At 60.4% G+C, this 114,683-nt stretch carries 107 protein-coding genes, 3 tRNA genes and 2 pseudogenes (1 of these 112 running past the window's edge); 69 read left to right on the plus strand and 43 right to left on the minus strand.

The features are described 5' to 3' along the window. Positions 1-220: 220 nt before the first annotated feature. The 5 genes from PH547_RS23180 (at position 221) to PH547_RS23200 (ending at position 4,301) form a co-directional block, all read left to right on the plus strand. Positions 221-297 (plus strand) — tRNA-Met (locus PH547_RS23180). Between the two features lie 624 nt (positions 298-921). Beyond that, positions 922-1,746 (plus strand): hypothetical protein, encoded by an 825-nt coding sequence (locus PH547_RS23185; protein ID WP_104824452.1) that lies wholly within the window; start codon positions 922-924, stop codon positions 1,744-1,746. Between the two features lie 399 nt (positions 1,747-2,145). Then, the gene (locus PH547_RS23190; protein WP_245463901.1) at positions 2,146-2,952 is read left to right on the plus strand and encodes a cysteine rich repeat-containing protein; all 807 of its coding nucleotides are present in this window, start codon (positions 2,146-2,148) and stop codon (positions 2,950-2,952) included. A gap of 234 nt (positions 2,953-3,186) precedes the next feature. Further along, positions 3,187-3,975 (plus strand): DUF2092 domain-containing protein, encoded by a 789-nt coding sequence (locus PH547_RS23195; RefSeq protein ID WP_104824451.1) that lies wholly within the window; start codon positions 3,187-3,189, stop codon positions 3,973-3,975. Next, positions 3,972-4,301, plus strand: coding sequence for a hypothetical protein (locus PH547_RS23200; protein ID WP_104824450.1), 330 nt, complete (start codon positions 3,972-3,974; stop codon positions 4,299-4,301). Before PH547_RS23195 ends, PH547_RS23200 begins: the two co-directional genes overlap by 4 nt. Positions 4,302-4,500: 199 nt before the next feature. Here PH547_RS23200 and PH547_RS23205 read toward each other — a convergent pair whose 3' ends face one another. The 5 genes and pseudogenes from PH547_RS23205 to PH547_RS23225 all read right to left on the minus strand — a co-directional run bounded on the left by PH547_RS23205 (position 4,501) and on the right by PH547_RS23225 (position 11,166). Continuing rightward, positions 4,501-7,659: an efflux RND transporter permease subunit gene (locus tag PH547_RS23205; protein WP_285169559.1), complete on the minus strand. Its 3,159-nt coding sequence runs from the start codon at positions 7,657-7,659 to the stop codon at positions 4,501-4,503. A gap of 139 nt (positions 7,660-7,798) precedes the next feature. After that, a pseudogene (locus PH547_RS23210) lies at positions 7,799-8,962 on the minus strand (efflux RND transporter periplasmic adaptor subunit); the annotation flags it as partial. 170 nt (positions 8,963-9,132) lie between these two features. After that, complete coding sequence (locus PH547_RS23215; RefSeq protein ID WP_104824447.1) at positions 9,133-9,690, minus strand: DedA family protein; 558 nt, start codon at positions 9,688-9,690, stop codon at positions 9,133-9,135. Between the two features lie 32 nt (positions 9,691-9,722). After that, complete coding sequence (locus PH547_RS23220) at positions 9,723-10,853, minus strand: calcium:cation antiporter (RefSeq protein WP_285169560.1); 1,131 nt, start codon at positions 10,851-10,853, stop codon at positions 9,723-9,725. A 121-nt stretch (positions 10,854-10,974) separates the two neighbouring features. Then, entirely contained in the window at positions 10,975-11,166 is a 192-nt protein-coding gene (locus tag PH547_RS23225; protein WP_104824445.1) for a hypothetical protein, read from the minus strand. A gap of 643 nt (positions 11,167-11,809) precedes the next feature. On the opposite strand from PH547_RS23225, the gene PH547_RS23230 reads away from it, so the two are divergent. Then, positions 11,810-12,850, plus strand: coding sequence for an MBL fold metallo-hydrolase (locus PH547_RS23230; RefSeq protein ID WP_104825228.1), 1,041 nt, complete (start codon positions 11,810-11,812; stop codon positions 12,848-12,850). Between the two features lie 45 nt (positions 12,851-12,895). On the opposite strand, the gene PH547_RS23235 is transcribed toward PH547_RS23230, so the two are convergent. Continuing rightward, complete coding sequence (locus PH547_RS23235; protein WP_104824444.1) at positions 12,896-13,756, minus strand: haloalkane dehalogenase; 861 nt, start codon at positions 13,754-13,756, stop codon at positions 12,896-12,898. A 76-nt stretch (positions 13,757-13,832) separates the two neighbouring features. Between PH547_RS23235 and PH547_RS23240 the strand changes: the two genes are divergently transcribed. Both PH547_RS23240 and PH547_RS23245 read left to right on the plus strand, forming a co-directional pair. Beyond that, a complete protein-coding gene (locus PH547_RS23240; RefSeq protein ID WP_104824443.1) occupies positions 13,833-14,315 on the plus strand; it encodes a MarR family winged helix-turn-helix transcriptional regulator in 483 nt (160 codons plus the stop codon). 152 nt (positions 14,316-14,467) lie between these two features. Then, on the plus strand, positions 14,468-15,154 hold the full coding sequence (locus PH547_RS23245) for an isochorismatase family protein (RefSeq protein ID WP_104824442.1): 687 nt from the start codon (positions 14,468-14,470) through the stop codon (positions 15,152-15,154). A gap of 92 nt (positions 15,155-15,246) precedes the next feature. On the opposite strand, the gene PH547_RS23250 is transcribed toward PH547_RS23245, so the two are convergent. Beyond that, the gene (locus tag PH547_RS23250) at positions 15,247-15,978 is read right to left on the minus strand and encodes a dienelactone hydrolase family protein (RefSeq protein WP_104824441.1); all 732 of its coding nucleotides are present in this window, start codon (positions 15,976-15,978) and stop codon (positions 15,247-15,249) included. Between the two features lie 213 nt (positions 15,979-16,191). Here PH547_RS23250 and PH547_RS23255 point away from each other — a divergent pair, with 213 nt between their 5' ends. Next, the gene (locus PH547_RS23255; RefSeq protein WP_104824440.1) at positions 16,192-17,715 is read left to right on the plus strand and encodes a S10 family peptidase; all 1,524 of its coding nucleotides are present in this window, start codon (positions 16,192-16,194) and stop codon (positions 17,713-17,715) included. Positions 17,716-17,813: 98 nt separating this feature from the next. Here PH547_RS23255 and PH547_RS23260 read toward each other — a convergent pair whose 3' ends face one another. Together PH547_RS23260 and PH547_RS23265 are read right to left on the minus strand one after the other, a co-directional pair. Further along, positions 17,814-19,328, minus strand: a complete 1,515-nt coding sequence (locus PH547_RS23260) for a mechanosensitive ion channel family protein (protein WP_285169561.1) — start codon at positions 19,326-19,328, stop codon at positions 17,814-17,816. Between the two features lie 69 nt (positions 19,329-19,397). Continuing rightward, positions 19,398-20,123 carry a FadR/GntR family transcriptional regulator gene (locus tag PH547_RS23265; RefSeq protein ID WP_104825227.1) on the minus strand — a complete coding sequence of 242 codons (726 nt, stop codon included), beginning with the start codon at positions 20,121-20,123 and terminating at the stop codon, positions 19,398-19,400. Positions 20,124-20,263: 140 nt separating this feature from the next. On the opposite strand from PH547_RS23265, the gene PH547_RS23270 reads away from it, so the two are divergent. From PH547_RS23270 to PH547_RS23280, 3 genes are all read left to right on the plus strand, one after another. Then, positions 20,264-21,217 carry an aldose 1-epimerase gene (locus PH547_RS23270; RefSeq protein ID WP_348632695.1) on the plus strand — a complete coding sequence of 318 codons (954 nt, stop codon included), beginning with the start codon at positions 20,264-20,266 and terminating at the stop codon, positions 21,215-21,217. Positions 21,218-21,244: 27 nt separating this feature from the next. Beyond that, positions 21,245-22,021 carry an SDR family oxidoreductase gene (locus PH547_RS23275; protein WP_285169562.1) on the plus strand — a complete coding sequence of 259 codons (777 nt, stop codon included), beginning with the start codon at positions 21,245-21,247 and terminating at the stop codon, positions 22,019-22,021. A 159-nt stretch (positions 22,022-22,180) separates the two neighbouring features. Continuing rightward, positions 22,181-23,767 (plus strand): aldehyde dehydrogenase (NADP(+)), encoded by a 1,587-nt coding sequence (locus PH547_RS23280; RefSeq protein ID WP_104824437.1) that lies wholly within the window; start codon positions 22,181-22,183, stop codon positions 23,765-23,767. Positions 23,768-23,887: 120 nt separating this feature from the next. On the opposite strand, the gene PH547_RS23285 is transcribed toward PH547_RS23280, so the two are convergent. The 6 genes and pseudogenes from PH547_RS23285 to PH547_RS23310 all read right to left on the minus strand — a co-directional run bounded on the left by PH547_RS23285 (position 23,888) and on the right by PH547_RS23310 (position 30,647). Continuing rightward, positions 23,888-24,808, minus strand: coding sequence for an SMP-30/gluconolactonase/LRE family protein (locus PH547_RS23285; RefSeq protein WP_104824436.1), 921 nt, complete (start codon positions 24,806-24,808; stop codon positions 23,888-23,890). Between the two features lie 153 nt (positions 24,809-24,961). Continuing rightward, positions 24,962-25,816 (minus strand): helix-turn-helix domain-containing protein, encoded by an 855-nt coding sequence (locus PH547_RS23290; protein ID WP_245463900.1) that lies wholly within the window; start codon positions 25,814-25,816, stop codon positions 24,962-24,964. Positions 25,817-26,104: 288 nt separating this feature from the next. Continuing rightward, a pseudogene (locus tag PH547_RS23295) lies at positions 26,105-26,251 on the minus strand (SDR family NAD(P)-dependent oxidoreductase); the annotation flags it as partial. Between the two features lie 109 nt (positions 26,252-26,360). Further along, on the minus strand, positions 26,361-27,653 hold the full coding sequence (locus PH547_RS23300; RefSeq protein WP_285169563.1) for an adenylate/guanylate cyclase domain-containing protein: 1,293 nt from the start codon (positions 27,651-27,653) through the stop codon (positions 26,361-26,363). 96 nt (positions 27,654-27,749) lie between these two features. After that, complete coding sequence (locus tag PH547_RS23305) at positions 27,750-29,366, minus strand: MDR family MFS transporter (RefSeq protein WP_104824433.1); 1,617 nt, start codon at positions 29,364-29,366, stop codon at positions 27,750-27,752. 108 nt (positions 29,367-29,474) lie between these two features. Next, positions 29,475-30,647 (minus strand): HlyD family secretion protein, encoded by a 1,173-nt coding sequence (locus tag PH547_RS23310; RefSeq protein ID WP_285169564.1) that lies wholly within the window; start codon positions 30,645-30,647, stop codon positions 29,475-29,477. Positions 30,648-30,783: 136 nt separating this feature from the next. Between PH547_RS23310 and PH547_RS23315 the strand changes: the two genes are divergently transcribed. Together PH547_RS23315 and PH547_RS23320 are read left to right on the plus strand one after the other, a co-directional pair. After that, positions 30,784-31,686, plus strand: coding sequence for a LysR family transcriptional regulator (locus PH547_RS23315; protein WP_285169565.1), 903 nt, complete (start codon positions 30,784-30,786; stop codon positions 31,684-31,686). Positions 31,687-31,801: 115 nt separating this feature from the next. Then, on the plus strand, positions 31,802-32,785 hold the full coding sequence (locus PH547_RS23320; RefSeq protein ID WP_285169608.1) for a substrate-binding domain-containing protein: 984 nt from the start codon (positions 31,802-31,804) through the stop codon (positions 32,783-32,785). Positions 32,786-32,852: 67 nt separating this feature from the next. On the opposite strand, the gene PH547_RS23325 is transcribed toward PH547_RS23320, so the two are convergent. The 5 genes from PH547_RS23325 to PH547_RS23345 form a co-directional block, all read right to left on the minus strand. Next, positions 32,853-34,118 (minus strand): ABC transporter substrate-binding protein, encoded by a 1,266-nt coding sequence (locus PH547_RS23325; protein WP_283047575.1) that lies wholly within the window; start codon positions 34,116-34,118, stop codon positions 32,853-32,855. A 138-nt stretch (positions 34,119-34,256) separates the two neighbouring features. Beyond that, on the minus strand, positions 34,257-35,093 hold the full coding sequence (locus PH547_RS23330; protein WP_285169566.1) for a carbohydrate ABC transporter permease: 837 nt from the start codon (positions 35,091-35,093) through the stop codon (positions 34,257-34,259). Further along, complete coding sequence (locus PH547_RS23335; RefSeq protein WP_483315575.1) at positions 35,090-36,013, minus strand: carbohydrate ABC transporter permease; 924 nt, start codon at positions 36,011-36,013, stop codon at positions 35,090-35,092. Before PH547_RS23335 ends, PH547_RS23330 begins: the two co-directional genes overlap by 4 nt. Beyond that, the gene (locus tag PH547_RS23340) at positions 36,006-37,169 is read right to left on the minus strand and encodes an ABC transporter ATP-binding protein (RefSeq protein WP_285169567.1); all 1,164 of its coding nucleotides are present in this window, start codon (positions 37,167-37,169) and stop codon (positions 36,006-36,008) included. The genes PH547_RS23335 and PH547_RS23340 overlap by 8 nt, the downstream gene beginning before the upstream one ends. Further along, a complete protein-coding gene (locus PH547_RS23345; protein ID WP_285169568.1) occupies positions 37,166-38,002 on the minus strand; it encodes a metallophosphoesterase family protein in 837 nt (278 codons plus the stop codon). Before PH547_RS23345 ends, PH547_RS23340 begins: the two co-directional genes overlap by 4 nt. A 237-nt stretch (positions 38,003-38,239) precedes the next feature. Between PH547_RS23345 and PH547_RS23350 the strand changes: the two genes are divergently transcribed. Then, positions 38,240-38,449, plus strand: coding sequence for a SlyX family protein (locus PH547_RS23350; protein ID WP_104824426.1), 210 nt, complete (start codon positions 38,240-38,242; stop codon positions 38,447-38,449). Between the two features lie 36 nt (positions 38,450-38,485). Here PH547_RS23350 and PH547_RS23355 read toward each other — a convergent pair whose 3' ends face one another. Beyond that, complete coding sequence (locus PH547_RS23355; protein ID WP_350223751.1) at positions 38,486-39,415, minus strand: LysR family transcriptional regulator; 930 nt, start codon at positions 39,413-39,415, stop codon at positions 38,486-38,488. Positions 39,416-39,496: 81 nt separating this feature from the next. On the opposite strand from PH547_RS23355, the gene PH547_RS23360 reads away from it, so the two are divergent. Both PH547_RS23360 and msrA read left to right on the plus strand, forming a co-directional pair. After that, positions 39,497-39,991 (plus strand): GNAT family N-acetyltransferase, encoded by a 495-nt coding sequence (locus PH547_RS23360; RefSeq protein ID WP_285169570.1) that lies wholly within the window; start codon positions 39,497-39,499, stop codon positions 39,989-39,991. 156 nt (positions 39,992-40,147) lie between these two features. Next, positions 40,148-40,900, plus strand: coding sequence for a peptide-methionine (S)-S-oxide reductase MsrA (msrA, locus tag PH547_RS23365; protein ID WP_285169571.1), 753 nt, complete (start codon positions 40,148-40,150; stop codon positions 40,898-40,900). Positions 40,901-40,907: 7 nt separating this feature from the next. On the opposite strand, the gene PH547_RS23370 is transcribed toward msrA, so the two are convergent. Beyond that, positions 40,908-41,324 carry an NUDIX hydrolase gene (locus PH547_RS23370; protein WP_245463899.1) on the minus strand — a complete coding sequence of 139 codons (417 nt, stop codon included), beginning with the start codon at positions 41,322-41,324 and terminating at the stop codon, positions 40,908-40,910. Positions 41,325-41,446: 122 nt separating this feature from the next. Here PH547_RS23370 and PH547_RS23375 point away from each other — a divergent pair, with 122 nt between their 5' ends. From PH547_RS23375 to PH547_RS23445, 15 genes are all read left to right on the plus strand, one after another. Next, on the plus strand, positions 41,447-41,980 hold the full coding sequence (locus tag PH547_RS23375; RefSeq protein ID WP_285169572.1) for a sigma-70 family RNA polymerase sigma factor: 534 nt from the start codon (positions 41,447-41,449) through the stop codon (positions 41,978-41,980). Then, the gene (locus PH547_RS23380) at positions 41,967-42,737 is read left to right on the plus strand and encodes an anti-sigma factor family protein (protein WP_260303162.1); all 771 of its coding nucleotides are present in this window, start codon (positions 41,967-41,969) and stop codon (positions 42,735-42,737) included. The genes PH547_RS23375 and PH547_RS23380 overlap by 14 nt, the downstream gene beginning before the upstream one ends. Before the next feature lie 22 nt (positions 42,738-42,759). Then, a complete protein-coding gene (locus PH547_RS23385; RefSeq protein ID WP_104824422.1) occupies positions 42,760-43,476 on the plus strand; it encodes a Bax inhibitor-1/YccA family protein in 717 nt (238 codons plus the stop codon). Between the two features lie 478 nt (positions 43,477-43,954). Continuing rightward, complete coding sequence (locus PH547_RS23390) at positions 43,955-44,998, plus strand: LacI family DNA-binding transcriptional regulator (RefSeq protein ID WP_285169573.1); 1,044 nt, start codon at positions 43,955-43,957, stop codon at positions 44,996-44,998. After that, on the plus strand, positions 44,995-46,002 hold the full coding sequence (locus tag PH547_RS23395) for a Gfo/Idh/MocA family protein (RefSeq protein ID WP_260303160.1): 1,008 nt from the start codon (positions 44,995-44,997) through the stop codon (positions 46,000-46,002). Before PH547_RS23390 ends, PH547_RS23395 begins: the two co-directional genes overlap by 4 nt. 8 nt (positions 46,003-46,010) lie before the next feature. After that, entirely contained in the window at positions 46,011-47,624 is a 1,614-nt protein-coding gene (locus PH547_RS23400; protein WP_285169574.1) for an acyl CoA:acetate/3-ketoacid CoA transferase, read from the plus strand. Then, complete coding sequence (locus tag PH547_RS23405; RefSeq protein WP_104824418.1) at positions 47,617-48,390, plus strand: enoyl-CoA hydratase/isomerase family protein; 774 nt, start codon at positions 47,617-47,619, stop codon at positions 48,388-48,390. The genes PH547_RS23400 and PH547_RS23405 overlap by 8 nt, the downstream gene beginning before the upstream one ends. Continuing rightward, the gene (locus PH547_RS23410; RefSeq protein WP_104824417.1) at positions 48,390-49,898 is read left to right on the plus strand and encodes an aldehyde dehydrogenase family protein; all 1,509 of its coding nucleotides are present in this window, start codon (positions 48,390-48,392) and stop codon (positions 49,896-49,898) included. The genes PH547_RS23405 and PH547_RS23410 overlap by 1 nt, the downstream gene beginning before the upstream one ends. Before the next feature lie 117 nt (positions 49,899-50,015). After that, positions 50,016-51,266 carry an ABC transporter substrate-binding protein gene (locus tag PH547_RS23415; RefSeq protein ID WP_104824416.1) on the plus strand — a complete coding sequence of 417 codons (1,251 nt, stop codon included), beginning with the start codon at positions 50,016-50,018 and terminating at the stop codon, positions 51,264-51,266. A gap of 126 nt (positions 51,267-51,392) precedes the next feature. Further along, on the plus strand, positions 51,393-52,274 hold the full coding sequence (locus PH547_RS23420; RefSeq protein WP_104824415.1) for a carbohydrate ABC transporter permease: 882 nt from the start codon (positions 51,393-51,395) through the stop codon (positions 52,272-52,274). Then, positions 52,271-53,152, plus strand: a complete 882-nt coding sequence (locus PH547_RS23425; RefSeq protein WP_104824414.1) for a carbohydrate ABC transporter permease — start codon at positions 52,271-52,273, stop codon at positions 53,150-53,152. Before PH547_RS23420 ends, PH547_RS23425 begins: the two co-directional genes overlap by 4 nt. A gap of 4 nt (positions 53,153-53,156) precedes the next feature. Further along, positions 53,157-54,275 (plus strand): ABC transporter ATP-binding protein, encoded by a 1,119-nt coding sequence (locus PH547_RS23430; protein WP_104824413.1) that lies wholly within the window; start codon positions 53,157-53,159, stop codon positions 54,273-54,275. Between the two features lie 8 nt (positions 54,276-54,283). Next, positions 54,284-55,789: an FAD-dependent oxidoreductase gene (locus tag PH547_RS23435; protein ID WP_445944961.1), complete on the plus strand. Its 1,506-nt coding sequence runs from the start codon at positions 54,284-54,286 to the stop codon at positions 55,787-55,789. Then, positions 55,786-56,553 (plus strand): 3-ketoacyl-ACP reductase, encoded by a 768-nt coding sequence (locus PH547_RS23440; protein ID WP_104824411.1) that lies wholly within the window; start codon positions 55,786-55,788, stop codon positions 56,551-56,553. Before PH547_RS23435 ends, PH547_RS23440 begins: the two co-directional genes overlap by 4 nt. Before the next feature lie 75 nt (positions 56,554-56,628). After that, entirely contained in the window at positions 56,629-58,284 is a 1,656-nt protein-coding gene (locus PH547_RS23445; RefSeq protein ID WP_104824410.1) for a GMC family oxidoreductase, read from the plus strand. Positions 58,285-58,335: 51 nt separating this feature from the next. Here PH547_RS23445 and dgoD read toward each other — a convergent pair whose 3' ends face one another. After that, a complete protein-coding gene (gene dgoD, locus PH547_RS23450; RefSeq protein ID WP_104824409.1) occupies positions 58,336-59,484 on the minus strand; it encodes a galactonate dehydratase in 1,149 nt (382 codons plus the stop codon). Positions 59,485-59,547: 63 nt separating this feature from the next. Continuing rightward, complete coding sequence (locus tag PH547_RS23455) at positions 59,548-60,315, minus strand: FadR/GntR family transcriptional regulator (protein WP_245463898.1); 768 nt, start codon at positions 60,313-60,315, stop codon at positions 59,548-59,550. 223 nt (positions 60,316-60,538) lie between these two features. Here PH547_RS23455 and PH547_RS23460 point away from each other — a divergent pair, with 223 nt between their 5' ends. From PH547_RS23460 to PH547_RS23475, 4 genes are all read left to right on the plus strand, one after another. Then, positions 60,539-61,522 carry an arabinose ABC transporter substrate-binding protein gene (locus tag PH547_RS23460; RefSeq protein WP_104824407.1) on the plus strand — a complete coding sequence of 328 codons (984 nt, stop codon included), beginning with the start codon at positions 60,539-60,541 and terminating at the stop codon, positions 61,520-61,522. Positions 61,523-61,591: 69 nt separating this feature from the next. Continuing rightward, complete coding sequence (araG, locus tag PH547_RS23465) at positions 61,592-63,097, plus strand: L-arabinose ABC transporter ATP-binding protein AraG (protein WP_104824406.1); 1,506 nt, start codon at positions 61,592-61,594, stop codon at positions 63,095-63,097. Positions 63,098-63,114: 17 nt separating this feature from the next. Further along, positions 63,115-64,068 (plus strand): L-arabinose ABC transporter permease AraH, encoded by a 954-nt coding sequence (araH, locus tag PH547_RS23470; protein WP_104824405.1) that lies wholly within the window; start codon positions 63,115-63,117, stop codon positions 64,066-64,068. Positions 64,069-64,286: 218 nt separating this feature from the next. Then, positions 64,287-64,718 carry an OsmC family protein gene (locus PH547_RS23475; protein ID WP_104824404.1) on the plus strand — a complete coding sequence of 144 codons (432 nt, stop codon included), beginning with the start codon at positions 64,287-64,289 and terminating at the stop codon, positions 64,716-64,718. Between the two features lie 256 nt (positions 64,719-64,974). Here PH547_RS23475 and PH547_RS23480 read toward each other — a convergent pair whose 3' ends face one another. Next, positions 64,975-65,325 carry a DoxX family protein gene (locus PH547_RS23480; RefSeq protein ID WP_104824403.1) on the minus strand — a complete coding sequence of 117 codons (351 nt, stop codon included), beginning with the start codon at positions 65,323-65,325 and terminating at the stop codon, positions 64,975-64,977. A gap of 125 nt (positions 65,326-65,450) precedes the next feature. Here PH547_RS23480 and PH547_RS23485 point away from each other — a divergent pair, with 125 nt between their 5' ends. From PH547_RS23485 to PH547_RS23505, 5 genes are all read left to right on the plus strand, one after another. Continuing rightward, a complete protein-coding gene (locus tag PH547_RS23485) occupies positions 65,451-66,023 on the plus strand; it encodes a TetR/AcrR family transcriptional regulator (RefSeq protein ID WP_104825221.1) in 573 nt (190 codons plus the stop codon). A gap of 150 nt (positions 66,024-66,173) precedes the next feature. After that, positions 66,174-66,653 (plus strand): hypothetical protein, encoded by a 480-nt coding sequence (locus PH547_RS23490; RefSeq protein WP_260303156.1) that lies wholly within the window; start codon positions 66,174-66,176, stop codon positions 66,651-66,653. A 132-nt stretch (positions 66,654-66,785) separates the two neighbouring features. Further along, positions 66,786-67,394 carry a TetR/AcrR family transcriptional regulator gene (locus PH547_RS23495; RefSeq protein ID WP_285169577.1) on the plus strand — a complete coding sequence of 203 codons (609 nt, stop codon included), beginning with the start codon at positions 66,786-66,788 and terminating at the stop codon, positions 67,392-67,394. Between the two features lie 73 nt (positions 67,395-67,467). After that, a complete protein-coding gene (locus tag PH547_RS23500; RefSeq protein WP_104824400.1) occupies positions 67,468-68,616 on the plus strand; it encodes an efflux RND transporter periplasmic adaptor subunit in 1,149 nt (382 codons plus the stop codon). A 20-nt stretch (positions 68,617-68,636) separates the two neighbouring features. Further along, positions 68,637-71,786, plus strand: coding sequence for an efflux RND transporter permease subunit (locus PH547_RS23505; RefSeq protein WP_199773489.1), 3,150 nt, complete (start codon positions 68,637-68,639; stop codon positions 71,784-71,786). Between the two features lie 57 nt (positions 71,787-71,843). On the opposite strand, the gene PH547_RS23510 is transcribed toward PH547_RS23505, so the two are convergent. From PH547_RS23510 to PH547_RS23525, 4 genes are all read right to left on the minus strand, one after another. Continuing rightward, positions 71,844-72,647 (minus strand): metallophosphoesterase family protein, encoded by an 804-nt coding sequence (locus PH547_RS23510; protein ID WP_285169578.1) that lies wholly within the window; start codon positions 72,645-72,647, stop codon positions 71,844-71,846. 362 nt (positions 72,648-73,009) lie between these two features. Further along, the gene (locus tag PH547_RS23515; protein WP_285169579.1) at positions 73,010-73,483 is read right to left on the minus strand and encodes a VOC family protein; all 474 of its coding nucleotides are present in this window, start codon (positions 73,481-73,483) and stop codon (positions 73,010-73,012) included. Positions 73,484-73,689: 206 nt separating this feature from the next. Then, the gene (gene pdxA / locus PH547_RS23520) at positions 73,690-74,706 is read right to left on the minus strand and encodes a 4-hydroxythreonine-4-phosphate dehydrogenase PdxA (protein ID WP_285169580.1); all 1,017 of its coding nucleotides are present in this window, start codon (positions 74,704-74,706) and stop codon (positions 73,690-73,692) included. After that, positions 74,703-75,896 (minus strand): four-carbon acid sugar kinase family protein, encoded by a 1,194-nt coding sequence (locus tag PH547_RS23525; protein WP_285169581.1) that lies wholly within the window; start codon positions 75,894-75,896, stop codon positions 74,703-74,705. The genes pdxA and PH547_RS23525 overlap by 4 nt, the downstream gene beginning before the upstream one ends. Before the next feature lie 251 nt (positions 75,897-76,147). Here PH547_RS23525 and PH547_RS23530 point away from each other — a divergent pair, with 251 nt between their 5' ends. After that, positions 76,148-76,618, plus strand: coding sequence for a cupin domain-containing protein (locus PH547_RS23530; RefSeq protein WP_104824395.1), 471 nt, complete (start codon positions 76,148-76,150; stop codon positions 76,616-76,618). A 268-nt stretch (positions 76,619-76,886) separates the two neighbouring features. Continuing rightward, on the plus strand, positions 76,887-77,234 hold the full coding sequence (locus PH547_RS23535) for a CAP-Gly domain-containing protein (protein ID WP_285169582.1): 348 nt from the start codon (positions 76,887-76,889) through the stop codon (positions 77,232-77,234). A 91-nt stretch (positions 77,235-77,325) separates the two neighbouring features. On the opposite strand, the gene PH547_RS23540 is transcribed toward PH547_RS23535, so the two are convergent. The 3 genes from PH547_RS23540 to PH547_RS23550 all read right to left on the minus strand — a co-directional run bounded on the left by PH547_RS23540 (position 77,326) and on the right by PH547_RS23550 (position 79,620). Beyond that, positions 77,326-78,063 (minus strand): hypothetical protein, encoded by a 738-nt coding sequence (locus PH547_RS23540; RefSeq protein ID WP_285169583.1) that lies wholly within the window; start codon positions 78,061-78,063, stop codon positions 77,326-77,328. Continuing rightward, positions 78,060-79,184: an AAA family ATPase gene (locus tag PH547_RS23545; RefSeq protein WP_285169584.1), complete on the minus strand. Its 1,125-nt coding sequence runs from the start codon at positions 79,182-79,184 to the stop codon at positions 78,060-78,062. Before PH547_RS23545 ends, PH547_RS23540 begins: the two co-directional genes overlap by 4 nt. A 361-nt stretch (positions 79,185-79,545) precedes the next feature. After that, positions 79,546-79,620, minus strand: a tRNA-Thr gene (locus tag PH547_RS23550). A 154-nt stretch (positions 79,621-79,774) separates the two neighbouring features. Between PH547_RS23550 and PH547_RS23555 the strand changes: the two genes are divergently transcribed. The 13 genes from PH547_RS23555 to PH547_RS23615 all read left to right on the plus strand — a co-directional run bounded on the left by PH547_RS23555 (position 79,775) and on the right by PH547_RS23615 (position 91,122). Then, the gene (locus PH547_RS23555; protein ID WP_285169585.1) at positions 79,775-80,044 is read left to right on the plus strand and encodes a hypothetical protein; all 270 of its coding nucleotides are present in this window, start codon (positions 79,775-79,777) and stop codon (positions 80,042-80,044) included. A gap of 141 nt (positions 80,045-80,185) precedes the next feature. Next, positions 80,186-81,478 carry a UDP-N-acetylglucosamine 1-carboxyvinyltransferase gene (gene murA, locus PH547_RS23560; protein ID WP_104824392.1) on the plus strand — a complete coding sequence of 431 codons (1,293 nt, stop codon included), beginning with the start codon at positions 80,186-80,188 and terminating at the stop codon, positions 81,476-81,478. Between the two features lie 131 nt (positions 81,479-81,609). Beyond that, positions 81,610-82,053 (plus strand): DUF2948 family protein, encoded by a 444-nt coding sequence (locus PH547_RS23565; RefSeq protein WP_104824391.1) that lies wholly within the window; start codon positions 81,610-81,612, stop codon positions 82,051-82,053. Between the two features lie 53 nt (positions 82,054-82,106). Beyond that, on the plus strand, positions 82,107-83,405 hold the full coding sequence (hisD, locus tag PH547_RS23570; RefSeq protein ID WP_285169586.1) for a histidinol dehydrogenase: 1,299 nt from the start codon (positions 82,107-82,109) through the stop codon (positions 83,403-83,405). A gap of 3 nt (positions 83,406-83,408) precedes the next feature. Beyond that, the gene (locus PH547_RS23575) at positions 83,409-83,882 is read left to right on the plus strand and encodes a UPF0262 family protein (protein ID WP_104824389.1); all 474 of its coding nucleotides are present in this window, start codon (positions 83,409-83,411) and stop codon (positions 83,880-83,882) included. 5 nt (positions 83,883-83,887) lie between these two features. Then, positions 83,888-84,355, plus strand: coding sequence for an arsenate-mycothiol transferase ArsC (locus PH547_RS23580; RefSeq protein WP_104824388.1), 468 nt, complete (start codon positions 83,888-83,890; stop codon positions 84,353-84,355). 142 nt (positions 84,356-84,497) lie between these two features. Beyond that, positions 84,498-84,716 carry a translation initiation factor IF-1 gene (gene infA, locus PH547_RS23585; RefSeq protein WP_004117876.1) on the plus strand — a complete coding sequence of 73 codons (219 nt, stop codon included), beginning with the start codon at positions 84,498-84,500 and terminating at the stop codon, positions 84,714-84,716. Positions 84,717-84,774: 58 nt separating this feature from the next. Beyond that, complete coding sequence (locus PH547_RS23590) at positions 84,775-85,395, plus strand: Maf-like protein (protein WP_104824387.1); 621 nt, start codon at positions 84,775-84,777, stop codon at positions 85,393-85,395. Between the two features lie 5 nt (positions 85,396-85,400). After that, the gene (yacG, locus tag PH547_RS23595; protein ID WP_104825218.1) at positions 85,401-85,610 is read left to right on the plus strand and encodes a DNA gyrase inhibitor YacG; all 210 of its coding nucleotides are present in this window, start codon (positions 85,401-85,403) and stop codon (positions 85,608-85,610) included. A gap of 184 nt (positions 85,611-85,794) precedes the next feature. Continuing rightward, positions 85,795-85,870 (plus strand) — tRNA-Phe (locus PH547_RS23600). A 468-nt stretch (positions 85,871-86,338) separates the two neighbouring features. Continuing rightward, entirely contained in the window at positions 86,339-88,285 is a 1,947-nt protein-coding gene (locus PH547_RS23605; protein WP_104824385.1) for a PrkA family serine protein kinase, read from the plus strand. 18 nt (positions 88,286-88,303) lie between these two features. Continuing rightward, positions 88,304-89,575 carry a YeaH/YhbH family protein gene (locus PH547_RS23610; RefSeq protein ID WP_104824384.1) on the plus strand — a complete coding sequence of 424 codons (1,272 nt, stop codon included), beginning with the start codon at positions 88,304-88,306 and terminating at the stop codon, positions 89,573-89,575. Continuing rightward, a complete protein-coding gene (locus PH547_RS23615) occupies positions 89,575-91,122 on the plus strand; it encodes a SpoVR family protein (RefSeq protein ID WP_104824383.1) in 1,548 nt (515 codons plus the stop codon). Before PH547_RS23610 ends, PH547_RS23615 begins: the two co-directional genes overlap by 1 nt. Before the next feature lie 73 nt (positions 91,123-91,195). Here the strand turns inward: PH547_RS23615 and PH547_RS23620 are convergent, their stop codons facing one another. The 5 genes from PH547_RS23620 to PH547_RS23640 form a co-directional block, all read right to left on the minus strand. Further along, the gene (locus PH547_RS23620) at positions 91,196-92,143 is read right to left on the minus strand and encodes a DUF6030 family protein (protein WP_104824382.1); all 948 of its coding nucleotides are present in this window, start codon (positions 92,141-92,143) and stop codon (positions 91,196-91,198) included. Between the two features lie 135 nt (positions 92,144-92,278). Further along, entirely contained in the window at positions 92,279-92,989 is a 711-nt protein-coding gene (locus PH547_RS23625; protein WP_285169587.1) for a copper homeostasis protein CutC, read from the minus strand. Next, positions 92,979-93,905 carry an ROK family protein gene (locus PH547_RS23630; RefSeq protein WP_104824380.1) on the minus strand — a complete coding sequence of 309 codons (927 nt, stop codon included), beginning with the start codon at positions 93,903-93,905 and terminating at the stop codon, positions 92,979-92,981. Before PH547_RS23630 ends, PH547_RS23625 begins: the two co-directional genes overlap by 11 nt. 93 nt (positions 93,906-93,998) lie before the next feature. Beyond that, on the minus strand, positions 93,999-95,354 hold the full coding sequence (locus PH547_RS23635; protein WP_104824379.1) for an ATP-binding protein: 1,356 nt from the start codon (positions 95,352-95,354) through the stop codon (positions 93,999-94,001). Next, entirely contained in the window at positions 95,351-96,010 is a 660-nt protein-coding gene (locus PH547_RS23640) for a response regulator (RefSeq protein WP_104824378.1), read from the minus strand. The genes PH547_RS23635 and PH547_RS23640 overlap by 4 nt, the downstream gene beginning before the upstream one ends. Positions 96,011-96,237: 227 nt before the next feature. Between PH547_RS23640 and PH547_RS23645 the strand changes: the two genes are divergently transcribed. The 9 genes from PH547_RS23645 to PH547_RS23685 all read left to right on the plus strand — a co-directional run bounded on the left by PH547_RS23645 (position 96,238) and on the right by PH547_RS23685 (position 106,042). Further along, complete coding sequence (locus PH547_RS23645) at positions 96,238-96,693, plus strand: RbsD/FucU family protein (RefSeq protein ID WP_104824377.1); 456 nt, start codon at positions 96,238-96,240, stop codon at positions 96,691-96,693. 55 nt (positions 96,694-96,748) lie between these two features. Then, entirely contained in the window at positions 96,749-97,702 is a 954-nt protein-coding gene (locus PH547_RS23650; protein WP_285169588.1) for a sugar-binding transcriptional regulator, read from the plus strand. Positions 97,703-97,847: 145 nt separating this feature from the next. Further along, positions 97,848-99,164, plus strand: a complete 1,317-nt coding sequence (locus tag PH547_RS23655; RefSeq protein ID WP_104824375.1) for an ABC transporter substrate-binding protein — start codon at positions 97,848-97,850, stop codon at positions 99,162-99,164. A 146-nt stretch (positions 99,165-99,310) separates the two neighbouring features. After that, entirely contained in the window at positions 99,311-100,183 is an 873-nt protein-coding gene (locus tag PH547_RS23660) for a carbohydrate ABC transporter permease (protein ID WP_104824374.1), read from the plus strand. Between the two features lies 1 nt (position 100,184). Continuing rightward, entirely contained in the window at positions 100,185-101,027 is an 843-nt protein-coding gene (locus PH547_RS23665; protein WP_285169589.1) for a carbohydrate ABC transporter permease, read from the plus strand. A gap of 11 nt (positions 101,028-101,038) precedes the next feature. Beyond that, positions 101,039-102,037, plus strand: coding sequence for an ABC transporter ATP-binding protein (locus PH547_RS23670; RefSeq protein ID WP_104824372.1), 999 nt, complete (start codon positions 101,039-101,041; stop codon positions 102,035-102,037). Between the two features lie 146 nt (positions 102,038-102,183). After that, the gene (locus PH547_RS23675; protein ID WP_104824371.1) at positions 102,184-103,665 is read left to right on the plus strand and encodes a mannitol dehydrogenase family protein; all 1,482 of its coding nucleotides are present in this window, start codon (positions 102,184-102,186) and stop codon (positions 103,663-103,665) included. A gap of 98 nt (positions 103,666-103,763) precedes the next feature. After that, complete coding sequence (locus PH547_RS23680; protein WP_104824370.1) at positions 103,764-104,438, plus strand: HAD family hydrolase; 675 nt, start codon at positions 103,764-103,766, stop codon at positions 104,436-104,438. 20 nt (positions 104,439-104,458) lie between these two features. Continuing rightward, complete coding sequence (locus PH547_RS23685) at positions 104,459-106,042, plus strand: FGGY-family carbohydrate kinase (RefSeq protein ID WP_104824369.1); 1,584 nt, start codon at positions 104,459-104,461, stop codon at positions 106,040-106,042. A gap of 48 nt (positions 106,043-106,090) precedes the next feature. Here PH547_RS23685 and PH547_RS23690 read toward each other — a convergent pair whose 3' ends face one another. Further along, positions 106,091-106,942, minus strand: a complete 852-nt coding sequence (locus PH547_RS23690) for a MurR/RpiR family transcriptional regulator (RefSeq protein WP_104824368.1) — start codon at positions 106,940-106,942, stop codon at positions 106,091-106,093. Between the two features lie 255 nt (positions 106,943-107,197). Between PH547_RS23690 and PH547_RS23695 the strand changes: the two genes are divergently transcribed. After that, on the plus strand, positions 107,198-107,911 hold the full coding sequence (locus tag PH547_RS23695) for a sulfate transporter family protein (RefSeq protein WP_285169590.1): 714 nt from the start codon (positions 107,198-107,200) through the stop codon (positions 107,909-107,911). A gap of 28 nt (positions 107,912-107,939) precedes the next feature. On the opposite strand, the gene nth is transcribed toward PH547_RS23695, so the two are convergent. Then, positions 107,940-108,737, minus strand: coding sequence for an endonuclease III (nth, locus tag PH547_RS23700; protein WP_285169610.1), 798 nt, complete (start codon positions 108,735-108,737; stop codon positions 107,940-107,942). Here nth and PH547_RS23705 point away from each other — a divergent pair. Together PH547_RS23705 and PH547_RS23710 are read left to right on the plus strand one after the other, a co-directional pair. Continuing rightward, the gene (locus tag PH547_RS23705) at positions 108,736-109,239 is read left to right on the plus strand and encodes a DUF2244 domain-containing protein (RefSeq protein ID WP_285169591.1); all 504 of its coding nucleotides are present in this window, start codon (positions 108,736-108,738) and stop codon (positions 109,237-109,239) included. The two genes, nth and PH547_RS23705, sit on opposite strands and share 2 nt — an antisense overlap. Positions 109,240-109,308: 69 nt before the next feature. Then, positions 109,309-110,181 (plus strand): methylated-DNA--[protein]-cysteine S-methyltransferase, encoded by an 873-nt coding sequence (locus tag PH547_RS23710; protein WP_104824365.1) that lies wholly within the window; start codon positions 109,309-109,311, stop codon positions 110,179-110,181. A gap of 37 nt (positions 110,182-110,218) precedes the next feature. Here PH547_RS23710 and PH547_RS23715 read toward each other — a convergent pair whose 3' ends face one another. Then, entirely contained in the window at positions 110,219-111,208 is a 990-nt protein-coding gene (locus PH547_RS23715) for a sugar-binding transcriptional regulator (RefSeq protein ID WP_104824364.1), read from the minus strand. Positions 111,209-111,707: 499 nt separating this feature from the next. Between PH547_RS23715 and tal the strand changes: the two genes are divergently transcribed. Continuing rightward, the gene (gene tal, locus PH547_RS23720; RefSeq protein ID WP_104824362.1) at positions 111,708-112,673 is read left to right on the plus strand and encodes a transaldolase; all 966 of its coding nucleotides are present in this window, start codon (positions 111,708-111,710) and stop codon (positions 112,671-112,673) included. A gap of 98 nt (positions 112,674-112,771) precedes the next feature. On the opposite strand, the gene PH547_RS23725 is transcribed toward tal, so the two are convergent. The 3 genes in view from PH547_RS23725 to PH547_RS23735 are tightly spaced (at most 31 nt apart) and all read right to left on the minus strand, a layout consistent with a single transcriptional unit that may run on beyond the window. Further along, complete coding sequence (locus PH547_RS23725) at positions 112,772-113,929, minus strand: CaiB/BaiF CoA transferase family protein (RefSeq protein ID WP_285169592.1); 1,158 nt, start codon at positions 113,927-113,929, stop codon at positions 112,772-112,774. A 1-nt stretch (position 113,930) separates the two neighbouring features. After that, complete coding sequence (locus tag PH547_RS23730; protein ID WP_283047489.1) at positions 113,931-114,476, minus strand: MaoC family dehydratase; 546 nt, start codon at positions 114,474-114,476, stop codon at positions 113,931-113,933. A 31-nt stretch (positions 114,477-114,507) separates the two neighbouring features. Continuing rightward, positions 114,508-114,683: the 3' portion of an amidohydrolase family protein gene (locus PH547_RS23735; protein WP_285169593.1), read on the minus strand. The gene runs 661 nt beyond the window's last position; only the last 176 of its 837 coding nucleotides appear in the window; its start codon lies beyond the right edge, outside the window; the stop codon is at positions 114,508-114,510.

Raw genomic sequence — 114,683 nt, forward strand, 5'->3', positions numbered from 1 at the left:
GGCTAAGCCGTGTTACAATAGGCCGCTCAAAAGCGGCCTTTGTCGCTTCTAAAGGCATACAGTTATACGCCCGGCTCCGAAATAAGGTGCCACGGGAACACGGGACAAATCCTTCGGATTTGCCCGGATCACGCAAGCCGCAACGCGGCTTGCTCAAGCTCCGACGAACCCCAACGGTTCGCTCAGGGCGGACAAACCGCAACGCGGTTTGCTCGGATAGCGCGGGGTGGAGCAGCCCGGTAGCTCGTCAGGCTCATAACCTGAAGGCCGCAGGTTCAAATCCTGCCCCCGCAACCAACTTCCCACATAACATTCCTAGCGCTGCCGCTAAAACTCAAGCTGCACTACGCGATCGTGGCGCCGCCGCCGCCGGCTGACCAAGCTGAGCGGTTTTGCCGTCCCGGCAGGAGCTTTATAGACACCACGGCTTGCGAGCGTGGCCAAACAATAGGGGCAAGCTTGTTGGCAAGTGCAGGATCGCAACCATGCACGGCCCTCGGGAGCAAGCGCCCAGCGATGTTCCTTTTGCGCGGCTTCGACCAGCTTCTCGCTTGATGTCTCGACGGGAACCAGACAACCTCATCCGTCACAATCCCAAGACAGAGGTGCTTTCAGGTCGAGAGCGCCGCCGTTCGTCGATGGCCGAGGGCTTGTCATTGTTCAGGAAAGTTGTGAGCCGGATGGAAGGGCTAGCATCCGTGCCCGGCGCCATGGCATCCGGCCGAAGCCGCCGTTCACCTGGTGCACATCGCCAGATCTGGAAACAAGATTTCTCACAAATGTCATTGCGCGGAAACATTCGGACATCCCCGACTGTCGGCAATCGTCTAGATATCGAGGCTCTTTTCAGAGCGGGCACCGCTCACACCGCTTTAGTCAATTCTGACTGACAAAAACATTCGTTACGGAGCCTGATTGCCGATGTTTTTCCCAAATCCGTGGCGGCAAGAACAGCTAAGGCATGTTGTTGTGACAACTTTTCACGAGAAGGGTTACCGCGACTATGGGAAAAGATGCATCGAGACCTTTCTCAAGCACTGGCCGGAGGACATCGGGCTTTTGGTCTACGCAGAGGACGTCGATGTTGAGGAGAAAGATCGCAGGCTTCAGATCTTGGACCACGGTGAAGCTCTCCCGCGCCTGCTCGAATTTCGCCAGGCCTTCGCCGACAATCCGCTAGCCAACGGAATTTGTTTATCCAGGTCCAGTTTGCAACGTGATTACCGGTGGGATGCCGTACGCTTTTCCAACAAGGTTTTCGCTGTCACCGATGCGATCCGGCGATACCGGACGACGGCCGACCAGTTGATATGGCTCGATGCGGATACGGTTACCCATAGGGATGTTCCGCGCAGCCTGGTCGACAGAATTGCACCGAGAGGGGACCAACTCGCCGCTTACTTAAATCGTCGAATGTATCCCGAATGCGGCTGGGTGGGTTACAACCTGCATCATCGGGAAATATTGACCTTCGCGGACCGCTTCGAACGCATCTATACATCAGGGTATTTTCTGGCGATGAAGGAAAGCCACGATAGCTTTATCTTTTGGAAGATCGCTCAACAAATGGAGCAGGACAGGGAAGCAAGATTTAAGCTGCTGGGTTCGAACCGCGCAAAATCTCATGTTTTCATCAACAGTGTCCTTGGTGGCTACATGGATCATCTGAAGGGCGACAGGAAAGCGGCAGGCAAAAGTCGCAAGAGCGATTTGACATGGCGAAGGCGGGAAGACTGGTGGAGGTAATCAACCGTTCCCAAGAACACTGAAGATGCTTCGTCTACTGAACTGCCCGAAAATACTTGCGAATGACTATCAACTGCTCGGTTGCTGGGGCAGGGCGGCCTTTGTTTAGGGTTGCGGCGTTTCTAGACTATCCATCAACCCGTTGATGCCGGCGCAAGCGGGAAGAACTGTCATAGCTTTCGAAGCTTTCCTTGAACAAGGGACGAAGCTACCGCCAAAGGATTATGGGTTGCTAGACTACCTCTTCGCGAACATCTCTGGTATGGTAACTTAGGAGTAGTCGCGATGCCTCCGCATATCGGCCGCACGTAGCTTCCGTTTCATCTCTTTTTCGATCTTGTTACTTCGGCCACAGGTTTCTGCGACAAACGCGAAAGTTTTTCTTTTGTGGGGGAAACAATGGGCAAATCTGCGTCTTTTCTCGCGGCCGTCCCGCGTGGATGGCAATATCGCCTGTCGGCATATGTCGCGTCTTGCGCTTTCGTGTTCTGCGTTGCTGCCGGCGCGGTTCATGCGCAACAGCCGACCGATGCGCAACGCAATGCCATCAAATCGGCCTGCCGCTCCGATTTCATAGCGCAATGTTCAGGCGTGACGCCGGGCGGCATCGAAGCGCTGACCTGCCTGCAACAGCATAGCGCGACGCTCTCTCCCGCCTGCCGGAGTGCCGTATCGGCGGTGGACACGACCAAAAAGAAGTCTAGTGCCGTTGCGCCCGCCGAGACGCCGGCAACGGCGCCGGCACAATCCGGCGCAGCGACGACCGGAACGCAAACGTCCCAGCCGACGCAGGCACAGCGCAATGCGGTCAAATCGGCCTGTCGTTCCGATTTCATGGCCCAATGTTCGGGTGTGACGCCGGGTGGCTCCCAGGCGCTAGCCTGTCTGCGCCAGCACAGTGCGACTCTTTCCCCATCCTGCCAGCAGGCGGTTGCGGCTTTGGGAGGAGGCGCTTCGGCGCCTGCCGGTGGCGCCCAGGCGCCGGCAGCAGGCGGCGGCGCGGCGGCGATGCCCGGTGCGGGCATGCCAATGCCATCTTTCACGCCGCGCGAAGAATTGATCGTCCTGCGTCGGACGTGCGGCCCGGATTTCCGCGCCTTTTGCCGTTCCGTGCCGCTCGGCGGAGGCAGAGGCATTGCATGCCTGCGGAACAACATGCAACGGCTGTCTCCCACGTGCCAGAAGGTATTGATCAGCGGGTTATAGGATGCTGCCTCTCTCTTAGAGCGTCCCGCTTGAGGTGAATTCATCTTCAGGCGGAGAGGATGTTTGGGATCAAAAGAGCGGATTCTGTGGCGGGCGGGCAGCGGAACAGCCGCGGTCCATGGTCTTCAGAGGTCGAAGACCGACATTTCATGGAACTTGAGCGATACGGGCCTGCCGCAACCGGCAGCCTGCACATTCGGTGGATCAACGATGGCCCGAACGAAAGGTGTTGCCATGTCATCGATTTCGTACGTTCAGACATTCAAACGACTGCTGATTTTCGGTTCTGTCGGCGTCTGCTGCGTCTTCCCCACGGCGGCGTTGGCGGATGATGCGAAGGATATTCTGAAAGCCATGTCTGATTATCTGGCGGCGCAGAAGACGATGTCGTTTCACTATCAATCCGCGCTCGAGGCAGTGACACCGGATTTCGAGAAGCTGCAATTCGTCAGTTCCGGCACGGCCAGCCTCACGCGTCCCGACAAGCTCAGGATCACAAGGACAGGCGGGTTTGCCGATGTGGATGTGAGCTTCGATGGCTCGACCCTGACCGTCCATGGCAAGAACCTCGACGCCTATGCCAAGATCGACGCCAAGGGGTCTGTGGACGAGCTGCTTGAGCGGCTGGTGGGTGCCGGTGTCGAGGCGCCGGGTGCAGACCTGCTGTCGACGAATGTCTACGATCTGATGATGTCGGATGTGACTGTCGCCAAACATATTTCCAGCGCTTTCGTCGACGGCGTCGAATGTGAATATCTCACCTTCCGCACGCCTGAAATCGACTGGCAGATCTGGATACAGGCCGGAGCGCAACCGATACCGCGGCGCTACGTCATCACCAGCAAGCATGTCGGTCAGGCACCGCAATACACGTTGGAGATCAGCGACTTCAAGAGCGGCGCCGATGTGGCCAAGGTTTCCTACAATATCGATATTCCGACCAGCGCGAAGAAGGTCGATCTTAGCGAACTCCAGTCGCTCGATGAGCTTCCCGCGCCTACCGATGCGGGAGAAGGCAAATGAGATATCCGAGATTATTGGTGGCCGCAGGTTTGGCCGGCGCTTTCCTTTTCGCCGATGTCAATGTCGAGCCGGGCGGGGTGATACCGCTGTCGATAGATTTCGCCACGCCGGCCGGTGCCATCATCGGCCGGCCCCTGACCCCGCTTTCCTATGCGGGCGTCGCCCGCAGAACGACGCGCCGCGTGGTCGTGGGAACGACGGCTGGTATCGCCGTTCTACCGGCGGGCTGCGTCTATGGGGCCTATTATGGCGGCTATTACTATCGCTGCGGATCCGGCTACTATGCCAAGAGCGGCAACGTCTATGTCAGGGTCGTCGTGCAATAGGGGCAAAATCCCGCGCGCCAACTGGTCGTCCGTGGCAAGGAAGTGAGTTTAGATCGGATGGCGCCCTCGAATATGGCTTGGGCGCCATACTTGCTCTTAAAGCATGTCGCGCAAAGTGTGCGGCGGTTTTGCGATAACGACATGCGCACAATCAAAGACCTAAAGCGCAAGGAGCGAATCCCAGAGATCGCGATGCGCTTTAGTCCGCGGCTTGCGAAACCGGCTGCGCGACCGTTCGGCGTTTTCTATATTCCTCGATGCGTTGCAACACGACGTAGAACGAGGGAACGAAGAGTACGGCGAGGCAAGTCGAGGCGATCATCCCGCTGAAGACGGATATGCCGATCGACTTGCGGGCGGATGCGCCGGCTCCCGTCGCCAGCACGAGCGGCACGACACCGAGGATAAAGGCGAAGGATGTCATCAGGATCGGCCTGAAGCGCAGGCGCGCCGCCTCGACCGCGGCGTCGAGAATTTCCATGCCTTGTTCCCGTTTCTCCCGCGCGTATTCGACAATGAGAATAGCGTTTTTCGAGGCAAGCGCGATCAGCAGGATAAGCCCGATCTGGGTGTAGAGATTATTGGCGACGCCCACAGCGCTTAGCGCTCCCACCGTTCCAAGCAGGGCGAGCGGCACCGCCAGCAATACGGCCAAGGGCAGGATCCAGCTTTCATATTGGCCGGCGAGCACGAAATAGACGAGAAGCATGGCAAGGGCGAAGATGAAATAGATCTGACCGCCGACAATCTTTTCCTGATAGGACAGAGCCGTCCATTCGAAGCCCGTTCCGGGTGACAGCGTGCGGTCGGCTATCTGTTCCATGACATCGAGTGCCTGCCCGGAACTGAAGCCTCTGGAAGCTCCGCCGACGATCGTGGCGGTCGGATAGAGGTTATAGAGGCTGATGAGGGATGGGCCTTGCTCGCTGGTGATATCGACCACCGTGCCGAGCGGCACCATGGTGCCGTCGCCGGCCTTGACCTTCAGGTTGCGGATGTCGTCGGGGCGAATCCGAAAATCGGGCGATGCCTGCACGTAGACCTGGAAGGTTCGCCCGAATTTGTTGAACTGCGTCACGTAGCTTGATCCCACGTAGCCCGAAAGCGCCGAGAAGACCTGTCCGACGGTCACGCCGAGCGTCTCCGCCTTGATGCGGTCGACGGAAACGGAGAGCTGGGGAACGTCGGCGCGGAAGGATGTGCTCAGCCGCTGCAGCGCCGACTGCGCATTGCCGTTCTTGACGATGGTGTCGGCCAGACCCTGCAGCAGCGGATAATCGAAATTCCCGTTCCTGATCTCGACCTGCATGGTAAAGCCATTGGCATTGCCGATGCCCTGGATCGGTGGAGGCACGATCACCAGCGTCTTTGCCGCCAATATATCCCGCAGGGCGCCGTTCAAATGTTCGTAGATCGACAGCAGGTCCTGTCCCTTTTCCTTGCCGCGGATACCCCAATCCTTGAGCACGACATAAGCGACGCCGGCATTCGGCAGGCTGGCGTTATTGTCGAGGACGGAGATGCCGCTGATGGTCAGCACCTGGTCGACGCCGGGCGTCTGTTGCGCAATCTTGCCGACCTGTTCCATGACCGCATCGGTCCGCTCCTTGGAGGCGCCATCTGGAAGCTGGGCGTTGACCAGCACATAGCCCTGATCCTCTACCGGCAGGAAGGCGGTCGGCAGGCGTGTCAGCCCCCACACGGCGACGCCGATCAATGCCAAGGCAACTAGGACCGCGATGCCACTATGATGAACCATGCCGCCGATAAGCCTGGCATAGGCATGCTCCGCCCTGTCGTAGACCTTATTGAAGCCGCGATAGAAGAAGTTGCGTCTCTCAGGCGGTACCGGCGGGCGCAGCCAGAGTGCACATTGCGTCGGCTTGAGCGTCATGGCGTTGATGGCGCTGATCAATGCGGTCGCCGCAATGACGAGTGCGAATTGCTTGTAGAGCTGTCCCGTCAGACCGGGGAGGAAGGCTGCCGGGATGAACACCGCCATCAGGACGAGCGTGATGCCGATGACGGGACCGAACAGCTCGTCCATCGCCTTTTCGGCGGCCAGTCTGCCCGGCATTCCTGCCTCGACGTGACGGGTGACACCCTCTACGATGACGATGGCGTCGTCGACGACGATGCCGATGGCAAGAACGATGGCAAACAGCGTCGAGAGATTGACGGTGAAACCGAGCGCCGCCATCGCTGCGAAGGCGCCGATGATCGTCACCGGAACGGTCGTCGCCGGCACGAGCATTGCGCGCCAATCCTGCAGAAAGACGAGAATCACGATGAGCACCAGGACGCCGGCCTCCACCAGCGTCACGTAGACCTCGTCGATCGACGCCGTCACGAATTTGGTCGTGTCGAACGGAACCTGGTACGCAAGGCCCGGCGGGAAGCTCTTCGAGAGTTGCGCCATCTTCGCGGCGACGTCCGTCGCGACGGTAATGGCGTTGGCTTCCGGCAATTGGAAAATGCCGATGCCGGTTGCAGGCCGCCCGTTCTGCATGAAGGACTGGCTGTAAGTCTGGGCGCCGAGCTCGACGCGGCCGATGTCGCGAATGCGCGTGATGCGTCCGCCATTCTGCTGATCGACCTTGACGATGATGTTCTCAAAGTCGACGGCGTCGTTCAGCCGCCCGCTGACGTTGAGCGTATACTGGAAATTCTGGCCGGGCGGCACGGGCGGTATGCCCACCTGACCGGCCGTTACTTCCTGGCTCTGCTGTTGTACGACATTGATGATGTCCTGCGGCGTCAGACCGCGCGCCTGCAGCAGGTCCGGATCCATCCAGATGCGCATGGCATACTGGCCGGCGCCAAATACCGAGACATTGCCGACACCGGGCAGGCGGGCCAATTCGTTCTGCAGGTTGATGACGGCGTAATTGGACAGGAAAAGGCTGTCATACCGGCTGTCCGGCGAGGTGAGGGTGACAAATTCGAGGATAGACGTCGATTTCTTCTGTGTCGTGACGCCCTGCTCCTGAACGGCCTGCGGCAGCGACGGCATGGCGATGGCGACACGGTTCTGCACGAGGACCTGCGCCTGATCAGGATTGGTGCCGATCGCGAAGGTCACCGTCAGGGAATAGGTGCCGTCGCTGGCGCTCGTCGACTGCATGTAGAGCATGTTCTGCACGCCGTTGACCTGCTGTTCGATCGGCAATGCAACTGTGTCGATGAGGGTTTTCGCGCTCGCGCCGGGATAACGCGTCGTCACCTGTACCGTCGGCGGGACAACATTCGGATATTGCGCGACCGGCAATTGGAAGAGCGCGACCGCGCCGATGAGGACGAAGACAAGCGCCAGAACATTCGCGAGCACCGGCCGCTCGATGAAGAAGCGCGAGATCATGCTGTCCTCCTCGGATCTTGGCGTGGGAACGAAAGCAAGTTCATGGCGTGTCGGATTTGGCCGTATCAGACTTGGCCGCATCAGACTTAGGTGCATCGGGTTTGGTTGAATCGATTGCGGGCGCAACATTGTTCGACGCGCTAGCCGTCGCGGCGGCGTCCAGCGCGACTTTCTCCGGCGCGACCTTGCTGCCGGGGATGGCCTGTTGAATGCCTTCCGTCACTACCCAATCGTTGGCGTCGAGCCCGGATTCGATGACGCGCAGAGCCCCTTCGCGCTGGCCGGTTTTCACCAGCTTCTGCTCAACGGCGTCATCTTTTCCGATGACCAGCACGTAGCTGCCCTGCTGGTTGGTGCCGATGGCATCGTCGCGCACCAGCAGCGCCTTGTCCTCATGCCCGACAGGCACGCGCACACGTACGAAAAGACCCGGCAGAAGCGCGTGCTCCTTGTTGTCGACGATGCCTCGCACGGACAGTGTTCCGGTTGATGCATCGACCTGCGGCGAGGCGTAGTCGAGATGACCCTTGAAGGGATAGTCGGTCGCATCCTGCAGGCCGATTTCAAAGGGAATGGTCGGAAGATCGGTTTGCCGGAACGTGTGTCCTTGCTTTGCCATCTCCTGCTTGATCATCAGCACCTGCGGCTCGCTGACATTGAAATTGACGTAGAGCGGATCCGTCTGGACGATAGTCGCCAGCTTGGTCGGGCCGGATACGCCGACGAGAGCGCCGACATCGACGAGATGGGCGGTTACGGTGCCGTCAAAGGGCGCCAACACCTTCGTATATCCGAGATTGATCTTCGCAAGCTCGAGACTGGCCTGGGCATTTAGGATGGTCGCGTTCGCCTGATCAAGCGTCGCCTTGGCGCTGTCGACGGCCGTCTGGGTCGTAACCTTCTGCTTGCTCAGATTGAGCTGCCGCTGATATTCCTGATCGGCGCCGACCTGCGATGCCTGAGCGGAGGCGAGTGTCGCCTGCGCCTGATCGACCTGGGCTTCGTACGTGTTGCTTTGGATGCCGAAGAGCTGTGTATCCTTCTTGACCGGCATACCATCCCGATAGTCGATCGACTCGATGAGGCCCTGTACGCGGGCCTCTATGTCGACGGAATTGATCGCCGCGGTGTTGCCCGTGAGCTCGAAATATCGGGTGACGGTGTGCTGCAAAGGTAACGCTATGCGCACCTTGGGCGGTGGCGGGGCAACATAGGTGTTGTTGCTTCCGTCGCATGCTTGAAGAGAAATCGTGCACAGGAGCACGATGTAAAATTGTAGACCTTGAGAAAATCCCCCACGCATTCCTGACACCCCCCAATAAGCTGCGAGTTCCAGTCTTCATGCGCGCCTCGTCGGCAACCATGCGGCGTCGATGGATTAAGGCATGTGACACTATGAAGCGCCATTGCTAAAAATTGCAATAGTCCCGTGCCTGCAATTCATATGCGCCGCCCCGGCGAAGGCTGACGTGACTACGCAGGCCGGCTTTTTCGGAATGTCATCATGACAAGAAGCAGGACAATAATAATCCCGGCTGCAATCAGGACGTGGTGATGGAGCGGCAGATGACCGAACGTCTGCTCGATACCCTGTCCGAACAAATAGCCTATCCCGGTGAAGAGCGATCCCCAGACCAGGGCTGCGGCAGCGTTGATCAAGACGAACTTTATCGCTGAAACGCCGGACATCCCGATGGCGACCGGACTGATTGCCCGAAAGCCATAGATAAAGCGGAAAGCGAAGATGAAGCCGGTGGGATGGCGCTCCAGAAGCTGCGTGACGCGTGCGAACGCCGGTTTCTCGATGATTTTCTGGACGCGCGGATAGTGCCGGGCATAGCGGCCGATGAAAAAGAGCGTCTGATCGGCGATGAAGGAACCGGCGCAGGCAGCGGCCGCCGCATTCCAATAGGTCATGAGGTGACGATGCGAAAACACGCCGCCGAGGATCACCATGGTTTCGCCCTCGATGGCAGCGCCCAGAAAGACCGCCAGAAGGCCATATCTCGCGATCAGAAGCTCGATGGTCATGTCGGGGGCTCCGGACCGGGACGATGTGAACCTTACCGCTGAAAGATGAGCAGTACGTAACACAGGAAAAGGACAAGGTGAACGGCACCCTGCATCACATGGGTCCGGCCGCTGGCGAAGGTAATGATACTGACGGCGAGCGTCAGGATGAGCATCACGAGATCGCCGCCTTCAAGTCCCAGCGTGACAGGATGTGCAAAGAGATAGCTGACGATGAGCATGGCGGGCACGGTTATCCCGATTGTTGAGAGAACCGAACCCAAGAAGATATTGATCGAACGCTGCAAGTGGTTGGCGGCGGCCGCGCGCACAGCGCTGATGGCTTCCGGCGTGGCAACCAGCACCGCCATGACGACGCCGCCGAAAGCGACAGGCGCACGCAATGTTTCAATCACGTAGTCGATCGGCTTGGCGAGTTCTTCGACCAGGAACACCACCGGCCCCATATAGGCGAACAGGAAAACGGTGTGAAACCATATCGCCCTTCGGCCAGGGCGAGGGTCTGGTTTAACGTGCGGCTCGCTCTCGTCGGCAAAAAAATGGTGATGGCGGCCCGCCTGAAGCATCAGGAAGACGCTGTAGAGGCCGACGGAAATGATTCCGAGCACCATCTGTCTCGGCATGGAAGGGTGCGGGCCGGCGGCACCGTACAGGAAGCTCGGCATGACGAGACTGAGCGTCGCCAATGGCACGATAAGGCCGAGATAGGCGTTGGCGCCCTGCAGGTTATGGGACTGCTCCGGTCGGCGCCAGCCGCCGAATAGCAACGATAGTCCCACCATGCCGTTGAGGATGATCATGATCACCGCAAAAAGCGTATCACGGGCGAGGGTAGGGTTGTTCTCGCCGTGGATCATGACGGCGGAAATGGCCATCACTTCGATCGAGGTGATGGCGAGCGTCAGGATCAATGTGCCGTACGGCTCCCCAAGCCGTTCCGCGAGATGGTCAGCATGCCGGACAACGGAAAGGGCGGAACCCAGCACGGCAGCAAAAAGTGCAAAGAAACTGAATGCGAGCCAAACAGGATTGGACAATTGCTGAAACAGCTCGCCTTCGAAGCTAATGATAAACAGGCTGGTCAGGATGCTGATCGCCAGAAACCATTCCTCGCGGAAAAGGCGGGTCAGTTCGTGAGGACGAAATGCCAGACTGTCCGTCATTGGAATGATGGCCTTGCAGAAAACTGTAGCTGCGAAGCGATAACCAATGTCATCATATCCCCCAACCCGCGCTGTCGGACGCCCGAAAACCGCCTGAACCGTATCGCCCGAGTTCGAAATTCTACACGGGTTTGCCGCTTTCGGCGAGATCGGCCAGTGCGCGTTCGAGCCGGACGATGGAAAAGTGGCCGGCGTTGTGATCGAACATAGGCTTGGCCGCCGCAGTTGTCTTCTCCGCAAAAAGGGCAAGGAGCACTGTGATGTCCCGATTGTATGGCTTGGATTGCCACAGATCTGCTTTTTCCTGCAGCACCGTACCGCATTGGTCAGAACTGACCTCGTGCGCTTCGGATAGTCCTGATTTATTGCCTGCGCTCCCTTCTCATATCTGAGGGAGCTTTCCCCGCTTTGCCCCGCCTCATCCGATGGGCGGGGCTTTTTTCTGGGCGGTTCACAATGCGTTTCATCCATATGTTGGATAATACTGTGTGCCGTCAGATGGGGGTTAAGTTTTAGGTGTAGTTTATTTAGCTGTTGACGATATTTAATTATCGTTTAACTTCAATTCGTTGAATATTTGACGCCCGCCTGTCACCGCTTAGCAGGTGGGCGCTTTTTTTGTTGCAGAGGCGCATGGAACTATTATGATGTTGCCATCATAATTCTTTAGCACCTCGCCATCCCCCCAAAGTGGCGGGGTTTTCTTTTGCCGATCGCTACGATTCGATCGTGCCGGTCGCTTCAACGACGAGCGTCCCGGCCATATTACTCAAAGTTTTCCTCGGCTTCTCTTAAGTCAAGCGCGTTCTTGCGAGAGAAAATCCAAGAATCGGCGCAGCGCATTCAAGGGGAAGAGCTCCCTCATGGTTTGCCGTTGCCTAAATTATTGAAATGTAGAATAACTATACCAAGGAAAAGATTTGATCCGGGGCAAGACTTGCGCAAGGGAGCCGCAGATGATCTTTCGCCAGCTCTTCGACAGCGTGTCCGGTACCTACACCTATCTCATCGCCAGCCGGCGGGGCGGCGAGGCGCTCATCATCGATCCCGTGCTCGAGAAGGTTGACCGCTATCTTCAGCTCGTCGAGGAGCTCGACCTTAAGCTGGTCAAGGCCGTGGATACGCATTTGCATGCCGACCATATCACCGGATTGGGTGCGCTGCGCGACCGCACCCATTGCATTACCGTGATGGGCGAGCAGACCCTTGCCGACGTCGTTTCCATGCGGGTGACGGAAGGCGACCGTGTCGCGATCGAGGGTTTGAGCCTCGACGTACTTTATACGCCGGGCCACACGGACGATTCCTATTCCTTCCTCATGGGCGGCCGTGTGTTTACCGGCGATACGCTTCTCATTCGCGGCACCGGACGCACCGATTTCCAGAACGGCAATCCGCTTCAGCAGTACGATTCGATCTTCAACAAGCTTCTGAAATTGCCGGACGAAACGCTGGTCTATCCCGCCCACGACTATAAGGGCGATACTGTTTCCACCATCGGCGAGGAGAAGCTGTTCAATCCGCGCCTCAAGGTCCGGTCGGCGGACGAGTATGCCGACCTCATGAACAATCTGAAACTTCCCAACCCGAAGATGATGGATGTGGCTGTGCCGGCCAATGTTCATGTCGGCTTTCATCAGGATGAGATCGCGCGCAAGGGCTGGGCCGTTTCGGCGGCGGAAGCATTGGCGCTGCGCGGTCGTCCCGACATCGCGATCGTCGACCTGCGCGAGAAGGGCGAGCGTGAAAAGCATGGAACGATCCCGGGCTCGCTGCATGCACCCTATCCGGATTTGCTGGAAAACATCAGCGCGGGAGGCATGCTGCATGAGTTGGCAGAGGCCACCGGCAAGCGGATCGTATTCTATTGCGCCTTCGGCGAGCGGTCGGCGATGGCCGTACAAGCGGCCCAGGACGCGGGCCTGGCGACCGCCTGTCATATAGAGGGCGGCATCGCGGCCTGGAAAAAGGCGAACGGGCCGGTGGCCACGCCGTAAATCAGCGATGGCGCCACCATCTTACACTCGGCTCCGTCCGGCTTTCTAACGAAGATTCCGCCGATCCGCCCACCGGGAGATTGCGGCTGCAATTGCCTCGGGTTGATCCTCCGGCGCGACATGGCGGGCCGGGCCGCATTTTTCGATATCCAGATTGGCGATGTTCGCCCGGCACCAGTCCGTCATCCTCTCGCCGATCAACAGGGTCTCCGCCGGACCGTCGAAAGTCAGAAGCAGCTTTGGGACATCCGCGCTCACCGCCAGCCAGGCGTCGTAGGCTTCGATCCGGGCGACGACATCGACCGGCTCACCTGCAATCGGCATCGCGCGGGGCCATTCGAGCAGGGGGCGGCGGCTTTCGCGAGTGGGGTAGGGTGCGCGATAGACGGCATGATCCTCGTCGCTCAATCCGTTGAGGATGGTGGCCCGCAGCGCCTGCTCGATGAAGAAATTCTCGTCGAGAACCTTGGCCTCACCGGTGCCTGTCGAGCGCAACGCCTCATAACGCGGGCGTGCGTTCGGTAGATCATCCCAGTTCATCGGTCGGACGATGGTTTCCATGAAGGCGATGCCGCGCACCCGTTCGGGATTGCGGGCCGCCCAGTCGAAGGCCAACGCGCCGCCCCAGTCGTGGCCGACCAGCACGACACCTGTGAGTTCCAGCGCATCGAACCAGGCGTCGAGATAGCGGGCGTGATCGGCGAAGCGGTAGGGTATAGCGGGTTTGCCCGAGCGGCCCATGCCGATGAGATCGGGCGCGAGACGGCGCGCGGGCTCACCGATGTTAGGAGAGATATGCCGCCAGAGATGCGACGAGGTGGGATTGCCGTGGAGAAAGACGAAAGAGGTTCCGCTCCCTGCATCCTCATAGAATATCGTCGAATTCAACACATCGATGGAGGGCATAGGGTATCCTCTTTCTGGAAGAAATGGTAAGGTACCTGTCTATCTAACATAATGGTCAGGTACCTGTCTATATCCTATGGAAAAATGCGTTCCCTCCCATCCGCCACTCGGCCTCTTGCTTCGCCTTGTGCACCAGCACTGGACGCAGGCGGTCGAAGCTGCGCTGGACGAAGCCGGATTCAGCGATATCCGCCCACCACATGCCAACGTCTTCACCTTTGCCCGGCCGGAGGGCATCCAGGTCAGTGAACTCACCAAGCTCGCCCACGTGCGTAAGCAGACGATGACGCAAGCGGTCGAAGAGCTCGAACGGCTGGGTTATGTCGAGCGCCGCCCGGATCCCAACGACCGGCGTGGGCGGCTGGTCTTCCTCACCGAACGCGGCAAGGGCGTGCGGCCGATCGCCATGGCCACGGGCCGTCTGGTCGACGAACGCTGGGCGGAGATCGCCGGGTCGGAAGAGATCGAACAAATCAAGCATGCCTTGCAAAGACTGCTCGGCAAGCTGCAGAGCGGCGACGACACCGCCATCGGGCCGGAGGAACAGGCCGACTCCTAAATCGGTCGTCTCAACCGCGTTCCCAAAGTCTCTAATCTTCTGTTCGGTAACGCCGGGATCACAAAGAGTTTCGTTATCAATCTCCGAGGTTTGACCTATCTAGGTTGCAGCGTCCGGCCAATGGAACCCATGGGGTTCAGGAGAGCGATTTCATGAGACATATCCGCAGCATGGTGCAAAAGGCAGCCTTCGCTTTCGGTGTCGGCTTCGCTGCTTTGAGCGCGGCGATCGGTCCCGTCGGCGCGATGCCGGCGTCCGCCCAGACCATTATCGACGACTGGCAGAAGGTAAAGCCGCCGGAAGCGCCGGAATTGAAGCCGGTGACGGTGGATCCGAAGACGACGGCGCTGTTGATCCTCGATTTCAATGGCGCGCAGGACCCGACCAAGGGGCCGTGCAACAAGAACACCAAACCGCGTTGCCTCGCCTCCGTGCCGAAGGTGAAGGCGATGCTCGACGAGGCCCGCGCCAAGCGTGTGTTCGTCGTCTATAGCTTGGCCGGCGTGGGCGAACCTCAGGATATCGCCACGGATCTTGCGCCGCTGGCAAGCGACCCGATCGTCAAGTCCGGCCCCGACAAGTTCATCGGCACCAATCTCCGCAACATCCTCGCCGACAAGGGCATCAAGACCGTGATCGTCACCGGCACGGCTTCCGAAGGCGCGGTTCTCGATACGGCAACCGATGCGGCGCTGAACGGCATGAACATCATCCTTCCCGTCGACGGCATGTCGTCCACCACGCTCTACGGCGAGCAATATGTCGCCTGGCACATGGTCAATGCGCCCGGCGTTTCGCAGAAGACGACGCTCACCAAGATCGACATGATCAAGTTCTGAGACGTAGGCCGATCAATTCCGGTCCACAGACCCCAAACTAACACCCCGCTTCGGATGGGACTGAAGCGGGGTGCCTTTGCATTGCAGCGTCTTTAGTTCAAAGCCTCGGCAAAGAGGTTCAACAGGCGCTTCCAATGCCGTTCGGCGCCGGTCTCGTCGTGGACACCGTGGTCCGGCACCGTCCAGCCATGGGCCATGCCGACATAGTTCTCGATCATATGGTCGACCCCGCCTATGCGGAGCGCTTCGGCGAGGCGGGCGGATTGCTCCGGCGGGAAGCTGTTGTCGACGCCAGCAACGCCGATATAGACGCGGGCCTTGATGTCGGCGGCCAGACGATGCGGGCTGTCTTCCGCGTCGCTGGCAAGATTGCCGCCGTGGAAGGTGGCGGCGGCGGCGATGCGGTTAGAATAGGCGGCCGCTGCGGTCAGCGCACGGGCGCCGCCCATGCAATAGCCGACGGTGCCGACCGGTCCGGTGGCGCCGGCTGCCATCAACGCATCGAGAAAGGCGGCGCTGTCGCGCTTGGTCATCTCCTGCGTCGTGCCGCGCACCATCCCCATGATTGTTTCGCGCGAGGCCGGATCACCGAAGGACGTGCCGTTGAACGGACCATAGGCGCCGAAACGATAGAACAGGTCGGGCAGCAGCACGGTATAGCCGGAATCAGCAAGCCTTTGCGCCATGTCGTAAAGCGCTTGGCGCGGGCCCATGGCATCCATGTAGAAAATGACGCCGCGCTCGGCGGAGACGCCGTTGTCGGGGCGGAAGATGGCGGCTTTCGCGACGCCATCGGCAGCGTTGATTTCGATATCCTGTTTCATCATCAAGTTCCTTGCGGTCTGGTTCGAGTGTTCGTTTCCCCGACTGGGGCACTTTGGCAAATGGCCGGAAGGCGCTCAATGACCTTTTCCTTTCAAAGGGATGCGGCAGGCGGATCGGCGATCAACATCTCTTGAGTTCCCGCCTTCGCCGTCGGTGGAATAGAATTCGAAGCGACGGCGTCGATGCGCGGGGCCGATGGAGGATGCGTACCCATGTCTTTTCGCCAGATCGTTCCAAGCCTTGCGCTGGTCTTTTCCCTCGTCTCGACGCTCGCCTTCGCCGCGCCGCCGGAACAGGGCCGCTCTGGCGGCGGCGGTGGCATTCTCTCGCTGTTGCCGCCGGATGCGGTCAGCGATCATGTGCTGAATGCCGATGGCAAAAGCATTCCCTATACGGCGACGGCGGGCACGCTCGATCTCTTCGGCCAGGACGGCGAACGCATCGCGGCGATCTTTTATACCGCCTATGTCGCCAAGAACCGCGACGACGGCAGACCGGTCACCTTCGTCTTCAACGGCGGCCCGGGTGCTGCATCGGCCTTTCTCAGTCTCGGATTGGTCGGACCACGCATTGTTGATTTCGGCCCCAGCGGGCGCGACGGGGCCAACGCCAAGCTCGTCGACAATCCCCATAGCTGGCTGAATTTTACCGATCTCGTCCTGATCGATCCGATCGGCACCGGCTGGAGCCGGACGGTCAAGCCGGATGACGCCAACGAGTTCTACAACATGCGCGGGGATGCCGAGAGCCTTGCCAAGGCCGTTGCGCTTTATGTCGCCCATAATGGGCGCGCTTCCTCGCCGAAATATATTCTCGGCGAAAGCTATGGCGGGCTGCGCGCGGCGAAAGTCGCCACCAGCCTGCGGCAGGATCAGGGCATCCTCATTTCCGGCATCGTCATGCTGTCTCCGCTGATCGAAGGGCGGCTCGTCTTTGGAGCGAATGATCTTGCGCTTGGCGCGGCACTCGAATTGCCGTCGCTAGCCGCTGCCGAGTTGGAGCGGAAAAATGCCTTCAACGAGCAGGGGGTAGCGGACGCCGAAAAATTCGCGTTGAACGAATATCTGCCGACCCTCGCAGGCAAGCCCCCGACCGGCGACGCCGGCCACGCTTTCTACGAGCGCGTTGCCAAGCTGACCGGCATTCCCGAAGATGTGGTGGCCAAGAACCAGGGCTTTCTCGGCGGGGTATATCAGAAACATTCCGATGGTGACGGCGCCGATATCGTCAGTTCCTACGACGCTTCGTTCCTGGCGCCGGACCCCTATCCGGAATCGGAAGCCGGCCACAGCGACGATCCGGTCCTCGACGGTTTCGTGCGCGCCTATGGCGGCGCTTTCTCCAGCTATGCACGCGACGAACTCGGTTTCCGCACGGACATGACCTACAATCTGCTGTCGAGCTCGGTGAATGAGCATTGGAACTGGGGCGACCGCAATGGCGGCTCGCGTCTGCATGCAAGCGGGACAGATGACATCAAGGAGATGCTGACCCTCGTCCCATCTTTCCGGCTCCTGGTGGCGCAGGGCTATAGCGACCTCATCGTGCCCTTCGGCGTCAACAAATATGTGCTCGATCATCTGCCGCCGGCCTTCGCCGACCGCGTGGCGCTGAAGCTCTATCGTGGCGGGCATATGTTCTACACGCGGCCAACGTCGCGCGAACAATTCACCGCAGACGCCAAAGCGTTTTTCACGGCGCAGCCTGCGACGATACCTCCGGCGCAGTCCAATTAGAGCAATTACAGGAAAAGTGCGCAGCGGTTTTCCATCCGGAATTGCGTAAAAACAAAAGACTAGGGCGGTTCAGCGATTTCAGGAAGCGCACAACCGCTCTAGTCATGCTGTAGCTGAAACAGATGTTTGATGCGTGAGGTTAGAGAACCGATCGGCGCGCCGTTGACCAACATGTCGCTGGGGCCGAAGAGATGGCGCTCGGCCTCGATGCGCTTCGACATGATCGCCCCGAGCTCTTCCGCGATGGAGGGCCGGTCGTGCAGCAGAGGCGCCAGGCAATCCTCGTCGATCTCGTAGGTCACCACGAAAGTCAGCGCCCGAATGGTGCCGACTTCGCCGGCCCCCATCAGCAGGCCGCCTTCGCCGAAATAATCGCCGGGAGCGAGCCGCGTCAATTCGATTTGGCGCTGTGCCTCCTTGCGGGTGATGCTTATGACGCCTGAGCGCACAATGGTCAGCGTGCGCAGCCGCGCATCCTGTTCGGCGATGACGGCGTCCTTGTGGTAGGTGCGGCGCTGCATATGCGACGCCAGATGCTCCTTCTCGTCCTCGGTGAGCGACGAGAACAGCGGAATATTGTTGAGCAGCCGCCATGGCGTGCCTGGATGCTGGGCAGCGCTCCCCGTCTCGGCCTGCGTTTCCGACGGCATGGTGACTGCGTCGGGTGGGCCTGCGAGTTTCAGCCCGCCTGCTTTCGAATGGCGATAGATGAGGTCGTTGATCTCATTCTTGGCGGCCGTCATCTGCGATATGTCGCGGATACGGAAATTGAGTTGCAATTCGACCGCCTGTCCATCGATCGCATTGATCATCACGCTGGGCTCGGGCGTCTTCTGGATCGTGTTGCAACTAATCAGCACGTTGCGCATGACGTCGGCGATGACTTTCGGCTGCGTGGTCGGCTGGACGCGGACGGTGATGGTGACGCCGTGGCTTTCGTCCGGGCTCGAGAGATTGGTGATCCGACTTTTGGCAAGGGCGCTGTTCGGGATGACGACGAGGTCGTTGGTGCCGCTCAGCAGATGCGTGGCCCGCCAGTTGGTCTCGACGACACGGCCCTGGACGTCATTGTCGAGCACCACCCAATCGCCAACGGAATAGGGCCTGCCGAGATTGAGCGCGATGCCGGAGAAGACGTCGCTCAGCGTGCTCTGCAGCGCAAGACCGAGAATGATGGCGAAGACGCCGGAAGTTGCGATCAGTGTGCCCACGGGTACGCTGAAGACATCGGCGATCACGGAGAGAGCCGCGCCGAGATAGATGACGCCAACGACTAGGTCCTGCAGCAGCCGGGCTTCGCGCGGCTTGCGCTCGAAGATCAGGAACAGGCGCACGAAAGCGACCAGCACCCAGGCGCCGTTGACCCACCAGACGATCTTGGCGAAGCCGATAAAGATACGAAGCTGCACCGTGTCCTGCGCCTGCGGCGGGGTCGGCTCGTAGGGCACGATGCCGTGATAGAGCAGAAGCGCGGTCAGGCTGATGAAAAACGCGATCTGTCCGATCAGCCTCCCGGCGCGCCGGTGGCGAAGCAGGCAGCGGCTGATGAATGTGCCTATGACCACCAAGATGCAGAACTGGACGATCGGATCGGCGAGGAGCGCAATGGACATGAGAACGACCGCGTTCAGTCTTTCGGATGGGCGGTAAATTGGCATGAACTCAGCCGCAACACCATACGGCTAACCGCGTGCTTTCCTCAACGCATCCGAAATCTCGCTGCGGGCAACGCCGATCAGGCGCTCCATGGCGCTGCGGGCATCGTCCGGGCGGCGCATGCGAATGGCTTCCAGCACCTCCTGGTGCATGGCGATCGCCTGTTCATGCGACGGGCTGGCGCGGTTGGTCAGGCGGAAGCTGGCGAGCAGTGCGGCGCGGATGGCGGTGGCGAATTGCAGATAGACCCAATTGCCGCTGGCGCGGATGATCGCGGTATGAAATTCAAGATCCGCGCGGCTCCAGGCCTCGTTGTCGCGGGCATTGGCCTCCACCATCTCCTCGAAAGCTTTCGATATGCGGAAGAGATGGTGAGCATTGGCGTTGGCGGCGGCCTGCGCAGCGGCGGCCGGTTCCAGCAATTGACGGGCCTCGATCAGCGAGGCGTGAAAACGGTCGTCATTGCCGAGCCGCAAGGTGGCGTCGAGCACGAGCGGATCGAGATAGTTCCAGTTCTCCCGCGGAAGCACGGTGGTGCCGGCTCGCGTGCGCGAACGGATCATGCCGAGGGCGGCTAGATATTGCATGGCTTCGCGCAGGCTGGTGCGGCTGACGCCGAATTGCTCGGTCAGTTCCGCTTCGTTCGGCAGCGTGGACCCTTCGGCCATTTCGCCGGAGATGATCCTGTCGATGAAGCTTTGCAGCAGCGCTTCGCGCACGCCGCGCTTGCCGCCCTCCGAAAGCCCGGGCATAGCCGCGGTCAATTTGCGCCCCGTCTTGCCGCTGCCGGCACCGTCTCTCCGATTGTTCCCCATTCTGCGCCTCCCGCAATCACCGAGCGCGGCCATCCCAAGCAGACTGTATATAAATCCTACCAATGTTGACAATAAATATGATGAAATCTACCGTCCATGCCGGGTTCATCGATGCACGCGGGGGACAAAGGCTGCAGATGACGGTGGTGGAGCTCACGGATAGCGGCTTGACCGCACGGCTTTCCACGCGCGGCGGCATCGTGCTCGGCCTTTGGTGGGAGAGGAACGGTGCGCGTCTGCCTTTGCTGCGTGAAGCGCCTTCGGATGAGGCCGATGCGCGCTCCTCCGGTTGCTATCCGCTCGTTCCCTTCGGCAACAGGGTGAAGGGCAATCGCTTTACCTTCCGGGGTAAGGACTATGTCTTCGAGCCCAATACGCCTTGGGATCCTCATTATCTGCATGGCGAGGGCTGGCAGTCGGAATGGGCTGTTTTAAGCCAAAGCGGCAGCGAGGCGGAAATCGGCTTCTCGCATGCAGGCCATGGTACGCCCTATGCCTATGAGGCGCGGCAGCGTTTCGCCATTCATGACGGATGTTTCGACATGCATCTTCACGTCAGGAACCTTGGACCGGAGGCACTTCCCTTCGGCCTGGGTTGGCATCCCTACTTCCCAATGACATCGGCAACGACGCTGAAGGCGCCGGCGCGGCGGTTCTGGACGGAAGTGGAGGGCTGGCTACCGGGAGAGGCGGCTGATATTCCCGGCGACCTGAATTTCGCGACGGGGCGCGGATTGCCGTATCGCTGGGTCAACAACGGCTTCGAAGGGTGGGATGGCGTGGCGGAGATCGTTTGGCCCGAACACGATACGCGGCTGCATTTGATGGCGGATCAGCAACTTAGGCATTATTTTATTTTCATTTCGGATGCCGGCTTTGATCCGGGTTTTCAGCGCGACTATTTCTGTTTCGAACCGATGTCGCATCTGGCAAACGGGCATAATCTGCCGGACCTCGGCGATCTCACCGTGTTGGAGCCGGGCGAGGCGATGTCCGTGAGCCTGCAGGTACGTCCGGAAGCGATCGCCTAGCGGTTCCCAGTTCGAGGAAGGACACTCATGACCAATCGACTTTCCGGCAAGCGCATCCTGATCACCGGCGCTGCACAGGGCATCGGCCTGGCGATCGCCAAGGCTTGTGCCGCGGAAGGCGCGGGCCTGTTCCTTATCGATATGGATGGCGCATTGCTGGCTCGCGAGGCGGAAGCGCTGAAGGCCGCGGGTGCAGTGCTCGGCCATGCCGCGGCCGACATTACCGATGCCGCGAAGATCGAGGCTGTCGTTGCGCAGGCGAGCAGAGAGATCGGCCGGCTCAATGCGTTGATCAACAATGCCGGCGTGAATGTCTTTGCCGAACCGCTGGCGACGACCGATGCAGAGTGGCAGCGCTGCTTCGACATCAATCTCAAGGGTGCCTGGAATTGCTGCAAGGCGGTGTTGCCCGGCATCATCGCCGAGGGCGGCGGCGCGATCCTCAACATTGCCTCCACCCATGCCTTCACCATTATCCCGCATACTTTTCCCTATCCGCTCGCCAAGCATGCCCTGCTCGGCATGACGAAATCGCTGGGGCTCGAATATGCGGCCAAGGGTGTCCGAGTGAACGCGTTGGCGCCCGGCTACGTCGCGACCCAGAAGGTCATCGACTATTGGAACAGCTTTGCCGATCCCGAATCCGCCAAGGCGGAGACGATGCGGCTGCATCCGGGCGGACGGATCGCAACACCGGAGGAGATTGCGCTCGCCGCCGTCTTCATGATTTCCGACGAGTGTCCCTTCATGAATGCCACCTGCCTGACCATCGACGGTGGCCTCAGCGTGCAGCAGCATCCTTGATTTCGAAACGCTGCGGTGCATAAGGTCGCAGCCGTCTCATCTCCTGGGACAAAGCTTGATATTTAGATGACGATTATCATCTTACATCTGTCATTTCATCTTGCTATCTGCTTCTGAGGGGCGCACCTCCCAACGCCCTGGCATCATCAAGGAATACCCATGACACAGTCTTTTGTGATTAGCGGCGATTTGCTGATCGGCGCGGATTCGACCGGCGACAACAAATCCGTGCGCGCCATCAACCCGGCGACCGGCGCGAACCTGGAGCCAGCCTTCGCAATCGCCAGCGAGGCGGACGTCGCCCGCGCCTGCGAGCTGGCAGGCCGGGCATTCGATACCTATCGTGCTACCAGCCTTGAGGCCCGCGCGACCTTCCTGGAAACGATCGCGACCAATATCATGGAGATCGGCGATGCGCTGATCGAGCGCGCCACCGAAGAAACCGGCCTGCCGGCTGCCCGCCTGCAGGGCGAGCGCGCCCGCACCGTCGGCCAGCTCCGGCTGTTCGCGCAAGTGGTTCGTTCGGGCGAATGGCTCGATCTGCGTGTCGATCCGGCGTTGCCGGAACGCAAGCCGCTGCCGCGTCCGGATCTGCGCCTGCGTCAGATTCCGCTCGGCCCCGTCGCCGTCTTCGGCGCCAGCAATTTCCCGCTCGCCTTCTCGGTTGCCGGTGGTGATACCGCTTCGGCGCTGGCGGCCGGTTGTCCTGTCGTCGTCAAGGGCCATCTTGCCCATCCGGGCACCGGCGAACTGGTTGGTCGCGCCATCCGCGCCGCCGTCGTTGCCTGCGGTCTACCGGAAGGCACCTTCTCGCTCCTGACCGGCGCGAACGAGACCGGCGCGGCACTGGTCCGCCATCCGCATATCAAGGCGGTCGGCTTCACCGGCTCGCGCGGCGGCGGTGTGGCGCTTGGCGCAATCGCGGCGGCTCGGCCCGAGCCGATCCCGGTTTACGCCGAAATGAGCAGCGTCAACCCCGTCTTCCTGTTCCCGGCAGCTCTTGCAGCCCGTGCGGAGGCGATCGGCAATGCGTTCATCGGTTCGCTGACGCTTGGAGCCGGTCAATTCTGCACCAATCCGGGTCTGCTGTTTGCCATTGACGGTCCCGATCTCGATCGCTTCATCGCCACGGCAAGTGCAGCACTCACCGGTTCGGCCCCGGCGCCGATGCTGACGCCTGGCATTCATGCCGCTTTCGACAATGGTGTTGCAGCACTTGCCGGCCATGAGGCCGTGAAGACCGTCGCGCGCGGCGCTCCGGCAGAAGGCGTCAACCGCAGCCCTGGTGCCTTTTTCGAAACGGATGTCGAGCATTTCCTGGCCGACGACCGGCTTGGCCATGAAGTCTTTGGCGCCAGCGGCCTGCTGGTCCGCTGCAAGGACATCGACCAGATGATTGCGATTGCCGAAAAGCTCGAAGGCCAGTTGACCGCGACGCTGCAGGTCGATGCCGACGACTATGCCATCGCCGCCAAGCTGCTGCCGGTGCTGGAGCGCAAAGTCGGGCGCATCCTCGCCAATGGCTGGCCGACCGGCGTCGAAGTCAGCCATGCCATGGTGCATGGCGGCCCATTCCCGGCGACCTCGGATAGCCGCACGACCTCGGTCGGCACGCTCGCCATCCGCCGCTTCCTGCGCCCGGTATCCTATCAGGACCTGCCGGAAGGCTTGTTGCCGGTGGAGCTGCGGAATGAAGGCGTGAAAAGCCTGCCGCACCTGCTGGATGGCGTTCGCGGCGGTAATTGAGTGCTGAGAAGCCCCTCATCCGGCCTCCTGAGTTTTTATCGAAGGGCGGCCACCTTCTCCCCGCTTGCGGGGAGAAGGCTGGGGTGAGGGGCAATCCTCGGACCCAAAACCAGTTGAAACTCAAACCACCGCGTAAACAATCCCGGTGAACGAGCCGGCGTGGTGCAGCAACTCGCGCTCACCCGAACCATCCAGGCTTGCCGAATAGAGATTGCCGCCGATGTCGGTGAAGAACATGCGGTTGTTCGGTAGGTCGAGCGACAGGCCGATGCCTTCGTCCAGGCCTTCGAGGACGACTTCAGATGTGGCGGCGACCTTGTCCATGTTGGCGCGGTTGACGGTATTGCCGCGCGGAAGATTGCCTCGGTCGGTCCAGTAGATAGTGCGCGTAGCGAGATCGAGTTCGAGGTCGATCGGTTCCGGCAGCTTGTCGAGCAAGGTCTCGATATCGCTGCGGCTCGTTGCCGTCTCGCCCTCAGGAATATTGATGCCGGCGCGGAAGATGCGTCCGAGACCGGCATCCGGCGGTCCCTTCTGCGTCCAGTATACCTGCCCGCGCGGCAGGTCGAGGGCGAGGCCGACGCACCAGCGCTCAATATCAGCACTGTCGGCGGGGCCGTCGCCGTTCTGGACAAGGGTTTCGATGTCGGAGCCGTCGATATTGGCGCGCATCACCCGCATGCCCTCGCGGTCGCACCAATAGAGCTTGCCACCCTCGCGATCGATCTGGATCTGCTTCGGCGTTACCAGCGTGCCGCCCGGCGCAATCAGCGTCACGTGATTGCTGCCGTCGAGGTCGATGCGCTCGATCGAGCCGTCATGGGCATTGTAGTCGGTGCCCATTTCCGTCCAGTAGAGCCAGCCGTTTTCGCTGTCGACAAGAACGCCGTCCGGGCTGCGGCCCGGGCGTTGGATGATCAGCTTGAGATCGGTTCCGTCAATGGCGGAGGAGAGAATTCGTCCGTCATTGATATCGAGGAAAAAGAGCCGTTCGGCCTTTCCGGAGGAAGCGGCAGGCGTCCGTGCTTCTGCTTCAGACATGAGAGCATCCTTTCAAAGGGTCGGATCTGCTGATGGTTGCGAGACGATGATGACATTGCTTGATGACAGCATTTTCGTCTGTTTGGGTGCCTGTCGACGATCTGCTGCGGTGCAGCAAAGATCAAGGGCCTAGATGTCGCAGATTGCTGATGATCAGCAGGGGTCGGCTTCTCTCAACGCGATCGGGGCCATATCGAAAGCGGCTGATATCTGCGATTCCCGCCATCGCCCCGGCGTGAGGCCAACGGAATGCGAAAAGACGCGTGTGAGGTGGCTTTGATCCGAAAAACCGCACATCAGCGCGATTTCGGCCAGCGGCATTCCCGTTCGCATCAGTTCCTTGGCGCGATCGACACGGCGCTGCATCACCCAGCGATGCGGCGGGATGCCGGTGCTGCGGGCGAAAGCGCGGGCGAAATGACTGGTGGAGAGGCCGCAGTCGCTGGCAAGCTGGGCCAGAGACACATCCTGATCCAGCCGGGCATTGATCGTGTCGCGGGCGCGGCGCAACTGCCAGGGCGTCAGGCCGCCGATCACGGCGGGTCGCGCCATCTGCATGCGACCGTAGCGCTGGGCGATATGGGCATTGAAGGCCTTGCCGACGTGATCGATGAACAATGCGCTCGTCCGGTCCGGCTGTTCGAGGGCCGGGATCAGGCAGGAAAACAGGTTTTCGATAACGGTGTCGCCGGTGGCAATGCCCGGCGCGAGCGGAAGTTCGACGATGCGCTCGGTGCCGAGCGTGTCGGCGATCTGGTCGAAGGTTCGGCGCGATAGATAGATATTGGTGGTTTCCTCGCGTCGCATCTTACCGGGCGGATCGAGGATCAGGCTGGCGAGCCCGATCGTACCCTGCGGGAAGGGAATGACCGGAACGAAGTATTCGCCGAGCTTCACCCGGTCCAGCGCCGGCTCCTGACGCTGCAAGCCAAGCACGAAACCGGCTTCATCGGCACGGCCGCCAGCCGTCTCGGGACAGTCCAGAGTAATTCCGTTTTTGCATAGCACGGCTTCCAGCGCACACGCTGGCGCGCTCAGCCTGAAATAGTCTTCGGACCCCGCACCATGATGCATCGTTGCTACGCCCCAAGCCTCACAACAGCCGGCCCCTCCGAGACCGATGCCAGTGACGATTACCAATTTTTGGAGCACTATCCTAGATAGTATGGAGCGAAAGCAGCAAATTGAGTCCAGATGTGATGTAAATATACAATTGCTAATATAGCGCCGATGCCAGCGCCTCACGTAAGGGGATGCTGGCACGCTTGGCTTCGTAGTGCGAGGTTTTTCAGTCGCTTAGGCGATCTTGTAGCGGTCTGCCGGTTTGGTACGCGACAGATTGGGCATCATGGCCTGGCGAGCGTTTTCGTAGGCATTCCATTGTGCGATCTCGGGAAGGGCAGGCACGGTCGCAAATTCGCCCTGGTCAAAACCGGCAAGCGCAATCTGCGCACGCCTCTGTCCGTGGAACAGCTTGCCGAAGCCGCGCTTTCCGCTCGGAGACGGGGCAGCCGCCGCAGGCGATCCGGCGGAATGCGCAGCATGTAGCGCTCTAGGATAGGTCAGTATTGGTGATGATGGCGGCAAATGCGGAGCCAATCTCGCCCTTGGCGGGCGAGATTAAATCCGGCGCAAACAGCTCGATCTCTTCTTCGAATCCCTTGAGTGCTCGGCTGCCGATCGAGATGCTCTGTTGATCGCTGAGCTTCTTCGCAAAATCCTGCGACATTAGTAGCGGCTGGCCGCTATCGCTGCATACGCCCTGTATCCTGCTGACGAGATTGACGTCGGGGCCGATGACGGTGAAATCCAGGCGGCGGCCGGAGCCGATATTGCCGTAGCTGACTTCGCCGTAGTGCAGCGCGATGCCGGCTTGCAGGCGGGCATCGGGGAAAGACAGCGTTTCGAGGCGGGCGAGGATGGCTTTGGCGGCGGCGAGCGCGGCATCGCTGGAGCGGGTTGCGTCATAGCCGGGGAAAACGGCGAGAACGGCATCGCCCATGAATTTCAGGACTTCGCCGCCTTCGCGAGCGATTGCCGGCACGACGGCGTCGAAATAGACGTTCAGCAGCTCCATCACGCGTTCGCCGGGCAGGCGGTTGGAAAGCTCGGTAAAGCCGCGCAGATCGCAGAGCATGAGTGCGGCCTCCATGGTCTCGATCTCGCCCTTGCGGATGTGGCCGGCGAGGATGCGCTGCGCCGTCATCGGACCGATATAGATATCGAGCAGGCTGAGCTCAACCTGCCGCAGCGTCCGGAGCTCGCAGGCATTGCGCAGCGACGGCATGATGCGTTCGATCACTTGCCGTTCTGGGGATGTGAAACCGCCCGGACGTTTGGTGGCGAAAGAGGCGGCGCTGACCGGGCCGTCGGCATTGCAGAGCGGAACGATCATCAGTTCGACCAGACCACGGCCGGCGAATGTGTCGAGCTGTTCCCATTGATCGTGATCGTCGCCCCGGCCGGCGATGACGATATCGCGGGTGTTCATGGCCTTCCACAAAGCACTGTGCAGGAATATCTGGGTGATGGCTCCGTGCTCGCGGTCACGGATCTGTACGGGTTCGTTCGGCGACCAGGCGACAGAGCGGCCCATGATTTCCGGATGCAGGGTCATGAGGTGCAAGCTCAGCCGGTCGACCGGAAGGCCGAGGCTTCTCAGGCGGCGGCCAAGGCCGAAGGTCAGGCCGGCCTCATCCAGCGCATGGGCCTCGTCGCTTGAGAGCCATTCGATGAGAGCGAGGATCGCGGCCGGGCTGATGGTGCCCCGCTCGGAGACGGGATGTTCGATATCGAGAAGATCAGACAATGAAGGTACTGACTGGCGGGTTTTGACGGTGGTCATGATCGTGTCTCCTGAGGCGAGGGAGGGGGTGCTCCGTCTTTTTGTTTTTTCGCAATTCCGGACGGAAAACCGCTGCGCACTTTTCCTGGAATTGCTCTAGTGAGCGCCACCGCCTTCGATATGGCCGGGTTTCTTGAGTAAAAGGCTGGCGATGAGCGCAGCGACGAGCGCGATGCCGAGCAGGTAGAAGGTGTCGCTGTAGGCCATGATATTGGCCTGTTGCCGCAGGCGCAGCGCGACGGCGACGATGGCCTTGTGCTGGGCGGTGGCAACATCGGAGACGCCGTGATTCATGAAATAGGCGGTCAGTCGTGCGATGCGGGCGCGGGTGGCTTCGTCGAAAACCGTGACCGAGTCCGTCAGGATGTTCGAATGGAACTGTTCACGCTTCTGGGCGAAGGTCTGCAGCATGGCAATGCCGACGGCGCCGCCGAGATTGCGCATCATGTTGAAGAGCGAAGAGGCGGAACCGGCATTTTCCTTTTCGATGCCCGAGGTGGCGATGGCCGACAGCGGCGTGAAGACGAGGGCCTGGCCGATGGCGCGGACGATGTTCGGCCAGAAAAGCTGGTCGCTGGCATAGTCCGCGGTCATGTAGATGTTCATGAAGTTCGAGGTGGCGAAGAGGGCGAAGCCGACGACGATCATGATGCGCAGGTCGATACGCTTCATCAGGCGCGGGACCAGCGGGATCAAGAGGAGCTGCGGGATACCGGTCCAGGCGAGAACCATGCCGATCTGCTCGGAATTGTAGCCCTGGATGCGGGTCAGATAGATCGGCAGGATGAAGACCGAGCCATAAAGCGCGATGCCGAGCAGGAAGTTGGCGACGATGCCGAAGCCGAAGTTGCGGCGTACCAGCAGGCGCAGGTTGAGGAGCGGATGGGCGGCGCGCAGTTCGATGATCAGGAAAAGGGTCAGCGAAACTGCGGCGATGACAGACAGGCGGACGATGAAGGGCGAGCCGAACCAATCATCCTTGTTGCCTTCTTCCAATACGGTCTGCAGCGAAGCGAGGCCGATCGCCATGGTGACGATGCCGGGCCAGTCGCCCTTGGCGAGCAGGCCGAGGTTCATCGGTGCACGGTCGAGCGAAGCCCAGAGCATGCCGACCATGATCGCGCCGGGGACGAGGTTGACGTAAAAGATATACTCCCAGCCCCAGTTTTCGGTGAGATAGCCGCCGATGGTCGGGCCGATGGCCGGAGCGAAGGTGGCCGACAGCGCGAAGAGGGCAAGGCCGATCGGCTGCTTGGCCTTGGGCAAAAGGGTGATGATGATGGTGAAGGCCATCGGGATCAGCACGCCGCCGGAGAAGCCCTGAATGGCGCGCAGGATGATCATCTGCTGCAAATTGGCGGCGAAGGCGCAGGCAACTGAAAAGACAAGGAACAGGACGGCGTTGACCAGCAGATAGGTGCGCACCGAGAAGACGCGGGCGAGCCAGCCAGTCAGGGGGATGACGACGATCTCGGCGATCAGGTAGGACGTCGAAATCCAACCGCCGTCGTCCGTGCCGGCGCCGATCGCTCCCTGGATGTCGGCGAGCGAAGCGTTGACGATCTGGATGTTCAGCACCGCCATGAAGGCGCCGAGCGTGGAGCCGATGACGGCGGTCCACATCTTCAGCGGGCTCATGGTGGCAGCACCGCCTGCTGTGGGGACGGGCTTTGCGGAGGAATTGCTGTTTGTGGCGATCTGAAGCGTAGCCATGACGTTTCTCCTCTGGCTCTTTGAGAGAGACAGTCTCACGGGGAGGTCCGAGTGATAATCGAGGAAGGAAGGGAAGGATCATCCAGTCTGGTTGGATAATCCCTCGCCTCAGTGCCGGCTCTGTACGGCCGCCTTGGTGTCGATCTCGGGTTCGACCGACATGCCGGAGCGCAGCAGGCCGGCAAGGCTTGCATCGTCGAGCGTAATCTTCACGGGAATGCGCTGGACGATCTTGGTGAAGTTGCCGGTCGCGTTGTCCGGAGGCAGCAGCGAGAATTCGAGGCCGCTTGCCGGCGATACGCTGTCTACATGGCCCTTAATGGCGGCATCCGGGAAGCTGTCGACCTTGATGTCGACCGGCTGGCCGGGGCGGACGTAGGTCAGTTGCGTTTCCTTGAAATTGGCGACCACATAGACCGCGTTGAGCGGCACGACCGCCATCAACTGCGTGCCCGCGGTGACGAACTGACCGACACGCAGCGTGCGGGCGCCGACGGTGCCGTCCACGGGAGCGACGATCTCGGTATAGGAAAGATTGAGCTCGGCCTGATGGGCGGCTGCGGCGCTTCGATCGCGCTGGGCGACGGCCTGATCATGCTGGGTCTGAAGCACCGCAATCTTCTTCTGCTCGGCGACGAGGGCGGCCTGGTCGCGCTGAAGGTTGGCTGCGGCCTGGTCTCGGGCAGACTGGCTCTGCTCGGCGCGCTGGGTCGTACCCGCGCCGTTGCGGATCAGGTTTTGCGAGCGCTGGGCATCGGCTTCGGCGAAGGTCAATGAAGCCTGGGAGGCAACGATGGTAGCCTTGGCCTGGTCGATGACGGATTGCTGCAGGGCGATCTGCGCGTCGAGATTGGTGATGGCGGCCCCGGCGGCCTTGACGTCGGCCTGAGCCTGGGTCAGCGCTGCGCGATAGTCGCGGTTGTCGACGCGCGCCAGCACCTGGCCGGCCTTGACGTGATCGTTGTCGTTGACCAGCACCTCGGCGATATACCCGGAAATCTTCGGAGCGATGGTGGTGTAGTCGGCCTTCACATAGGCGTCGTCGGTCGATTCGATGAAGCGGCCCGTCGTCCAGTAATGATAGCCATAGTCGCCGGTGAAGGCGGCGCCGGCCAGCAATGCGGCGGCGATGATCGTGCGCTTGACTATCTTGCCGCCCGATTTGGACTTCGGAGTTTCAGCTGCGGGAGTTCCAGTGGCCGGCGCCTCGGCGACGGCGGGGGTTTTGACATCTGCTTCCAGGACGGTCTGGAACTGCTCCTTGCGAGGCAACTCAACCATTGTTTCTCTCCATGATCTCGACCTCTGTGCGAAGGCCGGTGTTTCGATGGCTGGAGAATGCGCCCTGACGTGTCGCGTGATAATGTGCTTAAATCGGGAAGGATCATCAACTCAGAGCGGATAATCGAGGGTCGATATGGACAGGCTGACGAGCCTCCAGGTGTTTGGTCGCGTGGTGGAATGCGGTGGGTTTTCGGCAGCCGCGCGACGCCTCAACATGTCGGTCACCATGGTCGGCAACCATATACAATCATTGGAGGATCGGCTCGGCGTCCGGCTGCTGAACCGCACGACGCGCAAAGTCAGTCTCACCGAAACCGGCAAGCTCTATTACGAGCGGTCGAGCCAGATTCTCGCCGATCTGGAGGAGGCCGACAGTGCTGCGGGTGCCGCAACCTCGACGCCGCGCGGCACGCTGAAACTCTATACCAGCACGCATATTACCCGCTTCTTGTCGCCCGTCATCAACGAGTATCTGAGCCTGTACCCTTCCGTGACGGTCGACCTGAGCATCGGCGAGCGGATGATCGACCTGATCGAGGAGGGCTATGACCTTGCCATCCGCACGACGATGCCGCCCGATTCCAGCCTGGTGGCACGGCGATTGACGCCCTGGCGGCATGTGCTGGTCTGCTCACCGGATTATCCCCGGACGCATCCCGCCGTGACGGAACCCGCCGATCTCGCGAGCCACAATTGCCTGCGCTACTCCTATTACCCCTATGGCGACGACTGGCGTTTTTTCACCGAGACCGAGAAACAGGTTGATGTGAAGGTCGGCGGCAATATCGTGACCACCAGTGCCGAGACCCTGCGCTATATGGCGCTGAACGGACAGGGGGTATTCCTGGCACCCAGCTTTCTCATCATGGACGATCTGGCCTCCGGCGCGCTGGTGCGGATGCTGCCGGACTACAAGCCGGCGGAATTCTCAATCAACGCCATCTATCCAAACCGCACTTACCTGCCGACAAAAACGCGGATCTTCATCGATCTCGTCGCGGAGCGCTTTGTCGAACATCGGAAATGGATGAGCTGAGGGAGATAAAAATCCTTCAAATAACTGTCACGGACCTCGGATAATAGCCGGCTACTCCCGTAGGCCGATGCTATTCTCGATGCTGCCGGAGGTGAAGCCGGAGGTGCGTGAGATCATGTCGACGCTCCAGCAAGTCGCTTTTCGCGCCGGTTGTTCGGTTGCGACCGCCAGCCGGGTGATGAATCGCAACGGCCCGGTCAGCGACGAAATGGTGCGGCGCGTGCGCCGCGCGGCGGCGGAGCTTGGCTATCGCCCCGGCAGCCGCAGCGGCAATGGCCGGCCGGCGATCGGCGTGCTCATCCCCAGCATCACCAATCCCGTCTTTGCGGCATCGCTTTCGAGCATCCAGAACAGGGCTTTGCATGCCGGGCATAGCGTGCTGATCGCGCAATCGAATTATGATCCGGCACAAGAAGCCGATGCCGTCGCATCGCTTCTCCAGCAGCAGCCGACCGGTCTCATCCTCACGCTCTGCGATCCTGAACGCAGCCTCGTCCTGTCATCTGCCCTGCCGCCGACCGTGCTGCTCGGCAATCCGCCGACCGCCCGCTTTACCGCCGCCGTTGCGACCGATAATTTCGGTGCGGGCCGGGACCTGACCGAGCATCTCCTGCACAAGGGGCACCGCCGCATCCTGTTCATATCAGGCCATTTTTCGGCATCGGATCGGGCGAGGCTGCGCTATCTCGGCTATGTCAGGGCGATGGAGGCGGCGCGGCAGCGGCCCCTGGATGCCCTGGAGATTTCCTTCGTGAATAGCCTGGAACAGCTCGATCTTTCGGATGCGGTTTCGCGGTTTGGCCCGACGGCGATCATCGCCTCCAATGATCTGCTGGCGCTCGGCGTCATGGGGGCTCTTCGGCGCCAGGGCCTTTCGATCCCGCGCGATATGTCGGTCGCCGGCTTCGACGGGATTTCCCTCGGCTTTCTAGGAGAGGTTTCCCTGACGACGGTCGAAATTCCGGACGGGACCATGGGAGCCGCAGCAGCCTCTTTGCTGCTCGACATGGCGGAGAATGCCGCGCCGCCGCGCCACCTGACCGTGGCTTATCGGTTACGACCCGGTGGAACGGTCCGCGATCTCAACGCCATTCCGTAGCATGCCGCAAATAAAAACGCCGCCTCTCCGAAGAGAAGCGGCGCGGCTTTTGCGATCAGATCGAATATCAGCTACGCGGCAGCATGCCTTCGACGTCGGAAGCGGCGTCATCAAGCGCTTCCTTCGGCGCAGCCGAGCCGTCGACGATGCGCGACAGGTTGTCGACGATCGTCTGGGTGACCTTGACGCCGTTGGCGCCCGGGAAGGCATACCAGGGGATCATGACCGACATCTGGCTGAGGCCTGCCTGGAACAGCGGGTTCTTCTTGTAGAAGTCGCCAAGGTAATCCGGCGACTTGGCGGCGAGTTCGTTGTTCGGAACATAGCCGGTGCCGGGAACGACGACCGAGGCGCCATAGGGGCCGGCCGCGAACTTGGCGAACTTCCAGGCAGCTTCTTCCTTGACGGGGTCATGGGTCAGGATGACGACGGCGTTGCCGCCGGTCGGCAGGCGACCGTTGACCGGGTCGATCAGCGGGATCTTGGCGGTGCGCAGGTCGAACTTGGCGCCGACATTCTTGATGGTGTTGACGAGTGCACCGGTCGTCTGGAATTCGAAGCCGACCTTGCCGGCGGCGAAGGCCTGTTCGCCGGCAGGCTTGGTGAAGACCGGCATGCCGCCTTCCTTGACGAAGCGCGCGATCAGATCGACGGCCTTCTGGCCTTCCGGACCGTTGAAGGCGACCTTGGTTTCGTCGTCGCTCAGCATCTTGCCGCCGGCGCCGAAGAGGAGGGCGGAGAACATCCAGTCGTCGCCCTGCCAGCGGAAGTCCATGCCGTCGACGCCGTTGCCGAGCGCCTTGATCTTGCCGGCAAGCGCGATGACTTCATCCCAGGTCTTCGGCGGGTTGTCCGGGTTACCACCGGCAGCCTTCACCAGGTCGGCGTTGTAGTACATGATCGGGTTCGACGTTGCGAAGGCGAGGCCGACCTGCTTGCCCTTGACCTGGGCGAGCTTCAGGATCGTGTCCGAGAAGCCCTGCTCGGCCATGTTGCCCTCTTTCTTGACGAGGGGGCCGAGATCTACGGCGACGTTGCGCTCGTCCATCATGCGCAGGCGGTTGAGGCCGATGAAGGTGACATCGGGCATCTCGCTCGTGCCGGCCTGGCGCAGGATGGTCTGAATCCCTTCTTCATAGGTGGCCGAAGGAGCAGCGAACTGGATCTTGATGTCGGGATTTTCCTCCATGAACTTCTTCGAGATCGTGTCCATCACGTTCTTGAAGAAGCCGGGCATCGGATAGTGAACCGTCAAGGTCGTCTCGGCATAGGCCGGGACCGTCACGACCATCGAAATGGCCGCGGCGGCGAGAATCTGGGTGATATGCTTCATCGCTCGTTCTCCTGTTCGAGCATGATGCCGAAAAGTGTAAGCGGTTTTCGGACGACATCATGCTCTACTTCTTTGATTCTAGAGCGGATTCAGATTTTAGATCGATGCGATCTAAAATCATCCGCTCTAGGGAACCAGTCAGCCTTTGAGACCGGTCATGGTGATGCCCTCGACGAAGCGCTTCTGTGCAAGAAGGAATGCGCCGACGAGGGGAAGGGTGATAATCAGCGTGGCGGCCATCAGCGCGCCGTAATCGTCGCCTGCCTCGGCGGCGCGGAAATACATGAGGCCCAGCGGCGGCGTGGCGTAGTCCTGCTTGCTGACGACGATCAGCGGCCAATAGAGGTCGTTCCAGTGTGCGACAACCGAGAAGATCGCGAAGGCGGTGACGGCCGGCCAGGCGTTCGGCACGATGACGCGGGCAACGATGCCGAGTTCCGACATGCCGTCGAGGCGGGCGGCATGGATCAGGTCGTCGGGCATGGCCCGGAAGAACTGCAGGAACATGAAGATCGCGAAGACCGAGATCGAGAAGGGTGCGACGAGAGCGGTATAGCTGTTCAGCAGCGACAGGCTGTTGAAGCCGACATAGAGCGGCAGCGCCGTTGCATGGATCGGGATCAGCAGGCCAAGCATGACCAGTACCATCATCGTGCGTGCGGCCGGAAATTTCAGCTTCGCCATGGCGTAAGCGCAGGGAATGGCGATCAGCACCTGAAAGAAGAAGATCAGGCCACAGACGAGGACACCGTTGAGCAGCAGCGTGCCCATCGGCACCTTGGCTAACGCATGCGTGATGTTCTCGACATAGAAGAAATGCGTCGGAATGAGCTTCAGGGCGGAGGTGAAGATATCGTCCTGCGCCTTGCCGGCAGTCGAGATCATGAAGATGTAGGGCGCGAGGAAGACGAGCGAGCCGACGATCAGCACGGCGAGGCGCAGGATGCGGCCGGGAGTGAAGCCTGTCCAGGTCATGTGTAATGCACCTGCCGGTCTTGGATGCGATATTGCAGGAAGGTCAGCACCACGAGGATGGCGAGAAAGACCGTGGTCATTGCCGAGGCATAGCCGACCCGGAGATAGACGAAGCCTTCCTGGTAGATGGTGAAGAGCAGCACTTCCGAGGCATGGTTCGGGCCGCCTTCGGTCAGGGTCTTGACGGTATCGAAGACCTTGACGGCGTTGATGATGCTGATCGTAGTGACGAACAGTGTCGTCGGTCCGAGCATCGGCCAGGTGACGAGCCAGAAGCGATCCCACGCCGATTTCGCGCCGTCGACTTCGGCGGCGGCGTAGAGCTCGCGCGGAATGGCGGTGAGGCCGGCGAGGAACAGCACCATGTTGAAACCGACCGACTGCCAGACGCCGATGATCGACAGGCTGTAGAGCGCCGTTGCCGACGAGCCGAGCCAATTCGGGCCGCGCAGGCCGATTTCGGCAAGAAGCGCATTGATCGGGCCGATGGTCGGATGGAAGAGATATTGCCAGACAGTCGCCATGGCGACGATCAGCGAGGCGACGGGCAGGAAATAGGCCGTTCGGAAGAAGCTGCGGCCGATGCCTTCGCTCTCGATCAACAGTGCCACGCCGAGGCCGAGAACGATCGAGAAGGGCGCGACGATCGCCGTATAGACCGCCGTGTTCCATAGGGATTTCTGGAATGTACGATCCCTGAGAAGATGTGCGAAATTCTCGAAGGCGACGAAGCGGAAGCTTTTGTCGCCAAGCTGGAAATCGGTGAAGCCGAGGAAGACGACGGCGACGATCGGCAGGAGAATGAAAATTACGATCAGGATGATGGCCGGCAGCGCCAGCAGCAGGGCCGTGCGAGCTTCGCCGCGCTCGCGTGCCGCCACCGACTGCATCGGCAGGGACGTGGCGGCGATGCTAGCCATGGGCCTTCTCCCGGCTAGCGTCGACAGTCAACGGTCTCGCGCGCAGACGGCGGCCATCTTCGGCGAAGACCATCGCCTGTTCCGCCGACAGGCTCAGTGCAACCGGCACGCCGGCGGAGAGACCGGCAACTTCGGCCGGGGCGAGCTTGACGACCATGGTTTCGCCGATGGCGTCGAGCTTGGCATAGAGGATCACCTCGGAGCCGAGGAACTCCATGCGCTCGATATGGGCGGCGAGCGCATCCTGACGGCCCTGGGTGAGGCGCACGAATTCCGGCCGGATGCCGAGCGTGACATTGTTGCCGGCAACGCTGCCGTCTTCCAGCGCCAGCCGGATGCCGCCGAAGGCGACGGTGCCGTTTTCGACCCGCGCCGGCAGGAGATTGATACGCGGCTGGCCGACGAAGCGGGCAACTTCGACATGGGCCGGATCGTCGTAGATCGTCTGCGGCGCTGCCAATTGCAGCAATTGACCGCCGATCATCACGGCGACGCGATCGGCCATGGAGAGCGCCTCGGCCTGGTCGTGGGTGACATAGACGGTCGGCACGCCGGCGCGGCGATGCAGGTCGACGATTTCACCGCGGGCATGGACGCGCAGGTTGGCGTCGAGATTGGAAAGTGGCTCATCCATCAGGAAGACCGCGGGGCGGCGCACCATGGCGCGGGCGAGCGCCACGCGCTGGCGCTGGCCGCCGGACATCTGGCCGGGCTTGCGGTCGAGCAGATGGTCGATCTTCAGGGACGTCGCCATCTCGCGGACATCGCGGATGATGCCGGAGCGGATATTCTTTTGACCGGGGATCAGCGTGCCGATGAAGGGCAGGCGCTGGACGCGCGACAGGCGGCGCATGGCGAGCGGCACGGCGATGTTTTCCGAGGCGGTCAGGTGCGGATAGAGCGCGTAGGACTGAAAGACCATGGCGATGTTGCGATCTGCCGCCGCAACGCCGGAAACGTCGCTTCCGCCAAGGATGATTTCGCCGCTGTCGGCGTGATCAAGCCCTGCGAGAATGCGCAGCAGCGTGCTCTTGCCGCAGCCGGACGGGCCGACGAGGGCGATGAACTCGCCCGGCTCGACCTCAAGGCTGACGCCCTTCAGGATGGCGTTGCCGCCGAAAGATTTGGTGATGCCGGCAAGCGAGAGGGCGCTCATTCGGTCGGCTCCTTCTGTGCCTTGGGTGCCGCCTGCGGATAGACTTCCATGACGACGTCATCGAGGAAGTAGGCGGTCATGCCGGGCACGGCGACGAGCTCGGTGGATACCGTCTCGCCAAGCTGATGGATCGCAGCGCCGATCAGCCGTTCGCCGGGCATTTCGCGTTCCATTTTGTCGAGGATGAAGGCGCCGGGCGGTGCCCAGACGAGATTCGTGTCGTTGAAGCGGCCTTCCCAGCTCCAATGCAGATGGCCGCTGCCGAAGAGGGCGACATCATGGGCCGCGATTAGATCATAAAGCCGGCGGCGCTGCGCCGGGCGCACGCTCCAATAGCCGGTATCACCCTCATCTGGCGCATCGACGAACAGCGGCTTGTGCGCGAAGAGGGCAACGCGGCGGTCGCCACGGCTTTCGAGCAAGTCCTGCAACCAGTCGAACTGCTTCTGCTCTTCGGCATCCTCGAAGCCCATCAACAGGCTGTTGAGGCCGATCAGCCGCCAATTATAGACGTCTTCCGCCCAATAATCCGGGCCGACGAGCCGACGCCAGCGCGCGAGCCGCTCCGGATTGACAGGCTGATAGGAGCCCGGCAGGTGACCGACATCGTGGTTGCCGGGCACGATAAGCATCGGCACGGAGACTTGCCGCATCATGTCCATGGAAAAGATAAGATCTTCATCCTTGTCAGCGCCGTCGACGCTGAGGTCGCCGGTATGGATGATGAGATCGGCGCCGCACGCCTCGATCCATTTCGCCAGCGGCTCCCAATTGCCGTTGAAATGCGGCTTGTTGGGGCTCAAATGCGTGTCGGTGATCTGGATGATCTTCAAGGCGCTTCTCCGGAAATCTTAGAAAGAGAGCGCTTGCCAAGGGAGTTCCTTCAGAACCGGCGCTTCCTGCCGTCCTGTTTAGAAGGCCCTGATGTCAGTTAGGTAACGGGTCTTTTCACCTGTTTTTCAGTTTTGTCACATCACCGTCAAAAGGCGCCTGTGCCTGTCCTATGCCGCATTGAGACTCTATACGCCTGTTATCCGAGTGCTATAGATCGCTGCCGAAGGGGAACAGAAATGTCAGACGAACAAAGCCGCATCACCGCGCTCGAAGAACAGGTGGCCCATCAGGCCAAGACAATCGAGGAACTGTCCGATCAGGTGGCGGAGCAGTGGAAAGTGATCGAGCAGACGCGGCAGAAGCTCGACCGGCTGACTGAGCGCTTCCTGACGCTGGAAGAACAGACGCTGGATGCGCCGGCCATCACCAAGCCGCCGCATTATTGAGCGGTTCCATCGGCAGGCCAATGTCATCCGTCATTTTCAGGCGCTGGAGAAGGCTTGTCGTAACTGATCCTGCATCCAGCGATGCGCCGGTGCACTGGCATGCCGGGAATGATAGAAGACCCGAAGCGTGTACATCGGAAGTTTGAATGGCGCAGGATACAGCGAAAGAGGAACTGCCTTTGCCAGTCCCTCCGCCGCTCGCCTTGGTATCGTGATTAGAAAATCCGACGTGGCTACGATGAATGGAGCAGCCATCACACTCGGAAGCTCGACCGCCACGTCCCGACGATAACCTGCTTTGGATAGCGACCCGCTGACGACGCTTCCCGCGTCGCTCCACGGAAGCACGGCGACATGCCGCTCGCGCAGATACTGGTCCAAGGTGAGAGTGTCGCTGATCCGAGGGTGGTTCTGCCGCGCAGCAACGATATACTCGTCGGAGAAGCAGTTGAACCCCTCGACGCCTTCATAGGTGGCGGCAGAGCCCTCCGTAAAACCGAGGGCGAAGTGCACTTTCCCGGCTGCCAAATCATCGAGCGATTGTTCGTGCCCGGAATGGATGACCTTGATCCGGAGGTGAGGAGCTTCCTTCTCCAAGCGAGAGATCAAGGATGGCAGCACTGCGAACGCGGTGAAATCTGTCGCGGCGAAGGTGAAGGCGAGGCGACTGGTCGCCGGCTGGAAGGGCTGCGCAGCGGCCAGTTGGTCTCCAAGGATTCGAAGCGCCTCTTCAACACCAGCCGAGATCTCCATCGCCTGCGCAGTTGGTTGCATGGCATTGCCGTAGCGAATGAACAACTCGTCGGAAAGAGCATCGCGAAGCCGCGCGATCGCATGGCTGCAGGCCGATGGGCTCATCCCCAGTTCATTCGATGCGGCGAGGATGCTTCGGTGCCGGTATATGGCATCGAAGACAACAAGTAGGTTGAGATCAAGGCGGCGTAGGATCGAATGCATACTGTGCATTTTAAGCTGAAATCAATGCAGCACAATCATTTCCGGAATGCGCTATATCGGCTTGGAAATACGAACCCTGACGAGATATCCATGATCATGCAGCTCACCTTCCGCCAACCCGTACCGGGCGATGCAGCTTATTGTTTCAACATCGAGACCTCCGCCTATGAGGGCGATGAGGCAGCGACGTTGGAAAAGATCGCAACGCGCATAGCGGAGTATCCGGAGGGCTTTCTGATCCTTGAGGCGGAGGGCCGGATTGTCGGTTTCATCAACAGCGGATGCGCATTTGACGTCGTGATGTCGGACGAGGAATTCAAGGAACTGATTGGTCACGATCCGGCTGCGGCAAACGTCGTCATTATGTCGGTCGTCGTCGATCCCGCCGAGCAAGGCAAAGGCTATTCCAAGCTCCTGATGACCGAGTTCATCCGCCGGATGACCGAGATGGGCAAGAAGACGATCCATCTCATGTGCAGGGACCACCACGTCGCGCTCTACGAGAAGATGGGATATCGCTACATAAAGCCATCCGCATCCGACCATGGCGGGAAGGCGTGGCACGAGATGATGATGGATCTCTGAGATCATTCCCGGCTTCCGATTCGTTCGTTTGCCATTTCGGCCGTGACGCGCCATCACGTTTCGGTGTTTCACGCGCCCGTGTGTAACAAAATGCCCTATCTTCCCGTATCCGCTAGCGACGAGAGATTTTATAATCGCTGCCGAGAGGAGATCATCATGAACGGTGCATCGAAAGATATGATCCGCAGGCGTCTGCCGCGTGTTGCCCGTCCGGCCGCCTTTACCGCCGGTGCGATCTTGCTTGCCGGCGTTGCGTTGCAATTCGTTACCAGCGCCTCGGCCGAAGACGCTCGCGTCATTCCGGCGCCGGCCCTGGACGAAAAGCCGGGCTCCGCCGGCACGGAGACCACGGTTCTTGCGGGCGGTTGCTTCTGGGGCGTGCAGGGCGTGTTCCAGCATGTCAACGGCGTCATCAGCGCCACGTCGGGTTATACCGGCGGCAACAAGGACGCGGCTCACTATGAGATGGTGGGCACCGGCGATACCGGACATGCCGAATCCGTGCGCATCGTTTTCGATCCGCACAAGATCAGTTACGGGCATCTGCTGCAAATCTACTTCTCTGTCGCCCATGATCCGACGGAGCTCAACTATCAGGGGCCGGACAGCGGCACGCAGTATCGTTCGGCGATCTTCCCCACCAATGCCGAGCAGGCCAACGTCGCCAAGGCCTATATCGACCAGCTCAATCACGCCAAGGTTTTCGAAGGGGCCATTGTCACTAAGATCGAGCCGGCACGGCAATTCTATGCCGCCGAGGATTATCATCAGGACTTCCTGACGACCCATCCCAATTATCCCTATATCGTCATCAACGACCTGCCGAAGATCAAGAATCTGCAGCGCATTTTCCCGAAAGACTATCGCGCCGATCCGGTTTTGGTCGAAGCGAACGCGTCGGGGAATTAACCCGGTTCTAGTCCATGCCGGCGGAAAGCAGATGCCGGTGAGCGGGCAGGATGTGGTGTTCCGTGAGGGGTGCCAAAGGGATATCGCCCGGATTGGCTGGAGATATCCACCGTATTTCCTCGATCTCGGCGGCGGGCTGAATGCGATCATCGCCGATATCGAGGCGATACACCTCGGCGATCACGCGATGATCCGGCTCGTTGGCGGCCTCAGCTTCGAAGCTGCCGAAAGGACTTAGCTGTGTCGCAGTCAATCGCAGGCCGATTTCCTCATTCAGTTCGCGGATAAGTGCGGCCGCGGCGGTTTCGCCGGCTTCGATTTTGCCGCCCGGCTGCATGAAGGCTGATGTTCCCCGCTTGCGGACCAGTAAGGTGTCGCCGTTGCCTCGCAGGATCAAGGCGGCTGCAATGCGGATGCTCTTCATCAAATCGTCCTCTGTCATTTTCGCGCACTGATATATTCAACAATGCCGGCTGCCGCAGCCGCTTGGAAAAAATATTTGTCCGCCCGTGGAATAAGATGGTCTCGGCTTCCGTATATTGGGGTATGGAACGCAAAGGACGCACATTCGATGTTTTGGCGCAGCTCGGTTCGCTGAGACGCTACGCCCGTTCGCTGGTCCGCAATGCGGATGAGGCGGAAGACCTGGTGCATGATGCCCTGGTCAGGGCGTATGAGCGAAAGTCGTCCTTCAGGCGCGGCGCGAACCTGCGCACCTGGCTGCTCTCGATCCTGCACAATGCCCATATCGACCGCTTGCGCCAGACGCGCTCGCTCAATCGCCGCCATGAAGAGGCGGCTGTTGAATTCGACCAGGCACTTCCGGCCTCGCAGGATCATGCCGTGCGCCTGAAACAGGTGCGCAACGCCTTCTTCAACCTGCCGGAAGAGCAGCGCGAAGCGCTGCATCTCGTGGCGATCGAAGATCTTTCCTATCAGGAGGCGGCATCTGCGCTCGGCATTCCCGTCGGCACGCTGATGTCGCGCATCGCCCGCGCCCGCGCCAGCCTGAGGAATTTCGAGAATACACCCGCGGTTTCGCATCTTCGACTTATCGGAGGCGGCAATGAAGACAATTGATCCCGTCATCGACGCTGATCTCGATGCTTATGTCGACGGTGAGCTGACCGTCGCGCGCCGTGTCGAGGTGGAATCCTATCTTTCGGAACATCCCGCGATCGCCGCCAAGGTCATGGCCGATATGAGCATTCGCGGCGAGCTGCGCATGGCGCTCGCGGGCGAAGGACTGGCAGCAAAGGCGGAAACGCGCGAAGCCGCACGGCGGCTGGAGCGCGGGCTGGCTTATGGCCGGGTTCTGAGCTCGTTCCAGCGAGTTGCCGCCGTCGTGATGCTGATGGCGGCCGGCTGGGTCGCGCATACATCCTTCGGCGCTTTCAGCGCGAGCGAAGTCAACGCTTCCGTTCCGGCGCCCGCTTTCGTCGATGGTGCGGTGCAAGCCTACCGGGCGACGGCCCTGCGCGAAGCGATGACGTCGCAGCCGCCGCATGCGGCCTATAATCCGGACGAAATCCGCGCATCGACAGCAATCGTCCTGCCGGAGCTGCCGCAGGGTTGGCGCGTCACCGATGCGCAAATCTATCCCTCCGATTTCGGTCCGAGCGTTGAAATGACAATCAATGCCGGCGAAGGCGGTCAATTGTCGCTGTTTGCCGTCCGTCCCGGCAATTTCGCCGTCCAGAAGGTGAGCCATGTGAAGCGTGACGACGTCCAGGCTGCCTATTGGCAGATCGGTGAGGTCGCTTACGCGCTGATCGGCAACGGCAAGGCGGCCGAGCTCGATGGCGAGGCCGCAAAGCTGGCCCGCAGTCTGTACTAGTTTGAATCAAAGGAGAACGACCATGAACCCGACCAATCCGCGATACGGCTATGGAGCCGCCGCCGGCTCGCAGGCGCTCTTCGACGAAGGTCTGCGCAAGCATATGCTGCGCGTCTACAACTACATGGGTATCGGCCTTGTGGTGACCGGCATCGTCGCGCTGATCGTCGGCACGACGCCGGCGCTCTATGTGCCAATCTTCCAGACGCCGCTGAAGTGGGTCGTCATGCTGGCGCCGCTCGCCTTCGTGCTGTTCTTCTCGTTCCGCATCCAATCGATGTCGGCTAGCACGGCGCAGACGATGTTCTGGGCCTTCTGCGCCGTCATGGGCCTGTCGCTCGCTTCGATCTTCCTGGTGTTCACCGGCACCAGCATTGCGCGGACCTTCTTCATCGCCGCGACCATGTTCGGCGCGACCAGCCTCTATGGCTATACGACCAAGCGTGATCTTTCCAACATCGGCTCGTTCCTGATGATGGGCCTCTTCGGTGTGATCATCGCCAGCGTCGTGAACATCTTCCTGGGTTCGAGCGCGCTGCAGTTCGCGATCTCGGTCATCGGTATCGTCGTCTTCGTCGGCCTGACCGCTTGGGATACGCAGAATATCAAGGAACAATATGCCGAGAACTACGATCAGGAATCGTCACAGAAGCTCGCCGTCTTCGGTGCGCTGTCGCTCTACCTGAACTTCGTCAACATCTTCCAGCTCCTGCTGAATTTCACCGGCGAGCGGGAGTGATTTCGAACTTTTTTGCTCAAGCATGATCTTGTCCGAAAACCGTTTCACACTTTTCGGGATCATGCTTCAGGATTGCGTCTCCCTTGGGGTTTCAAGGGACGCATAACGCGCCTGCGGTATCTGCGCCGATACCGCGGGCGCACTTTTTTTGGGGATCGGGAAGCGGCGCGCTCGTCCAGCTCGCATATTTTCGTTTCCATTGGACGCCCGGTAACCTGTTCGGTTGCCGGGCGTTTTCTCTTTCCGCTGCCCGGTCGAAGCGCAATAATTTAGATCGTTCCAAGTTTCTGTGAGGATATTCTCGGAGACGAGGCTTCGGCGCGTGATTTATTTTTCTCCCGAAAACGTCCGCGAATTGTGCGTTTTCGCGCAGCCTTCTAAGCATTCTCGTCAAACCTTTCCATTTACCCATTGACAAAATTTGGAACGTTCCAAATAATTATCCCACAACGAAGAGCAAGGGATTTGGTGGAGCTTCATGAGCAAGGCACGTGTCACGGTCATCGATATTGCGCACGCCGCCGGCGTGTCGAAATCGACTGTGTCGCTCGTTCTGCAGGGCAGCCCGCTGGTCAACGAGGCGACGCGGGCCAAGGTGAATGCGGTGATCCGCGAGCTCGGATACGTCTACAATCGCGGTGCCGCCAATCTGCGGCAATCGAAGTCGAAGATCGTCGGCATTGTCGTCAACGACCTCACCAACAGCTTCTTTGCGGAGCTCGCCGTTGGCGTCGATATGGTCGTGCAGTCGGCCGGCTATGTGCAGTTCCTGTCCAATACCGGCGAGAGCATAGACCGGCAGCGGGAGGTCGTCGCTTCGATGCGCGAGCACGGCATTTCCGGCCTGATCGTCTCGCCCGCGCGCGGCACGGAAGCGGCCGACTTCAAATCGCTGACCAATGCCGGCATTCCGGTGGTGATCGTCGTGCGCAATATTCCCGGCGCAAAGGTCTCGTCACTGGTGTCGGACAATTTTGCCGGCGCATCGGCGGCGGTCGAGCATCTGGCCGGTCTCGGCCACCGCCGCATCGCCTTCATGGGCGGCTTTGCCAACACCGCCGTCTTTGCCGAACGGCTCGACGGCTATCGTGATGCGCTCGCCAAGGCGGAGATCGCATTTGACGACGATCTCGTCGTTGCGACCGCGCCGTCGCGCGCCGGCGGGGTCGAAGCGGTCGGCCGCGCCATGCTGCTGGCCCATAAGCCGACGGCGGCGGTGTGTTTCAACGATGCGGTCGCCTTCGGCGTCTGCGACGGTCTGAGGGCGCGGCGGCTGGAGCCGGGCGTCGATTTTGCGGTGGTCGGCTTCGATGACGTGATCGAGGCCGAAAGTGCAGTGCCGGCGCTGACGACGGTTTCCGTCGATCCGCAGGGCATGGGCCGGCGCGCCGCACAGTTGCTCTTGAAGCAGATCAATTCCGGCAAGGTGGAGGCGGAGGCGATCGTCAGCGCCGTTCGGCTGGTGGTGCGTCAAAGCTGCGGAACCGGGCTGGACCCAGCGGCAAGGAGGGCCGTGTCATGACCAATGTAAAATGGGGCTTGATCGGTGCAAGCACAATCGCCCGCGAATGGATGATCGGCGCAATACGCGCAACCGGCGGCGACGTCGTCTCGGTGATGAGCAGGGACGCGGAGCGCGGCCGCGCCTATGCGGCTGAGAATGGTATTGCCAAATCGGTGACGGATGTCGCCGATCTCGTCACAGATCCCGATGTCGATGCCGTCTACATCTCGACGACCAACGAATTGCATCGCGACCAGACCCTGGCGGCAGTCAAGGCCGGCAAGCATGTGCTCTGTGAAAAGCCGCTGGCGCTGACGCTGGAAGACGCGCGCCTCATGGTGCAGACCGCGAAGGGCGCTGGCGTGATCATGGGCACCAACCATCATCTGCGCAATGCCGCCAGCCTCCGCGCGATGCGGGATGCAATCGCCGCCGGCAAGATCGGCAAGCCGCTGAGCGCCCGCGTTTTTCACGCCGTCTATCTGCCGCCGCATCTGCAGGGTTGGCGGGTGGACAAGCCGCAGGCGGGCGGCGGCGTCATTCTCGATATCACCGTACACGATGCCGATACGCTGCGCTTTGTGCTGAACGACGATCCGGTGGAAGCGATCGCCCTTGGCCAGAGCGGTGGCATGGGCAAGGCGGGGCTTGAGGATGCCGTCATGGGGGCTCTGCGGTTCAGGTCCGGCGTCATTGCGCAGTTCCACGACGGTTTTACCACAAAATATGCCGAGACCGGCTTCGAGGTGCACGGCACCGACGGCTCGCTGATCGGCCGCAATGTCATGACGCAGCAGCCTGTCGGTCATGTCTACCTGCGCGACCGCGATGGCCAAAACGAGCTGCCGCTCCATCACCACAATCTCTATGAGACGGCGCTTGCCGCCTTTCATGGCGCGATCGAGGGCAGGGGAAAGCCGTCGGCGACCGGCGAGGACGGTGTGTGGTCGCTGGCAACGGGTCTCGCCGTCGTCAAATCGGCTGCCACCCGCGAAGCCGCCAAGATTGATCCAGGACTTTGAGCGTCGCGATGAACAAGCATATCACCCCCGCCGAGGCGGCTGCCCTGATCCCCGATGGCGCCATCGTCTCCGTCTCTTCCTCAAGCGGTCTCGGCTGCCCGGACCTGATGCTGAAGGCGATCGGCGAGCGTTTCGACGCGACCGGCCATCCGCGTGACCTGACGACGCTGCATCCGATCGCCGCCGGTGATATGAGCGGCATCAAGGGCGTCGATCATATTGCCAGGAAAGGTCTGCTGAAGACGATCATCGGCGGCTCCTATCCGTCCGGCCCGTCGAGTTCCGAACCGCCGCTGATCTGGCAGATGATCGGCAACAACGATGTCGCGGCCTATAATATTCCGTCCGGCATCCTCTTCGACATGCATCGCGAGGCCGCCGCCAAGCGTCCCGGCGTGTTGACCAAGGTCGGTCTCGATACGTTCGTCGACCCGAACCGCGAGGGCTGCGCTATGAATGCGGCAGCCGGGGCCGAGCCGGTGGTGAAGCGTATCCTGTTCGAAGGGGAAGACTGGCTTTATTTCAAGGCGATCGCGCCGCAGGTGGCAATCATCCGGGCGACGACTGCCGACGAGCGCGGCAATCTCACCTATGAGCATGAGGGCGCCTATCTCGGCGGTCTCGACCAGGCGCTCGCCGCCCGCAACAATGGGGGAATCGTCATTGCCCAGGTCAAGCGCCTTGCCAAGGAAGGCTCGCTGAAACCGCATGATGTGCGCATCCCCGGAGTTCTTGTCGACTATATCATTGTCGATCCGGATCAGAAACAGACTACGCAGACGCTTTACGATCCGGCGATCTCGGGCGAGATCTTTCGGCCGCTCGACAGCTTCCGTGTGCCGGAATTCAATATCCAGAAGGTCATTGCCCGGCGGGTGGCGCAGGAGCTGCAATCCGGCAGCGCCGTCAATCTCGGCTTCGGCATCTCGGCCAATGTGCCGCGTATCCTGATGGAAGAGGGGCTGCATGGCGCGGTCACCTGGGTGATCGAGCAAGGGGCGGTCGGCGGCGTGCCGCTGCTCGATTTCGCCTTCGGCTGTGCGTCGAACGCCGATGCCTTCATGCCGTCGCCCTATCAGTTCACCTATTTCCAGGGTGCCGGTTTCGACGCTTCGCTTCTCTCCTTCCTGGAGATCGGCCGCGACGGTTCGGTCAATGTCTCCCGCCTCAGCTTCCGGCCGCATGTGACGGCCGGCGCCGGCGGCTTCGTCGATATCACCGCGCGGGCGAAGAAGATCGTCTTCTCCGGCATGTTCAATGCTGGCGCGAAGCTTGGTGTTGAGGATGGCCGGCTTGTCATCGAGAAGGAAGGCAAGCTGAAGAAGCTGGTGAACGCGGTCGAGCACGTTACCTTCTCCGGCCCCCGCGGCATCACACAGGGGCAGGATATCACCTATGTCACCGAGCGCTGCGTGATGAAGCTGACGCCGGACGGTTTGTTGCTGACGGAGATCGCGCCCGGCGTCGATTTGGAGGCGCATATTCTCGATCAGTCGGAATTCCCGCTGCTCGTCTCCGACCGGCTGAAGGTGATGGATGCAGCTTTGTTCCAAGACGCGCCTATCGGTCTGACGCTGCCCGCCAAGGCCAAGCGTGTTCTGGAAGGAGCGCGCCATGGGTGAGGTCAAGGTTTCTGTAGAAGGTTCCGTCGCGACGATTACCGTCTCGCGGCCGGAAAAGCTCAACGCCTTCGACATCGACATGCTGAAGGCGCTGGCCGCTGCCTGCGACGATGTGGAGGCGGATAGTTCCGTCCGCGTCGCGATCCTTATCGGCGAAGGCAAGGCCTTTTCGGCCGGCGGCGATATCAAGGCCTGGGGCGGTATGGCGGCCAACGAGTTCGGCCATGCCTGGGTGCGCTTCGGCCATCGTGTTTTCGAGCGGCTGGCGACGCTCCGCATGCCGGTGATCGCCGCATTGAATGGTCATGCGCTCGGCGGCGGGCTGGAACTGGCGGCTGCGGCCGATATCCGCATTGCGGAAAGCCAGATCAGGATCGGCCTGCCGGAAACCAGCCTTGGTATGGTTCCGGGCTGGTCCGGTACGCAGCGGCTTACCAAGCGGTTTGGCGCGCAGATCGTGCGGCGCATGGTGCTGGGCGGAGAGATGTTTTCCGCCGAGGAAGCACGCGCCTACGGTCTTGTGGACGCGGTCGTCGAAACGGGAACGGTGCTTGCCGCCGCCAGGGATTACGCAGCGCGGATTGCCACGCGCGGACCGGCGGCGCTGGAGATTGCAAAGCTGATGATCGCTTCGGCCAATGGCGAGGATAATGGGTCCGCCGTCGAGGCGTTGGGATCGATCCTGGTCGCCAAAACCGGCGACCTCAAGGAGGGCGTTGCGGCCTTTGCCGGCAAACGCGCCGCCGAGTTCAAGGGGGAATGGTGATGACGGTTCTTGCGAAGCCACAGGCGCTTCCCGATGTAAAAGTGCGCGAATTCAAGATGCTGATCGACGGCAAATGGGTCGAAGGCATCGAGACCGGCACGATCGAGCGCGTGGCGCCGAGCCATGGCGTCACCGTCAGCCGCTATAAATCCGCGACTAAGGACGATGCGCATCTGGCTATCGCGGCCGCGCGCAAGGCATTCGACCACGGTCCCTGGCCGCGCATGACGGCGGCGGAACGCTCCAATATCCTGCTGAAGGCTGCCGACATGATCTCGGCGCGAGCCGAGGAGCTCGCCTATCTCGACGCCATCGAGGCCGGCAAGCCGATTACCCAGGTGCGCGGCGAGATTGCCGGTTCCGCCGATATCTGGCGCTATGCAGCCGCCCTTGCACGTGATCTGCACGGCGAGAGCTACAACACGCTTGGTGACGGCACAATGGGCGTCGTGCTGCGTGAAGCGATCGGGGTCGTCTCGATCATCACGCCCTGGAATTTCCCGTTCCTTATCGTAAGTCAAAAGTTACCTTTTGCACTGGCCGCCGGCTGCACGGCGGTGGTCAAACCCTCCGAGCTGACGTCTGGCTCGACTCTGGTGCTCGGCGAAATCCTGATGGAAGCCGGCGTGCCGGCCGGCGTCGTCAATATCCTCGTCGGAACGGGTGCCGATGTCGGTGCGCCGATGACCAGCCATCCGGATGTCGACATGATCTCCTTCACCGGTTCGACCGGCGTTGGGCGACTGACCATGGCGAGTGCGGCGCAGACGCTGAAGAAGGTTTCGCTCGAACTCGGCGGCAAGAACCCGCAGATCGTTTTTCCCGACGCCAATCTCGATGAGTTCGTCGATGCCGCGGTGTTCGGCGCCTATTTCAACGCCGGCGAATGCTGCAATGCCGGCTCGCGACTGATCATCCATCGCGATATTGCCAAGGATGTCACAGCGCGTATCGCCAGCCTGTCGGAAAAGGTGAGGGTCGGCGATCCGCTCGACCCTTCCACGCAAGTGGGCGCGATCATCACGCCGCAACATTTGCAGAAGATCCAGGGCTATGTTTCCGGCGCGGCAAAGAGCGGCGCGACCGTGGCGCATGGCGGCAGCCAGATCGATTTCGGCTTCGGCCAGTACATGGCGCCGACCATTCTCGCAGACGTTAAACCGGAGATGGCGGTGGCGAAGGAGGAGGTATTCGGGCCTGTCCTTTCCGTGCTGACGTTCGAGACGACCGAAGATGCGATCCGCATCGCCAATTCCATCGATTACGGCCTTTCCGCCGGCGTCTGGAGCCGCGATTTCGACACGTGCCTGACGATCGGGCGACGGGTGCGGGCCGGCACGATCTGGATGAACACCTTCATGGATGGTGCGGCGGAACTGCCCTTCGGCGGCTATCGCCAATCGGGACTTGGGCGCGAGCTCGGCCGGCATGCGGTGGAAGATTATACCGAGACAAAAACGCTCAACATGCATATCGGCCGGCGCACCGGCTGGTGGATGCCGAGGTGAGATGAATGCCCATGGCTGGGAGGCCGTGGTGGATTTGTTCCTCGCGAAGAGCGCGGAACAGGGAGGAAGCAGCGGGAGGAGGTCTTGCTGCGCAACTGTTAAAACCGGGAGGAAAATATGCGTAAATTGATGACATCTGTGGCTGCGGCCGCCCTTCTTATGACGGGCACCGTGACCGTAGTGCATGCGACTGAAAGCGTTGAAGTCCTGCATTGGTGGACCTCGGGCGGCGAGGCGTCGGCGCTGGAAGTCCTGAAGAAGGACCTGGAATCGAAGGGCATAGGCTGGGTCGACATGCCGGTTGCCGGCGGTGGTGGCAGCGAGGCCATGACCGTTCTGCGCGCCCGCGTCACGGGTGGCAACCCGCCGACCGCCGTGCAGATGCTCGGCTTCGACATTCTCGACTGGGCCAAGGAAGGTTCGCTCGGCAATCTCGATGCGGTCGCTAATAAGGAAGGCTGGGACAAGGTCGTCCCGACCGCCCTGCAGAAATTCTCCAAATATGACGGCCATTGGATCGCCGCTCCCGTAAACGTCCACTCCACCAACTGGGTGTGGATCAACAAGGAAGCGCTGGACAAGGCCGGCGGCAAGGTGCCGGAGAATTGGGACGAGCTGATCGCGCTGCTCGACAATTTCAAGAAGCAAGGAATCACGCCGATCGCCCATGGCGGCCAGCCGTGGCAGGATGCGACGATCTTCGACGCCGTCGTGCTCTCGTTTGGCAACGACTTCTACAAGAAGGCGTTCATCGATCTCGATCCCGATACGCTCGGCAGCCCGAAGATGAAGGAAGCCTTCGACCGCATGACGAAGCTGCGCTCCTATGTCGATGACAACTTCTCCGGCCGCGACTGGAATCTTGCCTCCGGCATGGTCATCGAAGGCAAGGCCGGCCTGCAGTTCATGGGCGACTGGGCCAAGGGCGAATTCCTGAAGGCGAAGAAGGTGCCGGGTAAGGATTTCGTCTGCATCCGCTTCCCGGGAACGCAGGGCTCGGTGACCTTCAACTCCGACCAATTCGCGATGTTCAAGGTCTCCGCCGACAAGATCCCGGCGCAGATGCAAATGGCGTCCTCGATCGAAAGCCCGACCTTCCAGTCGGCTTTTAATGTCGTCAAGGGCTCGGTTCCGGCCCGCACCGACGTTCCGGATACCGCCTTCGATGATTGCGGCAAGAAGGCGATCAAGGATCTGGCCGAAGCCAACAAGAACGGCACGCTGATGGGCTCCATGGCCCATGGCCACGCCAATCCGGCGGCGGTCAAGAACGCGATCTACGACGTCGTAACCCGCGAATTCAACGGCGATCTGTCGTCGGATGACGCGGTCAAGGAACTCGTCTCGGCGGTTGCGGCGGCGAAGTAAGGTAGTTCGGAGCAAGGAGTGCCCCTCATCCGGCCTGTCGGCCACCCTCTCCCCGCTCGCGGGGAGAGGGTTCGGGCGAGGGCTTCACTTGCTCCGTACGCAGATAATCAAACTAGGTGTTCGACCATGAACAGTCGCAGTCGAATGCAGGTGCTATTGCCCAAGCTGGTGCTGGCCCCGAGCTTCGTCGTCATTCTGATCTTCGTATATGGCTTTATCGCCTATACCGGCTATCTGTCGCTGACCGACAGCAAGATGCTGCCTTCCTATAACCTTATTGGTTTCACCAACTATGATAGGCTTTGGGCGTTGCCGCACTGGTGGCGTGCGATCACCAATCTCGGCATCTTCGCTTCCCTCTATATCGCCATCTGCTCGGCGCTCGGCCTCGCCCTTGCTATCCTGCTCGACCAGAAAATCCGTGCCGAAGGGCTGCTGAGGCCGATCTATCTCTATCCGATGGCGCTGTCCTTCATCGTCACGGGAACGGCGTGGAAATGGTTTCTCGATCCTGGCATCGGCCTTGAGAACACCATGCATCTCTGGGGCTGGGAGAGTTTTTCCTTCACCTGGATCAAGGATTCGAAAATGGCGATCTATTGCGTCGTCATCGCCGCCGTCTGGCAGTCTTCGGGCTTCGTCATGGCGATGTTCCTTGCCGGCCTTCGCGGCGTCGACAACGAGATCATCAAGGCGGCGCAGATCGACGGCGCGTCGGCGGTCACCACCTATCGCCGCATCATCATTCCATTGATGCGGCCTGTGTTCCTCTCGGCCTTCGTCGTGCTCGCCCACCTCGCGATCAAGGCCTATGACCTGATCGTGGCGCTGACTGGCGGCGGGCCGGGGCAGGCGACCGAACTGCCGGCTACCTTCATGTATTCCTACACTTTCACCCGCAATCTGATGGGCATCGGCGCCTCGTCGGCGATCATCATGCTGGCGATGATCTTTGCCATCATCATCCCCTATCTCTATTCGGAAATCGGCGGAGGGAAACGCGCATGAGCAACCCCAATCCGCAAAACGCCATCTCGCACGGCAAGCTGACCCGTGGGCTGATCTATGCGGCGCTGATCCTGTTTGCCGTCTATTACCTGCTGCCGCTCTATGTGATGCTGGTCAATTCCTTCAAGCCGCTTGAAGAGATTCGCCAGGGCGGCATGCTGAACCTGCCGAAGACCTGGACGATCGAGCCCTGGATATCGGCCTGGTCGACGGCGCAGATCGGCGTGCAGCCGACGGGGCTCAGGCCCTTTTTTATCAACTCGATCCTGATGGTCGTTCCTGCCGTCGCCATCTCCACCATGGTCGGCGCGCTGAACGGCTATGTGCTGACGAAGTGGCGTTTCCGCGGCGCGGAAATCTTCTTCGGTATGCTGCTGCTCTCCTGCTTCATCCCGTTCCAGATCGTGCTGATCCCGATGGCGCGCATCCTCGGTTTCTTCGGCATCGCCGGGACCATATGGGGGCTGATCCTCGTCCACATAGTCTACGGCCTCGGCTTCACCACGCTTTATTTCCGCAATTATTACGAGGCCTTTCCGACCGAGCTGGTCCGCGCCGCGCAGATCGACGGGGCGAGCTTCTTCCAGATTTTCCGGCGCATCCTGCTGCCGTCTTCGGGGCCGATCATCGTCGTCTCGGTCATCTGGCAGTTCACCAATATCTGGAACGACTTCCTGTTCGGCGCGTCCTTTTCGGGCGTCAGTTCGACGCCGATGACGGTCGCGCTCAACAACCTCGTCAGCTCGTCGACGGGCGTCAAGGAATACAATGTCCACTTCGCCGGCGCGATCCTCGCTGCCCTGCCAACCCTCATCGTCTACATCGTCTCCGGCCGATTTTTCGTCCGCGGCCTGATGTCCGGCGCCGTCAAGGGATAAGACCATGTCCTTCCTGAAAATCACCAATCTGCGCAAGTCCTATGGATCGCTCGAAATCCTGAAGGACATCAATATCGAAATCGAAAAGGGCGGATTTCTCGTGCTCGTCGGCCCGTCCGGCTGCGGCAAGTCCACCCTGCTCAACACCATTGCCGGGCTGGAGCCGATCACCTCGGGCGACATTGCCATTGCCGGCCGCTCGGTCAACGGCCTGGCGCCGTCGCAACGTGATATCGCCATGGTGTTCCAGTCCTATGCGCTCTATCCGAACATGACGGTTGCCGGCAACATCGCCTTCGGCATGGAAATCCGCAAAGTTCCGAAGGAGGAACGCGACAAGGCGATCAAGCAAGTGGCCGACATGCTGCAGATCGGCCATCTGCTCGACCGCAAGCCGAGCCAGCTTTCCGGCGGCCAGCGCCAGCGCGTCGCCATGGGCCGGGCGTTGGTGCGCGATCCGCAGGTCTTCCTGTTCGACGAGCCGCTCTCCAACCTCGATGCCAAGCTGCGCGTCGACATGCGCACCGAGATCAAGCGCCTGCATCAGCGCATGAAGACGACGATCGTCTACGTCACCCATGATCAGATCGAGGCAATGACGCTGGCCACGAAGATCGCCGTCCTTAAGGACGGTGTTCTGCAGCAATTCGGAACGCCGGCGGAAATCTACAATCACCCTGCCAATACCTTCGTTGCGGACTTCATGGGCTCGCCCGCCATGAACCTGCTGACCGCGACGGTGGAGAGCGGGCCGACGGGATTGCAGGTCTCGCTCGACCGACCGAATGGCGCGGCCCCCCTGAAGCTGCCTGTCAACGGGAGCGGCGCCGGACTCGGCGCCCATGCCGGCAAGGACGTGATCTTCGGCATTCGGCCGGAGGCGCTGACCGACCTCGACGGTGCGGACCGCAATGCCCATTCGCTCGCCGAAGGAGACTGCCTGATCGAGGTGGTCGAGCCGGCCGGTTCGGATACGTTTGCGATCGTCCGCCTCGGCGGCAAATCCGTCGTGGCGCGGCTGCGCGCCGATGCCCGCATTGCCCCCGGGCAGACGACACGGCTTGCCTTCAATCTCGACAAGGCGGTGTTCTTCGATCCGCAGAGCCAGGTTCGGATAGCGTGAGCGGCAGCATGGCAGAACCGGATATCGTCATCATCGGTTCGGGGATCGGTGGCTCCACTGTCGCTTCCGGCCTTGCCGCCTCGGGCGCCAACATATTGATCCTGGAGACCGGCGAACGGCTGGAGGACCGACCGGAAACCCGCGACCAGCGGGCGATCTTCCTGCGCGGCCATTTCCGCCCGAAGGAGACCTGGTACGAGAAAGACGGCAAGGGGTTCAATCCCGGCAACTACTACAATGTCGGCGGCAATTCGAAATTCTACGGCGCGGTGCTGATCCGCTACCGACGCGAGGATTTTGAGGAGATGCGGCATCTGGACGGCGTGTCGCCGGCCTGGCCCTTTCCGTATGAGGAGCTGGAGCCCTGGTATAGCGAGGCGGAGCAGCTCTATCAGGTGCGCGGCAGCCTCGGCGACGATCCCTGGGAACCGCCGCATTCGCAACCCTATCCATTTCCACCGGTACCCGACGAGCCGGCAATCGCCAGTGTCCGCAAGCGACTGAAGGACAGTGGCATGCATCCGCATTCGCTGCCGTTGGGCGTCGATATCGACAAGTGGCTTGTCAAGGGCCGTACGCCCTGGGATGCGCATCCGCATAGTGCCGACGGCAAGATGGATGCCGAGACGGTGGCGCTTGCCAAGGCTCTGCAATATCCGAACGTCAAGCTGAAGACCGGCGCGCGCGTCACGCGGCTCCAGGCTGCCGGCGATGGGCGGATGATCGCCGCGGTGCATTATTCCGCCTATGGAGAGGCGCATGTCGTACGACCGAAGCTGGTCATCCTTGCGGCCGGGGCGGTGCAGTCGGCGGTGCTGCTGCTGAGATCGGCTGACGATGCGAATCCGCGCGGGCTTGCCAATCGCTCCGATCAGGTCGGCCGCAATTTCATGAACCATAATTCCTCTGCCGTGCTGGCGATTTCGCCCTGGTATCGGAATGATTCGGTCTATCAGAAGACTTTCGGCTTCAACGACTTCTATCTCTCGGATGGCGAAGGCGGGCCGCCGCTCGGCAATGTTCAGCTTTTGGGACGCGTTTCCGGCACGATCCTCAAGGCGAATATGCCGACTGTGCCGGAATGGCTTCTGAACAGGCTTTCCGCCCATGCCATCGATTTCTATGCCATGAGCGAGGATCTTCCGTCGCCGGAAAGCCGGATCACGGTCGACGGCGACCGCATCGTGCTGCAGTGGGTGCGCACCAATTGGCAGGCGCATCTCGATCTGGTGAAGAAGCTGAAGAGCGTGCTGCGTAAGGCCGGCTTCCCGATCGTGCTGTCACGTCCCTTCGACAAGCGCACACCGTCGCATCAATGCGGCACGGTCAAGATCGGCAATGACGGCTCGAGCGCGCCGCTCGATGTCTTCTGCCGCGCCTTCGATCACCCCAATCTTTTCGTGGTCGACGCCAGCTTCCTGCCGACTTCGGCGGCGGTGAATCCGGCGCTGACCGTGGCCGCGCAAGCGCTGCGCGTGGCCGACCATATCGTGCGGGAGGAGCTGCGGTCATGAAGGCAAGGCGTCCGATCGCCGTCGTCACCGGAGGCCGCAAGGGGATCGGTTTCGGTATTGCGCGGGCGCTGGCGAGAAGCGGTTTCGATCTGGCGATCACCGGTGTCGAGGTAGAGCCGCCGTTGGCGGAACTTGCGGAATTGAAGGGGAATGGCGGGCGGGCAATCTATCTGCAGTCTGATCTTGCCGCTCTCTCGGGACACATGGGAACCGTCGAGGCGATCCGGGCGGCTTTGGGCGAGATCGATTGCCTGGTCAATAATGCCGGCATTGGCCCCGTCGTGCGCGGCGATTTCCTTGATTTGGCGCCAGAAAATTTCGACCGGATCATCGACGTCAATCTGCGCGGCACGGTGTTTTTTACCCAGGCGATCGTTCGTTCGATGCTCGCGGCGAAGACGTCGCTGCCGCGTTCGGTGATCAACATCACCTCGGTCTCGGCAGCGCTGAGTTCGCCTGAGAGGCTAGATTATTGCATCAGCAAGGCCGGTCTCTCGGCCTTCTCGCAGGGGTTGGCGCTGCGGCTGGCGGAGACCGGCATTGCCGTCTTCGAGGTGCGGCCCGGCATCATCCGCACCGACATGACGGCGCAAGTTTCGGAGAAATACGACGCATTGATCGATGGCGGCCTGGTGCCGATGAAGCGCTGGGGCGAGACGGGCGATGTCGGCAGCATCGTTGCGGCGCTGGCCAAAGGGGGCTTCGGTTTTGCCACGGGATCGGTGATCCCTGCGGATGGTGGGCTGGGGATCGGGCGACTGTGAAGGATTTACCCTTGCCCCATCGGGAGGAGGGAAATGCGATCTCGTGCCGGGAACATGATAAATTTGAGGACTGGAATGAGCTACGACTACATCATCACCGGCGCCGGACCGGCGGGCTGCGTACTCGCCAACCGTCTGAGCGAGGACCCCATGGTGAAAGTCCTGTTGCTGGAGGCTGGCGGCGGTGATTGGAATCCGTTGTTCCACATGCCGGCCGGCTTCGCCAAGATGACCAAGGGGGTGGCGAGCTGGGGCTGGAAGACGGTGCCGCAGAGGCATATGAAGGGCCGCGTGCTGCGCTATACGCAGGCGAAGGTGATCGGCGGCGGCTCCTCGATCAATGCGCAGCTTTACACGCGCGGCAACGCTGTCGACTACGATCTCTGGGCACGCGAGGATGGCTGCGAGGGCTGGGACTATCGCAGCGTGCTGCCTTACTTCAAACGCGCCGAGGACAATCAGCGCTTTGCCGATGACTATCATTCCTATGGCGGCCCGCTCGGCGTTTCCATGCCGGTATCGGCGCTGCCGATCTGCGATGCCTATATCCGCGCCGGTCAGGAACTCGGCATCCCCTATAATCACGATTTCAACGGCAGACAGCAGGCGGGTGTCGGCTTCTATCAGTTGACGCAGCGCAACCGCCGCCGCTCGTCGGCTTCGCTGGCCTACCTATCGCCGATCAAAGATCGAAAGAACCTGACCATCCGTACCGGTGCGCGGGTGGCGCGCATCATTCTCGAAGGCCGCCGCGCCGTCGGCGTCGAGGTGGTGACAGACAAGGGTGTCGAGATCATTCGGGCGGACCGGGAAGTGCTGATCTCCTCCGGCGCCATCGGCTCGCCGAAGCTGCTCTTGCAATCCGGGATCGGCCCGGCCGACCATCTGACCTCGGTCGGTGTGCCGGTCACGCACGACCTGCCGGGTGTCGGCGGCAATCTGCAGGACCATCTTGATCTTTTCGTCATCTCGGAATGCACCGGCGACCACACCTACGACAATGTCGCCAAGCTGCATCGTACGCTCTGGGCCGGGCTGCAATATCTGCTGTTCCGCTCCGGTCCCGTCGCCTCGTCGCTCTTCGAGACCGGCGGCTTCTGGTATGCTGATCCCGATGCCCGCTCGCCGGATATCCAGTTCCATCTCGGCCTCGGCTCCGGCATCGAGGCGGGCGTCGCACGGCTGAAGAATGCCGGCGTAACTTTAAATTCCGCCTATCTGCACCCGCGCTCGCGCGGCACGGTGCGGCTCTCTTCATCCGACCCATCCGCCGCGCCGCTGATCGATCCGAACTATTGGAGCGATCCGCACGATATGAAGATGTCGCTCGAAGGCCTACGGATCGCCCGCGACATCATGAGCCAGGATGCGCTGAAGCCCTTTGTGCTGGCTGAGCGGCTGCCGGGTGGCAATCTGACAACGGAGGCGCAATTGTTCGACTATGGCTGCGCCAACGCCAAGACCGACCATCATCCCGTCGGCACCTGCAAGATGGGCACGGACGCCATGGCGGTCGTCGATCTCGAGCTGAAGGTGCGAGGGCTCGAGGGCCTGCGCGTCTGCGACAGCTCCATCATGCCGCGCGTGCCCTCCTGCAACACCAACGGCCCGACGATCATGATCGGCGAGAAAGGCGCGGATATCATCCGCGATCGGGATCCGCTACCGCCGGCGATTTTCTCCTGGGAGCGCAATGACACGCGGCCGCGCGCGCGGGCGGATGTTCGTTAAAAAGCAAAACGCCCCGAAGTTCGGGGCGTTTCGTTTACGGGAGGAGAGCTCTTACCACTCGGCTACGCTGCCGTCTTCATGGCGCCAAACCGGGTTGCGCCAGCGATGGCCTTCCTTGGCGCGCTCGATGACGTAGGCTTCGTCCACTTCGATGCCGAGGCCGGGGCCTTGCGGGATGCTGACGAAGCCGTCGGCATAGTGGAAGACTTCCTTATTGGAGATGTAGTCGAGGATGTCGTTGCCCTTGTTGTAGTGGATGCCGAGGCTCTGTTCCTGGATGAAGGCATTGTAGCTGACGGCGTCGACCTGCAGGCAGGCGGCAAGCGCGATCGGGCCGAGCGGGCAATGCGGTGCCAGCGCCACGTCATAGGCTTCGGCCATCGCCGCGATCTTGCGGCATTCGGTGATGCCGCCGGCATGGGAAAGGTCAGGCTGCAGGATGTCGACATAGCCGTCCGACAGGACCGACTTGAAGTCCCAGCGCGAATAGAGCCGCTCGCCGAGCGCGATTGGCGTCGAGCAATGATTGGCGATTTCCTTCAGGGCTTCACGATTTTCGGAGAGCACGGGTTCTTCAATGAAGAGCAGTTTGTAGGGCTCGAGTTCCTTGGCGAGAACCTTGGCCATCGGGCGATGGACGCGGCCGTGGAAATCGACGCCGATGCCGATATAGGGGCCGATCGCCTCACGAATGGTGGCGATGGTCTCAACAGCCTTCTCCACCTTGTCGTAGGTGTCGACGATCTGCATTTCCTCGCAGCCGTTGAGCTTGATCGCCTTGAAACCGCGGGCGACGACGTCCTTGGCGTTGTTGGCGACGTCGGAAGGGCGGTCGCCGCCGATCCAGGAATAGACCTTGATCTTGTCGCGCACCTGGCCACCCAGCAGCGAATGGATCGGCTGGCCAAGCGCCTTGCCCTTGATGTCCCAGAGCGCCTGGTCGATGCCGGCAAGCGCCGACATGTGGATGGCGCCGCCGCGATAGAAGCCGGCGCGGTACATGACGTTCCAGTGATCTTCGATCAGGAAGGGGTCCTTGCCGATCAGATAGTCTTCCAGTTCGTGCACGGCGGCCTGGACGGTCAAAGCCCGGCCTTCGACCACTGGCTCGCCCCAGCCCGTGATGCCCTCGTCTGTTTCGATCTTCAGGAACATCCAGCGCGGCGGCACGATATAGGTGGTCAATTTGGTGATTTTCATGGGAACGCTTCCGTTTCGGCTTTTGGATCATATCAGCGGCGCCAGGCCGCGGATTTCGGGATTTCAGGTCTTGTTTTTCTCCACCCGCCCGATCGCTTTTTCGGCGGCGGCAAGGTCGCGGGTGGCAAGATCGAGCATGCGATGGGCGCAGTCGCGCGCAGAGGTGCGGTTGCGCAGGCGCAGCGCCTCCACCAGATCGCCATGGACGGCGATCGCCTCATCACGGCTGTCCACCGCGACATTCGAAGCATGCAATGCATATTTCAGCCCGGCATGGATGGCGCTCGACAGGCGGCGGAACACCTGGTTGTGGCTGGCGCTCAAAAGCACCGTATGGAACATCACGTCGGCTTCGGTGAAGCGTTCGGGATCATCGCCGGAATCGCGCATCTGCCGCCAGGCTTTTTCGAGATCGGCTATCTCCTGGGCGGTGGCGCGCTCGGCGGCATATTCGGCGGCCACCGGCTCGATGGTACGCCGCGCCTCGAGAATGCAGCCGAGAATATCGAATTCGGCGATATAAGGACCCATCCACTCTAGCACGTCCTGATCAAGGATATTCCAGTCGTCCTTATCGCAGACGGTGGTGCCAATGCGCGGCTTGCCGCGCACGAGCCCTTTCGATTCGAGGATCTTCAGGGATTCACGGATGACGGTGCGGCTGACGCCGTAGAGATCGCAGAGATCGTTTTCGCGCGGCAGGGGCGAGCCGGAAGGATAGCGTTCGGAACAGATGTCCTCGGCGATCGCCGCCGTGACGTTCTTGCGCACGCGCGGACGGCGCTCCGCCGCTCCGTTCAGCCTTTGCTCTTGCTGTTCAAACGAATCCAATTGCCTTCTCCGCAGCCGTTCTCCCGCGCGGCCGAGCCTCTGCTTAGCGGAATTTATTCCGCATGGCGATAAGCGTCGGCGCGTTTGGCGGGCCATCCTTGCCAAAAGTCACACTATTATAATCATCATACATTGGCAATTGACTGGTATGATGATTTATCATAATTCAAGAAGCACTGCCAGGGAGGGCAGTGTGCTTCATTTCGAATTTTGGGAGAGAGTCATGCGCTTTTTCAAAGCAGCTATTCTGGCTGGTACGGTTGCGGTCATCGCAGCCACCTCCGCCTTGGCGGCAGACGTGAAAATCGGCTTCGTGGTCAAGCAACCGGAAGAACCCTGGTTTCAGGACGAATGGAAGTTCGCCGACATCGCCGCCAAGGAGAAGGGCTTCACGCTCGTCAAGATCGGCGCGCAGGATGGCGAAAAGGTTCAGGCTGCGATCGACAATCTCGGCGCCCAGGGTGCGGAGGGCTTCATCATCTGCACGCCCGATGTGAAGCTCGGCCCTGGCATCGTCGCCAAGGCGGCGGCCAACCAGCTCAAGCTGATGACGGTTGACGACCGTCTGGTCGGCGCCGACGGCAAGCCGCTGGAAGACGTGCCGCATATGGGCATTTCCGCCACCAAGATCGGCGAGAGCGTCGGCCAGGCGATTGTCGATGAAATCAAGAAGCGCGGCTGGGACATGAAGAATGTCGGCGCGATCCGCGTTTCCTACGACCAGCTTCCGACCGCTGTCGACCGCGTCGAAGGCGCTATTTCGGTGCTGAAGGGTGCCGGTTTCCCGGCCGCGAACATCTATGACGCGCCACAGGCCAAAACCGACACGGAAGCAGCGCTCAATGCTGCGACCACCGTGCTCAACAAGCATGCCGACGTGAAATACTGGGTGGCCTTCGGCCTCAACGACGAAGCCGTGCTCGGCGCTGTCCGCGCGACGGAATCGGTCGGCATTCCCGCCGCCAACGTCGTCGGTGTTGGCATCGGCGGCGCGGATTCGGCAATCAACGAATTCAAGAAGCCGCAGCCGACGGGCTTCTTCGGCACCGTCATCATATCGCCGAAGCGTCACGGCTACGAAACCGCGATCGATATGTACGACTGGATCGCCAACAGCAAGGAACCGCCGAAGCTGACGCTGACCTCCGGTTCGCTGGCGCTGCGCGGCGATTATCAGAAGGTCCGCAAGGATCTCGGTATCGAATGATCGTCCTCTCCGGATGATCGCGGCCCGGTGGCAGTTTTGCCGCCGGGCTCTTTTACCAGCGAGAGAAACATGGCCTTTCTCGAATTCAACGGTATTTCGAAGAGCTATCCCGGCGTTCAGGCGCTGTCGAACATCACCTTTCCGGTCGTCAAAGGCGCCGTGCATGGGCTGATGGGCGAAAACGGCGCCGGAAAGTCGACGCTGATCCGCATTCTTTCCGGCGATCAGGCGGCGGATGCGGGTACGATATCCATCGACGGCCAGGAGCAGCACTATCATTCGGTGCGGGATGCTTTTCACGCCGGCGTCACCGTCATCCATCAGGAATTGCAACTGGTGCCGGAACTGACGGTCGCCGAAAACCTGTGGCTCGGCCGCTTTCCGGCGAAAGCCGGCATCATCAATAGCAAGACGCTCGTCGATACCGTGCGCGCCAAGCTCCAGGAGATCGGCATCGATGTCGATCCGGCCGCCAAGGTGTCGTCGCTGTCGATCGGCGCGCGGCAGATGGTGGAAATCGCCAAGGCCGTCATGGTCGATGCCCGTGTCATCGCACTGGACGAGCCGACGTCGTCGCTGTCGTCGCGCGAGAGCGAGATTCTGTTTTCGCTGATCGAGCGGCTGAAATCGAACGGCACCGTCATCCTCTACGTCTCGCATCGGCTGGACGAGATATTCCGGCTCTGCGATGGCCTGACGGTGTTGCGCGACGGTAAGCTCGCGGCACACCATCCTGACATCAGGAAAGTAACGCGCGAGCAGATCATTGCCGAAATGGTCGGCCGCGAGATCAGCAATATCTGGGGCTGGCGCGGGCGGCAGCTCGGGCCTGTCCGGCTGGAGGTCAAAGGGCTCTCAGGGTCGAGACTTCCGACGCCGATCAATTTCTCCGTCCGCAGGGGCGAAATCCTTGGCTTCTTTGGCCTGATCGGCGCCGGCCGCAGTGAGATGGCCCGGCTGTTGTTTGGTGCCGATCATCGTCACCAGGGCACGGTCACTATCGATGGCGTCACGGTCGCTCCGAACAATCCCAAGGCAGCGATCCATGCCGGCATGGTGCTCTGCCCGGAGGACCGCAAGCTCGATGGGATCATCCAGGGCCGTTCGATCCAGGAGAATATCGCCATTTCCTCGCGGCGGCATTTTTCGCCGTTGGGCCTATTGAGCCCGCGCAAGGAAGCGGCCCTTGCCGATCAGTTCATCGCCAGGCTGCGCGTGCGCACGCCGTCGCGCAAGCAGGACATCATCAATCTTTCCGGCGGCAATCAGCAGAAGGTTATTCTCGGCCGCTGGCTGTCCGAACAGGGCGTCAAGGTGCTGGTCATCGATGAGCCGACGCGCGGCATCGATGTCGGAGCAAAATCGGAAATCTATGAAATCCTTTATGAATTGGCAGCCGGCGGCATGGCGATCGTCGTCATCTCCAGCGAACTGCCGGAGGTCATGGGCATTTCAGACCGGATCATGGTGATGTGCGGCGGCAAGGTCGCTGCCTATGTGACGCGGGCGAATTTCAACGAGCACCAGATCCTCACCGCCGCATTGCCGGACAAAAACGCCGCAAGCACATTCTGACTAGGGAAATCGTGACGATGTCTTCCTTGAAAAAAATCCTTCTCGGCGAACAGGGCCTCGTCGTCATCTTCGCGGTGGCCTTCGTCATCGTGTCGCTGACGGTTCCGAATTTCCTGACCGAGCGCAACATGATCGGCCTGCTGCAATCGGTTGTCACGATCGGCATCGTTGCCTGCACCATGATGTTTTGCCTGGCCTCACGCGATTTCGATCTTTCCGTCGGCTCGACCGTCGCCTTCTGCGGCATGATCGCGGTCATGGCCTCGAACGTCACAGGCTCCATCATTCTCGGCCTGCTGGCGGCGCTCGTCTGCGGCGCGATCGTCGGTCTCGTCAACGGTGCGCTCATCGCCAAGCTGCGCATCAATGCGCTGATCGCGACGCTTGCCACTATGCAGATCGTCCGTGGTCTGGCGCTGATCGCCTCGGACGGCCGCGCGGTCGGCATCAACGACCCGAATTTCTATCAACTGGCACTCTCGACCTTTCTTGGCATTCCGACGCCGATCTGGATCATGGTGATCCTGTTCCTCCTATTCGGCTTCGTGCTGAATCGCACCACCTTCGGCAAGAATACGCTGGCGATCGGCGGCAATCCGGAGGCCTCGCGGCTGGCGGGCGTGAACGTCGCCACGATGCGGATCTGGATCTTCACGCTGCAGGGCTTCATCTGCGCCATCGCCGGCATCCTCCTGTCCTCGCGCATCACCTCCGGGCAGCCGAATGCGGCGATCGGCTTGGAGCTGCTGGTCATCTCGGCCTGCGTGCTCGGCGGCGTCTCGCTCGCGGGCGGCCGGGCCTCGATGAGCGGCGTCATCGTCGGCGTGCTGATCATGGGCATTGCCCAGAACGTCATGAATCTCCTCAATATTCCGGCCTTCTATCAATATCTCGTCCTTGGCTCGATCCTGCTGATCGCGGTGACGCTGGACAATATTCGCTCGGCCGCGGCGGGACGTGCGAGGGGATAGCCAAGGGTTGACCAGAGCCCCAGAGGTTAATTGTTACAGCGCTGTCGTCTTCGGCGGATAGAGCATTATATTGTCGATTGAGGCAGCCCAGAGCATCCCGCTTTCAAGCGACTATGCGTTCCAGCGAACGCAGGTCGCTCTGGTGCTGCCTCCTACGGCCATTGCGGGGAGGGCAAGGGGCTCTTTCCCGGCGTTCAATCAACGACTAGGAGGACGGCATGCAGATCAATCGTACAGGTTCGGCCCAGTGGTCCGGCGGTCTGAAGGACGGCAAGGGTCAGATTTCGACCCAGAGCGGTGCGCTCAATCACTATCCCTACGGTTTTGCCAGCCGCTTCGAAGGCGTTCCCGGCACTAATCCGGAAGAGCTGATCGGTGCGGCCCATGCCGGCTGCTTCACCATGGCTCTGTCGCTGATCCTCAATGAAGCCGGTTTCACCGCCGAAAGCATGGAAACGACCGCCAAGGTCACGCTTGAAAGCGTCGAAGGCGGCTTTGCCATCACCGCCATTCACCTGACGCTGACCGGCAAAGTCCCCGGCGCCGACGAAGCCACATTCACCGAACTCGCCAACAAGGCCAAGGCCGGTTGCCCGGTTTCCAAGGCGCTTGCTTCCGTTCCGATCTCTCTGGAAGTGCACGCCGCCTGAGCAGTCCTTTCGATGGAGAGCGCCGTGCCGATGGTGCGGCGCTTTTTACATGCCAGGCGTTAGGGCACGGCATCGGACGGCATGAGCCGATGCGAACCGCAGCGCAACTCATGCTACGTACTCGCCGTGAGCGCGAGCAGTTTGCAGGTCGCCGATCGACATTTCGCCCTGGGCTGCGTCGGCATCGCTTTGCGCCATCGGCGCGATGTACGATCCCATCCTGTTTGCATCGTCAGGTTTCGTTGCAGCGAGATATTCAGACTTGACCGCTGACACTTGCCAGTGCCAGCAGCAACAGGAACACGAAAGGTGGCGGGAGCTCTCGATAGTTCCGGATACGGACAATGGCAGCGATCGCGGCGAGCATAATGCAAGCGCCCAACGCCGCCCCGATATATCGGGTGCCAGCTGTTATCAAGAGCACCGCCGTTGCAAGCTCGAAGGCGGCTGTGACCCAGCACCACCAGAAAGGAAATCCAAGTCGCACGAAACCCGCGCGGATTTTCGGATGTCCACTCGCATTGACGATAGCGCCGACGAGAAACGCCCCGGCGGCCAGCCAGACGAGGATTGTATCGAGCGATGTTGCGCCTGTGAAAATGTTCATTGGAACACCCGTTGATCTCTTCTGTATAGCGACGTCATTTAATCTAGCACTGCTAGTTTGTCAATCAATGTTCCTTTTGATAGTTTTGCATCAGGAAAATCGCGCGCATGAAGATTGAGGCACGGGTGGGTATCAGCGAACGCAAGACTCGAGAACGGGCCGAACGTGAACGGAGGATCGTCGTCGCTGCGAGGACGATCGCGGAACGCGACGGCTGGGCTTCCGTCACGATCCGGCGCCTCGCCGAGGAGATAGAATACAGTCAGCCAGTTCTCTATTCGCATTTTGAAAATCGCGACCAGATCGTCGGAGCGGTCGCGCTCGAAGGCTTCGGCGAATTGGCTGCGATGCTCGGCGCCGCGATCCGGCCATCATCCACATCAAAGGAGCGAGTGGAAGACATCGCAGTCGCCTATCTCGATTTCGCTTTCGCTCGCCCTGCGATGTACGAGGCGATGTTCGTTCTGCCGACTGGCCTCCGCTTCGCCAGATCCGACACGCCAGCTCAACTTCGCGATGGTTTCGGAGCCATGGCGACGGTGATCGCGCCGTTCTCCCGGGATGTGGATACGGCTACCGAAACTTTTTGGGCGGCACTTCACGGTCTGGCGGAGCTTGAACGTCACGGCAGGATAAGACCCGCTTTCCGGGCTCAACGTATCACGCTCATCATGCAGATGGTGACAAGTCAACTCTGAGAGCGGGCCCTGCGATTAATCTGATCCCGCATAAGAGGCTTGGAAAATGCGGGATAGTGCGCTCATATTCCGCCGTAAATGTACAATCCCGCATCCAGGGCCCGGACTATCCTTTTCACGGAAAATGCATTGCGAAAAGGGGATTGCAGAATGTCCGGACTCACGTTGATTCACGTCATTATCAGCCTGATCGCCATCGCTGCCGGCATCGTCGTCGCAGAGGGATTGATTTCCGTGAAGCGCCATGAGCGCTCCACGTTTGTCTACATGGTCACCATTCTGCTCACGAGTTTGACCGGATTCCTCTTTCCTTTCAACGGCATTACGCCCGGCATCGTATTCGGCATCATCACCGTTCTGCTTTTCATTCCGACGGCAATCGCCCGCTACAGGCAGCGGATGGCCGGTATCTGGCGGCTTGTTTTCATCGTCGGCAGCCTGCTGATGCTCTATCTCAATTGTGTTGTGCTGATCGTTCAGTCCTTCCAGAAAATTCCATTGCTCAATACGCTGGCACCCATGGGGAACGAGCCGCCGATCCTCGCCGTACAGACCGTATTGCTGCTCGCGTTCCTGATCGTCGGCTTCCTCAGCGTCCGCCGTTTCCAGCCGTCGCTTCTGCGTATCTAATTATCGCAATCTGACTCCATCGACAGCGTCTCAACCGCCTCGTTTCGCGGAGCGGCTTCTTGACATTTGAGCCTTGATGATTTACGAGTGACGAAAATTAAAAATCGTCACTCGTAAATCGGAAGCAACCCAATGCTCGATCCTTCTGCGGTTAGCGCCGATCTTGCACGTCAGGAGAACGTAACGCGGATTCTCGATTCCGCCGAAAAACTGTTTCGCCACTACGGCTACAGCAAGACGACGGTTGCCGATATCGCCCGTGATCTCGGTATGTCGACCGCGAATATCTATCGGTTCTTCGCGTCCAAGACGGAAATCCACCAGGCCCTGTGCGGCCGCATGCTCGCGCTGAGCTACAAGATGGCCTACGACATCCGTCACATGCCGATCAGCGCTTCCGAGCGGCTGCGCACTTATGTCCGTGCCCAATACAAGTTGACGCTCGAGACGATGCTCGACGAACAGAAGGTGCATGAGATGGTCGTCGTCGCCATCGAGCGCGATTGGCATGTCATCGAAAAGCACATTGACCGGATCCATGACCTCATGGCTGAAATCATTGCCGAAGGCATCGCCGCCGGCGAGTTTTTCGAACAGGATCCAGTCGCCGCCTCGAAATGCTTCGGCGCGGCGACAATCATTTTGTGCCACCCGCAAATGGTCGCGCAATGTCTTGCGAAGACGAACCGGGCGGAACCGGACGATCTTATCGAATTTGCTATCAGAGCGCTAAAGAAATAGTAGTACGCGCATTGGATGATCCACGCGCCTTTGCATTGCATTTGACTAAAGCCGTTTGATCAAGGAGAGCGACATGGTTTCGCTGACGACCAACATACGATCCGCTGCCGGCGCTGCCGTCTTTGCTGCCGTTGCGCTCACGCTTTCGGGCTGCAACGAGAAGAAAGAAGAGACTGCGGAGGTGATCCGGCCGGTGAAAGTGGTCGAGATCGCCCAGGCGGATACGACGCGCAAGCTCGACTATTCCGGTGCGGTCAAGGCGCGGACGGATATGAACCTCGGCTTCCGGGTCAACGGCAAGATCGTCGAGCGCAAGGTGGATATCGGCGAGAAGGTCAAGCCCGGCGACGTGCTCGCCCGCATCGACTCCACCGATTACGCTTTAGCCGTGCGCCGCTCCCAGGCCGATCTCGATGCGGCCGAGAAGCAGGTGCAGACCACGGAGCTCGCCCGCAATCGCGCGCAGCAGCTCTTCGACAAGAACGTTTCGCCGAAATCGCAGCTCGAACAGGCCGAGCTTTCCTATGACCAGGCCGTATCGACGCGGGATTCAGCCGTGTCGGCCTTGGCGGAAGCGAAGAACCAGGTCGCCTATACCGATCTGACTTCGGACATGAACGGCATCGTGACGACCATCAATGCCGATGTCGGTCAGGTGGTCGGCTCCGGCACGCCCGTCATCACCGTTGCCGTCGACGGTGAGAAGGAAGCGCAGATCGCTGTCCCGGAAATGGATATTGCGCAATTCAAGGTCGGTAAGGACGTCAAGGCGCGCTTCTGGTCCGATGACGCGCTGGTGCTGGACGGCAAGGTGCGTGAGGTATCCGGAAGCGCCGACGCGCAGTCGCGTACCTTTGCGGTCCGCGTCAGCCTGCCCAACGATCCGCGCGTGCTGCTCGGCATGACCGCGACCATCGAGGCGCTGGCCGACAATACCCGGCCTTTCGTCTCCATTCCGCTGAGCGCGCTTGCGGAGAAGGACGGTCAGCAGATCGTCTGGTTGGTCGACCGCAGTGCCGGCACCGTGCACTCCCGCAGCGTCAAGGTTGCCGACTTTGCCGATGATGGCGTGCGTGTCGCCGATGGCCTCAAGGCCGGTGACGTCGTCGTTGCCGCCGGCACGCAATTCATGAGCGAGAACATGAAGGTCAAGGTGCCGACCGGGCAGCAGGCTTCGGCTGAGACACATGGCAGCGCCGCGGCTGCCGATATCGTGCGCTGAAAGGATCGAGGGGCGGGACAATGATTATCAACAGCACCTCCGACGAAAAGAAGCGCTTCAACCTGTCGCGTTGGGCGATCGGCCATCCGAGCATCGCGCGCTTCCTGTTCGCGCTGATCATCATCGCCGGCGCGCTTGGGCTCACGCACATGGGCCAGAAGGAAGATCCGGATTTCACCTTCCGCGTCATGGTCGTGCAGACCATCTGGCCTGGCGCCTCGCTGCAGGACATGGAAGACCAGGTGGTCAACAAGATCGAGCGCAAGCTGCAGGAAACCCCGCATCTCGATTGGGTCAAATCCTATACCCGCGCCGGCTTTGCCATCACCACCGTCCAGATCAAGGGCGACACGAACACCGAACAGGTGAAGGACGCCTTCTATCAGGTGCGCAAGAAGGTCGGCGATATCGCCAACACGCTGCCCTCCGGCCTGCTCGGCCCCTATTTCAACGATGAGTTCGGCGATACCTTCATCACCCTGCATTCGATCAGCGGTGCCGGCTACAGCTATCCTGAGTTGAAGAAATTCGCGATCCAAGCCCGTGATATGCTGCTCGAGACGCCCGGCGTCGAGAAGGCTGTGATCATCGGCGATCAGCCCGAGCAGATCTATATCGATGTCTCCTCCAAGGTGCTGGCCGAGCGCGGCCTGACGCTGACCGCCCTGCAGAACGCGATCGTCGGCCAGAACAATGTCGATCCGGCCGGCACCGTCGATACCAGCACGCGCTCGGTTCGCATCTCGGTCGAGGGGGACGTCAACAAGATCGAGGATATCAAGAATCTCCGGCTGACCGCCGGCGGCCAGGTGACGCGTCTCGGCGATATAGCGACGGTCAGCGCCGGGCTACAGGATCCTTACACGGCCAAGTTCCTCTATAACGGTCACGAGAGCGTCCAGCTCGGCGTCGTCATGGCCAATGGCAACAAGGTGACCGACGTCGGCAAGGCGGTGGAAGAGACCTACAAGCGTTTCGAGGCATCGCTGCCGGTCGGCGTGCAGGTCGACCAGATCTCCAACCAGCCGGAAGTGGTGACGGACGCCATCAGCGAGTTCATGCATGCGCTCGGCGAAGCGCTGGTGATCGTGCTGATCGTCTCCTTCCTGTCGATCGGCTGGCGCTCCGGCCTGGTGATCGCCATCGCCATTCCGCTGGTGCTGGCTGCGACCTTCGCGCTCATGTACGAGCTCGGCATCGACCTGCAGCGTATCTCGCTCGGCGCCCTCATCATCGCGCTCGGTCTCCTCGTCGACGACGCGATGATCGTGGTCGAATTGATGGAACGCAAGCTGGAGGAGGGGCTGGTCAAGCTCGATGCGGCAAGCTTTGCCTATTCCTCGACCGCCTTTCCGATGCTGACGGGTACGCTGATCACCACGGCGGGCTTCATCCCAGTCGGCTTCGCCGCGTCGACGGCCGGTGAATACGTTCGCACGCTCTTCTATGTCGTCGGTATCGCGCTGGTGATTTCCTGGTTCGTGGCGGTCTACTTCACGCCCTGGCTCGGCTATATGATCCTGAAGCAGCGGCATCATGCCGGCGAGCATCACGACGTCTTCGATACGCGCTTCTACCGCCGCCTGCGGTCGTCGGTGAGCTGGGCCGTGCGCCATCGCGTCATCGTGCTGCTTCTGACGCTCGCCGCTTTCGTCGGCAGCTTGTGGTCGTTCCAGTTCATTCCGCAGAACTTCTTCCCGCAGTCTTCGCGTCCGGAAATTCTGGTCGATCTCTGGCTGCCGGAAGGCACCAGCATCAAGGAAGTCGAACGCCAGGCGCAGAGGTTGCAGGCCCGCATGGCCGATGATCCCGACAAGCGGTTCATCGCCACCTATGTCGGCGAAGGTGCCCCGCGCTTCTTCCTGCCGCTCGATCAGCAGCTCACCAACCCGAACTATGCCCAGTTGCTGGTCATGGCCAAGGACGAGCCGGCGCGCGAGCGATTGATCGTCAAGCTGCGCAGCATGCTTGCCGCCGACTTCCCCTCGGTCCGCGCCAAGGTGGACCGCCTGTTCCTCGGTCCGCCGACCGGCTGGCCGGTGCAGTTGCGTGTCATGGGTCCGGACCGGCAGGAGGTTCGCCATATCGCCGATGATGTAAAAGCGCGCTTCGCGCAGAACCCGCTGCTCGGCGCTATCCATGACGACTGGCTGGAGCCGGTGCCGGCCATGAAGCTGGTGATCGATCAGGACCGCGCCCGTGCACTCGGCGTCACCTCGCAGCGTATCCGCCAGATGCTGCAGGCCTCGATGTCCGGCGTCACCCTCGACAATTATCGTGAGGGCGAGGAGACCGTCGGCATCGTTGCACGGGAGCCAGAGGCAAGCCGCCATCTGCTGACTTCGGTCAATTCCATCTATATCCCGACCGACTCCGGCGGTTTCGTGCCGTTGTCGCAGGTCGCAAAGGTCGTGCCCGTCATGGAGCAGAGCATCGAGTGGCGCCGCGACCGCCTGCCGACGATCACGGTTAGGGCGACGCTTCCCGACAATGTTCAGTCGAACGACGTGACGGCCAAACTCTACAACGACATGGCCGATCTCAGAAACAGCCTGCCGGCGGGCTACAAGATCGAGATTCAGGGCGGTGCCGAAGACAGCGCCGAAAGCCAGGCCTCGATCGCCGCCAAGGCACCGATCATGCTGGTCATCATCGTCGTGCTGCTGATGGCGCAGCTCCAGCACTTCGGCAAGGCGATGCTGGTGCTCTCCACCGGTCCGCTCGGCATCATCGGTGCAGCCGGTGCCCTGCTGATCAGCGGCGCGCCCTTCGGCTTCGTGGCGATCCTTGGCGTCATCGCGCTGCTTGGTATCATCATCCGCAATTCGATCATCCTCGTCGACCAGATCGATCAGGACATCGCGGCGGGCATGGACCGGAAGGAAGCGATCATTGGCTCGGCCGTCCGCCGTTTCCGGCCGATCATGCTGACGGCGTTGACGGCGGTTCTGGCGCTGATCCCGATCTCGCGCGGCGTTTTCTGGGGTCCACTTGCCTACGCCATGATGGGCGGCATCCTGGTTGCCACAGTGCTGACCATCTTCGTGCTGCCGGCGGGCTATGCGCTCTTTTTCGGCCGCGAGCCGAAGAAGAAAGGACAGCAGCCCGTCGAAGAGCAGGAGAGCAACGACGCCGTACATCATCTACCACCAGCTATGGCAGCGGAATAAAAAGCGCGGGCAGAGCGTGAAAGGGGCCCCGGCTTGTGCCGGGGCCCTTTTTTATTTTCAGCGGCGTGGCTCGAAGGTCTGTGTGAGGATCGAGCATTCGCCCGCCGCGATCTTGAGCACCGTCAGGCTTCCGCCCATGGCGGCGGCCGTGTCGATGCCAATGCGATGATTGCCAAAGTCGGGCCGCGCGGTCGGCGTATGGCCATGCACCACCAGCACCGGCAATTGCGGACCTTCGGAGAGGAAGGGGTCGCGGATCCAGATCAGGTCTTCGTCGGTCTGCTGTTCCAGCGGTATGGCAGGCCGGATGCCGGCATGGACGAAAAGGAGGGGACCGATGATGATGGCGATCGGCAGGGAGCGCAGCAATTCGACATGCGCCGGCGGCATGGCCTGAAGAACGGTTTCGCAGAGTTCTTCGATGCTCCTGCCTTCTTCGAGCAGCAGATATTCCACGTCGACGCCATAGGAGGCGAGTGTCTGTACGGCGCCGAACTCGAGCCAATGGCTGTTGGCGCGCGGATCGTCCAGGAATTTCAGGAAGACATCGTCGTGATTGCCGCAAAGGATATAGCGGTCAAAGCCCACAGGTGGCGGCTCGCACAGATGCTGCAGCACGTCGTTCGATCGCGGACCACGATCGACATAATCGCCGAGGAACATTAGGAGTTTCCGGCCGGGGATCGTGACGGCATCCGCAACGATATGCCTTTCCGCTTCGATCAACGCGTCGTAGCAGCCATGAATGTCGCTCAGCGCATAGATGGCTGTGTAGCCTTCCGCTGTCAGATCAATGCGGGATCGCGGTTCAATGGACTTCGCCGCTCTCCTGCCGAAAAGTTGATCGATTAGTCCGGTCATGGACATCCGCCTACACCAAACACGACGGCATAATCTTTTGAAAATATTTCAAGAATCCCGCCATTTTAGGGCGGTAGCGCAACGCTAGTCCAATGGATGGTCAGGTGCAAGATGCGCCGGTGGGCGGGACTTACGCTAAGGTTAAGAAAAACAAGGCGATAGGAGTCGTTATGCCTTGGCGCGACCAACGCGATTCTTGGCGTTGGAGCGTTTTGCGACGGATGAATGTTTGTTCGCCGATGGCGCCATAGGGGTGCCGAACTGCATCCAGTTGCAGGCCATCGAACGCCTGACGGCAGCCGAATTCTCCCGGGCGCAGCCATGGGCAGCGACCGGGAACTCCAAGTTGGAGACTTTGCCGACTAGCCCTCATAGGCCTTCTGCAGGCCGGCAATATCGAGCTTCACCATTTGCATCAGTGCCTGCATGACGCGCGCGGCCTTGACGGGATCGGGATCGGACAGAAGCTTGCTGAGCACGCTCGGCACGATCTGCCAGGAGACGCCATAGCGGTCCTTCAGCCAGCCGCATTGCTCGATTTCGCCGCCGTCGGCAAGACCATCCCACAGCCGGTCGACCTCTGCCTGATCCTTGCAATCCACCGCCAGCGAGATCGCATGGGTATATTCGAAGCGTATGCCGCCGTTCAGCGCCATGAAGCGCTGACCCGCCAGCGTAAAGTCGACGACCAGCACGCTATCGGCCTTGCCGGCCGGCGTATCGACAAGGTTCTTCTGCACATGGTCGATGCGTGAATCCGGAAACAGCGAGACATAGAACCTCGCGGCCTCCTCGGCCTCGCGCTCGAACCACAGGCATGGAGCAATCTTGGACATCGGCGTTTCTCCTCTTTCGGGTTGGGTTGACCAGAGGACGGATGGAAAGGGGAAATGCCGACAAGGGAGGAAAGATTTTTATGAGGGACTTTAATTTCCAGCGAGAGGCTAGCTGATTGTCATCCCCTCGCCCCGCTTGCGGGGATAGGGCTAGAGTGAGGGGCACAGGCACGACGTTGCGGCATCGGAGAGCGTGCCTGACAATCTCATCGATTGGCTGCCAACCGCTCCGCAAACTCGATCGCTTCGATCAGGCTGCGCTCATTGGCGATCCCCTTGCCGGCGATGTCGAAGGCCGTGCCGTGGTCGACGGAGGTGCGGACGATCGGCAGGCCGAGGGTGATGTTGACGCCGGAGAGGTCCATCCATTTCCCCGTCGCCGGGTCGATCTCGAAGCCCAGCAGCTTGACCGGGATATGCCCCTGATCGTGATACATGGCGACGACGGCGTCATATTGGCCGGCGCGCAGCTTGACGAAGACGGTATCGCCGGGGACCGGGCCGACGATATCCAGCCCATCTTCGACAGCCTTTGCGATCGTCGGCGCAGAAATGTCGATATCCTGCCGGCCGAAGAGGCCGCCTTCGCCGGCATGCGGATTGAGCGCCGCCACGGCAATTTTCGGCTTGGCGATGCCGAGCTGCTTGAGTGCCTTGTCGGTCAGGTCGATGACAAGGCGCAGCCGCTCGGGCGTCAGGCGCTTCGGCACATCTTCCAGCGCGACATGGGTGGTGACGTGGCTGACGCGCATATTGCCATGGGCCAGCATCATCACTGAGCCGCGGGCGCCGGTGAGTTCGGCGAGCAGCTCGGTATGGCCAGCATAATGGAAGCCGGCCTTGTTCAGCGCTTCCTTGTTGAGCGGCGCAGTGACGATGCCGCCGACCTTTCCGGTCATGGCGAGCTGAACGCCCTTCTCGATCGCCTTGAAAGCCATGCGGCCGCCATCGGCAGAGAGCCGGCCCGGCAGGATTGGTTCTCCCTCGGCGTCTGCTTGGATGAAGCAGAGGTTCGGCCAGTCGTCTTCCATCCGGGCTTCCGGAATCTCTACATCGAGGCCGAGCTGCCGTTCGGCGAGCCGCAGGGCCGGGCCGCTGCCGATTATTGTAAGTTTAAGCTTACCTTCATCGAGCCTACCCTTCAACCGGGCTGCGGCCTTGACGATAATTTCCGGGCCGATGCCGGCGGGGTCGCCCATGGTGATTGCCAGGTGCCGCGTCATGGTTCTTCTCCTCCGGCAATCAGCGCGTTTTCACTCAAGAGATCGCGCCATAGGGTGGGGCCTCCGAATGCGCCGGACTTCGAGATCACCGTGGTGCCCTGCCAGGGGCCGCCGACAATCGTGGAGCGGGGCAGGCCGGGTGCGGCCTGGCCGGTGAGGCTGAGGGCGGTGACGTCGAGCGCCGCGCAAAGGTTCCGCAAGGTTTCGCCGCCGGCGACAATCAATGTGGCCGGCGCCGGCAATGCGTTGGCTATGCCGCCGAAGGTCGCCTCGATCCGCCTTGCCGCGTCGTCGCGTTCGAGCCCGGTTGGCAGGTCGAGGCTGACCATGGCGACGCCGCTTTGCTGGATTTGTCTGTCGACCGCATCGGCGCTGGCACCTTCCGCAAGCTTCAGCCAATTGGGGCCGCAGGCCTGGAGTTGCGCCAGCGTGATCGGCTGATCGGAGCCGAACAGGCCGAGCACAGGTCTTTGCAGCCTGCGCGAAACGGGGACAGTGGGCGCGGGCCGCTCTTCGCTCGCGTCCTTTTCGGGAGGAGGGCGGCGATGCGTTGCCAAATCGATATTGCGCGCCAGGGCGCGCGCCAGCCCACCGGTGCCGCTCCAAAGGACCGGTCCCTGCAGTGCAGATGATACCCATGCGATGACGGCGTCGAGGTCGTCGTCCGAATGGGCGTCGAAAACATGGATGCCATCCGGAATGGGGTCTCCGGCATCGACCTGGTGGTGACTGAGCGGCGTGTTGAAGGCCGGCAAGCCCTCCGCTTTCAAATGAGCGACGAGATCGCCGCTGATATCGCGCCAGGCATCCTTCCCGGCAAACAGCACCTGCCGTCCGCCGCGCGTATGCCGCCCGTGATGCGGAAAGGCCGGCGCCAGAATGCAATGCCGCCAGTGGCCGAGCCGAAAGCAGGCCGCAAGTTCCGCCGCCCAAGGCCCGCGAAACAGGCTATCCACCTTCTTGAAGGCAAGATCGGCCCCCTCCAGCAACGGCGCGATGTGGCCGACGATGGCCGCCGCTTCGGCTGCCGTTTTCTCGCGGGTGCCGCTGTCGATTGCAAGGCAATCCGGCAGGCTTGCCGGAAGCGCATCTTCGCGCTGCACCTCGATCGGCCTATAGACGCCGACGAATTCGACAGCCGTGTCGAGCGCGCCGGTCAGATCGTCAGCGATGAGGCGGAGGGTGGGCATGAGCGATCATTGCCTCCGAAGGGCTCGGGATGCGGTGGAGATAAGCATGGAAATGACGTTCCAGTGTGCCGATTTGGGTGGGTGCAGTCTTTAAATTGTGGGGGAGTTGTCAAGTCGAAAGGGCCCGTAATCCGATTGGATGACCCGGGGGAACCTTGCTCGGAATGGTAGGCGGTCTTATTCTGAACTGTTCGCGAGCCTGCCCCAGCGTGCAGCCGAGGCGGAAGGCCCGGCGACACAGGGAGGTTGTCATGAAAATCGCGTCGATACTTGCAATCGGCTGGATCGGATTTTGCGGAATCGCTTCCTTTGCCTGGGCAGAGCAGGCACACACACTGGTGGTTCCCAATGAAGTCAAGTGGGGCCCAGCCCCCAAAGTGCTTCCTGCTGGAGCACAAGCGGCGGTCTTGTTCGGCGATCCCATGAAGAAAGGCTTATTTGCCCTGCGGCTCAAAGTGCCAGCCGGCTACGCGATCCCACCGCACACGCATCCTGGCGATGAGGTGGTCACGATAATATCGGGGACGATCAATTTTGGGATGGGCAAGACCGCCGATCGGAGCGCCACCAAGCCACTGCCTGCGGGCAGTTTCTTCGCGTTGCCGCCCGGCACGGCGCATTTCGTTTACTTCAACGAGGAGACTGTCCTCCAGATCACTACCAATGGCCCCTGGGGGATCAAATATATCAATCCGGCGGACGATCCTCAAAAGTCGCAATAGCTGGTTGGGGGCTTGAAGGTTGCTGCTCTATCGCGGAGTGCGGCGGATGTCACACCAACGAATCGGTCCGCGCGCCGGTAGCCATTAGGCAATGAACGGCGCAATCTTCGGCCTTCACCAAGGCTTGTCGACGTTCGCTCCATCGCTGTTTGCGGCGCTGCAGATCGGGGCTGCGGCATTCGCCACGTTTACTCTCACGCTGATATGCGGCTATGCTGGCGTCCCGGCGATAGGGCAAGGTGGTCCCTGTCGATCCAAGGAGAGCAGAGTGAGCTACGATTTCCATGTGGGCCAGAAGGTCGTCTGCATCGATGACACGTTCAAGCATGTCAGCATCGACCAATTGATCCGCAAGGGAACGATCTACACGATCCGTTGGGTCGGCGAATACACCCATTATGTCGACGGCACCTTCATCGGCGTGAAGCTCGAAGAGATCCATCGCGGCAATGACGACGGCCCGGAAGGCTACGGCGCCGCCGACATGCCCTACCGCGCCACCCGCTTCCGCCCGCTGGTGAAGGACAAGATTGCGTCGTTGCGCAAGCTGCTGGCGCCGACGCCGGATGCGCCGGTGGAGAAGGGGAAGAAGGTTAGGAAGACGGAGAAGGTTTGAGGGGGATCGGAACGTCCAAAGCCTACCAATTCCGAAATTATTGATTGGGGCATTCCGGCTCTGGACTGAGGCCAAACCAAGATGCCATGTTTTAGCCTGCAGTTGCTTCGACCGTGGTCTGTCCGATGAAAATGGTCTGAATTCGCTCGAAAAGCGGTTTTAAGCTCGCGGCTCTTTGGAAAGCTCCGTCATCTCGATAGTGCTCCATATCCAATGCCGCTAGGGTTCGCCCAACCTGTTCGCGTGCCTTGTCATAGGCAAGTTCGGCGATCTGATAAATTCGAGGCAATTCCTGGGATGGGCGTTCTATCTGGGAGGCGTCAGCGGATACATCTACTCCCGTTGCTTCAAATATCACCTGATTTGTTAGCCGACCATCTATGCGAACAAAATGTGTGTTCTCCGCGATAAACCATGCCTCGGCTTCCATCACAGCAACAACAAGGAGAGGATCAATAGGATCGTTCGGCAGCTCACTTCTAGAGCCTGCCACTAATCGTTCTAGTTGCTCTCTCTTAAAAGAGGGTGCTAAGTCCCTCACGCCAATTATATCGGTATAGCCTGATGATATTAGGCCGTTATAACGTTCACCAATAGCTGAAACCACTCTGCTGTCAGTGCCGCAGTCTAGGAGAAGAAAATAGAAATCGCAGTTATCGGGATCTCCTTCGTCCCCGTCGACAGCCATGGTGATCGTGGGAAAGCGCCTTCCTCCATAGAGCTTTTCATTCTTGATTGCATAATTTTGCTTTGCCGCGAGGAATTTAATGACTTCAGCAACAAATAATTGCTCGGTCAGCCCTTCAGTGAAAATTGCTATTTTCTTCATTTTTTGGTGGGCGTCGCAAGAAAATCTCGGGCGAGAAAATCGAAGTTGTTGAGCCCGGTAAATCTAAACTCTTCAAACTCCTCCGGCCGATTTTTCTCATTGTAAGCCCGAACCTCGGGTCCATCGCGGTCAAGTACTGTCCAGTATTGAAGGTCTATGCCATTCATTACATAACGGTCATTGGTTGTCATGATTATCTGCATGTCAGAGTTCTTCACTTTTGACACTAGAAGCCTGATTAGGTTACTTGACCTATCAAAATCGAGCCCTTCTCCGATATCGTCAATCAAAACGGTCTGCGCTTCGCCGATATACAATCCGTAATTTAGGTGGATCACAATTGCGAGGGCGCGAAACATACCAACGGACATCATGAATTGATCTACGTCTCCGGTGATGCCTCTTTCCTTCACGCAAATTGACTGAACCTCATAGCCATGCGCGATAATGTTGGCAGGTGCGCCAAGCCAAATAGCTTCAAGATCGTAGCCGACTGTTCTCATATCCGAAAGAACAGCCTTGGCGAAGCTAAGGGCATTTTTGCTCAGGCCTTCCCGCAGGACGCCTACCGTCTGGTTGAAATCCTTGGGGTCGAGAGGTGGAGAATTCGGCCGGACCAGCATAATAGCGCCTTTGCCGAGTTCAGTGTGACAGGGATAAAAATATGTCTCATTTGCCCATTCAATTAGAGGCAACAAAAATGGATGCTGAATCTGATCGTTGCGTGAGGTTGCTGCAAGCATGCCAATTGGCGACTGAAAGCTAATTGATTGCTTTAACTCAGTAGCATGGATAGTTCCAACCCCACCTTTTCCCCGTTCCAACAGTATCTCGTTATCCTTGGCGAATATCTCCAACTGTACGCCTTCGTCGTCCACCTCAAGGCGATAATGCCAGATGCCTTCGTCATTTGAAAATTTGACGTCAAAGTTGCCGGCCGGAGGTGGAGTAGGGGTGCCCGTTAGCGCCTTAGCTAAAGAGTGAATCACCGAGAGTGTCCGCGACTTTCCCGAAGCGTTTCGGCCAACAATCAAGTTAATCTGCTGAAACGACACGGGATGGAGGCGCCAATATCGCGGCTCGTCAAGAAACTCGGTGTAGGACAACTCTAACAAGCGCACGAGAACTACCCTCTATATCAGTCAACAAGTGCATTATGAGACCAGCAAATCAAATGTGCAATTGTGATCGCGGCAGATGCCGTGACCCAGAGTTGCCGCCAAGTTGTGCCTCAAAAAAGGTTATGTTTTTTCCGAAGAAGGTCGCTCTTCAGATCCAACGCATGACTGGCAAACATTCGCCGGCAGATAGGCAGTGCAAATTGCGGCACCAGCGACAAACAGTTTCTTAGTGTCATTTCGAGTCTCACGGCAGAATAATTGTTGCGAACAATGGCGGAACAAGCTGTGACGTATTGCTATGCGCGACGGTGCATGGGTATGCACTTTGTTCTTTTGCGTCTCTAAAAGGCTTGGAAAAAACTGGTGCTGCTAGAGAGATTTGAACTCTCGGCCTCTCCCTTACCAAGGGAGTGCTCTACCCCTGAGCTATAGCAGCAAACCGTGGCGCGTCGTGCGCGCCGTATTGGGCGAGGCGGCTATTGCCATAGGTGAGAGGTAAGTGCAAGCCGCAAATTTCAAGTTCGGTGAAAGATCGCTGGAAAAATTATGTCGGTCTTTTGAAGCCGGGGGATTTCGGCTATGGGAAGGCCATGAGTGCGGATAAGACGAAAAGCGGTGATGAGCAGCTCTCGCAAGGCGGTTTGACGGCCGGCGGGGGGAAGGAAGGCGCGGGCGCGAAGCTTAATCTCGAGGCGGAGCGGCGGCGCGAGCGGGCGGCGCAGAAGCTGCGTGAAAATCTTGCGCGCCGCAAGCAGCAGGTCCGGGCCCGCCGCGCCGGCCAGGCGGACGAGACGGATGGGCTTCCCGCCGCAAATTCGTCCGATGCAAAGGATGCCGCCGCAAAAATGGACGAATCGTAATGATTTGATGTTGGTCATCATCAAACAGCATCAAACGAATTGAAGCCTTAAACTATTTCGTCTAAACAGCGCTCTCTCCCCAAACGCGTGGAATTTGGCGCACGGAACTTCAGGAAAGGCGGGCCTCGCCCGTAGTCATATATGGATCGTATCAGGATTGTCGGCGGCAACGAGCTCAACGGTATCATTCCGATCTCCGGCGCCAAGAATGCGGCTCTGCCTCTGATGATCGCCTCGCTGCTGACAAGCGATACGCTGACGCTCGAAAACGTGCCGCATCTGGCCGATGTCGAGCTGCTGATGCGTATCCTCGGCAATCACGGCGTCGATGTCGCCGTCAACGGCCGGCGCGAGCGCCAGGAAGACGGCTATTCCCGCACTATCCATTTCACCTGCCGCACTATCGCCGACACGACTGCGCCCTATGAGCTGGTCGCCAAGATGCGCGCCAGCTTCTGGGTCATCGGGCCGCTGCTCGCCCGGGAAGGCCAGGCGCGCGTATCGCTGCCGGGCGGCTGCGCCATCGGCACGCGTCCGGTCGATCTCTTCATCGACGGCCTGACGGCGCTCGGCGCCACCATGGAAATCGACGGCGGCTATATCAACGCCACCGCGCCGAAGGGCGGCCTGATCGGCGCGCGCTATGTCTTCCCGAAGGTTTCGGTCGGCGCCACGCATGTGATGATGATGGCTGCGACGCTTGCCCGCGGCACGACGGTCATCGGCAATGCGGCCCGCGAGCCGGAAGTCGCCGATCTTGCCAATTGCCTCATTGCCATGGGCGCGAAGATTTCCGGCGCCGGCACCAGCACGATCACCATCGAAGGCGTCACCTCGCTCTCCGGCGCGCGCCATCGCGTCCTGCCGGATCGCATCGAGACCGGCACCTATGCCATGGCGGTTGCCATGGCCGGCGGCGATGTCCGCCTGGAAAACACCGACATGGCGCTGCTCGACACGGCGCTGGAAAGCCTTCGCCGCGCTGGCGCCGTTATCTCGGCGACCGAAAGCGGCATCCGCGTTCAGCGCAATGGCGGCGGCATCAAGCCGGTCGATATCGTTACCGATCCCTTCCCGGGTTTCCCGACCGACCTGCAGGCGCAGTTCATGGCGCTGATGACGCGCTCGACGGGCACCTCGCACATCACCGAGACGATCTTTGAAAACCGCTTCATGCATGTGCAGGAGCTCGCGCGCCTCGGCGCGAAGATCTCGCTCTCCGGCCAGACCGCCAAGATCGAAGGCGTCGAGCGTCTGAAGGGCGCGCCGGTCATGGCGACGGACCTGCGCGCCTCCGTCTCCTTGGTCATCGCCGGCCTTGCCGCCGAGGGTGAAACGCTGGTCTCGCGCATCTATCATCTCGATCGCGGCTTCGAGCGGCTGGAAGATAAGCTGACGCGCTGCGGTGCCATTGTCGAGCGCATCAGCGACTAATTCCGGCGGCCCATAGAAAGAGACAGGAGAAGCCTGTTTCTCCGGTTGCGTCTTGCCCGCCCGCATCCTATTTCCATCACTTGAGAAATGCCGGCATCGGCATTTCCATGGCGATCGGGGATATCAGGCGAATGACCAATCTCAAGCTAATGGCGCTCGACAACGAAGATTTGGGCGTGATCTCCGCGCATATGCAGGACAGCGTCTTCAAGGTTTCCGACATGTCCTATGCGCCGCGGCTCGGGCAATTTTCCGTTGCCGCCAACCGTTTCGTCTGGGAAGTGTCGGATCAGAAGGGCAAGCCGTTCGAGCGTCATCGCTCGGCGCTGGTGTTCAAGCGGGTGCTGGCGGTGCGCTCCAACGGTGTCGACCGGCGCCAGCGCGACGAGGTGCTGTCGCTGCTCGCCATCCGCTTCGATCAAAAGGGCGAAGGGCCGGATGGCACGATCGAGCTGACGCTGGCGGGCAAGGCGACGATCGCGCTCGATGTCGAATGTATCGAAGTTCAGCTTGCAGATATCGGCGGCGCGTGGGAAACGGCTAATAAGCCCAGTCATCCGGACGAGGCCAAGTAAGCGTACGAGTTTTCGCCGCGTGCGGCGGCCCCGAAGGAAGAGGATTATCAGCGTTGGCTATCTGGCTGGATCAGGCATCGGAAGGATTCGAACAGCAGTTCGCCGCTTTTCTGACGACCAAGCGGGAAGTATCCGAGGATGTGAACGCCGTCGTACGCGCCATCATCGATGATGTGCGGGCGCGCGGCGACGCGGCTCTCGCCGATTATTCCAGGAAATTCGAGGGCATCGATTTCGCCGTGACGCCGATGCGTGTCAGCGAAGCGGAGATCGATGCGGCGGTTGCCGCCGTCCCCGCCGAAGTGCTGGGCGCGCTCAAGGTCGCCGCCACCCGCATCGAATCGCATCATCGCCGGCAATTGCCCAAGGATGATATTTATGAAGACGCTCTCGGCGTCGGTCTCGGCTCGCGCTGGACGGCGATCGAAGCCGTCGGCCTCTATGTGCCCGGCGGCACGGCGAGCTATCCGAGTTCGGTGTTGATGAATGCCGTGCCGGCCAAGGTCGCCGGCGTCGATCGCGTCGTCATCGCCGTGCCGACCATGAAGGGCGCGGTCAATCCGGCTGTTCTGGCGGCGGCCCGCATGGCCGGCGTCGAGGAGATTTACCGAGTCGGCGGGGCGCAGGCGATTGCGGCACTTGCCTACGGCACCGAGACGATTGCTCCAGTCGCCAAGATCACCGGCCCCGGCAATGCCTATGTCGCCGCCGCCAAGCGGCAGGTTTTCGGCACCGTCGGCATCGACATGATCGCCGGCCCTTCGGAAGTGCTCGTCATCGCCGACAAACACAATGATCCGGATTGGCTCGCCGCCGATCTCCTAGCGCAGGCCGAGCATGACGAGGGCGCGCAGTCGATTCTGATCACCGATGACGCCGCGCTCGGCAAGGCCATCGAAGGCGCCGTCGCGCGGCAGCTCAAGCAGCTCGGCCGGTCGCAGACGGCGACCGCGAGCTGGCGGGATTTCGGCGCCATCATCCTGGTTTCCGATCTGAAGCAGGCCGTTCCGCTCGCCAACCGTATCGCCGCCGAACATGTCGAGCTTGCCGTCGACGATCCGGATGCGCTGCTGGCCGGCATTCGCAATGCCGGCGCGATCTTCGTCGGGCGTCATACGCCGGAAGTGATCGGCGATTATGTCGGCGGCTCCAACCACGTGCTGCCGACGGCCCGCTCCGCGCGCTTCTCGTCCGGGCTTTCGGTGCTTGATTTCGTCAAGCGCACCTCGATCCTGAGGCTCGGTCCCGAGCAGTTGCGCACGCTTGGGCCTGCGGCGATCGCGCTCGCCAATTCCGAAGGGCTCGATGCCCATGCGCGATCCGTTGCGATCCGCCTCAATCTCGAAGGATAAGGCATGGCTGAAGGCGTCTTCCGGCTGAGCGACGTGATCCTGGACGACACGATCGGCCGTTCGACGCCCGATGTCGAGCACGAGCGCGCTGTCGCCATTTTCGATCTGATCGAGGAAAACAGTTTCGAGCCCGTCGGCCATGGCGGCGGGCCTTATCGGCTGAGCCTGTCTCTGGTCGACCAGAAGCTCGTCTTCGATATCCGCACGGAAGAGGGGGGCGTCGTCGCCACTCACATTCTGTCGCTGACGCCGTTCCGCAGGATCGTGAAGGACTACTTCATGATCTGCGAAAGCTATTACGAGGCTATCCGTTCCGCCACCCCCAGCCGCATCGAGGCGATCGACATGGGCCGCCGCGGCATTCACAATGAAGGCTCGCGGACGCTGATGGACCGGCTGAAGGGTAAGATCATCGTGGATTTCGATACGGCCCGGCGGCTTTTCACACTCGTCTGCGTGCTCTACTGGCGCGGGTGACGGCAATGGAACAGCCGAAGGCTATCGAACATAATGGGAAGCCGCCCGGTGCCATTCTGTTCATGTGCGGGCTCAACACCATCCGCTCGCCGATGGCCGAGGCGATCGCGCGCGGAATGCTGCCGCAGGGCACCTATGTCGCCTCGGCGGGCGTGCGCGCAGGCGAACGCAACCCGTTCGTGGATGTCGTCCTCGGCGAGATCGGTCTCTCGCTCGGGCGCCGGCAGCCGCAGACGCTGGAGGAGCTGGAGGATGATTTCTTCGACGTCATCATCACGCTGTCTCCCGAAGCACATCATGCGGCTCTCGAACTGACGCGCGCCAATGCCATCGATGTCATCTATTGGCCGACCATCGATCCCTCGGTCGCCGGCGGCACGCGCGAGCAGATTCTCAATGCGTATCGCGAGGTGAGAGACTATCTGCTCGGCCTGATCGAAAGCCGGCTGGTCGAGCATCGCGGCTCTCTTTAGAGTGTCTCGTTAAACAAATGCAGAAAGCCTTATCAACGAGGTTCACAAAACCGCGACGATTGTGTAGTTTCCGCGCAAAATTCCGGCGGCCTTACTTTTTGTCATGGAAGCCGGCATCAACCCCACAGGAAAAGAAGCTTTAATGCCGAAAGAAGAAGTCCTTGAATTTCCCGGTGTCGTCACCGAATTGCTGCCGAACGCGACCTTCCGTGTGAAGCTGGAAAATGAGCATGAGATCATCGCTCACACCGCCGGCCGCATGCGCAAGAACCGCATCCGGGTTCTCGCCGGCGACAAGGTGCTCGTGGAAATGACACCCTACGACCTGACCAAGGGCCGCATCACCTATCGTTTCAAGTAGTCCGCAGCTCGCATCCGAGCCGGCCCTCCGAAATGCCGCCTGTCACGGTCGAGGTTTTATGGCGCTGAAACACAAGCTGATACTGGCCTCCGGATCGCCGCGCCGCGTCGACCTCCTGCATCAGGCGGGAATTGAAGCGGCGCGCCTGATGCCCATGGATATCGACGAGGCTCCGAAGAAGTCGGAGCACCCGCGCTCGCTGGCGCGCCGGCTTTCGACGGAAAAAAGCGAGGCGGCGTTTGCGGCGGTAAAGGGCGACGTCGCCTGGCAGGGAAGCTATATCCTCGCCGCCGATACGGTCGTCGCCGTCGGCCGGCGAATCCTGCCGAAAGCGGAATTCGTCGAAGAGGCGTCTTCTGCGCTGCATCTGCTCTCCGGCCGCAGCCATGTCGTCTATACCGGCATCTGCCTGATCACGCCGGACCGCAAGCTGCGCCAGAAGGTGGTCGAGACCAAAGTCCGCTTCAAGCGGCTGTCCGGCAAGGATATCGATATGTATCTCGCCTCCGGCCAATGGCGCGGCAAGGCGGGTGCCTATGGCATACAGGGGCTCGCCGGCTCCTTCGTGCAGAAGCTGATCGGCTCCTACACGAATGTCGTTGGATTGCCACTTTATGAAACCATGCTGCTTCTCGCGGGCGAAGGATTCGACGTCTACGCGGAATGGCAGGAAGGATGATCGTCATGGCGGACGACGACAAGATCAAGGTGGGGGCAAAGATCGAGCCGCTGCGCAAGACACGGGCTTGCGCGGAATGCGGGCGACCTTCGGTGCGCGAGCATTATCCCTTCTGCTCTGATCGCTGCCGCTCACTCGATCTGTCGCGGTGGTTGAACGGCGCCTATGCCATTCCCGTTGCCGAGGACGAGACCAAGGCGTCCGACGAGGAATAGGTGCTTCGCCATTTCCACGAAGCCTTTCATTTTATTCGCGAATTGCCAAAAATCCATTTCCTGTCAAAAAAGAGTCATTTGCGGCTGGACATGGGCGAACAAGATGCTATAACCCCGCTCGCTTCCGGGGCGAACCAACCGCCCAGGGTCTTCCAAGACCTTCCGATCAGCGCGAAGCAAGGATGCCCAGGTAGCTCAGTTGGTAGAGCAGCGGATTGAAAATCCGCGTGTCACTGGTTCGATTCCGGTCCTGGGCACCATTCTTATCTTCACAATATCATCGGATCTGCGGCAGCCGTATCGGCTATCAGCAAAGCGGCGTGGCCGATATGCAGCACGGCAATCCCTGGTGTTATCCACGTCCTGCAAGTGGCCGGTGGGGGAGCTTAGATTCCTCGCACTTTTCCGACCCTGAATTTTCCCTTTGTTTCAAGCGGAATATCGCGGCTTCAGGCCATCAGAAAGGGCGAGCCTGGCTCGCGCTTTTGCAGGGGCTGTCAAGCGCGTCTAATGGTGGAGAATCGGACAAACTTCGCAACTTTAGAGGTATTCATTATTAATTCCGGTGAAAGAACCTTTCAAGATATTGATGGCTAATGCAATCAAGCGTACGAATTATTGAAGGGTCACCTATTGATTCGAAGCGACTATTACCGCACCTTAGATACTAGCGGGAAGTGATCCCGTTAAGTCCGGCGTTTATTGCAATAGCAAGCTATCGAGGCGCCATGTTAAACAACGATGTGCTATTCAACACGTTCGCCCGTTCTTTCGAAGCACGGCGCGAAGTCGAGATGTCATTCTCCGAATACCTGGAAGCGAGCCGGGATGATCCGCTCATGTACGCGAATGCGTCGGAGCGCCTGCTGGCTGCGATGGGTGAACCACTGCTGATCGATACGGCCAAGGATACCCGCCTCGGGCGTATCTTCATGAACCGAACCATCCGAACCTATCCGGCTTTCTCCGGCTTCTTCGGTATGGAAGAGACGATCGAACGTATCGTCGCCTTCTTCCGCCATGCGGCGCAGGGGTTGGAGGAGCGCAAGCAGATCCTCTATCTGCTCGGGCCTGTCGGCGGCGGTAAATCCTCGCTCGCCGAGCGGCTGAAGTCGCTGATGGAGGTCCACCCCATCTATGTGCTGAAAGCCGGCAACGAGCTCAGTCCAGTGTTCGAAAGCCCGCTCAGCGTCTTCGATCCCGTGACCATGGGGCCGATGGTCGAGGAGCGCTACGGCATTCCGCGCCGGCGCCTGACCGGGCTGATGAGCCCGTGGTGCCTGAAGCGGCTGGAAGAGTTCGAGGGCGACATTTCGCGGTTCCGCGTGGTCAGGATACAGCCGTCAAGGCTGCGACAAATCGCCGTCGCCAAGACCGAACCGGGTGATGAAAACAACCAGGACATCTCCTCGCTGGTCGGCAAGGTCGATATCCGCAAGCTCGAGAGCCTGGCGCAGAACGATCCCGACGCCTACAGCTATTCCGGTGCGCTCAATCGCGCCAACCAGGGCATTCTCGAATTCGTTGAGATGTTCAAGGCGCCGATCAAGATGTTGCATCCGCTGCTGACGGCGACGCAGGAAGGCAATTACATCGGCACCGAGAATATCGGCGCCATTCCCTTCTCGGGCATCATTCTCGCCCACTCGAACGAGTCGGAATGGCAGACCTTCAAGGCCAACAAGAACAATGAGGCGTTCATCGACCGTATCTGCGTCGTGAAGGTGCCTTATTGCTTGCGGGTCACCGAAGAACAGAAGATCTACGAGAAGCTGATCGAGGAATCCGAGCTTAGCGACGCGCCCTGTGCGCCGTCGACGCTGGAAACGCTTGCTCGCTTCACGGTTCTGACGAGGCTTGCCAAGCACGAGAACTCGACGGCCTTCTCCAAGCTTCGGGTCTATGACGGCGAAAGCCTGAAGGAGACAGATCCGAGGGCGCGCAGCGTGCAGGAGTATCGCGATGCGGCCGGTGTCGACGAGGGCATGGACGGGGCTTCGACCCGCTTCGCCTTCAAGGTGCTGGCGGCGACCTTCAACTACGATACGACCGAGATCGGTGCCGATCCGGTGCATCTGATGTATATGCTGGAGCAGGCGATCCGTCGCGAGCAACTGCCGCTCGAAACCGAAAAGCTCTACATCGAATTCATCAAGAGCGAGCTCGGGCCGCGCTACGCGGAATTTATTGGACATGAGATTCAAAAGGCCTATCTGGAATCTTATGCGGATTACGGCCAGAATCTCTTTGACCGTTATGTCGATTACGCCGATGCCTGGATCGAGGATGTGGATTTCAAGGATCCGGATACCGGCCAGCTTTTGGACCGAGAGCTTCTCAACCAGGAACTGACCAAGATCGAAAAGCCGGCGGGTATCGCCAATCCGAAGGACTTCCGCAACGAGATCGTCAAGTTCTGCTTGCGGGCGCGGGCAAGCCACGGCGGAAAGAATCCGTCCTGGACGAGTTACGAGAAGATTCGCGAAGTCATCGAAAAGCGGATGTTCTCCCAGGTCGAGGACCTCCTGCCGGTGATCTCGTTCGGATCCAAGAAGGATGGCGAGACGGAAAAGAAACATGGCGAATTCGTCGAACGCATGATGGCGCGGGGCTATACCGAGCGTCAGGTTCGGCGGCTTGTGGAATGGTACATGCGTGTGAAACAGGCAGGATGAGCCACCAAGGAAGAAGGAATGCACATTGTTGACCGGCGCCTGAATCCAGGCGGCAAAAGTCTAGAAAATCGTCAACGGTTTTTGCGAAGAGCAAAAGCGCTGGTGCAGAGAGCGGTCTATGAATCCTCTCAAAATCGCGACATTCAGGATATTCTGAAGGGCGGTGAGATCAGCATTCCCCTTGATGGAACCGAGGAGCCCCGGTTCCATCGCGGCCCAGAGGGCCTGCATGAGCATATCCTTCCCGGCAACAAGGACTTCCTTGAAGGCGATATCCTTCCGCGGCCAGAGAGCGGTGGCGGAAGGGGGCGGGCCGGCGGCGAGGGCAGTGGCGAAGACGCCTTCCGCTTCATCCTGACCCGCGAGGAGTTCCTCGATCTTTTCCTCGACGATCTTGAACTTCCCGATCTTGCCAAGAAGCGGCTGACGACCACCGATCAGCCCAATCCGGTACGATCGGGCTATTCGGTAACGGGATCGCCGGCCAATCTTGCCATCAACCGCACCATGCGGCTGGCGATGATGCGGCGCGTGGCGCTGCACCGTCCGAAGCCCGAGACCGTCGCCGAACTCATCGCGGAGGCGGCCGAATGCAAGGATGAGGAACGCCGCGCCGCGCTCGAGGCTGAGATCAAGGTGCTGGAATCGAAAGTCCGGCGTATTCCCTATATCGACCCAATCGATATCCGCTACCGCCGTTTCGAGAACGAGCCGAAGCCGGTGGCACAGGCCGTCATGTTCTGCCTGATGGATGTTTCCGGCTCGATGTCGGAGCACATGAAGGATCTGGCCAAGCGCTTCTACATGCTGCTCTACATCTTCCTGACGCGGCAGTATCGCCGCGTCGAGATCGTCTTCATCCGCCATACGGACGTGGCCGAAGAGGTGGATGAGGAGACCTTCTTCCGCAGTCCGGCGACCGGCGGCACGCAGGTGTCGAGCGCTCTCGAAGCCATGCGGCGGATCGTTCACGATCGTTTCCCGCCATCGGACTGGAACATCTACGCGGCGCAGGCATCGGATGGCGACAACGCCTATTCGGACAATGCGACGGCGGCGGCGCTTCTCACCAGTGCCATCCTGCCGGTTAGCCAGTATTTCGCCTATCTGGAGGTGGGGGAGGCGCGCAGCGTCGCGATCTCTTCCGGCTCGGCGCTTTGGTCGCTCTATGAGCGCATTCAGGTGGGGTGGCCCGTGCTGTCGATGCGCCGCGTTAGCGATCGCAGCCAGATCTACCCCGTCTTCCATGATCTCTTTCAGCGCCGGGCGGCGGAAACCAGGAGCGGATAATGGCAAAGGCATCGATGGAGCGGCTTTTTGACGGTGCGGACTGGGACTTCGCCACCATCCAGCGGATCCACAATGCCTGCGAGCGCATCGCCCTCGACGAGCTCGGCCTCGACGTTTATCCCAACCAGATCGAGATCATCACCGCCGAACAGATGCTCGACGTCTATTCCTCGATCGGCATGCCGCTGTTCTACAAGCATTGGTCCTTCGGCAAGCATTTTGCTCATCACGAGGCTTTTTATCGCAAGGGTCTGCGCGGGCTTGCCTATGAGATCGTCATCAACAGTTCGCCTTGCATCTCCTATCTGATGGAGGAAAATACGGCGACGATGCAGGCGCTGGTGGTCGCCCACGCCGCCTTCGGGCACAATCATTTCTTCAAGAACAATTACCTCTTCAAGCTCTGGACGGATGCGGAGGGTATTCTCGATTACCTCAACTTCGCCAAGGGCTATATTGCCCGCTGCGAGGAGCGCTATGGCCATGCCGCCGTGGAGCGGACGCTGGATGCCGCGCATGCGCTGATGTCGCATGGTGTCCACCGTTATGCCGGCAAGAAGACGCTCGATCTTCGCGATGAGGAAAGGCGCGAGCGCGAGCGGCGCGAATATGACGAACGGATCTTCAACGATCTCTGGCGGACGGTTCCGGTCGTAAAGGGCAAGAAGGCGCCTGACCTCGATTTGGAGCACCGGCGTTCGCTCACCGGCCTGCCGCAGGAAAATATCCTCTATTTCCTGGAGAAGATGGCGCCGCGGATGAAGCCGTGGCAGCGGGAGATCCTGCGCATCGTCCGGCATGTGGCGCAATATTTCTATCCGCAAAGCCAGACCAAGGTCATGAATGAGGGCACGGCGACCTACGTGCATTACCGCATCATGACTCGGCTGCACGAACTCGGCGGCATCGGCGACGGCGATTTCCTCGAATTCCTGAAATCGCATACCAATGTCGTCTTCCAGCCTTCCTTCAACGATCCGCGCTTTTCCGGTTTCAATCCCTATGCGATCGGTTTTGCGATGATGCAGGACATCGAGCGGATCGTGACCAAGCCGAAGGACGAGGACCGGCAATGGTTCCCCGATATCGCCGGGTGTGGGGACACTATGGGAGTACTGCGCGACCTCTGGGCGAATTACCGCGACGAGAGCTTCGTATCGCAGTTCCTCAGCCCGCATCTGATGCGCAAGATGCGCATGTTCCACCTCACGGACGATCCGGAAGAGGAGGAGGGATTGCTGGTGGCGGCTATCCATGACGAACGCGGTTACAAGCGCATCCGGCGCGAACTGGCGCGGCAATATGATGTCGGCTGGATCGATCCGCATATCGAGATTGTCGATGTCGATCTTGCCGGCGACCGGCGGCTCATGCTCAAGCATACGGTGCTGAACGGCGGCCTGCTGGAGGATATTGATGCCAAACGCGTGCTGCAGCACCTTGCCGATCTTTGGAGCTATGACGTGCTGCTGCAGGAGGTCGACCGCTCCGGCTCGGTCCTGCGCGACCACCTCGTCCATCCGCGTCCGTCGGCCATTGCGGCCTGACGGCGCAGATTCACCGGCCATCAAGATTGGCGATATTTGACCACCATCGTTGCGCGGTGAGAACAGCGACCCTTCATCGCGAACGCCATGTAAAATTTTCGCGAGCGGTTTGATATGTGACGGGTGGCGGCGACCGCAGCGTCCATCGCGCCTTGTCGAAGACGATGGCGGTGCGGATCTGTTCCGGCGTTTTCCTCTGGAGGCTTAGCTGAAGATTGAAGCTTCTGTCGTTCCGGAATTCCCGGAAGAAGCTGAGCTTTGTGCCGAAAGCTTCCAGCGTCACGTCCTGCAGCTTGCCGATCGCTTCGAGCGCCGGCTGGAAATCGAGCCAGCGGGTTTCGGTCAGCAGCAGGACGACGGCGTCGATAAATGTCTCGCCGATCGCCCTGCCATCCGCATTGTCGGGCATGATCACCTTGATACGGATATTGTCGAGCTCTCCGGTCGACGCACCACGGACGATGATGAAGAACGACGCAGCATTGCGGTCACCGTTGCCGCCTTTCTGAATCTCGTAGCTGCATTCGAAGGTTCCAGCGTCAAGCGCGCTCTGCCTCCATTCGCCAACGGACAGGCCCGATTTCGAAAGGTCGGCGCAAAGCGTCTCGCCCTTTATTCGCCAGCTTCGCACGAAGGCGCCGCGCAGGGCATCGACGGGCGGGTCGAATAAGTGGGAGCGCCGGGCTGGTTTTGGCGTTGCCGCTTTTTTGACGCGCGTGGCCTGCTTCTGTGCTGGCGCGGTTGTCGTGACCCCGGGATTGGCTGTCGCACTCTTTGTGCCAGGGGTTTCGGCTGGTTTCGGATTGGCGGCGGCGGTTTGTGGGGCGGCGGCTGTTACGACCGGAGGTGAGGCTGGCTGGGCCGACCCGCTGAACAGATCGAGATGATAACGAGCATCGAGCGCCCTTAGATTGCGCATATCGTTAGCAAGCAACGCGGTCGCCAAAATGATCGAGCCGATGACGATCGTCGCAATCCAGAAGACAGCTCTGCTTTTCTTGCGAGGTGGCGCCACCGACATGGTTTAGATCTACAGCTACTCCAGAGGAAACCTGCTTAACTGCAATGGGTTGGCATTCCGCAGCCGATCCATAGCTACAGAATATGCGTTTATGAACGATTGATCACTCTACCGTTTTTTGTCAAATCGCAGCCTTCAGGCGAAATGTGCCTTGAGCGCCAGAACGGTCGCTGCGTCGGTGCGGCGCACCATAGGTGTGGAAAATCCGAAGGCGAGCAGGTGTTCATCCGTTTCCGGGGCAGCAACGGCGCAGGAAGCGTGGATTTCGGTGATCGCAAGGCGCGGCCAGAGCTTGTCGACAGTTCCAATATTGACGCCCGAACCGGGCATGATGGAGATGCGGCCGGCGGCAACGGCGATCGCCTGTTCCAAAGCGGGGAGCCCTTCCGCGGCCGTTTTCGCGCGGCCCGAGGTCAGAATGCGCTCGAAGCCGAGGGAAATGGCGAGCTCCACTGCCTCCTCGATATCGGGAACGAGATCGAAGGCGCGATGCAATGTCTTGCCGAGGCTTCCCACATGATCGGCGAGCGCGCGGAGCGTATCGCTGTCGAGGCGGCCGTCCGGCAGGGAGGCGCCGAGCACGACACCCGGCAGACCGGCGTGGCGGGCGGCGTCTATGTCGCTCTTCATGATGTCTTGTTCATCGGCCGAATAGACGAAGCTGCCGGCGCGCGGGCGGATCATGGCATAGGCGGGAATGGGCGCACGCGCCGCAGCCGCCATCAGCCCGGCGCTCGGCGTGAGACCGCCGACGGCCAGCGCGCTGCAAAGCTCGATGCGATCGGCGCCACCGGCGATGGCGGCATTGAGCCCGGCAATATCCTCGACGCAGACCTCAAGCAACATGGCTGCGCTCTTCGGCAAATTTCAGTCCAAGCAAGGCCGCGCCGATCAGGCCGGGCTCGACCTTGCATTCGCTCGGCACGACGAGCGGGCGGTCGAACTTGCGGAGAATGCGGGCGCGCACCGCCGTGTCCAGCCGCGCCAGCAGGGGTTCGACATTGGAAAGGCCGCCGCCGACCGGAACGATGGTTGCGCCGGTGATGTTGACGGTCAGCGCCAGGGGCGAGGCGACGAGATCGACCAAGACATCGATCGTCCGCTCGGCCTTGGCATCGCCCTCAAGCCATTGGCCGATGATCTCTTCGCTGGAAAATTCCAACCCATGCAGGGTCCTGTGCAACCGCTCGACGCCACGAGCGCCGCCAATGGTGTCGACACATCCCTTCTGGCCGCAGCCACAGGGATAGGCGGGGATGACCGCCGGCGGACTGCCGGCAAAGGAAGCGATGATCGGACCGTGCCCCCACTCGCCAGCAAAGCCGCCGGCGGCATTGACGAGGCGGCCATCCGCCACCAGGCCGCCGCCGACGCCGGTGCCGAGAATGGCGCCGAAGACGATGCGATGGCCGCGTCCCGCGCCGGACATTGCTTCCGCCATGGCGAAGCAATCGGCATCGTTGGCGATCAGCACGGGATAGCCGAGTTCCGCTTCCAGTTCGGCGGCAAGGCGCCGGCCGTTGATGCAGGGAATGTTGGCACAGGTGAGTGCCTGCGTATCGGGGTCCACAACGCCGGCAATGGAAAAGGAAATGCAATCCGGCGTCTCGCCGGCCTCGGCGATGACAGCGCGCAAAGCTTGGACGAATTCGCCGAAGTCGTACTTCGGCGTCGGGCGGCGGGCGAGCGGCGTGATGTCCATCATGGAATGGGCGATGCCGCCTTTGATGGCGGAGCCCCCGATATCGAAAGAAACGATCATGAATATTGGCCTGCAGGGAACGTCTTGCGCTTGCTCGCACCCTTTGCCGGTCTTTGCAAGGCCATTCCGCGCGGTGCTCCGGTCTCGGCGTGATCAGGCTTCGGGTGGGATGATCCTGGCCTCGAAACCGTCCACCTTATCGGTAGCGGGGGAGAAAAGATCGAGGCGGCCGCCGATCTGCTCGACGATGCGCTCGGCGATGGCAAGGCCGAGGCCGGAGCCGGAAGCTTTCGTATTGCCGCGCCAGAAACGTTTTTTCAGATCGGCCAGTTCTTCTTGCGACAGCACATTGCCGCCATTCAGGATATGGATCGTTCCTGCCTGGCCGATCCTGACGGTCACCTCGTCATCGGTCGGACCATGAATCAAGGCGTTTTCGATGAGGTTACGGATGGCGATGGCGAAGGCGTCGATATCGACGTTGCGGATCAGCTTCCCGTCGGCCTCGTTCTCCAGGAGAATGCGGCCCGCCGTACCCGTATCCCGGTCGTAGTCGCCGATGACTGTTTCGATGATGGCGATCAGATCGGCGGGCTTGTCGCCAGTGCCAATGCCGGCCTGGGCGCGGGAGAGCTGCAGCAGCTTTTCCGCCAGGCGGCCGAGATTGGAGAGCGAGGTCTCGATTCGTCCGGCGCGTTCGGCGAGAGGCCCTTTCGGCAGTTCGGCGATCAGCCGCTGCGTCTGCGCGAGCGCGCCGGCGATCGGCGTGCGCAGTTCGTGGGCGCTGTTGGCGGTGAATTCACGTTCGGCCTCGAGAGCCGAGCGCAGGCGGCCGAGGAGCAGATTGACGGAACGGCCTATCGGCTGCAGCTCGCGGGGCAACGGGTCGCTCTCCAACGGGGCCATGTTGCCGCCATCCTTGGTGGCGATTTCCAACCGCAACCGGTCGATCGGCCGAAGCGAGCGGCCGACGATGAACCAGATGGCGACGACGCTGCCGGGGATGAGGGCAAGCAGCGGCCAGAGCAGGGCGACGCCGCTCTCCCGCGAGGCTTCCCGGCGATTCTTGAAGGCGTCGGCGACATGCAGGAAGAGTGTGCCGTTCAAAGAGGATTCTGTGTAGATTCGGTATTTCGGCGTGTTGTGGAAACCGATCTTCAATGGCACGTCGTAGGGTATCTTCGGTGCATCATGGGAATGCAGGATGAGCTTGCCCGTCGCGTCGAGCACCTGGTAGGTCAGGTATTCCCGGTTCAGTCCCCTCTCCATATTTTCGAGGGTTTGCGGATCGGCGGAGGGATCGCGATCGGCAAGATCGTCGACCACCAGAGGCATCAGGCGTTGGGCGGTTTCCTGCAATGCGCCATCGAAGGTCTCGGCGAGCTCCTTGTTGACCACATAGACGCCGATGCCGACGGCGATCAGCCAAAAGAGGACGACCGTGCCGGTCAGCGCCGCGATCAGGCGGCGGGTGATGCTGGTGCGGTTGAGACTTTTGCGCTGCGTCATCTTTCACCCAGGCAATAGCCGACGCCGCGGGCCGTGCGGATGCGGTCCTTGCCGATCTTCTTGCGCAGGCGGCTGACATAGACCTCCACCGTGTTGCTTTCGATTTCCGAACCGAAAGCATAAAGCGCTTCTTCTATCTGGTCCTTCGAGACGATGGCGCCCGGTCGCGCAACCAGCAGATCGAGGACCGCCCATTCCCGGCCGGTCAGCACGACATCCTTGCCGGAGAGCGTAATGCGCCGTTGCGGCAGGTCGATTTCGAGATCGGCTAAACGAACGGTGGGCTGCGGACTGCCGCTGTAACGGCGGGCCACCGCCATGATGCGGGCTGTAAGCTCGCCGAGATTGAAAGGCTTGACGAGATAATCGTCGGCACCGCTGTTCAGGCCCTCGATACGGTCGGAAATCTGGTCGCGCGCAGTCAGAATGATGACCGGCGTCTCGTCCGGTTTGCGGCGCAGTTTCTTGAGGAAGTCGATGCCGATGCCGTCGGGAAGCTGCAAATCAAGCAGGATGAGGCCATAGTGCACGGCGCTGGTAACCTCTTGCGCATCGGCGAGGTTTTTCACCCAGTCTATGGCATGCGGGGACGCGGCAATATGGTCGCGAACCGCGCCGCCGATCATATCGTCGTCCTCGACCAGAAGAATTCTCACCTGTCCCTCGCAACAATGCCCGTGCTTCAGTTAATGCCGCCGAACCTATCTGGTCAATAAAGGCCGAAATAAGCCACAATGAGAAGCGCAGTTCTCATCCCTCACGTTCTGCTGATAACGTTCGTGGCGGCTATGGACAGAGATCGGCGCCGCGATTACTTCTTTGCTCCCGATGAAGAGCGCGGCTTCGGAACTGCCGCTGATCGAAGAGCTGAGGAGAGCCGTTCATGCTGAAGGGAATTTCGCCGCTGTTGAATGCGGATGTGCTGCATGCGTTGAAATCGATGGGGCATGGCGACATGCTCGCGATCGTCGACACGAATTTTCCGGCCGATGCAATCGCGCGTCAGACCAGGCTGGGGCAGCTTCTGCGAATCGACAATGTATCGGCCGCCGAAGCCGTCGCGGCGGTGCTGTCGCTGATGCCGCTCGATACGTTCATCACCGACGCGGCGACGCGCATGGAAGTGGTCGGCGCGGCCGATGAAGTACCGCAGGTTCAGAAGGAAGTGCAGGCGGCGATCGATCGCGCCGAAGGCAAGCACTGGCCTCTGACGCCGGTCGAGCGTTTCGCCTTCTATGAGCGGACAAAAACTGCTTACTGCGTGATCCAGACCGGCGAGCGCCGGTTCTATGGTTGTTTCACCTTGACCAAGGGCGTCATTCCGCCGGAAACTGAGTAACGTACCGCGCTGCTGCCATATCGGGTAAAGGGTGCTGCTTTCGCAGAGGAATGTGATGGTCAGGAAGTTGGATTCCCAGGGGCGGCTTGACGATGCGGCGCGAGCCGGCTGGCTGTATTACGTTGCCGGGCGGACGCAGGACGAGATCGCCATCGCCATGGGAATCTCCCGGCAATCGGCACAGCGGCTGGTGTCGCTCGCGGTCGCCGAAAGGCTGATCAAGGTGCGGCTGGACCATCCGATTGCCGCCTGCCTCGAATATGCGGTGGCGCTGCGGGAAAAATTCAAGCTGAGGCATGTCGAAGTGGTGCCGAGCGATCCCGACGGGACATCCTCCACGGTCGGTATCGCCGAAGCGGGTGCTGCCGAGATCGAGCGCTGGCTGAAGCGCAGCGATCCGATCGTGCTGGCGATCGGCACCGGCCGCACGCTGAAGGCCGCGGTCGACCAGCTGCCGGTCATGGAATGCCCGCAGCACCGGGTCGTATCGCTGACCGGCAATATCGGTCCGGATGGCTCGGCCGCCTATTACAACGTTATCTTCAGCATGGCCGATGCGATCAAGGCGCGGCACTATCCCATGCCGCTGCCCGTGCTGGTCTCCTCGGCCGAGGAGCGCGAGCTTCTGCATGCGCAGGCGCTGGTGCGCTCGACGCTCGATATCAGCGCGCAGGCCGATGTGACTTTCGTCGGCGTCGGCGAGATGGGCATCGAGGCGCCGCTCTGTCTCGACGGCTTTCTCGAGAAGGACGAGATGCTGGCGCTGATGAAGCGCGGAGCGGCCGGCGAAATCTGCGGCTGGGTATTCGATGGCGACGGCAAGTTGATGTCAGATGCCATCAACGACCGGGTGGCCAGCGCACCGCTTCCGCCGCGCGAAGCCTCTTCCGTCATCGGAATAGCCAAGGGCAAACGGAAGTTCGAAGCCATCAAAGCGGCCGTTACCGGCCATCAGATCAATGGTTTGATCACCGATGAAGCGGTTGCTGAGTTTCTGCTCAAAACCTGAGCAAAAAATAACCACATAAAATCAAATGGATGAGCTGCTTGTTCGGCAATGCAGCAATGAATTCGCATTGACATTTTGTCGCAACAGGTGAGTAATTGCTCACGAGCAAAGCGAATGCTCAAATTTGATCTTCTGGGAGGAAGATATGAAATTGAAAACTTTCCTGCTGAGCGCATGCTCCGCACTGATGTTTGCTGGAATGGCGTCCGCCGAAACCCTCACGATCGCCACCGTGAACAATGGCGATATGGTTCGTATGCAGAAGCTTACGGACGATTTCAAAGCCAAAAACCCCGACATTGACCTGCAGTGGGTCACGCTCGAAGAAAACGTATTGCGCCAGAAGGTTACGACGGACATCGCTACCAAGGGCGGCCAATACGACGTGCTGACGATCGGCACCTACGAAGTGCCGATCTGGAGCAAGCTCGGCTGGCTCGCGCCGCTCGATAAGCTTGCTGCCGACAAGAACTACGACGTGGATGACCTTCTCCCGGCTATCCGCAGCGGCCTGACGGTAGACGGGAAGCTCTATGCTGCGCCGTTCTACGGTGAAAGCTCGATGGTGATGTACCGCAAGGACCTGTTCGACAAGGCCGGCTTGAAGATGCCGGATGCGCCGACTTGGGATTTCATAGCCGACGCAGCCCGCAAGATTACCGACAAGGACCATGAAGTCTACGGCATCTGCCTTCGCGGCAAGGCCGGCTGGGGCGAAAACATGGCATTCCTGACGGCGATGTCGAACTCGTTCGGCGCTCGCTGGTTCGACGAGAAATGGAAGGCACAGTTCGATCAGCCGGAATGGAAGGACACGCTGGACTTCTACGTCAAGCTGATGAAGGACGCTGGCCCTCCGGGCGCTTCGTCCAACGGCTTCAACGAAAACCTCTCGCTGTTCCAGACCGGCAAGTGCGGTATGTGGATCGATGCGACCGTCGCAGCTTCGTTCGTTGCCGACCCGAAGCAATCGAAGGTTGCCGACAAGGTTGGCTTCGCTCTGGCGCCGGACAAGGGCCTCGGCAAGCGCGGCAACTGGCTCTGGGCATGGAGCTTGGCGGTCCCTGCCTCTTCGAAGAAGACCGAAGCTGCCGAGAAGTTCATCTCCTGGGCAACCAGCAAGGATTACACCAACCTCGTTGCCCAGAAGGAAGGCTGGCTGAATGCACCTCCCGGTACCCGTGCCTCGCTCTATGCGAATGCGGACTATCAGAAGGCAGCACCTTTTGCGAAGATGACGCTGGACTCGATCAATGCGGCTGATCCGGCCCACCCGACCGTCAAGCCGGTCCCGTATGTCGGCGTCCAGTTTGTCGCTATTCCTGAGTTCCAGGGTATCGGCACCGCCGTCGGCCAGCAGTTCTCTGCTGCCCTTGCAGGTCAGATCCCCGTCGATCAGGCGCTCAAGGCCGCACAGCAACTGACCAGCCGTGAAATGACCAAGGCTGGTTATCCGAAATAAGAAACCTCCCAAGGGTATGGAGGAGAGCGGCTCGTAGCGCTCTCCTCCCTTAGGTCGCCGAGTGCCCGAATTGCTCTTCGGCGGCCTCTTTTATTTTAGCCGGTCCGCGGCCACTCTCCCTGCTAAAAGATAGGTCGGTACTTGCCATGGCAACGCTACACACCCGTTCTACCGCACGCGTCATGATGGCGCCCTCGGTTTTGCTTCTCTTCGCGTGGATGATCGTCCCCCTGGTCATGACGATCTATTTCTCGACGCTGAACTACAATCTCATGTCTCCCGGTGCGCATGACTTCATCGGGTTCTTGAATTACGAATATTTCGTCACCGATCCGGCCTTCTGGAATTCGCTGCTGGTAACGATCCTGCTCGTGGTCGGCGCGTTGATCATCACGGTGGTCGGCGGCATCGCTCTCGCGCTCCTTCTCGATCAGCCGATCTTCGGCCAAGGCATCGTGCGCATGCTGGTGCTCGCGCCCTTCTTCGTCATGCCGACGGTCGCCGCCCTTATTTGGAAACATATGTTCATGAACCCGGTGAACGGGCTTCTGGCGTATCTTTTCAAGCTCGTCGGGCTCGATCCGCTGACCTGGCTGGAGACGATTCCGCTGTTTTCGATCATCATCATCGTTGCCTGGCAGTGGTTGCCCTTCGCAACGCTCATCCTGCTGACTGCTTTGCAGTCGCTCGACGAAGAGCAGAAGGAAGCCGCCGAAATGGATGGTGCCGGCGCGGTGTCGAAGTTCATCTACATCATCCTGCCGCATCTGGCGCGTGCGATCACGGTCGTCATTCTCATCGAGACGATCTTCCTGCTTTCGGCCTTCGCCGAAATCCTGGTCACCACCAATGGCGGCCCGGGCACGGCAACGACCAACCTCACTTACCTGGTCTATTCGCAGCTCGTTCTGCAGCAAGACGTCGGCGGCGCGTCGGCGGGCGGCATCATTGCCGTCATCCTCGCCAATATCGTCGCGATCTTCCTGATGCGCGCAGTCGGCAAGAATCTGGAGGCTTAAGATGGCTCGTACTGTCTCAACCAAACATAAGGTGGTCGTATCCGTCGCCGCCTGGGTGGTCGCGATCCTGATCTTCTTCCCGATCCTCTGGACGTTCCTGACGAGCTTCAAGACGGAGGGCGACGCCATCGCCTCGCCTCCGCAATTCCTCTTCTTCCATTGGACGCTGGAGAATTATTTCGAGGTGCAATCGCGCTCGAACTATTTCCTCCACTTCGGCAACTCGGTGCTCATCGCCTTCGGTTCGACGATCCTTGGTCTGATCGTCGCCGTTCCGGCGGCCTGGGCCATGGCCTTTTCGCCGACCAAGCGCACCAAGGACGTGCTGATGTGGATGCTGTCCACCAAGATGATGCCGCCCGTCGGCGCCTTCATCCCGATCTATTTGCTGTTCCAGGCATTCGGTCTGCTCAACAATCAGTTCGCCAGCCGTCTCGGCATGGTCGTCGTACTGATGCTGATCAACCTGCCGATCATCGTGTGGATGCTCTATACCTACTTCAAGGAAATCCCCGGCGAGATCCTCGAAGCGGCCCGCATGGACGGCGCGTCGCTGGCCAAGGAGATCATCTATGTGCTGACGCCGATGGCGATCCCGGGCCTTGCCTCGACGATGCTTCTCAACATCATCCTCGCATGGAACGAGGCCTTCTGGACGCTGAATCTCTCCGCCGTGGACGCGGCGCCGCTCAGCACCTTCATCGCCTCCTATTCCAGCCCGGAAGGCTTGTTCTACGCCAAACTTTCGGCGGCATCGACCATGGCGATCGCCCCAATCCTGATCCTCGGCTGGCTTTCGCAAAAACAACTCGTTCGCGGCCTCACCTTTGGCGCGGTTAAGTAAGGAAGAGAAACATGGGTAGCATTGTCCTTAAGAAGGTTTCTAAGGTCTTCGGCGAAGCCAAGGTCATCCCTTCCATCGACCTCGAAATCAATAACGGCGAGTTCGTCGTGTTCGTCGGCCCCTCCGGTTGCGGCAAGTCTACGCTGCTGCGTCTGATCGCCGGCCTCGAGGATGTCTCAAGCGGCCAGATTATGATCGACGGCAAGGACGGCACCAATCTGGCGCCGGCCCAGCGCGGCCTCGCCATGGTGTTCCAATCCTACGCGCTCTATCCGCACATGAGCGTTCGCAAGAATATCGCCTTTCCGCTCAAGATGGCGAACCTGGCACAGGCGGAGATCGACAAGAAAGTGGCGGATGCGGCACGTGTTCTGAACCTGACGGACTATCTGGAACGCAAGCCGCGCCAGCTCTCAGGTGGCCAGCGCCAGCGCGTCGCCATCGGCCGTGCCATCGTACGTCAGCCCGCAGCCTTTCTGTTCGACGAGCCCTTGTCGAACCTCGATGCGGCATTGCGCGTCAACATGCGCCTCGAAATCAGCGAACTGCACAATCAGCTCAAGACGACAATGATCTACGTGACCCACGATCAGGTGGAGGCCATGACCATGGCCGACAAGATCGTCGTCCTGAACCGCGGCAATGTCGAACAGGTCGGTTCGCCGCTCGAGCTCTATCGTAACCCGCAGAACATCTTCGTTGCCGGCTTCATCGGCTCGCCGAAGATGAACTTCGTCACGGGCGCCTATGCCCAGAACCTCGGCGCCCACACGATCGGCGTCCGTCCGGAACACGTACTGCTGTCGACCACCGAGGGGGACTGGCAGGGCAGGGTGAACGTCGCCGAACATCTCGGCTCCGACACCTTCCTGCATATCGATGCCGATGGCATCGGCACCATCACGGCCCGCGGAACCGGCGATTTCCCGGCACGCGCCGGCGATACCGTTTATCTGACTCCCGACAAATCCCGCATCCACCGGTTCAACGATAGGGGGCAGTCGATCTAAATCGCGCGCCCTCGCCATGTCCGGCCTCACGCGGCATGGCGAATACTATTAGACCTGGGCCACATCAGATGGGCCCAGGCCATCCTAGCCGGATAAGGCATTCCCAATCCATCCGGAGCAGAAGACCTTTCAGAAGGACTTGAGACATGACGTGCAAATTATCGCTCGCAACCCTTCAGGAGGCGGCTGCAACGGCTGCCATCCCGGCCTATGATCCAAAGTCGCTGTCGGCGGGCATCGTTCATTTCGGCGTGGGCAATTTCCATCGCGCCCATCAGGCGGTCTACCTCGACGACCTTTTCAATGTCGGCCAGAACCACGATTGGGCGATCATCGGCGCCGGCGTCCTGCCTTCGGACGCCGCCATGCGCGAGAAGCTCGCGGCTCAGAATTTCCTGACGACGGTGGTCGAACAGGACAATAATCGCACCGCTGCGCGCGTAACCGCGCCGATGATCGACATTCTGCCGGTCGGCGACGCTGCGGTCATCATCGCCAAGCTTGCCGATCCTTCGATCCGCATCGTCTCGATGACGATCACCGAAGGCGGCTATTTCATCGACGCATCCGGCAAGTTCAATCCCGCCCATCCGGCCATCGTTGCCGACGGTCAGAATGCGGATGCGCCGAAGACGGTGTTCGGCCTGATCGTCGCCGGCCTCAAGGCCCGCCGTGCCGCCGGTCTGCAACCCTTTACCGTCATGTCCTGCGACAACATTCCCCACAATGGCGGTGTCACCAAAGCCGCCGTCGTCGGCACGGCGAAGCTTTCGGATCCCGCTTTTGCCGACTGGATCGCCGCCAACGTCGCCTTCCCGAACGGCATGGTCGACCGCATTACGCCCGCAACCGGCGCACGCGAGATCGATCTGCTCAAGGAATTCTTCGATATCGAGGACAACTGGCCGGTCTATTGCGAAGAGTTCAAGCAGTGGGTGCTGGAGGACAATTTTCCGGCAGGCCGTCCGGCGCTGGAAAAGGTCGGCGTTACTTTCGTGCCGGATGTTACGCCCTACGAGCATATGAAAATCCGCATCCTGAACGGCGGCCATGCGGCAATCGCCTATCCGGCGGCGCTGATGGACGTACATTTCGTGCACGAGGCCATGGAAGAGCCCTTGATCCGCGCTTACCTCGCCAAGCTCGAGAACGAAGAGATCATTCCCGTCATCCCGCCGGTGCCGAACACGGTGCTTGCCGATTATTTCAAGCTGATCGAGCGGCGCTTCTCCAATCCGAAGATTGCCGACACCATTCCGCGCTTGGCACAGGACGGTTCGAACCGGCAGCCGAAGTTCATCCTGCCGTCGACGGCCGATCGTTTGCGCCGCAAAGAGGATGTCGTGGGCCTGGCGCTGGTTTCGGCGCTGTGGTGCCGCTATTTCGCCGGCACCACCGACAGCGGCAAGGACATCGTTTTCAACGATGCCAGCGCCGACCGGCTACATGCCGCCGCGCTGAAGGCCAAGGACGACCCGGGCGCCTTCCTCGTCTTCGATGATATTTTCGGCGACGTCGCCAAATCGGATCTTTTCCGCAAGCGCTTTGCCCATGCATTAAAAACGCTGTGGGAAAAGGGGACCCGCGTTACCCTGCAGCTATACCTCGATAACAAACTCGCGGAATAACTGTCTATCGGCCGGGGCGTCCAAGTCCCGGCCGAATTTTTATGGCCAGGCCTGCGTTTGAAGAGGCGCGGCTCAACAGGGTTCGGGTTGGATCTGCGATGACTGGTGCGGAGAAGGGACTCGTAATCTTCGACTGCGATGGTGTGCTCGTCGACAGTGAACCGCTGTCCGTCAGCGTGCTCCTCCAGGCTATGCGTGATGTCGGCGTCGATATGAGCGAGGAGGACATCTACAGCCGCTTTCTCGGCAAGAGCCTCGCCACGCTCGTCGATACGCTGGAGACGGAGTTCGACGTCTTCATCGATCAGGATTTTCTCGATCGTATCCGCAATGACCTTTATGAACGCTTCCGGAACGAACTGAAGCCCATCGGCGGCATTGCCGAGACGCTGGACGCGCTGACCGTTCCGCGTTGCGTCGCCTCTTCCAGCCAGATAGAGCGCATCCGGTTGTCGCTCGGCGTTACCGGCCTGCTGGAGCGGCTGGAGCCGAATATTTTCAGCGCCAGCATGGTCAAGCGCGGCAAGCCGGCACCCGATCTCTTCCTCTATGCCGCCAAGCAGATGCAGGTCGCGCCGCAGGACTGTATCGTCATCGAAGACAGTCCGGCCGGGATCACGGCAGCGAGGGCGGCCGGCATGACGGTGTTCGCTTTCATCGGCGGCTCGCATGCTCATTCGCCGAGTTACCGGGCAGAACTGGAGCGGCTTTCCCCAGAAGTCGTGTTTGACGCAATGTCGGATTTGATACACCTTGTCCGCAATAAGCCATAAATGGACGGGGCCCATACTGAATGCGTGATCATGTGGTTGCGGTCGATATCGGCACTGGCAGCGCGCGCGCCGGCGTGTTCACATCCCGCGGTGCTCTGCTGGGTAAGGGCGAACATCCGATCATCATGAACCGCCCGCGTGAAAATCACGCCGAGCACGATTCTGAAAACATCTGGGCCGCTGTCTGCACAGCGGTGCGCGCCGCCGTTGCGGCCTCCGGCGTCGATATCTCCGTCATCGGCGCCATCGGCTTCGATGCCACCTGTTCGCTGGTGGTGCGCGACGCGGATGGCCAGCCGCTCACGATCTCGACCGGGGGCGAGGACCGGTTCGACACCATCGTCTGGCTCGATCACCGGGCGCTTGCCGAAGCGGATTTCTGCACGGCGACCAAGCATCAGGTTCTCGAACATACCGGTCACTTCATGTCGCCGGAAATGGAGATGCCGAAGCTGATGTGGCTGAAGCAAAATCTGCCGCAGAGCTGGGCAAGGGCCGGGTATTTCTTCGACCTCGCCGATTTCATGACCTGGAAGGCCACTGGTTCGCTTGCGCGCTCGCGCTGCACGCTGACGGCGAAATGGAATTATCTCGCGCACCGCGAACCCGGCTGGCAGACGGATTTCCTCAATGTGATCGGTCTTGGCGATCTGCGCGAACGCGGCAACCTGCCGGAAGAGACAACTCCGGTTGGGGAAAGCGTCGGCACGCTGACAGCGCAAGCGGCGGAGGCTTTGGGGCTCGACCGAGAATGTCATGTCGGCGCCGGCATGATCGATGCCTATGCGGGCGCGCTCGGCACGCTCGGCGGCCATGCCGGCGACCTCAACGCGCTGGAACACCAATTGGCGCTGATTGCCGGAACGTCGAGTTGCATCGTCTCTTTCTCGCGCGAACGCAAGCGCAGCACCGGCATGTGGGGCCCCTATTACGAAGCCGTGTTTCCGGACACCTGGCTGGTCGAAGCCGGGCAATCGGCGACCGGTGCGCTGCTCGATCATATCGTCGGCATGCATGCGGCCGGCGGCGAACCGACGGCGGCGCTGCACGACCGTATCGTGAGGCGCATCGCGGAGCTTCGCGCCGTCGAGGGCGATGCCTTTGGCGAGCGCATCCATGTGCTTCCGGATTTTCACGGCAACCGCTCGCCGCTTGCCGATCCGCATGCGGTCGGCGTCGTCAGCGGCCTGACGCTGGATGCATCCTTCGACGGCCTCTGCCGCCTCTATTGGCGCACCTGCGTCGGCGTCGCGCTCGGTCTCCGCCATATCCTCGAGAAAATGCATGACTACGGGTACGTGCCGGATACGCTGCATGTCGCCGGCGGCCACGTGAAGAATGCGGTTCTGATGGAACTTTATTCCGACATCACCGGCTGCAAGGTGGTCGTGCCGAAGATGAACGAGGCGGTGCTCTTGGGAACGGCGATCGCCGCTTCCGTCTCCTGCGGTCTTTACGACAGCCTCGCAACGGCCGGCGCGGCCATGTATCCCGGCGGTCACGAGCGCATGCCGGACAAGGGCAAGAAGACGCTTTATGATCGCGATTATCGGCGCTTTCTCGCGATGTATCGCCATCGCGCCGAGCTGGAGTCCATGGAATAAAAAACGCCGGAAGGACTTTCTGGCGTCCAAGCCATCGCTTGTCGACCATTATCGAAGGGGCGCGTGGGCAAACATGCCTTCCAGCTCTTCGATCCTGTGGATGCGGCTCTCCGCCTCTTCGCCGGCCGCATGAATGACGGCAACGGCCAGGAATTCCAACAGCGCCATCATTGCCGACAGGTTTTCGTGGTTGCCGGCGCGCAGCGGCGGCAGTGACAGCGTCATATTGGCGAATTCATGCGCCCATTCGGTATATTGGCTGGTGATCAGCAGCACCTTGTAGCCAGAGCGGCGGGCGGAGCGCGCAAGCAACCGCGAGGCGACGAAGCGAGGCGAATCGACGATCACCACCAATGCGTCGTTCGACTGATGGCCGAGCAGCTCGATATAGCTGCCATTGGAGCCGTCGAGGAACTGCACATGATCGCGTGCGAATGCGAGACGGTCGCAGAGATGGCGCCCGAGACTTGCGAGACTAAGATGCGCGGTGACGAAAACCTCGCTGGACGACAGGATCGTCGCGACCGCATCCAGCCAGTGCGGCTGGCTGGTGAGATTGTAGATATGCTGCAGCATCTCGACCTGCTCGGCGATCTGGCCGGCAATCGGGCGTCCCTCGTTGGCGTCCTTCTGCAACTGTTCCAGAACGTTCGGCAGTTGCAGCGTCACCGGGGTCACATTTTCCCGCAGGTGCACCTTGATGCCATCCAGGCCCTGATAGCCGAGCGACCGCAGAAAACGCCCGACAGTCATCGGGCTCAATTCCAGCCTGTCGGCGACGGAAGAGGCGGTTTCAAAGGGCAACTCGTTCAAGTGTTCGGAGAAATACTTGGCGATTCGACGCTCGGCGGGAGTGCCTGTTTTGATATATTGTCTAAGCTTCTGGCCAAGGTCTTCCAAATGTTGCGCCTCGCTGACGGTCTATCCTAAGCGTGATCGCGCCGAATGCGGAAACAATCGGAGTGCTTGCAGATTTTGGATGACCGCTAATCATGTTAGGTTGTTGTTTTTCATATGAAACCCACAATATATTAGTGCGTACTTGATTACAACAATTCAAATGGGTGAGGGTTATTACGCGGCCGGCGGGAATATATTGATATATCTGCAATTACTACTTACATATCCGGCCACGACTAAGGGGATATCGGACGAATGATCATCCATGCCGCGCGTCTTTCCGTCGCCAATCTCTTTGCAGCCGAGACGCGCAAGGTTTTTTGGAAAGTCCTCGGGCTCACATTGCTGGCGCTTATCGCTCTCTGGTTTGCGCTGCGCAGCAGCTTCATCGCCTTCGTATTGCCGTGGTTACAGAGCGTTATGCCGCCCGTACCGGATTGGACAAGCTGGCTTACCTTTCTTCTCGCTGTTCTGGCGGGCCTTGTTTTGGCGCTGGGCTTGGCGTTGCTGATCTCACCGGTTACGGCGCTGATCGCAGGGCTCTTTCTCGACGATGTCGCTGAGGTCGTGGAGAAGAGGGACTATCCGGCCGATGTGCCGGGAAAAGCGCTCCCATTTGTGCCGGCGATGAAGAGTTCGCTGAAATTCCTCGGCATCGTTGTCGTGGGCAACATCATCGCGCTGCTTCTGCTCTTCATTCCCGGCGTCAATCTTTTCGCTTTCTTCCTGGTCAACGGCTATCTGCTTGGCCGGGAGTTCTTCGAATTTGCCGCCATGCGCTTCCGGTCGCCGGAAGAGGCACGGCGGTTTCGCAGCAAATATGCCTTCACCGTTTTCCTTGCCGGTCTGGTGATCGCCGCCTTCCTCGCCATTCCCCTGGTCAACCTTTTGACGCCGCTGTTTGCCGCGGGGATGATGGTGCACTTGCACAAGCTTCTTTCTCGGAAGGAAGCGGCTCGTCGCGGCTGAAAATTGCAGATATAGGACGATTGCAGCTCTAATCGGCGGCGCCGACCAATTGCGGCGGTAGCTCTACCAATGGCGCGGGGATATCCCAGGTCTTTTCCGGCGAGCGACAGAGATCGGCGATGACGCAGCGTTCGCATTCCGGCTTGCGCGCCTTGCAGACATAGCGCCCGTGCAGGATCAGCCAGTGATGCGCGTGGTAGAGGTATTTGTCAGGGATTACCTTCATCAGCCGCTGTTCGACCTCGTCCGGCGTCTTGCCAGGCGCAAGCCGCAGGCGATTGGCGATGCGAAAAATATGGGTGTCGACAGCGAGCGTTGCCTGGCCGAAGGCCATGGAGAGCACGACATTGGCGGTCTTGCGGCCGACGCCGGGCAGCGTCATCAGTTCCTCGCGCGTCTGCGGCACCTCGCCGTCGAAATCCCGGATCAATTTCTCCGACAATGCCACGACGTTCTTCGCCTTGTTGCGGTAGAGGCCGATCGTCTTGATGTAGTCGCGGATGCGATCTTCACCGAGATCGAGCATCTTCTGTGGCGTATCGGCGACGGCAAAGAGAGCGCGGGTCGCCTTGTTGACGCCGACATCGGTTGCCTGCGCCGACAGCGCCACGGCAACCACCAGCGTGAAGGGATTGACATGCTCTAGCTCCCCCTTCGGCTCAGGCCGCTGGATGGAGAAACGACGAAAGATCTCGTCCAGATCCGCCTTGGAATAGGGGCTTTTAAAAGCCGGCTTGCGGCTTGCGGCCGCATTTGACTTTTTCACGGTTTGCGCGCTGGATTTGGTCTTGGGGTTTGCCATGAACGACCTATACTCAAGTCCTATGACCGAACGCAACGCCGATACTGACATCGATAGCAACAAGCCGGTCTTCGCCGCCGAACTGTTTCCTCATCGCTCCCTGGGGCGACGGGGATTCAAGGTGATGCTGACGCTGGCGGGAGCGTTCTGCCTGATCTATGGCATCTTGTTCGTCATCCGTGGCGCATGGCCTATCGGCGTCTTCTTCGGGGCGGATTTCACCCTGCTCTATGGCGCCTTCTGGCTGAATTACCGCTCTGGCAGGGTGCGGGAGGAGGTGACCGTGTCGCGCACCGACGTTTCGATCCGCAAATTCTCGCCCTCGGGCCGCATGGTCGAACACCGTTTCAATCCGTTCTGGACACGTTTCCTTGTTCGCCGGCACAGTGAAATCGGTGTTGTCTCGATGCAAGTCCGCGATCGAAGCCATCACACCGATGTCGGCTCTTTTCTCAATCCGGAGGACCGGGAGAGCTTTGCGAAGGCTTTCAAACGCGCCCTCGCAACGGTGACGCAGCGGATATAGGCATCCAGGCAAGAAACGGGTGGTTTTACCCTTCTCTTCGTGGTGTTCTCCTTTTTAAGGAGAAAGATTATGAATGCTATCGCACAGTTGAAGACAGACATCACGCCGGAAGGGCCGGACTACGACACCGTCCGCCGGGTGATCGAGCTCATCACCGAGGACTATCGCGATCAGCCGTCATTGGAAACGATCGCCGAACGACTCGGACAATCGCCCACGCAATTGCAGAAGACCTTCACCCGTTGGGCCGGACTGTCGCCCAAGGCTTTCCTGCAGGCCGTGACGCTCGACCATGCCAAGCGGCTGCTGCGCGAGGAAGACCTGCCTTTGCTGGAAACCTCGTTCGAAGTGGGGCTTTCCGGACCAAGCCGGCTGCACGATCTCTTCGTCACGCATGAGGCGATGTCACCCGGCGAATGGAAGGCGAAGGGCGGCGGGCTTATCATCCGCTACGGGTTCCATATCTCGCCCTTCGGCTTGGCGCTGATCATGGTCACAGACCGCGGTCTTGCCGGCCTTGCCTTTAGCGATTCCGGCGACGAGAAGGCTTGCCTGGAGGATATGACCTGCCGTTGGCCGAATGCGCAATATGCCGAGGACCTGCAGGCGACCATGCCTTATGCGGCGCGGATTTTCGAGCCATCGAAATGGTCGAGCGAACAGCCGCTGCGCGTCGTGCTGATCGGCACGGATTTCCAGGTGCGGGTCTGGGAAAGCCTGTTGAAGATCCCGATGGGCCGGGCAGTTACCTATTCCGATATCGCCAAAGACATCGGCCAGCCGACGGCGATGCGCGCGGTCGGCGCCGCCGTCGGCCGCAACCCCGTTTCTTTCGTCGTTCCCTGTCACCGCGCGCTCGGCAAGAACGGCGATCTCACCGGCTATCATTGGGGCCTGACGCGCAAGCGGGCTATGTTGGGCTGGGAAGCGGGGAAGGCTTGAGGGGCTCTGCCTTCTCCCGCCGGGGTGAGGGCAGGAGTCAAGCTGCCTTTGCCATCGCCATCTGCAACAGTTCCTTTGCGGCGCCTTCGTCCGTAATCAGGGTATTGCACCCGATGCGCTTGATAGTGGCGCGGATTGCAAGGGCGCGGTGCGCGCCGCCGGAAGACAGGACGATGTGCTTGGCCTTCTTTAGGGTGTCGAGATCGACCGACATGACGCGCTTGTTGATCGGATGATCGACGGAATTGCCCTCGGCATCGAGGAAATTGAACATGGTATCGCAGACGCAGCCCGCCTCGATCAACTGATCCAGCACCTGCTTCGAGATGAAGCCTTCCGACAGCGAGGTGGAACGGGGGCCGATATCGCCGCAACTGACGATGGCGAGATCGAGGCTTTCGGCCAGGCGGTAGATCGCCTCCAGACCGCATTTTTCAATCAGATTGCGCTTGGTCTCAATGGAATCGACCAAAAGCGGTGCCAGGAACATGTAGCATTCCGCGCCGAGTTGGCTCGCCAAACGCCAGGTATAGTCGATGGGATTGGTCTGCTGGACAGCGACGATGCCGCCGAGCAGCGAAACCACTTTGCAATTGTCGCGGCGTGGCGGGCGAAAGCTTGCGAGCGAAGCCGTCATCGTCCGGCCCCAGCCGACGCCGATCGTATAATTGTCGGGAATCGCCTCGGTCAGGAACTGGCCGAGCGCCAGGCCAACGCTTTTTGCCTGCGCGTCGACGTCTCCGCCTGCGGGCGAAGGAACGACGATCGCCTCGTCCAGCCCATAGGCACGTTCCAGCTTGATCGCGAGTTCGACGCAATCGTCGATGCCTTCATTGATCCAGATCTGCACTTCGCTGCGACGCATCGCCTCGTCCAGCAGACGGATCACAGTGGTGCGGCTGATGCCGAGCTGCTCGGCAACATCCTTCTGCGTCAGGCCCTGATTGTAATAGAGCCAGGCAGCGCGCAGCCTCAGAGACGCCGTCTCGGAATAGGCGGTGTGTGTCCCACGTCTGAGTTTGGCCACAGGTCCTCCGGCAAGATTTCTGCACGCCCTTTTTGTTTTAATGATCGCAAACGACAAAGGTTGCGGCGATCGTGCATGACGGGGCGAGCAAGATCAGCTTCTATTGCCGATATTCTATGGCTTGAAACTTATGTCAATTGAAATGCACAAATGTCCTTGACTTTTCGCTGCGAGATTGATGATAGTCGCCGTGAGGAAGTCGGTCTTTGTCCAGTCGAGGAGGGCAATGTGCGAGTGCTGCGCCGTGGATGCGTCTGGCCAAGCAGGGAGCCATATAGGGCGCTCGGTTTTGGCGGAAAGCCTGTCTTCGGCAATTGCTTCTTCGCGGCTTTGACCGTTCACCGGAAATGGAACTTTCGCGCTTTTTCTCCCGTTACCGAGGCATAGGAGAAGGAACGGCGCAATCCGCTTGCAGTCTTCGTGTCGTCCATCGAACCGGACGGAATTCGCCGGTCAATATCTCTCAATTCAATGGGCCAATTCAACAAGGATACGTATCATGACATCCAAGCTTGACCAACTTCGCGCTATGACGACGGTCGTGGCCGATACCGGCGATATCGAGGCGGTTGCCCGCCTGAAGCCGGTTGACTGCACGACCAATCCGACCATCGTCCTGAAGGCGCTCGGCACGCCGATGTTTGCCGACGCGATCAAGGAAGCCGTCGCCTGGGGCAAGAAGCAGGGTGGTACGCCGGACGCCGTTGCTGCTGCCGTCGCCGACCGCCTGGCAATCTCCGTTGGCGCCGCTCTCTCCGGCCTCGTTCCCGGCCGCGTCTCGACGGAAGTCGACGCCGATCTCTCCTTCAACACCGAAGGTTCGATCGCCAAGGCCCGCTCCATCATCGCTGCCTACAAGGAACGCGGCATCGGCCATGACCGCATCCTGATCAAACTCGCATCCACCTGGGAAGGCATCCGCGCCGCCGAAGTCCTGCAGAAGGAAGGCATCGACTGCAACCTGACGCTGCTCTTCAGCAAGGCCCAGGCCGTTGCCTGCGCCGACGCCAAGGTTTTCCTGATCTCGCCCTTCGTCGGCCGCATCCTCGACTGGTACAAGAAGTCGACCGGCAAGGAGTTCACGCCAGAAGAAGATCCGGGCGTTATTTCTGTTCGCGAGATCTACAATTACTACAAGGCCAATGACATCAAGACGATCGTCATGGGCGCCTCCTTCCGCAGCGCCGGCGAAATCGAAGCGCTGGCCGGCTGCGATCGCCTGACGATCAGCCCCAACCTGCTTGACGAACTCGCCAAGGATGAAGGCAAGCTGGAGCGCAAGCTCTCGCCGGAAAACAAGACTTCCGTCTCCAAGATCGCCGTCGATGAACGGACCTTCCGCTGGATGATGAACGAAGATGCGATGGCAACCGAAAAGCTCGCCGAAGGCATTCGCGCCTTCGCCAAGGATCTGGTCGCCCTTCGCACCATGGTCGGCAAGGAACTGCAGCTCGCCGCTGCCTAATGCGAGGTTGCTTCTCTTTTTGAATAGGGCCGTTGTTTAAGAGGGTGCCGCAGAGATGCGGCGCCCTTTTTTTGTTTCGGATGATAGGGCGGAAAAGCCTACCCAATAAATTCCGCCCTGATCTTCTCCGATTGACCACCGATCGTCGGCGCCGCCAAGCTGTTCTTGCTCCTGACACCGTCGACGCGAATCGGGTTTGCCGTTGTGCGAACGGAGGTGCCGTCGTCGCGGGTGACCGTCTGCAGCATGTCGAGCTGGCGGAAGGCAGCGCTTTGCAGCAGTTTCGGCCAGTCCAGCACCTCCGCGGCCCAGATATCGGCGGGCTCCAGGATGGCGAGCCATTCCCTCACCGTCTTCTCGTGCAGGCGGGCAGCGATCAGGCTCTTGATCTCGTCGCGGCGGGAGAAGGCCTCGTCCGGCGTATAATCGGCAAGCGCCGGAAGCTCGAAGAGCGGCGCCAGATTCGCGAGCGGCATCATGGCCAGCGCCAACCAGCCATCGGCGCAATGATAGACGCCGTAGGGTGCCGCGAGATAGGCGTGGGCATTGCGCACGGAGGATTTCTTCGGCAGGCGGCCGCCGTCGTTCAGATGGGTGGTCAGTACCTCGAACTGGAAATCGATCATCGCTTCCAGCAGGCTGGTTTCGACATGGACGCCCTGACCGGTGACGCCGCGCCGCACGAGGCCGGCGAGAATGCCCTGGACGATGAGATTGCCGGCCAGCATGTCGGCGACCGCGAGGCCGAAGGGCACCGGACCGTCATCGGCTTCACCGTTCAGCCACATGGCGCCGGAGCGGGCCTGGGCAAGCAGGTCTTGACCGGGGAAATGCCGCCATTCGTTATCGGGCCCGTAGCCGGTGATGCTGCCATAGACGATGCGGGGATTGATCTTCGCGACCGTGACGTAGTCGAGACCCAGGCGGTCGATGACCCCGGGGCGGAAATTCTGGATGATGACGTCGGCCTTTGCGATCAGCACGCGCAGGTCCTGCAGGTCACCTTCGTCCTTCATATTGATGGCAACGCTTTCCTTGCCGCGATTGATCGCGTGGAAGAGCGTCGAGTCGCCGCCAATCTCGGTGTCGCTGAGATAAAGCCGGCGGCAGAGATCGCCTCCATCGGGACGCTCGATCTTGATCACACGCGCGCCGAGATCGCCAAGCCGCAGCGCGGCCATCGGTCCGGCCAGAAATTGGCTCATATCGAGCACCGTGATGCCGTCGAGCAGGCCGCCATTATTGCCTTCGATCATCTCAGCCCTTCAACTCCGGAGCGTCAGCGGGCCGGCCGTCCTTGTAGCGCACCGTCTGGATATGCTCGCAATAGAGCACCAGCTCGCCTTCGCCCTTGAAGACTTCGTAAGAAGAACGGATCAGGCCGAGATCCTTGTATTTCGGCTGCTTATCGAGATTGGTGCGGATGGTGTAGATCGTGTCGCCGATGAAAGTTGGCTTGATGAAGCGCAGCTTGTCGTAGCCATAGGAAAAGGCGTTGATGCAATTGGTAGCGACGAGGCCGAGGCCGGCGGAGAAGACGAAGGCGCCGGCGACGAGGCGCTTGCCGAACAGACCTTCCGTCTCCGCAAAGATCTGGTCGCTGACATAGGGATGCATATCGAGCACGAGGGCGTTAAACTGCTGGGATTCGCCTTCGGAGATCGTCCGCCGCAGCGAGCGGATCTTGTGGCCGATCTCGAAGTCTTCATAGAACCAGTTTTCCGAGTTCCAGACGGGAATATCGGCATGATCCGCCGGCATGGTCTTGGGGTGGGTGCTGGAGATGCCGACGGTGGCGATCATGGCGTTGGCTTTCGGTGGAAACGCGCCGGTCTCAGAGAGACCAGAGGCGCTTGGCGTTAAGATGATAGAGCCGATTGCGTTCGTCGGCGCTTACGCCTTGCATCGAGGCATGGGTGGCGGCGACCCAGGTGGAGAGATTGCCAGCGAGCGTGCAGACCGGCCAATCGCTGCCCCAGATGACGCGATCCCAGCCGAAGCTTGTGATGC

Origin of the sequence: Rhizobium cerradonense (assembly GCF_030182455.1) — a bacterium.
GTDB lineage: Bacteria > Pseudomonadota > Alphaproteobacteria > Rhizobiales > Rhizobiaceae > Rhizobium.

Bases quoted from the DNA above. Each gene is read 5' to 3' on its own strand.
- PH547_RS23185 (WP_104824452.1), top strand. From the start codon at position 922: ATGTTTTTCCCAAATCCGTGGCGGCAAGAACAGCTAAGGCATGTTGTT.
- PH547_RS23190 (WP_245463901.1), top strand. From the start codon at position 2,146: ATGGGCAAATCTGCGTCTTTTCTCGCGGCCGTCCCGCGTGGATGGCAA.
- PH547_RS23195 (WP_104824451.1), top strand. From the start codon at position 3,187: ATGTCATCGATTTCGTACGTTCAGACATTCAAACGACTGCTGATTTTC.
- PH547_RS23200 (WP_104824450.1), top strand. From the start codon at position 3,972: ATGAGATATCCGAGATTATTGGTGGCCGCAGGTTTGGCCGGCGCTTTC.
- PH547_RS23205 (WP_285169559.1), bottom strand. From the start codon at position 7,659: ATGATCTCGCGCTTCTTCATCGAGCGGCCGGTGCTCGCGAATGTTCTG.
- PH547_RS23215 (WP_104824447.1), bottom strand. From the start codon at position 9,690: ATGACCATCGAGCTTCTGATCGCGAGATATGGCCTTCTGGCGGTCTTT.
- PH547_RS23220 (WP_285169560.1), bottom strand. From the start codon at position 10,853: ATGACGGACAGTCTGGCATTTCGTCCTCACGAACTGACCCGCCTTTTC.
- PH547_RS23230 (WP_104825228.1), top strand. From the start codon at position 11,810: ATGATCTTTCGCCAGCTCTTCGACAGCGTGTCCGGTACCTACACCTAT.
- PH547_RS23235 (WP_104824444.1), bottom strand. From the start codon at position 13,756: ATGCCCTCCATCGATGTGTTGAATTCGACGATATTCTATGAGGATGCA.
- PH547_RS23240 (WP_104824443.1), top strand. From the start codon at position 13,833: ATGGAAAAATGCGTTCCCTCCCATCCGCCACTCGGCCTCTTGCTTCGC.
- PH547_RS23245 (WP_104824442.1), top strand. From the start codon at position 14,468: ATGAGACATATCCGCAGCATGGTGCAAAAGGCAGCCTTCGCTTTCGGT.
- PH547_RS23250 (WP_104824441.1), bottom strand. From the start codon at position 15,978: ATGAAACAGGATATCGAAATCAACGCTGCCGATGGCGTCGCGAAAGCC.
- PH547_RS23255 (WP_104824440.1), top strand. From the start codon at position 16,192: ATGTCTTTTCGCCAGATCGTTCCAAGCCTTGCGCTGGTCTTTTCCCTC.
- PH547_RS23260 (WP_285169561.1), bottom strand. From the start codon at position 19,328: ATGTCCATTGCGCTCCTCGCCGATCCGATCGTCCAGTTCTGCATCTTG.
- PH547_RS23265 (WP_104825227.1), bottom strand. From the start codon at position 20,123: ATGCCCGGGCTTTCGGAGGGCGGCAAGCGCGGCGTGCGCGAAGCGCTG.
- PH547_RS23270 (WP_348632695.1), top strand. From the start codon at position 20,264: ATGATGAAATCTACCGTCCATGCCGGGTTCATCGATGCACGCGGGGGA.
- PH547_RS23275 (WP_285169562.1), top strand. From the start codon at position 21,245: ATGACCAATCGACTTTCCGGCAAGCGCATCCTGATCACCGGCGCTGCA.
- PH547_RS23280 (WP_104824437.1), top strand. From the start codon at position 22,181: ATGACACAGTCTTTTGTGATTAGCGGCGATTTGCTGATCGGCGCGGAT.
- PH547_RS23285 (WP_104824436.1), bottom strand. From the start codon at position 24,808: ATGTCTGAAGCAGAAGCACGGACGCCTGCCGCTTCCTCCGGAAAGGCC.
- PH547_RS23300 (WP_285169563.1), bottom strand. From the start codon at position 27,653: ATGACCACCGTCAAAACCCGCCAGTCAGTACCTTCATTGTCTGATCTT.
- PH547_RS23305 (WP_104824433.1), bottom strand. From the start codon at position 29,366: ATGGCTACGCTTCAGATCGCCACAAACAGCAATTCCTCCGCAAAGCCC.
- PH547_RS23310 (WP_285169564.1), bottom strand. From the start codon at position 30,647: ATGGTTGAGTTGCCTCGCAAGGAGCAGTTCCAGACCGTCCTGGAAGCA.
- PH547_RS23315 (WP_285169565.1), top strand. From the start codon at position 30,784: ATGGACAGGCTGACGAGCCTCCAGGTGTTTGGTCGCGTGGTGGAATGC.
- PH547_RS23320 (WP_285169608.1), top strand. From the start codon at position 31,802: ATGTCGACGCTCCAGCAAGTCGCTTTTCGCGCCGGTTGTTCGGTTGCG.
- PH547_RS23325 (WP_283047575.1), bottom strand. From the start codon at position 34,118: ATGAAGCATATCACCCAGATTCTCGCCGCCGCGGCCATTTCGATGGTC.
- PH547_RS23330 (WP_285169566.1), bottom strand. From the start codon at position 35,093: ATGACCTGGACAGGCTTCACTCCCGGCCGCATCCTGCGCCTCGCCGTG.
- PH547_RS23335 (WP_483315575.1), bottom strand. From the start codon at position 36,013: ATGGCTAGCATCGCCGCCACGTCCCTGCCGATGCAGTCGGTGGCGGCA.
- PH547_RS23340 (WP_285169567.1), bottom strand. From the start codon at position 37,169: ATGAGCGCCCTCTCGCTTGCCGGCATCACCAAATCTTTCGGCGGCAAC.
- PH547_RS23350 (WP_104824426.1), top strand. From the start codon at position 38,240: ATGTCAGACGAACAAAGCCGCATCACCGCGCTCGAAGAACAGGTGGCC.
- PH547_RS23355 (WP_350223751.1), bottom strand. From the start codon at position 39,415: ATGCACAGTATGCATTCGATCCTACGCCGCCTTGATCTCAACCTACTT.
- PH547_RS23360 (WP_285169570.1), top strand. From the start codon at position 39,497: ATGATCATGCAGCTCACCTTCCGCCAACCCGTACCGGGCGATGCAGCT.
- msrA (WP_285169571.1), top strand. From the start codon at position 40,148: ATGAACGGTGCATCGAAAGATATGATCCGCAGGCGTCTGCCGCGTGTT.
- PH547_RS23370 (WP_245463899.1), bottom strand. From the start codon at position 41,324: ATGAAGAGCATCCGCATTGCAGCCGCCTTGATCCTGCGAGGCAACGGC.
- PH547_RS23375 (WP_285169572.1), top strand. From the start codon at position 41,447: ATGGAACGCAAAGGACGCACATTCGATGTTTTGGCGCAGCTCGGTTCG.
- PH547_RS23380 (WP_260303162.1), top strand. From the start codon at position 41,967: ATGAAGACAATTGATCCCGTCATCGACGCTGATCTCGATGCTTATGTC.
- PH547_RS23385 (WP_104824422.1), top strand. From the start codon at position 42,760: ATGAACCCGACCAATCCGCGATACGGCTATGGAGCCGCCGCCGGCTCG.
- PH547_RS23390 (WP_285169573.1), top strand. From the start codon at position 43,955: ATGAGCAAGGCACGTGTCACGGTCATCGATATTGCGCACGCCGCCGGC.
- PH547_RS23395 (WP_260303160.1), top strand. From the start codon at position 44,995: ATGACCAATGTAAAATGGGGCTTGATCGGTGCAAGCACAATCGCCCGC.
- PH547_RS23400 (WP_285169574.1), top strand. From the start codon at position 46,011: ATGAACAAGCATATCACCCCCGCCGAGGCGGCTGCCCTGATCCCCGAT.
- PH547_RS23405 (WP_104824418.1), top strand. From the start codon at position 47,617: ATGGGTGAGGTCAAGGTTTCTGTAGAAGGTTCCGTCGCGACGATTACC.
- PH547_RS23410 (WP_104824417.1), top strand. From the start codon at position 48,390: ATGACGGTTCTTGCGAAGCCACAGGCGCTTCCCGATGTAAAAGTGCGC.
- PH547_RS23415 (WP_104824416.1), top strand. From the start codon at position 50,016: ATGCGTAAATTGATGACATCTGTGGCTGCGGCCGCCCTTCTTATGACG.
- PH547_RS23420 (WP_104824415.1), top strand. From the start codon at position 51,393: ATGAACAGTCGCAGTCGAATGCAGGTGCTATTGCCCAAGCTGGTGCTG.
- PH547_RS23425 (WP_104824414.1), top strand. From the start codon at position 52,271: ATGAGCAACCCCAATCCGCAAAACGCCATCTCGCACGGCAAGCTGACC.
- PH547_RS23430 (WP_104824413.1), top strand. From the start codon at position 53,157: ATGTCCTTCCTGAAAATCACCAATCTGCGCAAGTCCTATGGATCGCTC.
- PH547_RS23435 (WP_445944961.1), top strand. From the start codon at position 54,284: ATGGCAGAACCGGATATCGTCATCATCGGTTCGGGGATCGGTGGCTCC.
- PH547_RS23440 (WP_104824411.1), top strand. From the start codon at position 55,786: ATGAAGGCAAGGCGTCCGATCGCCGTCGTCACCGGAGGCCGCAAGGGG.
- PH547_RS23445 (WP_104824410.1), top strand. From the start codon at position 56,629: ATGAGCTACGACTACATCATCACCGGCGCCGGACCGGCGGGCTGCGTA.
- dgoD (WP_104824409.1), bottom strand. From the start codon at position 59,484: ATGAAAATCACCAAATTGACCACCTATATCGTGCCGCCGCGCTGGATG.
- PH547_RS23460 (WP_104824407.1), top strand. From the start codon at position 60,539: ATGCGCTTTTTCAAAGCAGCTATTCTGGCTGGTACGGTTGCGGTCATC.
- araG (WP_104824406.1), top strand. From the start codon at position 61,592: ATGGCCTTTCTCGAATTCAACGGTATTTCGAAGAGCTATCCCGGCGTT.
- araH (WP_104824405.1), top strand. From the start codon at position 63,115: ATGTCTTCCTTGAAAAAAATCCTTCTCGGCGAACAGGGCCTCGTCGTC.
- PH547_RS23475 (WP_104824404.1), top strand. From the start codon at position 64,287: ATGCAGATCAATCGTACAGGTTCGGCCCAGTGGTCCGGCGGTCTGAAG.
- PH547_RS23480 (WP_104824403.1), bottom strand. From the start codon at position 65,325: ATGAACATTTTCACAGGCGCAACATCGCTCGATACAATCCTCGTCTGG.
- PH547_RS23490 (WP_260303156.1), top strand. From the start codon at position 66,174: ATGTCCGGACTCACGTTGATTCACGTCATTATCAGCCTGATCGCCATC.
- PH547_RS23495 (WP_285169577.1), top strand. From the start codon at position 66,786: ATGCTCGATCCTTCTGCGGTTAGCGCCGATCTTGCACGTCAGGAGAAC.
- PH547_RS23500 (WP_104824400.1), top strand. From the start codon at position 67,468: ATGGTTTCGCTGACGACCAACATACGATCCGCTGCCGGCGCTGCCGTC.
- PH547_RS23505 (WP_199773489.1), top strand. From the start codon at position 68,637: ATGATTATCAACAGCACCTCCGACGAAAAGAAGCGCTTCAACCTGTCG.
- PH547_RS23510 (WP_285169578.1), bottom strand. From the start codon at position 72,647: ATGACCGGACTAATCGATCAACTTTTCGGCAGGAGAGCGGCGAAGTCC.
- PH547_RS23515 (WP_285169579.1), bottom strand. From the start codon at position 73,483: ATGTCCAAGATTGCTCCATGCCTGTGGTTCGAGCGCGAGGCCGAGGAG.
- pdxA (WP_285169580.1), bottom strand. From the start codon at position 74,706: ATGACGCGGCACCTGGCAATCACCATGGGCGACCCCGCCGGCATCGGC.
- PH547_RS23525 (WP_285169581.1), bottom strand. From the start codon at position 75,896: ATGCCCACCCTCCGCCTCATCGCTGACGATCTGACCGGCGCGCTCGAC.
- PH547_RS23530 (WP_104824395.1), top strand. From the start codon at position 76,148: ATGAAAATCGCGTCGATACTTGCAATCGGCTGGATCGGATTTTGCGGA.
- PH547_RS23540 (WP_285169583.1), bottom strand. From the start codon at position 78,063: ATGAAGAAAATAGCAATTTTCACTGAAGGGCTGACCGAGCAATTATTT.
- PH547_RS23555 (WP_285169585.1), top strand. From the start codon at position 79,775: ATGAGTGCGGATAAGACGAAAAGCGGTGATGAGCAGCTCTCGCAAGGC.
- murA (WP_104824392.1), top strand. From the start codon at position 80,186: ATGGATCGTATCAGGATTGTCGGCGGCAACGAGCTCAACGGTATCATT.
- PH547_RS23565 (WP_104824391.1), top strand. From the start codon at position 81,610: ATGACCAATCTCAAGCTAATGGCGCTCGACAACGAAGATTTGGGCGTG.
- PH547_RS23575 (WP_104824389.1), top strand. From the start codon at position 83,409: ATGGCTGAAGGCGTCTTCCGGCTGAGCGACGTGATCCTGGACGACACG.
- PH547_RS23580 (WP_104824388.1), top strand. From the start codon at position 83,888: ATGGAACAGCCGAAGGCTATCGAACATAATGGGAAGCCGCCCGGTGCC.
- infA (WP_004117876.1), top strand. From the start codon at position 84,498: ATGCCGAAAGAAGAAGTCCTTGAATTTCCCGGTGTCGTCACCGAATTG.
- PH547_RS23590 (WP_104824387.1), top strand. From the start codon at position 84,775: ATGGCGCTGAAACACAAGCTGATACTGGCCTCCGGATCGCCGCGCCGC.
- yacG (WP_104825218.1), top strand. From the start codon at position 85,401: ATGGCGGACGACGACAAGATCAAGGTGGGGGCAAAGATCGAGCCGCTG.
- PH547_RS23605 (WP_104824385.1), top strand. From the start codon at position 86,339: ATGTTAAACAACGATGTGCTATTCAACACGTTCGCCCGTTCTTTCGAA.
- PH547_RS23610 (WP_104824384.1), top strand. From the start codon at position 88,304: ATGCACATTGTTGACCGGCGCCTGAATCCAGGCGGCAAAAGTCTAGAA.
- PH547_RS23615 (WP_104824383.1), top strand. From the start codon at position 89,575: ATGGCAAAGGCATCGATGGAGCGGCTTTTTGACGGTGCGGACTGGGAC.
- PH547_RS23620 (WP_104824382.1), bottom strand. From the start codon at position 92,143: ATGTCGGTGGCGCCACCTCGCAAGAAAAGCAGAGCTGTCTTCTGGATT.
- PH547_RS23625 (WP_285169587.1), bottom strand. From the start codon at position 92,989: ATGTTGCTTGAGGTCTGCGTCGAGGATATTGCCGGGCTCAATGCCGCC.
- PH547_RS23630 (WP_104824380.1), bottom strand. From the start codon at position 93,905: ATGATCGTTTCTTTCGATATCGGGGGCTCCGCCATCAAAGGCGGCATC.
- PH547_RS23635 (WP_104824379.1), bottom strand. From the start codon at position 95,354: ATGACGCAGCGCAAAAGTCTCAACCGCACCAGCATCACCCGCCGCCTG.
- PH547_RS23645 (WP_104824377.1), top strand. From the start codon at position 96,238: ATGCTGAAGGGAATTTCGCCGCTGTTGAATGCGGATGTGCTGCATGCG.
- PH547_RS23650 (WP_285169588.1), top strand. From the start codon at position 96,749: ATGGTCAGGAAGTTGGATTCCCAGGGGCGGCTTGACGATGCGGCGCGA.
- PH547_RS23655 (WP_104824375.1), top strand. From the start codon at position 97,848: ATGAAATTGAAAACTTTCCTGCTGAGCGCATGCTCCGCACTGATGTTT.
- PH547_RS23660 (WP_104824374.1), top strand. From the start codon at position 99,311: ATGGCAACGCTACACACCCGTTCTACCGCACGCGTCATGATGGCGCCC.
- PH547_RS23665 (WP_285169589.1), top strand. From the start codon at position 100,185: ATGGCTCGTACTGTCTCAACCAAACATAAGGTGGTCGTATCCGTCGCC.
- PH547_RS23670 (WP_104824372.1), top strand. From the start codon at position 101,039: ATGGGTAGCATTGTCCTTAAGAAGGTTTCTAAGGTCTTCGGCGAAGCC.
- PH547_RS23675 (WP_104824371.1), top strand. From the start codon at position 102,184: ATGACGTGCAAATTATCGCTCGCAACCCTTCAGGAGGCGGCTGCAACG.
- PH547_RS23680 (WP_104824370.1), top strand. From the start codon at position 103,764: ATGACTGGTGCGGAGAAGGGACTCGTAATCTTCGACTGCGATGGTGTG.
- PH547_RS23685 (WP_104824369.1), top strand. From the start codon at position 104,459: ATGCGTGATCATGTGGTTGCGGTCGATATCGGCACTGGCAGCGCGCGC.
- PH547_RS23695 (WP_285169590.1), top strand. From the start codon at position 107,198: ATGATCATCCATGCCGCGCGTCTTTCCGTCGCCAATCTCTTTGCAGCC.
- PH547_RS23705 (WP_285169591.1), top strand. From the start codon at position 108,736: ATGACCGAACGCAACGCCGATACTGACATCGATAGCAACAAGCCGGTC.
- PH547_RS23710 (WP_104824365.1), top strand. From the start codon at position 109,309: ATGAATGCTATCGCACAGTTGAAGACAGACATCACGCCGGAAGGGCCG.
- tal (WP_104824362.1), top strand. From the start codon at position 111,708: ATGACATCCAAGCTTGACCAACTTCGCGCTATGACGACGGTCGTGGCC.
- PH547_RS23725 (WP_285169592.1), bottom strand. From the start codon at position 113,929: ATGATCGAAGGCAATAATGGCGGCCTGCTCGACGGCATCACGGTGCTC.
- PH547_RS23730 (WP_283047489.1), bottom strand. From the start codon at position 114,476: ATGATCGCCACCGTCGGCATCTCCAGCACCCACCCCAAGACCATGCCG.